Raw genomic sequence first — 113,836 nt, forward strand, 5'->3', positions numbered from 1 at the left:
AGATTTGCAGCAATAATCCCTTTAGAAATAGCGGATACGTTATTTGCATCATAAGGAGAAATAACCAGCTGACGTGTATCTGCAACAGAAATCGTTGCAATATCAGCTAAGCGCATGGTTGTACCATACACATCAATATTCACTGTCTCTACTAAAGCAGGATGTGCTTTCCCAGTTCTAAATGCCTTGACTTCTTTATGGAAAAAATCAGAAGCGGCATCCATTTTTTTTTCTGTATCCTGTAAAATAGACATGTTAAGCATCCTCTCCACTACAAATCAATGTCCCAATATATTCATTGAGAAGAGCTTCTTTTAAAGAATGTTTAGCAAAGTTGAAAATACGAATAGGAATATTTGCTTCCATACATAAGGAAATAGCCGCAGGATCCATCACATTTAGTTGCTGATTAAGGAAATCTTTAAAAGTAATTGTATCATATCGGACAGCGTCTCTATGCACCCGAGGATCTTTATCATAGACTCCATCAACATGCATAGTAGCCTTAAACAAAACATCGGCATTTAATTCACAAGCTCGTAAGGCCGCTCCAGTATCCGTTGTTAAGTAAGGAGAACCTGCTCCTGTTGTACAAATCAGAATTTTTCCCTGGCGTAATGCTTCAGAAGACTTTTGAGGAGTATACAACTCTGCTAATTGAGGACAAGAAAGTGTAGAAGTTAATAAACAAGGGATATCATCAGCTTTTAGTGCATCGGATAATGCCATACCATTAATTAGGGTGGCTAGCATACCCATTTGATCTGCAGACACACGATTAATTTGCAACATTTTTTGTTGAGATAATCCTCGTATGATATTCCCTCCGCCTATAACAACGGCAACCTCGATACCACACATACGAACATCCCTAAGTTCACCTACTAATCTTGACAGCCGAATTTCATCAATGCGACTAGATCCTCCTTGATCCGTAGAAAGAGATTCCCCCGAGACCTTAAATAAGATACGCTTCACTTCTTTGGACATATGACCTCTTTTTATTAGCTAAACACCAACTTTCCATAAAATGAAGTCTTTCACCTGAATAGAACAGCCGCTCTTTTCTTGTGCTTCATCAATCAGATTACGAATCGTGACATCAGGATTCTTAATAAATGCCTGTTCTAATAAGCAAGTGTCTTGGAAAAATGTCTCTAGCTTTCCCTGAACAATTTTATCAAGAATTGACTGAGGTTTTCCTTGTGCTTGTAGGCAAATAATTTCCTTTTCTCTATTTAAAACGTCATCAGGAACATTTTCTTTGCTTATAAAGTGTGGTTGAGTTGCTACAATATGCATAGAGATATCTCTAGCCAAATCTATGTGGTTGGAACTACCAGACAGTATAGTTACAGCTACAGATTTTCCATTGCCATGAGAATAGATACCAATGCTTTCATCAGCTACTTTTGGTAAGTACGAAACTTTCCGAATACGAATGTTCTCTCCAACTGTCTGCATAGTAACTGCTCGTGACTCATCTATTGTAATCGAAGGATCCTTAGATGAAGGCATTTGAAGCAATGCATCTAAGTCATCTATACGATGGTCTAAAACACTTTCTACAAGACTATCAACAAAGGCAATAAATACAGCGTTATTAGCCACAAAGTCTGTTTCTACATTCACTTCAACTATAGCGGTCCCGCGAATATCTGATTTTACTGCGATGACACCTTCTTTAGTTTCTCTGTGTTCTTTTTTTTCTGCAGAAGCAAGACCTAATTTACGTAAGTAAACAATAGCTTCTTCAAGATTTCCTTGGCATTCAGTCAAGGCTTCTTTACATTTGGTTAACCCCACCCCAGTTTGTTGTCTTAAGAGCTTGAGGGTTTCCATAGAAAAGTCACTCATGAATAATCCTCGCTATTATCAACACTTTGTTTCGCTAACATATTATTCTTCTCATCATCATTACTTTCTACATCAAACCCGGCAAGAAGGCTGGCTGAGAATGAAGAGTTAAATTCTTCTTCAGGATATATTGCAGGAGGTGGAAGATCTTGCATGAGATCCTGCTCGATGACTCTAATTGGGGAAACAATCTCAATACCATGTTGTTGCTTGGTTTTGATGATATTGTCCTTAATTACATTAATGATTAAACGAATGCTTTTTAGTGAATCATCATTGCATGGGATAACGTAATCTATAGGAGTGGGGTCACAATTCGTATCTACCAAAGCTAGAACAGGAATTTTAAGTTTTTTTGCTTCCGCAACGGCAATTTTTTCATAACCCGGGTCAACAACGATCATCATTCCTGGATTTTTTTTCAGATGACGGACACCTTCTAAGTTCTTTAATAACTTATCGTGTCGTTTGCCTAGTAAAGCAATTTCTTTTTTAGTGAGATATGAAGTGCGTTGGGCTAAATCTCTCTCAATTTTATTTAAAGTTTTAACAGAATTTCTAATGGTGATCATATTGGTTAACATACCACCCAGCCAGCGTTCAGCTACGAAAAACTCTCCAGCTTCTATAGCGGCTTCTTTAACCACACATTTTGCTTGTTTTTTAGTCCCCACAAAGAGAATGGATTTATTATCTTTAACTACTTTACATATGTGAGGGAGGACTTTACGTAATTGATTGAGTGTTTTTGCTAAATCGATGATGTAAAGACCATTTTTTCCTCAAAGATGTAAATCTTCATTTTAGGATTCCATCTATGAGTTTGGTGCCCAAAATGAGCGCCTGCTTCTATCAAGTCTTTAATTGATAAATTACACGAAAATTCTTCCAAGCTTTGTACCTCTATTTCTTGAATATGTTAACAATGGCATCTTGATGCGGTATCAAGATTTCAGTCTTGGGTTTAATTAGAAAGCGCCCGATCAGAATCGAACTGACACCGGTAGCTTGGAAGGCTACAGCTCTACCATTGAGCTACGGGCGCAACTAAAGAAGGATGTTAATCTAATAAACCTTTTAACGCAAGAGAGTAATCTTCAAGCTTCTAGGGCAAATGAAATTATAAAAAGATTATTCTACCTTTGTGAAGATAGTGCTAAAGATAGGTGGTGTGCTAAATAAGAAAATAAAAAAATCAGAACCGAATCCACTCGGTTCTGATAACGAGACACAAAATTGGAGATAGTAAAACTACAATCCTTAGAATCTGAATTGAGCATTAACGTGAGCTGCTCTTTCATCAATTAAGCGTGCTTCACCTGTAATAGACCACTTGTCAGCATCAACCAAAGTCGCTCCAACAACAATACCACAAGCTTTTCTAGACTTCATTTTATTAATTTGCATGGAAGCAATTTGTATAAAGTCGTTAAGTTTTTCATTTACTTCAGTTGACGCAGCTGTACCCATGAAGGTTGGGTTCCAAGCTGTTAAGTCCAAAATTGCGGAGGCTAATTTTGGTTGGGCAATGCGGATATTGTCTGCATCAAAGGATGCGCGAGACCATTTAACTCCAAAGTAAGGTACTAACATGTTGAGTCGATAAGATAAAGCCACACCTGCTTGCCATTCATGGTATTGAATTGTTGCAGATTTTGTATCTGTAGCTGCATCAGTTCCTGCGTCGGCAGGTAGAGGGAAAGTTGTGTTCTTATATCCTCGAGGTTTGTGGACCGTAAATTGTGCAGGAGTGCAAAAAACGTTTAGTGTTTCGACTTTAGGTTTAGACTGTGCATATTGGAATTCTGCTCCTAAAGTTGCACAACCACATTCCCATAAAGCTCCACGAGCACCGATACTCCATGAGAACGCAGTGTCTGTGTATAACTCAACAACACCTTGAGTTAAGAATACGTTAGGCAAATCTGCAGCAGCAACACTAGCGGCGCTAAGTCCGAAAAGACCTACTACGCTAAACGCATCAGAACCAGCTTTGAAATATCCATTAGCAGCGCCTAAGGTGCAGAAGACGTCAAAACGGTCCCAAATGTTTAATGCCAAATATGCAGAATTCGTAGCCCACTCAGCATCATGGATATGTTTTCCGTAAGCTGCGTTATTTCTTGTTGCAGCTGTGTTTGTAGTGGTAGGAGCGCTATCCTGACCTGTTGCAGTTGGAGCTGCGGCCATATCATCTACAGTTTTTGTTGTATCTATTTTTAATACGCGATCGAAAACATAATCTCCGTAAAATCCTGCGCGAACGCTGATAGCATCGCACCAAGTTGCACAAGGGTCGCAAGGATCACCAGAAGTGCCTTCCCACATTGTCCCATCAATTAATAAACTTGGCTCAGCTGGATTCCCTACAGGCAAAGCTTGTAAGGAGGCAGTAGAACCTACGGCAACCAATAATGCCGATTTCAAGAGTTTTTTCATACTCACCTCTAAAGATTATGCTTAGTATCTTTTTCTTTTTGTGCTCGCTATTTTTGCTCTTTTGGCGGCACCATGTCCAAGTTAAAGCCAGACAAGATATCCTGTAGGCAATTAATGGCTTTGAGGAACGTCTTGAATAAAAACAGCCTTAAGCATGAACATACAGTTCACTACTCGAAAACATAACAAACTTTCCTTATTATAGTAAAGACGATAAGAAAAAGACTATTTTCCGGCATGGGTTTTTAAACAATCATTCCTTATGCTTGCTAATAAGCGAACCGCGGGATTTTTGTACACTTTTTATTTCTTATGCTGTTTAGAATAAGTTGGAATTACCTTCACAATAGGATCACAAAGGGGCTTTCTAAATTTATCCGAAACTACTTGAAACTGTGATTTTTCTTTTTTTCAAGTTGATATGATTTACACTTACCTTGACTTTGTATTTTGATTTCTATCCTTATTTTTTGGTATTGCAAGGAATTAACGAATGCTCTTTGTATTCAAAATACATCTGTAAACTCCTTGCCAGACAATAGTTGAGAACCTAGTATAAGGCATATGAAATACCAGAAAAAACGTCGTTCTCATCTTGCTGTTCTTGAGAAAACGAACAGAATGTTGCTAGGAATCATCATTGTATTCGCTGTTATTGCTGTACGTTTATGGCACTTAGCAGTTGTAGAACATGATCAAAAGCTAGAAGAAGCATACAAACCACAGATACGTGTAATCCCTGAACTTGTAGAGCGTGCAACAATTTGTGATCGTTTTGGTAAAGTATTAGCAGAAAATAGGATGCAGTATGATGTGAGTGTGGCTTACGGGGCTATTCAGGATTTACCTTCGAGAGCATGGCATTTAAATGCACAGGGAGAGCGAGAGCTTGTTTTTGTAAGGAAGAATTACATTAGCCGCTTAGCGGAATTACTTGCTGAGGAGTTGCATCTCGATAAGGAAACTATAGAGGATAATATTCACGCGAGGGCGTCGGTATTGGGCTCTATACCTTATTTGGTGCAGTCAAATGTTCCTGAACGTACCTACTTAAAATTGAAAATGATAGCAAAACATTGGCCGGGTTTACATGTCCAACCCTCAATGCATCGTTACTATCCTTTTGGGAAAATGGCTGCAGATATTTTGGGTTATGTTGGGCCAATTAGTGCTCAAGAATATAAGCGGGTCATGCATGAACTCAGTAGATTACGTGAATGTGTGCGTGCTTATGAAGAAGGGGAAAATCCTAGTTTCCCTGATGGTTTAGCAAGTATTGATCAAGTACGTTCTTTATTACACTCTTTAGAAAGTAATGCATATGATTTGAATGCTTTAGTAGGAAAATTAGGGATAGAATCTTCATGGGATGGACAATTAAGAGGGCAGTTAGGAAAGAAAACAGTTCTTGTGGATCGTCGAGGGAATTTTATTCAAGAATTACAGAATGTTTCTGCAGTTTCTGGGAAGAAGTTGCAGTTGACATTATCAGCAGAATTACAAGCATTTGCAGATTCTTTGCTTGTCGAGCATGAGAGAATGGAATCCTTTCGTTCTGCACAGTCTTTAAAGAAACAAAAGTTCTTACCCCCTTTATTTCCTTGGATTAAAGGTGGGGCTATTATTGCTTTAGATCCTAATAATGGCCAGGTGCTAGCTATGGCTTCCTCGCCACGTTATGATGGAAATGATTTTGTGCATATGCGCATTAATTCTGAGGCTGTTGAAGAGAGGTCTTCGGTATACCGTTGGTTAGAAAATACAGACCATATTTCTGAATTATATGATAGAAAAGTTCCTTTAAAACGAGAAAGAAAACATCCTTTTACAGGAGAATATTATGATGAAGAGCTTCTTTTAACATTTGATTATTTTTTGGATTTTATTTTCCCCGATATTTCCGAGGTTAAAGTTGTTATCAAGCAACTAGGGACATTAGGAAATGCAGTGCGTCTGCAACAATGTATCTCACAACTATTACAATATTTTTCTTATTCTCAAGGATGTTGTTCATGTTCTTCTGTTTTTGATGCCGTATTTCCTTCTGAGGAAGGGCATCACCTTATAGGAAAGGTGATTTCTATGAAGGAACAACAGTGGATAGCGCATTGTTCTCAAAAATATCAGCAGGAAATTGCTGAGATTAAAGAAAAACTTATGGAGTTTTTTTCTGGTCTTTCTGCGAATTATGATAAGATCCTTCTTTTGGATCTATTTCAATTGGTCATTGATCCTGTAAGAGTACATCCTGAATTACTTACATCTTTTGATTCGTTATCGCTATCTACATTTTTTGATTTACAGGGGCATTATATCGCTTTGCGTAGTGCTTTTTCGAAAATTATGGAGAGTACTTTTGTAGAGGTGGATTTTAAAAATTGGAGGAAACAATCTTTTGCTAAATTTCTTGAAATTAAGAGGAAGCAAGAAAAAGAACGTAAGCAACGTTATCCGACGCCTTATGTTGATTATCTTTTAGAAGAGAGGCGTGCGCAGTATCAGGATTTTCGTTGTTGTTATTTGGATAAATTTTTGGTGTATTTGTTTTCTGATGCTGATAAGGAGGACCGCCTAAAGCCTTATTATGAAGTTATATCTATATGGAAGCAGGAGTTAGAAAGTGGTGCTCATAAAGCATTACCTTGGTATGAGCATTATTTATTTTTGAGACAGCATCTTTCGTATTTTTCTAGTCATCTTTTACATTTATTTTTATCGTTTCGGGAGTTTTCTGAATTACAGCGGCCTTTATATGGGGACTATCCGCTGATGATTACGAGAAATATGCCTCAAAAAGAACAAGATCTAGCGGCGGCGTTTTATCCTGCCTATGGTTATGGTTATTTACGATCACATTCTTTTGCACAAGCGGCGACATTAGGATCTATTTTTAAGTTAGTTTCTGCTTATTCAGTGTTGTCTCAGGAAGTATTGCAGGGTCATGAGAATATAGACTATCTTTCTAAGTTATTAGTAATTTTAGATCGGCAATCTTATGGATATTCGAGTTCGAAACCTCATGTTGGATTTTTTAAAAATGGAGCTCCGATTCCTGTGTTTTATCGCGGGGGTGTTTTGCCTAAGAATGATTATGTGGGTCGTGGCCATATTGATTTGCTTTCAGCTTTAGAAATGTCTAGCAATCCTTATTTTTCTTTACTTGTTGGTGATTATCTTTCTGATCCTGAGGATTTATGTCATGCTGCAGCTTTGCTTGGTTTTGGGGAAAAAACAGGCATAGGGCTTCCCGGAGAGTATCCAGGTGTAATTCCTCAAGATGTTTCGTATAACCGTTCTGGATTATATGCTACGGCTATAGGTCAGCACACGCTTGTAGTCACTCCTTTACAGACAGCAGTGATGTTAGCTTCTCTAGTTAATGGAGGAGTTCTTTATGTGCCCAATTTAGTTTTAGGTACATGGGAGGGGGATAGCTTTTCTTCTGTGCTTTCTAAGCAGAAGCGTATTGTGTTTATGCCAGAAGTGATTTCTGAGTTATTTAAGTTAGGTATGCGTAATGTTATTTGGGGAAATTATGGAACAACGCGGAGTATTCGTAGCCAATTTAGTCCTGAATTGCTTTCGCGTATTATCGGTAAAACGAGTACAGCAGAATCCATTGTGCGTGTAGGTTTAGATCGGCAGTACGGCAGTATGAAAATGAAACATGTTTGGTTTGCTGCTGTTGGCTTTGCGGATACTGAATTGACGCAGCCAGATATTGTTGTAATTGTGTATTTGCGTTTAGGAGAGTTTGGTAGAGATGCTGCACCCATGGCTGTTAAGATGATCGATATGTGGGATAAGATAAAAAAAAGAGAATCTTGTTGTAAGAATTCGTGAGGTTGGCACGATTTTCGCTCCTGTAAATAGCAAAGTCAATTTGTGTGCAGGAGAAGCATTCATGGAAGAAGCTGCGAAACATCTAGCGAAAGAATTCCTCTGTTCGGGGATCAATTTCTTTTTAAGTGGGGAATATGAGCAAGCAGAACGAAGATTACAAGAAGCTTTGGAGCTAGATCCTTCAGCAGCGCTAGCTTATTGTTATCTAGGGATTATTGCTTTAGAGACTGGGAGGATTTCTGAGGCTTTAGTTTGGTGTGTCAAAGGTTTAGAGTCTGAACCTGGAGATAGTTATTTGCGTTATTGTTATGGGGTTGCCTTAGATCGGGATAATCGTTATGAGGAGGCAATAGAACAGTATCGTGCATATGTGCTTTTGCATCCTGATGATATTGAATGTTGGTTTAGCCTCGGGGGAGCATACCATCGTTTAGGCAAGCATAGCGAGGCTTTAGAATGTTTTGATAAGATTTTAGAGCTGGATCCTTGGAATCCGCAGAGTTTGTATAATAAGGCTGTGATTTCAACTGATTTGGGTGATGAGCAGGGAGCAATAAATTTATTAGAAGTTACGGTAAATAAGAACCCTCTATATTGGAAGGCGTGGATAAAATTAGGCTATTTGCTTTCAAAGAAAAAACAATGGGATAAAGCTACAGAAGCTTATGAAAGGGTGGTGCAATTGCGCCCTGATTTAGCGGATGGTCATTATAATTTAGGTTTGTGTTATCTTACTTTAGATAAAACACGTTTAGCATTAAAAGCTTTTCAGGAAGCATTATTTTTAAACTCTGAAGATGCAGACGCGCATTTTTATGTAGGGTTAGCCTATATGGATCTCAAACAAAATCAACAGGCTTCTGAAGCATTTCATCGTGCTTTAGGTATTAATTTAGAACATGAGCGTTCGCATTATTTGCTTGGTTATCTGTACCATATGGAGGGAGAGAAGGAAAAAGCAGAAAAAGAATTACGATTTTTAACTGTTAAAGATTCTATGTTTGCTCCTTTACTGCAGAAAACAGTTTCCTCAGGTTCTTCAGGATATTTTGGTGTGAATTAATTACATGCATTCTCTCGGTTGTAGGAGAGGGGATCGTAGAAAAAAATAAAAAAAGCATAAACTTAGAAGACAAAAAATGTATAAATATTAAAATAGTTGCAAGCTTGTAAGATTCTTAATCTTTCAAGCTTAACGTGTGATCTCTAAATAAGAATGTCCTGTGTTAACATTCTTTTCTAATAGGAGGAAAGGTAGAGGCCATGGCTTTTGCCTCCTCCTTCTTTCGTGCTTCGAAAAATATTGTAAATGTGATAATGTGGTTGCGCCCTTGTGTATCCCTACACAAATAGTATTACGGTGCGTTGAGGCTGGGCATAATGAGTCAATCTATAGAAGAATTTTTACAAAATCGTGAAGATTATCCTTATGGCTTTGTTACACCAATAGAGTCTGTGGGCGTGGATAAAGGTCTTAACGAAGAAGTGATTAAAAAAATTTCTTCTTTGCGTCAAGAACCTGCATTTATTCTGGATTTTCGATTAAAAGCTTATCAACATTGGAAAAGCTTACGAGAGCCTAGTTGGGCTCGGTTAAATTATGGTCCTGTGGATTATGAGGATATCGTTTATTTTTCCTCTCCTAAGCAAAAAAAACCTCTGGGTCGTTTAGAGGAAGCGGATCCTGAAATTTTAAATACGTTTAAAAAATTAGGTATTCCTTTAGATGAACAAAAACGTTTGTTAAATGTACAAAATGTAGCTATTGATTTGGTTTTTGATTCTGTTTCCATAGGTACGACGTTTAAAGAATCTCTAGATAAGGCAGGGGTGATTTTTTGTTCGATGAGCGAAGCGATTCGTGAATATCCAGACCTGATAAAAAAATATTTAGGCTCTGTGATTTCTTTCCGGGATAATTATTTTGCTGCTCTGAATGCAGCTGTATTTAGTGACGGATCTTTTGTGTATGTTCCTAAGGGCGTACGTTGTCCTATGGAAATTTCTACTTATTTTAGAATTAACGATAAAGAATCAGGACAGTTTGAGCGCACGTTAATTATTGCTGAAGAAGGTTCATTTGTAAGTTACTTGGAAGGATGTACTGCTCCATCATATTCTTCGAATCAGCTACATGCTGCTGTTGTTGAATTGGTGGCACATGAAAGAGCGACTATTCGTTATTCTACTGTGCAGAATTGGTTTTCTGGGGATAAGAAGACGGGACAGGGTGGTATATACAATTTTGTGACTAAACGAGGTTTATGCGCTGGAGATAAATCAAAAATTTCTTGGTCTCAGGTAGAAGTTGGTGCAGCAATTACATGGAAATATCCTAGTTGTATTCTGAAGGGAAATGAAAGTGTAGGAGAGTTTTACTCAATAGCCCTAACAAATGGGAGAATGCAAGCAGACACAGGGACAAAAATGATACATGTCGGGAAGAAAACCACATCAACAGTGGTTTCCAAAGGTATTTCTGCTGATGAATCTCAAAATACATTTAGGAGTCTTGTATCTATTTCTCAGGGAGCACGTGATAGTCATAATTATACGCAGTGTGATTCTATGTTGATAGGGAAATCATGCGGAGCCTATACAGATCCTAAGATTATTGTAGGGAATCCGGTGTCTTCTGTTGAGCATGAAGCGACGACATCGAAATTGCGGGCTGACCAGCTAATGTATTTGCGTAGTCGTGGCTTGAGTATGGAAGAAGCTATGAGTTTAGTTATTCATGGTTTTTGTCGTGAAATTATAGATCAATTGCCTTTAGAATTTGCTCAAGAGGCATTAAAGTTATTGTTTGTTAAGCTAGAAAATAGCGTGGGTTAGTCAGATGCTACGTATACAAAACTTACACGTGTGTTGTGAGGATGTTAAAATTTTAGATAATTTTAATATTCACATGTGTCCAGGGGAGCTTCATATAATTATGGGGCCAAATGGAGTGGGGAAATCTACTTTAGCTAAAGTCCTCTCAGGAGACGAAAGTGTATCGATTATTTCGGGAAATATTTATCTTTCAGGTCAGGATATCTTGGAAAAGTCTCCTGAAGAGCGTGCCCAATCTGGATTGTTTATTGGTTTTCAGCAACCTCCTGAAATTCCAGGAGTAAATAATCGTCGATTTCTGAAGGATGCATACAATGCATGTAAGCGTTCCCGTAAGGAAGAAGAAATATCTGATGCATCTTTTGATATGTTGTTATCCTCTATTTCTGAAACCTATGAATTTCCTCTATTAGATCAGTTTTTAGAAAGAAATGTTAATGAAGGGTTTTCTGGTGGTGAAAGAAAGAAAAATGAAATTTGGCAAATGCTTGTTTTAGAGCCGGAAATGGTAGTCCTTGATGAACCGGATTCTGGTTTAGATGTTGTTGCTTTACGATCTATGTGTAGAGTAATTGAAAAATATCGCGAGCTTCACCCTAGAAGTACACTGTGTATAGTTACGCATAATCCTAAGCTAGGGAATCTTCTTCATCCTGATTATGTTCATATTCTATTGGAAGGAAATATAGCATGTTCTGGGGGAGTAGCTCTGATGCGGGCATTAGAAAGTCAAAGTTATCATGAAGTGCTTCAAGACTTTTCGGGGGGAATATGTTAGGTTTATTAGAGCACAGTTCTCTTGTTGGAAAAGATTCTTCTGTACATCAAGCTATTCGGGAATGTTGTTGTCGACACGCAGATTCTGAGGGTTTCAAAAATGTGTTTCGTTGGTTCCCTTGGCTAAAGAATATGTCGTCATCACCGGAGAAGTACTATCTAGCTCATGGAGCTTCGGAAGTATCAAAACAACAATGGTTACATCATAAACACTCTTTATCTGCAGAGTGTATATTGATTAATGGAAAGTACGAGGCATCACTCTCTCAGCTGCCTGACGGGGTTTTGGGTATGTCATTGGGGGAAGCTCAAGCAGTGTTTTCTAATTTACTTCGTAAGTATGACGTTGGTGATCAACCTTTGGCTTTTTTTAATGCTGTTTGTTCTCATGATTTTGGTGTTGTGCTTTATGTTCCTGAAGATATGCAGATGAATGAGACACTATGTATTCGCCATGTGTGTTTCCCACTATCTCATGATGATAGAGTGATTTATTCTCCAAAAATTGTTGTAATTGTAGGGAAACGAGCAAGCTGTCAAATTCAGATATCGCATCATACAGAGCGCAGTAGCGGGGTTATGGAGAGTTTTTCTGTTGTAAATGGTGTGACGGAAATCTTTGTATCTGAAGAAGCAGAAGTTATGCTAACTATGAGCCCTAAATATATACATGAGGAGAGGGTAAGCTGGTCTCACTCAGTTACTGTAGAGGAACGGGGAGCCTATTCTGTGCATTATGATCTTCTAGCAGATGTCCATGGTGTAGGTTGGTTTGATAATAATTTTTCTTTAGTCGGGGATCATGCTTATGGAGAGACTTTAGTTTCTATTCTTTCTCCTAAACAGACGTGGATGCGGAATCAGATGTATCATGATGCTGCGTCAACTACGTCTCAGCAGTTGATTAAATCTATTTTATATTCTGGTAATTTTTCTTTTGAGGGAGGGATTCATATATCGTCTCGAGGAATGTTTTCTGATGCACATCAAAAACATGATACTTTATTACTTGGTGACCAAGCTTCTGTAACGACGTTCCCGAGATTAGAAATTCTTACTGATGATGTAAAGGCTTCTCATGGAGCTACAGTAGGGCCTTTAGATTTACAGCAGATATTTTATATGCGATCGCGAGGCATGACTTATGAAGAGGCTCAGAAAAAACTAGTTCAGGGATTTTTAATAATGCATCCTTCTTTAAAATTCTTTCCTAAGCTTGTAGCTCAACAACAACAAGATGAGAATGGGAGAACGAGTATTGACACTATGTAGAAGGAAGATAAAAGAAGATTTCCCTATTTTTGCGAATAAACAACGACAAGGACAACCCTATGTTTATTTAGACTCTGCTGCAACTACTCATAAGCCGCAGCAGGTCATTGATGCTATTATACGTTTTTATAGTGTTGATTATGCGACTGTGCATCGTAATGTATATAGCTCTTCCCGACTAGTTACAGAAGATTATACTGCGGTACGTAGTAAGGTACAGCAGTGGATTCATGCGACTTGTGCTGATGAGATTGTCTTTACTCGAGGGACGACAGCAGCATTAAATTTGTTGGCTTTATCTGCTAACGATATTTTTATTCCTCCAGGTGGTTGTGTTTTAGTATCTGAGGCCGAGCATCATGCTAATGTTTTATCTTGGGAAATTGCCTGTCGTCGTCGAGGATCTCAGGTAAAGAAAATTGCTGTTGATGATTGTGGTTATATTGATTTAGATCATTTAGAATCTTTATTACGGGAAGGTGCCGCCTTTGTTAGTATAGCGCATATCAGTAATGTAACTGGTGCTATCCAGCCTTTGAAAGAAATCTCTCGTCTTGTACATGACTATGGGGCATATATAGCTGTTGATGGAGCTCAAGGAGTAGCACATGCACCAGTTCATGTTGTGCATGATGATATTGATTTCTATGCTTTTTCCTCGCATAAAATGTATGGCCCTACAGGAGTAGGGGTTCTCTATGGAAAAAAAGAGTTATTAGAAAAGCTTCCTCCTGTAGAGGGAGGAGGAGATATGGTTTTCTTGTATGATAGTCATTCTCCGGAGTATTTTCCTGCACCTTTGAAATTCGAAGCTGGTACACCTCCTATAGCTTCCATTCTGGGATTAGGAGCTGCTTTAGATTATTTACAGAATTTACTCCTAGAAGATGCTGCTTTGTTATACCAACATGAGGCTGATTTAATTCGCGATCTTTATGTGCAGTTAATAGAAATCCCCGGGATTCGGATTCTTGGCCCTGGTTTTGAACAGCCGCGAGGAGCATTGCTGAGTTTTAGAATAGCAGGAGCACATCCTCTAGATGTAGGATGTTTATTAGATCTTCGGGGGATAGCTATTCGTTCAGGGCATCAATGTTCGCAGCCTGCTATGAAGCGGTGGGACATAGGACATGTACTGAGAGTTTCTTTGGGAATATATAATGACCAGGAAGATATTGCTATTTTTATGACGGCCTTACAAGACATTTTAAAAAAAGTTCGCACATAGATTTTCACAGACATTTCTGTATACGCATTTGCTGATATCTATCTATAATCCAATTTTTTAAATATTTAGGTTTTAAAAGTAGTTTAGGTAGTGTGTAATTTGAAAATTTTATGTCTATACGATAAATATTGTGCCGCTTATTGTTCTTATTTATCGTATCTCCAAGTATGAAAGAAAAAGGGTAATGTTTTTTAACCATTCTTGTGGAAGGAAAGTCATATTTCCCAAAAGGGTAAAAGAAACCTATGGGAGTTTTCCCTAAGGCAGTTTTGATGGAGAATTTAGATAGGAAGATCTCTGTTGCTAAATAGGGTGGTGAATGTTGCAGATTACGAATAGCAAATCCCGATGAAGCAAGTTGTATGTTTGGGGATTCAGCAATAATTTTTAGTTCTTCTTGGGAACAAAACGGTTGATGGGAGGCAAATATTTCGTCTTGGAAAGCTAGTGCATTACTGGGAGCTAAGCGGTGATCCAAGGGAAGAGAGGATGCAGAATTATTGGCGACATATCTCCAAGCAATGCCCACAATTGCAGGAATATCGTGTTCTTGAAGGAACGGGAAAATATGAGAATAGAAATCTATCGAGGCATGATCAAAAGTTAATATCACAGAGCATCGATGCTTTAAATTTCCAGGAAGAGCCAAGGAATAGGTACGTTTAAGGAATAAAAGGTACCTATAGAATTGCTTTAGAAACTTAGTGTCTTTTGAAAAGCAGACTTGGCGAAAAGCTAAAACAATAAGCATGTGTTATTTATGAGAAGAAGAATAAGTAATCTCAGGGTATATGATCAGGGATCCTGAAATAATTTTAGGAGGTATAGGAGTCTCCGGAGGCGGAGTTAACATTGTCGAAGAAGATTCTGTGGTTGTGTCTGTTGATGTCTGGGAATCAGTAGCAGTAGGCGCAGAAGAACACATATAAATCCTTAATATAAAATTAGTTAGCGTTTTTTGCCAAAACGTTCGGTTAATGTCCATGCCCTATCTTTATAAAATTGTTCAAATTCTTTGAACATAGGGAGAGTTTTAAGCTCTTCAAAATCAGTTTGAGTATCTTGGTTAAGAATCTCTTTGATTTCTATGATTCTTAAAAGAATAAGGAAACGTAATGTGGGATAATCATCAGCAGAAGAAGAAGTTAATTCGAAAAGCTGGGTAGATTTGTCCAGTGCCATAGAGTAGTCTCCCATAGATTGTGCATCTGCAATTTCTTTAAGTAGCACTTGAACGGGTGAGGGCATATGAAATGCTGATCCAATACTGTAAGCCAAGCCTGCATAATAAGCTCCACGCAGAGGCTCATTGTGAATATAAAAACATGAAGAAAGGAACCCAGCGTAAGGTTTTGCAGAAGCGCCTCCTAGGTGATAGGCTTTTTCTAACGTGGGTAACGCTGTTTTTGGAGGAATAAAACCTCGAAAAATGGCGGCCTCTGCTGTTTTTGTTAATAAAAGGATGCTATTGTACTTTTCTCGATAGTTCCTTTGGAGATTATAAACAATCTTCCCTGAGAGTACCACAGCTAGAGTTACTAAAAGAGTTAGAGCAAAAGCATAAGTACAGACTCGCTTCCATATAGATAGGAATAAGTTCTTCATGATTTTTAATAATAAAGCGCTTAATATCTCCAGTGTATCTAGATWTTTTTTTTCGTAAACCTCTTGAACTTCTCTGCGATGTTCATAACAAAAAACTCTTCACTTCTACAAGATCTTTTGATAGAAAGTCTTTTGACATTGTTTTTGTTTAAGTAAGCATTTAAATAATTTTTCATCTCCAATGTAGAGGAATTATGATGTTTTGGAGATATACAAGTAGCTGCAGGTAATTTGTGAGTGAAGTTATCAATAAAGATACCATTATAGAAGTATCTATAGACGATATTCGAGTGAGCCCCTTTCAGCCACGTCGTATATTTTCAGAAGACGAACTTCAGGAATTAGTTCTTTCTTTAAAGGCTGTGGGCTTGATCCATCCTCCTGTAGTACGAGCCATTCGTAATGGGGATAGAGTACTTTATTATGAATTGATTGCTGGTGAACGTCGTTGGAGAGCTTTACAGTTAGCAGGGTATACTACGATTCCAGTCATTCTTAAACAAGTGGTTGCTGATGATATTGCTGCAGAAGCTACTCTTATAGAAAATATCCAACGGGTGAACCTAAATCCTATGGAAATGGCAGAAGCCTTTAAGAAGTTAATTACCGTATTTGGTTTAACTCAGGATAAAGTGGCAAGTCGTGTGGGGAAAAAACGCTCGACAGTAGCAAATTATTTACGTTTATTTTCTTTATCAAAAACGATTCAGCAGAGCTTGCATGCGGGAGACATTACTTTAGGTCATGCTAAGGTGTTATTGACTATTGAGGATCTTCAATTACGTGAGCTTCTTAATATGCGTATTATTAAACAACGTCTTGCTGTGCGCGAGGCTGAGCAAGAAGCTAGAAAATTATTGTCAGGAGAGTCTCACTCTGAATCTAAAGGTATTCGTAAGACGCAAGAAATACCAACACAGTATTGTGAGATACAAAAGCGTTTGCATCGATTTTTGGGTTATAAAGTGACAGTGAAATATTGTGACGGGCAACCCTACATAACATTTCATGTTCCCGACGAAGATCGATTTCAACAACTAGCTGATTTATTATTAAAGAATTCTTAATCAATACGAGATTTTCTTTTACTCAAGGATTTGATTTTTTTTCAGGGGAGTGGATGCAATGATACGAGTGTTGATTGTTCTCTATGTGTTTAGGAATACTTTCTTGAAGGCATGATGCTGTTCTTTTGGGACAACGGTGGTAGAAAATGCATCCCGAGTTTGTAAATGTTTCTTGAAGAGAAGGTTGTATAGATAATTTCTTTTGAATATTACGATGTTCAGGAAGATCGGGAAGTTGGGAATCAAGTAACATTTGTGTATAGGGATGGCGAGGATGTGAAAAGATGCTTTCTGTAGGTCCGGACTCAACAATTTTTCCTTTATACATAATTATCACTTCGGAACAAAATGAGCGTACAACTGCGAGATCATGTGAAATAAATAGGTAACTCATTTTGAGTTCTTTCTGTAAGTCAGTAAGCATGTTTAGGATTTGTGCTTGCATAGACGGATCTAAAGCAGAAACAACTTCATCACATATCATAAGCTTAGGAGTTCCTAATAATGCTCGCGCTATAGAGACGCGTTGTTGTTGACCTCCAGAGAGTTGGTGAGGATAGCGGTAGAAATAATCAGCAGAAAGTCCTACACGATTTAAAGATTTTTCTACCATGCTAATTAAATGTTCTTTAGTGACAATCCGGTGGTGCATAAGGGCATGGCTTAGACTATCAAAAATAGTTTTTTTAGGATTTAATGAAGCTTTAGGGTTTTGAAAAACCATTCGAACACATGAACGTAGTTGTTTTAAATCTTGCTTAGACTGCAACTTAATGGGGATATTATTGAACAACAGATATCCTGAGGTTAGTTGTAAAAGTCCTGCAAGAGCAAGTGCAAGTGTCGTTTTCCCTGATCCTGACTCCCCGATAAGTCCTACAATTTTCCCTGCGGGGATAGAAAACGAAATGTTATCGATAGCTTTTGTAGTTATTATTTTTCTCCCAAATCCGAAGGAACGTTTATAGTAATATTTTTTTATTTGCTCAGCTTGTACTAGAGGATAAGGTTTATTCATATAACCAGCACTTCACTTTATGTTTTGAATCAATGTTATGGAGAGGGGGTTCCACAGTACACCTAGAGTGTGCTTTTGAACAGCGTGGAGCATAACAACATCCAGAAGGCAAGTTATCATAACATGGTGGCTGTCCAGGAATTGATGTAAATGTTTTTGCATTTACAGAGGGACGGGAGGCAAGAAGATCTTGAGTATAGGGATGGCATGGATGATGGAATATCTGGTGAACAGAGGCATATTCTACCATTCTTCCGGCATAAAGTACTAAGACGTCATCAGCAGTTTCTGCAACAACACCCATGTCATGAGTGATGATTAATAAACTCATCCCAAGCTTACTCTGCAATTTCTTTAATAATTGTAAAATTTGATACTGTACGGAAACATCTAGAGCTGTTGTTGGCTCATCAGCAATAACAATTTCAGGAGAGGATAGTAATGCCATAGCAATAGATATTCTCTGTAACATACCTCCAGAGAGCTGGTGAGGATAGAGTTTCAAACAGAGTTCCGGATGATGGAAACCCGTATCTAATAGTGCTTGAATAATTTTATCACGCCCTGCTTGGCGAGAAAGGTGTAGATGCGTGTCAATGAGTTCTTGAAATTGTTGCCCTATGGTAAATACAGGATTTAACGAGGCATGAGGATTTTGGAAAATCATTGCAATTTTTACTCCAAAGATGGATTGCAATACTTTTCGGGAAGCTGATAATAATTCTTTTCCTCTATACAAAACGTTCCCTGATAAAGAAAATAAAGGTGTTGGTAATAATTGCATCAAAGCATGTGCTGTTACTGATTTCCCTGATCCCGATTCTCCAATGATAGCTAGAGTTTTCCCTTGGTAAACATCAAATGATAGAGATTCAACTATTGAGTAACGAGCGCGTTGTTGATTTAAATATATTGTGAGATCTTTAACCTGTAGGATGGGGGATGAAGTCATAAGTCATTTACAAGATCATTAAAGCTAGCTATTATTGTCAAAAAGGTATTCTTATGCAAACTCTTGCTCGTCTATTTGGACAATCTCCTTTTGCTCCTCTGCAAGCACATTTAGAAGTTGTTGCGTTTTGTGTTCAACAAATGTTGCCCATATTTCTTGCTCTGCGAGACCAAGATTATCAGCAAGTACATATTCTTGCTAAAACAATCTCAGATAAAGAATACCAAGCAGATTGCATAAAAAATGATATGCGTAATCATCTTCCTGTAGGTTTGTTTATGCCTATATCCCGTGCAGGAATTTTAGAAATTATTTCTATACAAGATAGTATCGCAGATACCGCCGAGGACGTAGCCATCTTACTTACTGTGCGAGAATTGCAGTTTTATCCTGAGTTTGAAGCAATCTTTTCTCAATTTTTACATAAAAGCATAGAAACTTTTGATTTTATTATGAAAGTCATACAAGAGTTTAATAAATTACTTGAGAGCTCCTTTGGAGGACGTAAAGCAGATAAGGTCCGCTTTTTAGTTAGTCGTGTGGCAAAAGCAGAACATGAATGTGATGTTATTCAACGTCAACTCATGCAGATTTTCTTTTCTGATGAATTTACTATTTCTACAAAAGAGTGTTACTTATGGCTACAAATAATTAAACGTGTAGCAGGGATCTCAGATAACTCAGAGAAGCTTGCCTATCGTATTAATATGACGCTAGAAGAAAAGTAAGAATCATGCTTGCGTTACTATTTTTTGTTCTTTTATGTGGTTTTTATACCTCTTGGAATATAGGAGCAAATGATGTAGCGAATGCTGTGGGACCTAGTGTGGGGTCCGGGGTATTAACCTTACGACAGGCAGTGATTGTCGCTATTATTTTTGAGTTTCTAGGTGCTTTACTACTTGGCAATCGAGTGACAGGGACAATCGAGAGTCATATAGTATCAGTTTCTAATCCTTCGATTGCTTCCAGTGATTATGTTTACGGTATGACCGGAGCTTTACTTGCTACAGGAGCCTGGTTACAGCTAGCATCTTATTTTGGATGGCCCGTCTCAACGACACATTCTATAGTTGGAGCTGTTATTGGCTTTGGACTCGTGTTAGGCAAAGGAGCAGTAATTTATTGGGGATCCATAGGAACAATTGTTATTAGCTGGTTTCTGTCTCCTTTAATGGGTGGAGGAATTGCTTATCTTGTTTTTTCTTTTATACGAAAGAATATTTTGTATCGGGGAGATCCTGTTCAAGCTGTTGTGCGTATAGCCCCCTTTTTGACAGCTTTCGTAATGATCGTATTGGGAGTTATTATTGTTTGTGGTGGGTTAATTACACGTTTTGTTTCTCATACATGGGCATTAGGAGTTGTCTTCTTCTTAGGGGGGATGAGTTACATATTAATGTTTAAATATGTACATACTTCTCGGTGTTCTCATGTTTGCGATACTCCTGATGTGGGAAGCTTATTGTACCGTTTAAAAAAGTGTGGGGGTAATTACGGAAGGAAATACCTAGTTGTTGAAAGGATTTTTGCTTATCTACAAATTATCATTGCCTGTTTTATGGCATTTGCTCACGGTTCTAATGACGTTGCGAATGCTATCGCTCCTGTTGCTGGAGTATTGCGTCAGCTATACCCACAAATGTATTCTTCCTATACGTTAATTGGACTCATGGTATTTGGTGGCTTAGGATTAATCATCGGCTTATCCATTTGGGGGTGGCGCGTTATCGAAACTGTAGGATGTAAAATAACTGAGCTTACGCCGTCTCGGGGATTTTCTGTAGGTTTAGGAGCCGCAATTACTATTGCCCTAGCATCAGCATTTGGATTGCCTATATCTACAACACATGTAGTGGTCGGAGCAGTATTAGGAATAGGTCTTGCTAGAGGAATTCATGCTATTAATCTAAACATTATCAAAGACATAGTGATGTCTTGGTTCATCACCCTTCCTGCAGGAGCTATACTCTCTATTCTATTTTTCTTTGCTTTAAGAGCGCTCTTCCATTAAAAATAGGGAAATCATCTTAGTAATTTCTCAAGGTATAATGGATAGGTTAACAGTCAGGGATCTTTCTCCCGAAGAGCAAAAGGTATTAGTGCGTGTTGATTTTAATGTTCCCGTCAAAGATGGGAAGATTATCGATGACATCCGCATTCGTAGTGCTATGCCTACGATTAATTACCTGCTACAAAAACGTGCTGCTGTAATTTTAATGAGTCATTTAGGTCGCCCTCAGGGTTGTGGCTTTGAAGAAAAGTATTCCCTACAACCTATTGTTGAAGTACTCGAAGGTTATTTAGGACATCACGTTCCTTTGGCTCTTGCTTGTGTGGGAGAAGTCGCTCGCCAGGCTGTAGCGCAGTTATCCCCAGGTAGAGTCTTGTTATTAGAAAATCTAAGATTTCATTATGGTGAAGAACATCCAGAAGCAGATCCTAAATTTGCTGCCGAGCTTTCTTCTTATGGCGATCTTTATGTGAATGATGCTTTTGGCACTTCACATAGGAAACATGCTTCTGTATATACTGTTCCTCAAGCTTTTCCAGGAAAAGCTGCAGCTGGTTTCCTTATGGAGAAGGAGCTAGAGTTCCTAGGGAATCATTTATTAATTTCTCCCAAACGTCCTTTCACTGCAATTTTAGGTGGAGCTAAAGTATCTTCAAAAATTGGTGTTATTGAAGCTCTTTTATCTCAAGTAGATAATCTCCTATTAGCAGGCGGCATGGGATTTACTTTTTTAAAGGCTTTAGGAAAGTCCTTAGGAGGCTCTTTAGTTGAAGAGTCCGGTATTGCCCTTGCACAACGTGTAATGGAACTCGCCAAAAAGAACAATGTGCGTATCTTTTTACCTAGCGATGTAAAAATAGCTAAGACATGCTCTCCTGGGGTTGCTTGGAAAGAAGTTTCCATAGATCGGGGGATTCCCGATGGGTTCCAAGGTTTAGATATCGGTACTAAAACTATTCAAGAATTTTGTAGGGTCATTGATGCCTCAGCATCAGTATTCTGGAATGGCCCTGTTGGGGTATATGAAGTGCCTCCATTTGATCAGGGATCTATGGCTATTGCTAACTGTTTAGCACGTCACCCCTCAGCTATTACTATTGTAGGTGGAGGAGACGCGGCTGCTGTTGTTGCCCTAGCCGGGTGCTCTGCTCAAGTGTCGCATGTGTCGACAGGAGGAGGAGCTTCTCTTGAATTTTTAGAAAAAGGCTTTTTACCAGGAACGGAAGTTCTTTCTCCTGCACCAGGAAATGCAGAAAGCTCTGACTTTGAGTAATATTATCTATTTTCTTTAATTTGGATGGGGGCATTTTAAACAATCTCCTATATAGCTATAGGGGTTGTTTATATGTCATTTTGTGTTTTGTCATTAGGCAAGTCTTTGATTTTCAGTCTATTCGCTTTTATTTTTCATTCAACTTCATATAATTAATCAATATAAACTAATATTTCGTTTTTTTATTAAGTTTTAATAAAAAACTATTATTTTTGTTTTAAAAAGTATTCTCATAATTATTTTTTTCATTTTAAAATTAAAAATATAAATATGGAGAAAAATTATGGGAATTAATCCAAGTAATCGTGGCCAAGGTAGTAATGATTTATGGATTTCCGGGACTCCTGACACAGAAAGAGGAGTAGAAGGATCTCAATCTCCATCAGGAGAATTGGGGACTCATAGGGTTTCTACAGCATCAAATAGTAGTAGATCCTCGGGCATACTAGCGAGGATTAGTGCCAGCGTAAGGTCATTTTTTAGCAGTATTTTTGGAAGAGGCTCTTCTTCTAGTAGTAGTAGTAGGCCATCAACTGCTTCAGAGTCTTCTTTAACATCACGACTTTCCGTAGAATCTACTGGTGATGCGCGTGCAACAGAAGGTGCTGCCTCAGGTCTACAAAAACGAGGTTATATTCCTGGGAAGCCAGTCCCTACGCCTAAAGTAGAAACATCATCTTTAACACGTTCCGGAGCTATAAAAAAGCGTCGTGCTCCCTTACCTCCTACAGGAAATAAAGAAAGTAAAGTACAACGTCGTGATAGTGATGCTAGCGAAACCTCCGCAAATAGCACAGATTCAGCGATTTCTACAAATTCTTCTATTGTTAAAAATTTAAAATCTTATTTAGAAGCAAATGCACGATCCAAACAAGAACAAGTATCAAAACTAGCAGAACAAATAAAAAATCGTTGGACAACATTAGAAAATAGTGACGAATTAAATTATAAAATAACAAGTTTACAGACACTAGTCGATCAAATGGGTAGTTCACGTCGTGATTTAACAAAAGAGTTACAGTTAACACGATCTGGTATACATGATAATGTTGTCGATCAAACGCAATTATTATCACAAACACTATGGAAATTAGCTTCTAAACATCATGATCAAGGTGAACCATCAGGATTATTTAGTTTATTGGTTCACATGTCTTTCGGAGGTCCTACACTAGCCCCTTCTGCTAAGGTACACGATTATATGCGAGATCTCTTAAGTCTTCATGGTGATGATGAACTAGAAGAACAAGAGAGAAAACTACTCGATTCATTTGCAGACAACATAGATCGTCTACGCGATCGATCGCCTAATGATGCTCTTAGAGCATGGGCGAATTTTATTAGTAGAGGAGAAGTTGCTGTAAGAGGAGTTGTTAACCGTGAATTAGCAACCAACGTAGGTGGATACGTTCGTGAGGAGGTAGGCGACAATGTACAGTGGAACTTATCAGCATTGTCTCTACTGCAGCAACTGGATCCTGGTGTATTTGCAACGACTATGGGAGTCTTGGCTACGGAAGCTCTATAGAGGAAAGTGAGGATTAGAGAATTATGGGATCTCCTGTGCAAGGAGGCGATGGAGGCGTAGAACCTTCGTGGCGAGATCTTTTTGACAATCGTGCAGATTCCAGTTCTGAAGGAGAAGATGCCGATCTAAACCAGCGGATTACTGAGCATGTGAGTTCGGTTTTTGGCCCTCATACGGAGTTAGGGATCCCTCAGGCTAGCCCATCTTCAGAGATGTCTAATGATCTTCCAGAACGTTTAGCAGCAGGTCCTCGGGAGGAAGAATTTTTCAGGTCTTTGCTTCAAAGAATACAGCGTGCTGTATTTAGAATATGGTCATCAAGATCAAAAATTCTCAAAGAAGAAAGTACACCAAGTTATCGTGCATTATTTGAAAATACAGAAATAGATGAAAGCATTGTTTCCGAGGTACAAGATGCCCCTCCTCCTGCTCGAGGGTGTTTAGCATCTATAAGACAGTTTTTTTTAAATGCTTTTCGAAGAATGTGTAGTTGCATTTATAAAAAGAAATCCGAATCCACTATAGATTTTTGTGGTTTAGATGCTGAGAGTCCAGAAGGTACCATAGCTCTTGCTTTGTTACTAAGAATGGCAAGTAAGTGGGCATTAGAAACAGGATTTTCTTCTTTAGACAGAAAGTCACAACATCCTAAATCCATTTTCCCTTTGCAAAGCACTGGAGAGTTTCGAAAAATCGTCACTGTATTTCAAGAGTTCATTCAAAGACAACCATCTGGAGATCCTTTAACAATAGCACGTGGAATAGCAAAATTAGTATGTGCATTATCTAGTCAGCGGGGAGAATGCCAAAAAGCTGTAGAATCTCTAAGTAGAAAGGATCCGAGTCGTGATTATTCCGAGATTATCTTAGGAGCTAAACAACTCGATATACTGGCAAGTAAAGGAAATGAGGGATTAATAACAGTAAGGCAAATATTAACTTCGTTGTGTGTTACCTATAATCAGTTATTAGGAGAGTTTTTAAGTTCATGGGGCGATGTTAATGAAGAAAATCCAACAGAAATTCGTTATGATTTTGTTGTCCAAGTGGTTGAAACCAATCTTCCTGTGTTACAAGAAGCTTATACTTCGGATCCCCAGCTGTATGAACGCATGTTAAATGATGCGATCTGTCGTTTTTTCTTCGTTCCTCAAATAAAAGAAGATGAATGGTCTCCAACATGAGAAAACGTTTAATTTTTTTAGGCAGGAACTATTGCGAAATAAAAATAATGCAATAAAGCATTCCAAAGAATAAGCAAAAAAAAGTAGAACTGAGTTATTTCTTCCTATGATGTTGGATTTGCGATTTTCTGTAGATTATTATCTTCGTGTTATAGAGTTAGCAATTCGTGATGAATCTCGGATTCTCATATATGATAAAAAGCAATTACTTCTAGAAGCATGGCCGCGTAATCATGCTTTATTTTCGGATCAGGATTCCTCATTCTCAACCATAGAACAAGCAATTCAAGAAGTTTTTTCTCGAACAGCCATTTCTTATTCTATATCGAGAAGACTTTTATCTATTATTGATGTGTGTTTGCGTCAGGAAAAACCCTACACGCGTATATTCTACAGGTTATTTCGTAGAGAAACTTATGAGAACAAAAAAGCTGTTGTTTCTAAATTGCTAGCTCTTAAGAAAATCCTTTTCTTTGAATATCATCGTCCTGTTAAAAAAATTTCTATTGCTGCAGATAGAGCTCTTTCAAAAGTAAAAACAAACTTTTCTTCTTGGGAGGACTTTTCTCATGACGTTACCTTGCCCAAAACAGCGGTAAAAACACATGTTTCTGTCCAAGAAAACCTGGCCGTAGAATCTTCCTCTCAGGTCTTGATGGATGCATTAATGGCTTTTTTAGAAACACGATCCGGATATCAACCTCTAAGTTTAGAGTTACTTGAACAGTTTATCTCTGAGAAAAGCATTCCTTTACAAATCTTGTCAGAAAAAAATTATTATTTTTTATCTCAGCTAAAAGATTTATTTTTAAACAGTCGTGAAGATTTTCAAGCAATCATTGGGGGAATCCTCACGGATTCTTTAACTGATGTCCTTACGAATTCTTTAGTAGGTTCACAGATATTGACTTCTCAAGGTAAAACCTGGGTACATGCCTGGCAAGAATTTTCACGACATTCTCCTCAGGATAGCGTGAAATCTCGAGGGTTCCTGGCAGAAATTCTGCGCTGTCTGCTTGCTGAGGCCTTAAATACATTCATAGCTTCTACCTATGATATTACTCCTGAACAAATTGGGAACCTATATAGCATTCGTGATGTCAATCCTCTTCTTTGGAATAAAATGATTCGTATACTGCTCATGCGTTGGTTGTTAGATTACGACGACAAGGTATATTCTCTTTTGAGAAAAAATATTAATTATTATACGCCGCATCCAACGTGGCGGCAGTACGTAATACGTTTATTTAAAAAATATTAATAGTTTTTTCTATTGTTTTCGTAAGAAGATCAGTTTTGTTAAGTAAATAACATATCAAAGTGTATACTTATTACACTATGATTCCATTTCGCTTATACCACCTATATTCTTTGTTAAATATGATGCATTCCACCCCTGTTGGTGAAGCAAATCGTTTGGCATCATATTTTAAGTGCCATCGTTCTTTAGGATCTAAAGATCGTCAATGGATTAGCTCCCGCATTTTTGCAATTCTTCGTCATCAACGTTTGTTAGAAACTTTACTTGCACGTGAGGATAGAAAGGTAACACCAGAGAGCTTAGTTTCTAAAGTCGAAGAGGGGGCAATAGAAAATCTTGATAGCTATCAAGATTTGCCATGGCCTATACGTTATTCTTTGTCAGATGACCTCGCATTGCAGTTAATTAAAGATTATGGAGAAACCAAGGCTCAGGAAATCGCTAAGTGGTTTCTCCAAGAGGCTCCCTTGTTCATTCGTGTGAATACACGCAGGATTTCTGTAGAAGATCTCCAACAATGTTTGGGCTATCCTTGTGAGTCAGGAGAAGTTCTCGGATCTCTATGTTTTTTAAAGAGATATCCTTTACAGCATAGTTTGGCATTTCGTCAGGGATTATTTGAGATTCAAGATGAATCATCGCAAAAAATTACTTTAGATATCCCCATGACGAAACAGGACTGTGTCCTAGATTTTTGTGCTGGTGCAGGAGGAAAAAGCCTGATATTAGCTGAAAAAACACAACATGTTATTTTGCACGATAGTCGTAAAAATATATTACAAGAGGCTAAACAGCGCTTATTAAGAGCGGGGTTAAGGAATTTCTCTATTAAGGAGAAGAAATCCTTGAAAAAACAAGGTTTCTCTTTAGTCGTAGTTGATGCTCCTTGTTCAGGAAGTGGGGTATTTCGACGCCATCCAGAAAAAAAACTGTTATTTTCAAATCAATTGTTAATGCAATACTCCCACTTACAGAGGAAAATTCTCAAAGAAGCAAGTAGTTATGTACAACATGGGGGAAGACTTGTTTATATCACTTGTTCTTTACTTTCCTTAGAAAATGAACAACATATAGATTACATGTCCTCTTTAGGATGGGAAGTAGAACACTCCACTCATATCCCCCCTAACCAGGGAGACAGTTTTTTTTCAGTCCATTTTATTCGTAAATAAAATACTACTTGCCATTATCTTATACTTTTAGAGATGTACTACATAGTGAGCAAAGTTATCCTATTTAAAATGATAGTAATCAATAGGTGATGACATAGGTTGTTTTTTCGGGAAATTTTTCAAATTGTAATAAAATATTTAGCAAATGGCTTGAATCATTCCAAATTTCAGGTTGCTTTATAGCAGCAATGACATGATGCAAAAAATGCATATGTTGCTTTTCTTGTACTTCCTTAGGATTTTTAAACCAGTATTTTGTAACACCCGAACAAAAGGACTGAGAAGGAAGATCTATAGCTGTAGCAACCCCACCTCTTATAAATAAAAACACACAGATAAAAAATCTAAGACAAATGCGTCTATGCATAATTCTTCTCCGATCTTTTGAATACTCAAGAGCTTATGCAAAAACTGAGTTTTTGCATAAATTAAAAAAATACGCATTTTAGTAGTAACGAGCAGGTCTTCTTAGATTACGTCGTGTTTTTCTATGATATAGTCCTAGTAAACCTAAAATGACATAGGTCCTATGAGAACAGATAATTCTTCGAGTAAATAGGTGGATACGCTTTAAGAAGGAAAGTTGTATATCATGGGGAGAATATACAGGCTGGGAGATGACATCTTCCCCTTGAGAGCGAAATACCCAATGGCCAAGGAGATCTCCTTGATGGATAGGGAAAGTTTTAACACAAGGAATGAAAGTCGCTGTATAAAGTTCTTCACCTTCCGAAGCATAAAAGTCATAATATACACCCTCGGGAAGAGGAATGAAAATTTTACCCAAAGTTCCCAAAGATATGCGATATTTCTCCGTAGGAGGTATGAGATAGCGTCTTAAAGGAATTTCATTAAACACTGCTTCACATAGGGCATGAATATCATAATATAGTTTCGACATCGAAGAATATCCCGTAACAATGGTAATGATAGAGCGATCGTGTTTACAGGCAGACAAAATAAGATTTTTCCCCGCGATTTCCGTACTTCCTGTTTTCCCCCCTATGGCGGGAGGGTAATAATAAGGGGATGTCGATATGAGCAATTTATTAGTTGTACACAGAGGCCTTTCTGGATTCAGGTTAGTTGCTGCCATGGTATAGTTTGACGTATGAATTACTTGGCGAAATAAAGGATCCTTTAATCCCTCACGCATGATACAAAGTAAATCACGAGCTGTTGTATAATGATCTGGATGATGTAATCCGTGAGGGTTGTTAAGATGAGTATCCCGGCATCCCAACTCACGTAAGAAATCATTCATCTGATGCATAAATTCAGGAATAGAGCCCGAACATGCTATTGCTAAGCTATTTGCAGCGTCATTAGCAGAACTAATTAATAAAGCATGGAATAAATCTCTTCCTGATACCTCTTCTTTATTGCGAAGCTGTATCGTTACACCATCTGTTTCTAGCCAATAGGGAGGGCTACGATATCCTGATTGCTTTTTTGCTTGAGGAGTAATGCAGGCTATAGCTTCTTGTTTTACAGAAATGAAGTTATTTAAAATTTCTGGATAGCAACGCAAAATAAAGAGTGCAGTAGCAATTTTCGTCATGCTCGCCGGATAGATTCTGGCGTCTATGTTTTTAGAATATAGTATCTTACCTGTCTTTTCATGGATAACAGCAACGGAAGAACCTTGAACCTCTGGGAAAGAAATATCAGCATATAAAGAGAATATCCCTAGCCATGTAAGCAAACTTAACAGTCCGTATTGAAAAAATGCCTTAGCCATTGGGGAATCTAGTTTATTTAACTTAGTTTATAGAGTTTCAAGAAAAGCTCTTGACTCCCTTTAAAATAAAGAATTACCATGAAACAAGGGGAAATGCTATGAGTTTAGATTTTTTAGAAGAATTTTATCGTCATTCTATTTGTAACTGCAAAGCTTTTTGTGAGGGATTCGCAAACATTGCTGATATCCTTTCTACTGCTGAAGACTCCTCGATTAGCAGTCGCCCTATTAATAACTTTATTATTGCAGAAACTACAGATAAACTCACTTTATTTAACTCAGACTTTGTCGTATGGCTTGTCCCAGAAGTAATTCAAGGTGAGGCAGTTACTCGAGGGTATATTGCTTTATACCACCCCTCAGGAAGATGTACTCCAGAATTAGCTTTTCAAGCTTTGGGAGAATATAACCAATCTGCATTGATTCTCGAGGCTTTACAATTGTATCTCAAAGATATCCAAGATACAGAAAACATTTTACGTTCTTTTTCTTTATAGGTGCTAACTCTAAGTATTATGGATTTTTAAATGGACAATATTCGCATTTGCATGTCGTTCATACTGAAATTCATCCACAGAACTTTTAGCTAAAAAAATACCTAGTCCACCTAGTTTTCTTTCATCTAAAGGGACATATGTCTGCATATCGATTGTTGCTGCTAAAGGATTAAATGAAGTTCCGTAATCTTTGATAGTTACATGAAATTCTTGTGGATTACCATCGCAGGAAATCGTAATGGTTCCCGGAGAAGGGAACTCTTGATAAGCATAGGAGATAATATTAACAAGTAATTCTTCACAGGCAAGTTCGAGTTTTAATAGTTTCTCTTTGGGAAAAGCTTGGAGTTGCTTAGTATGTTTAACAAAATCTAACATATTGTGAAGTTCACTAAGAAGAGCGGGAAAGATAGCTTCTCCACTAGAAGAGGTCATAATATACCTGTTGAACAATAGTCTCTGCTAAATGAGCATATAGTACACGCTGAGCGCTCTTTATAGCTTCATTATGCATTTCAAATTGTCCTAAAGCAAACTGATGAGCGTTAACAATACCTAAATCAGGTTCGAAGTCAAAAGTAACTGATTTCCGTGCTATATGTTCATTAATTAATACTTGCCCTGAATGTTTATCAATCAGCTGTACTTGTGCTGATAAAGATAAACGCCCTTCATTAGAAACTATAAAATGCCTAGGAGTTTTATTATTAATCTTATTTGGGGCATAAGTAAAACCTGTATTCTCGTCAACCTCATTTAAGAGTTGAACTTTCAAAAGATAGCGGGAATTACTTTCTCCACTATGCGCAGATAGAGAACGTTTCCCTAATTCATAAATAATTGCCGCTGATAATTGTCCCGAAACGTCCTTATCTATTGGAGAAAGATCCACTCCTTCTGATCGAATGGATTTCCCTAAAGCAGATAGTACATTAGAAGAATTCACTAGTGTATAACCAGTACATGAAATCAATACACAACTTACGAAGCAAGATAATAATACGACAATAATCTTATGCATAGAAATGCCTAAAATTAAGAATGTTTTGCTATTCTATCCAATCGCTTGAGACATTTAGCAACGAGTGGTGAATCGGGATGATTTTCTATTGCTGTAGTATAATAAATACTTGCTGCTTCTGGTTTCTTCTTTTTTTCATAAAAGCGTCCAGAGTGGTATAACCCTGAAGCATAAAGATCACTCATAGAACGTACATTTGAAGAAACCTCAGCATTCAGAGGATGGTTAGGATGCTGCTTTTTCATCGCCTCTTCGTTCATTTTGGCTAATTTTAAATATTGTGCATTATGAGCTTCTTTTTTAGCTTGCATGAAGTAGATTTCGGATAGACGTACAAAAGCCTTGGGAGATAAAGGATGTTGAGGAAATTGCAGCGTCAGCTTTTTGAATACTTTTATAGCTTCTGAAAGATTTTTTTTAATAACAAGCAAGTCTCCCTTAAGATATAAAGCTTGTGCTCCTAGGTCTTTATAAGGAAACGCTGCAAGAATTTCATCGTAAATGCGCAGGGCATCTTCGTCAGCATTCACTAATTTTGGGAAGCCTTCTAAGAGGAAAACACGCTTGCGTTTCCCCTGGGCAAAACTTTGAGCTATTGCAAGCTTCATAGCAAATAACTCTTCAGAATATTTAGCATTAGGAAGCTGCATATATAAAGAAAATGTTTTGTCGGCTAAATCTGGTTGATCCTTTTTGAAATAGCATACACCCATAAGATAAAGAGCTTCAGAATATAGAGGATCTTTGGGAAAATGATGAATAATCGTACCAAAGCATAACGATGCTCTGTAGTAATTTTGATATTCTAAATAGCGAATGCCTTCAGAAAGATAGTGTTTAGCAGAATACTTGGGAACAAATCTAAGAGGAGAGAGTTTCCCATAAAAAGGTTCAAAAGAAATCGGCCTAGCATAACAGTTAGCAGACACAAGCAATAACGCAAAAATTAATTGTAAAAAGAGTCTCATAAATTCAGCGCGTAACCTACACTAGTAAAGCGTTATCATAGGAAAGGAAAAGGGAATTTGTCAAATGCGTTGTTAGCGATTTATTTAAAAAACTAATTTTTTTTATTTGATAAAACATCTTTTTATTTTTTAGAATAAATAAAAAGGATTTTTATGAAAAAGTTAGTTTGCTATCTAGGCACTTTTATTTTATCACTTTTTTGTGGTGTGTTTTTATGGGATCATGTGCCCTGTGCTCGTAAGGCTATGCAAGTCAGTGCAAATTGTGGTGCCGAAGTCTTTGAAAAGAGTTGCCGGATGATTCGTAAAGTTTCTGGATTTGAGAGACTTCGTGTATTCGAAAGAAAATTCTCTGCTGAACAAATATTAAATTATTTTCCAGAACACGTGGATGGCAAGGTAGCGATAGAGCTCACTTTTGTGCCCCATACGTTAATGTCAGTAAGATTTTCACAGGAAGATCCTGTGAAAAAAACTATGATAAGTAAGGAAGGGAAAATTCTATGGAATTTATCTAATGGGGAAATGGTCCTAAATACAGGAACATGGTCTTGTTCTAAAGGATTAAGAGAATGTCTACTACTTAAAGCAGGACGCCATGATGTTAGTGTGATGCAGGCCTTAGCGAATTTAGGAGGAGCAGCATCTAAAGAATCTTTATCCCGCGCTTTATCTATGAAAAACATGCGTGCTGATAAAGTTATTAAATCCTGTCAGAAAAAGAAATTAATTTTTTCTACGGGGAGTCAAATAGGCAGCCATTTTCAACAACTACAACCAATTCAAGGATGTACAACTGAAATTCCCTCTCCTCCTGTATGGTTGAAAAAACCACGAGGAGTTACTCTAATCTCCCCACAATTTTCTGAAGATCGTGTGTGTAATCTCGTAGAAATGATTTTTGGAGATAACTTCTTAATTTTAAGTAAAGATATTGTTTATGTGCCAATCTATAAGGTATTGATTACAGCTACAGATAATAGTGAACGCATAGAATATATTAATGCAGTTACAGGAAAACCATTTTATGATTTTTAAATACTAATTAAACGTATTGGGAGTTGTGCATTTTCTAGATCTTTTTTGAGATCAGTAGTATCTTCAGAAATGAAATAGTCTGTATCAGGAGCAATCGAAGCTACTTTTTGATTGTCTTTAATGAAAATTAAAGATAATTCCCGTGGGCCAGGATACTTATGTAATATATGTTTTAAAGTACATATGTGGCTATGGCGAAGCTTCTCAAGATCAAGGGATAGTTTTACAGCAGAAGCTGGTGGACGCGAATCTTTAGTTTTTGACATTGCAATTTTCCCTCGATGTTTGTTTTTTTCGTTGATATAGGACATCTTTTGCATTTGTCCTTTGATTTTGTCAAACATCTCGTCACATTCTTGAAGGACTTTTTCGTTAATTGAAGCGAAATCTTTCATCCATCGACAGGATAATCGCAAGGAATCGCTACGTTTATCGATAGCTAAAATAGCATAAATTAAACAGTCTTCCTCTAATAGTTCTTGCTGCTCAGCATACATTTCTGGCCATATAGGTAATTCATAAGAATCAATACCGTCATTAACACGTAATATAGCAAATTTTCTTTGCCCTTTAGAAGAGAGGCGTGTAGTAACTTTATCTATAATAAATATAGTACGAACTATTGCTCCGTGAGGGAGATGATCAAATTCTCCGAAATGCACGACAGACAGTTTAGGCAAAATATCTTTTACAGCATCCATAGGATGCTCAGTTAGATAAATACCTAATAATTCTTTTTCTTTTTTGAGTTTTTCTTTTTTTGATCTATGTATTACGGGAACATTAGGAGATAGAGTTTCTGTTTTCTCTTGATTCATGGAATCTAGAGAAAAGAATGTCATGACTCCTGTAGCAGCTTCTTTTTTTTCTTTTGCAATTGCTTCATACATGGATTCTAAGGTAGCAAGAGCTCGGTCTCTATCTGCATCAAAAATATCAAAACAGCCAGAATCAATTAAACTTTCTATATGTTTTTTTGTTACCTTCTTTAGGTCAGAGCGTTGGATAAAATCCCGAATACTTAGGTAAGGCCCATTTTTTTCTCTTTCTTCAATAATACTTTCTACAAGTCCTTTACCAATGCCTTTAATAGCACCCATAGCAAAACGAATGCCTTGATCTGTAGCAATAAAGTTTGTCCCCGATTCATTAATATCAGGGGGTAGGACACAAATGTCCATGCTACGTGCTTCATGAATGAGTTTACCAATTTTCTCAACATCATCAGAATCACAAGTTAGAAGAGCTGCTAGCCACTCTTTAGGATAATTTGCTTTAAGATAAGCAGTTGTATAAGTAATTAAACCATAGGCTGCTGCATGAGATTTATTAAATCCATAAGAAGCAAACTTCTCCATTTTATCAAAAATTGTTGTTGCTAATTCCGTGTCGATACCATTTTTGCATGCTCTTTCACAAAATCGGGTACGTTCTTTAAGCATTTGATTAATGTCTTTTTTACCCATAGCGCGGCGTAAAACATCACCCTCTCCTAATGAATAGCTTGCTAAAGAACCTGCAATTTGCATGACTTGTTCTTGATAGACCATGATTCCATATGTTTCTTTGAGAATGGGTTCCATAAGGGGATGGTCATATTCAATAATTTCCTTACCATGCTTGCGATTGATAAAAGAAGGGATCATATCCATAGGCCCAGGACGATATAAAGCACCTATTGCAATAATCTCTTCAAAAGAATCTGGACGGAGATTTTTAGCTAATTCTTGCATACCTTTGGATTCCATTTGAAATATGCCCATAGTTTTACCCTGATGTAGAAGAGCAAATGTTGTTTTATCATCCAAAGGCAGGGAAGCCATATTTAATAGCTTTCCTGTTTTTTTATAAATTGCTTGAATAGCGATATGAATACTTGTTAGCGTCTTTAGTCCTAGAAAGTCAATTTTCAACATTCCCACACTTTCCACAGGTTTCATGGAAAATTGTGTAGTAATCATTGTAGAATCTTTAGAAATGCAAATAGGAATATGATTGGTGAGACAATCACCACAAATAATGACTCCGGCTGCATGTACTCCTGTATTGCGAATAGATCCTTCTAGACGCATAGCCATATCAATAACTTGAGCAGCTTCAGTATCGTGCGTATATAACTCATTTAAATTAGGATCTGTTTCTAGTGCTTTGGAGAGAGTAGTGTTTAGTTCAGGAATGTGCTTAGCAATTTGATTTACTTTTGATAACGGGACATCTAATGTTCTGCCCACATCTTTTACTGCCATTTTGGCTTTCATAGTTCCAAAAGTAATAATTTGAGCTACATTATCTTTGCCATGACGTTCTATGGCATAATTAATAACCCGTTCTCTGCCTGCCATGCAAATATCAATATCGATATCTGGATAGGATAAGCGTTCAGGATTAATGAATCTTTCAAAAAATAGATCAAAACGTATGGGTTCGATTTCTGTAATGCCTAATAAAAATAACATAACAGATCCTGCTCCTGAACCTCTTCCAGGGCCTACAGGAATACCATGATCTTTCGCCCAACGGATAATGTCCCAGACAATAAGAAGATAATCACACATTCCCTTAGGGATAATAATAGAAATCTCCATCTCCAAGCGTTTTTTCACTAATTCAAGAGGGTTTTGATCGGGAAATTTCTTTGCAATATGTGCTAGTGCTTCTTCAGTATATTTTGTAGTTAACTCTTGTTCGCAAAGATTTTTTAAAAATTCGGAAGAGGCAATATAGCGTTCTTCCTCGGTGTATGTACCTTTTTCTTTTAGACTTTCTGGGACATAAATCGGATAGTGTTTGTTCGAGAAATTCAATTCGAGGTTACATTTATTAGCAACTTCTAAAGTATTGGCAATAGTTTCAGGATGATTGCTAAATATCTGAGCCATTTCCTCAGGAGATTTAAAATAATACTCTCTACTAAGGTAAACTTTCCTTTTAGGATTAGGAACGTAAGTATTTTGTTTAGCAATACGAATGGTTTCTCCAAATTGTACATTTAGGAGAATTTCATGAGCGAGCCAATCTTCGGGGTGAATATAATGAATATCATTTGTAGCTACTGTACAAATGCCTAAACGTTTACTTGCTTCTAATACAGCATGGTTTACGCGAGTTTGTGTATCGATAAATTGATAGTATTCATGTTTAAGCCATTCTTCATTAAGAGAAGAGATTTTCTCTTCAGGCATTTTATGGAGTTGAATTTCAGTATAAAAGTCGTCATGAAAAAGCTGTTGATACCAGAGGAGGTCCTTTTCAAGAGCCTCTTCGGATTCTAAGGCTGCTTGAGCAACAGATCCAGATAAACAGGCGGAAAGACAAATTAATCCACGGGAATATTGGGAGAGAAGCTCACGATCTATTCTTGGAAAATAATAAAAGCCTTCTGTGAATGCTAAAGAGGACAGAGTGCAAAGATTACGGTAACCCTCTATATTTTTACATAGAAGAATCAAGTGATTCGCTATGCGACTTTTTTTTTCCTTTTTTTCTCAAAACGTGAAGTTGGTGCTACGTAAACTTCACAACCAACAATGGGTTTAATATCATTTTGTTCGCATTCTTTATAGAATTCAATAGCACCATAAAGATTCCCATGATCTGTTAGTGCTAAAGAAGGAATGCCATACTCTTTTGCTTTTGCCACAAAATTTTTAATTGAACTTGTGGCATCTAGAATTGAGTATTGCGAATGACAATGAAGAGGAATCCAAGTCACAAGAGAGCCTCATCACCTTGATATTATGTTTTCGCTTTGTAGTTTTTTTCAGAAGCATTCCATGTGGGAAGAAATAAGACAAGAGCTATTAAAGCGCAGCCTAATAAGGCAAAGAAAAAGCCTTTCCATCCCCAATCCTGAGCTATTTTCCCTAGAGGATATCCTGCAAAAGCAGCTCCGAAATACGCAAACCATCCAGTAAAACCACTAGCTGTTCCTGCGGCTTTTTTATGGGATAACTCGGCGGCTGCTAAGCCAATCATCATTTGTGGGCCAAATAAAAAGAATCCGATGATAAAAAGCAGGATTCCATCTATCCACCAAAGATTTTGGTCGCGATTGTACCACATGAGTAAAATAGAGAATAGCAAGCCTAAAGAAAAAATAACATTCATTGGCCCACGTTCTCCTTTAGAAATTTTGTCTGATAACCACCCAGCAATTAACATGCCGAAAAGGCCACCCACTTCAAACAAGGAAACACAGAAATTTGCTGTAACAGCAACATAATGCTTTGTTTCTATTAAAAATAATGCACTCCAATCATTGACTGCCATACGAACAACGTAAATGAAGAAAGAGGCTACAGATAATAACCAAATCCATTTATTTGTGAGGACATAAGTGAATAAAATTTCTCTAGTTGATAGCTCTTTTTCAGCCTCTTCTTCCAGGATATCTGCAGTAGTTTTCTGGTGTTTCTGTGATTCATATTCTTTTCTATATCTCTCAATGGCAGGTAGTCCTAAAGATTGTGGCGTATCACGTAGACGGTTTATTAAAACGAAACCCATGCCAATACACAGAATACCTGGAATAAACATGGCACCTCTCCAGCCGCAACAGCCAATAGCGAGCCCAGTAAAAATAGGAATTAATGCGCCCCCAACATTATGAGAAGTACTCCATACACTCCACCAAGTGCCTCGTTCTGATTTAGAATACCAATGTGTCAGTAGACGGGCACATGGAGGCCATCCCCATCCTTGAAACCAACCATTGACTCCCCACCATAGAGCAAGTAGGAGAATGGAAGAAGACATTCCAAAGAAGATATTTGTTAAACCAGTAATGATAAGCCCCAAAGCCATGAAGTAACGAGGATTAGATTGATCAGACATCACCCCACTGACAAATTTACTGATACCATAAGTAATGTATAACGTGCTTCCAATAATACCTAGCTGTGCTTTATCAAAACCTAAGTCTGCCATGAGTGTGGGCATAGCGAATGTAAAGCTCTTGCGTGTGAAGTAGTAGAAAATATACCCCACAAACATGCTATAGAAGATTCTCATTCTCCAATATTTGTACTTTTTCTTGATTAATTCTGGATCATCAAGTTCCTTAATGTGCTTAGGGGGCTGAAAGAATTTGGTCCAAATATTCATTACGAGGTCTCATATTTTAAATATTTAATATAAAAAAAAGAGGAAGAATCCCTGAGATTAACACATGAGCTATGAAAAAACAAGAAAGTAGTGTTTCTAGATGGTTTAGATAATCTGATGATGAGAGGAGAGGGATTGTCGTTCAAGTAGTTGTTTTATATATTATATTTTTTAGTTAATCATATCTTAATAGCAAGCAATATTATGAGAAAAATAATTTTTGTGTTTGCAGGTATGTTCTTGCTTCCTTTGGCAATTGAAGAAAATAAAGAGTCTTTTTCCCTCGATGCAAAGAATGAGAAGAAAATATTGCAAATATATGGCCAGGAAGTTGAGTTTTCCTTTCAAGAAATTATTGATCCTATTCTGGATCTCCGGGATTCCCTAGGGAGGGTTTAATTTTGCTCTTTATCTAGATTTTGGTATTCTGTTTTCGAATTAAGTTAAATAACAGGCACGTAGTGAAAGTAGCTTTGCCCAAAGGGGTTTTTGATATATTTCCTTACATTGCTGATGGTAAGCATATGTGGAGGAACACTTCACTATGGCATAAAGTAGAAGACAGAATTCATGAAGTCTGTGCATTGTACGGATTTTCGGAGATACGTACTCCTGTTTTCGAAAGCACCTCCCTATTTCTACATGCTGGAGAGCAAAGTGATATCGTTAAAAAGGAAATGTACACTTTTGCTGATAAGAAAGGGAGATCATTAACATTGCGCCCTGAAGGCACAGCTCCTATTGTGCGAGCATTTATAGATCACCTTGCCAATCAGCGTAGTGAAAATAAGTTTTACTATATCCTCCCCATGTTTCGTTATGAACGACAACAGTCAGGGAGATACCGACAGCATCATCAGTTTGGTCTTGAAGCTATAGGAATGAAACATCCTTTACGTGATGCAGAAGTTCTAAGTTTGCTTTGGCAGTTTTATACTTCTGTTGGTCTTCAAAATATGCTGTTGCAATTAAATTTCTTAGGAGGAGAGATAACGCGTAAGCGCTACAATGACGTTTTGCGCGAATATTTTTCTGAGCATTTATCTTCTCTGTCTGTTCTTAGTCAAGAGAGGTATCATACAAATTTATTAAGAATTTTAGACTCTAAGGAACCTGAAGACCAAGATATAATTGCTTCAGCACCTATAATTCTTGATTATATTTCCGAAGAAGACAGGAAATATTTTGATAAAATTTTATCTACATTAGCAGACTTACATATTCCCCATACAGTTCATCCGCGGTTAGTTCGTGGTCTCGATTACTATACAGATATGGTTTTCGAAGCAGTGACTACTTGTGGAGGGCATTCCTATGCCTTGGGAGGTGGGGGACGGTATGATAGCTTGATAGGAGCCTCAGGAGGTCCTTCAACTCCTGCTTGTGGATTTGGTGTAGGGTTAGAAAGGGTAATTCAGACTTTGTTGGCTCAAGGTAGCTTAAAGCTTCCTCGCTCTCACAAGATTCGATTAATTTCTTTAGAGCCTCAGGCAGATACATTTTGTTTTTTGTGGGCGCAGCATCTACGTAGTTTAGGGATTCCCACTGAAGTTGATTGGACACATAAAAAATTGAAAATAGCTTTAAAAGTAGCAGATGCAGAACAAGTAACTTTTGCTTGCCCTATAGGGGAAAGGGAGTTGCATTCAGAACGATTGATCATGAAAAATATGTTTTTACGTCAGGAGTTCTCTGGTTCGAAGCAGGAGGTGGAGCAAAGGTTGCTATATGAAATACAGAACACATCGTTGTAATGAACTTTCTTTAAGTAATGTTGGAGAGGTTGTACGCTTATCTGGTTGGGTGCATCGATATCGCAACCATGGAGGAGTTGTTTTCATAGATTTGCGTGATCGTTTTGGTATTACGCAAATCGTCTGTCGTGAAAGCGAAAATCCTGCATTGCATCAATTAGTTGATTCCTTGCGTTCTGAGTGGGTTTTATCTGTGGAAGGACGTGTTTGCCAACGCTTAGAGGGGATGAGGAATCCCCATCTAGTTACTGGAGATATCGAAGTGGAAGTGGAACAAGTCACCGTTCTATCGAAAGCAAGAAATACTCCTTTTTCTATTGCAGATGAACACATTAATGTTAATGAAGAATTGCGATTAGAATACCGTTACTTAGACATGCGTCGCGGAGGTATTTTAGATAGATTAATTTGTCGGCATAAAGTCATGCTAGCATGCCGTCAATATATGGATTCTCAAGGATTTACAGAGGTCGTTACTCCAGTGTTGGGCAAATCCACGCCTGAAGGAGCACGAGATTATTTAGTCCCTTCAAGAATTTATCCGGGAAGTTTCTATGCTTTGCCTCAATCTCCTCAGTTGTTTAAACAAATTCTCATGATAGGGGGTTTGGACCGCTATTTTCAAATAGCCACATGCTTCCGAGATGAAGATCTGCGTGCTGATCGTCAGCCGGAATTTTCTCAAATTGATATTGAAATGAGTTTCGCTTCTCCTGAGGATTTATTCCCCATTGTTGAGCAATTGATTGTAGAGATATTCGCAATACAAGGAATTTCTATTCAATTGCCTCTACCAAGGATGACTTATAAGGATGCCAAGGACCTTTATGGAACAGATAAGCCCGATCTTCGTTTTGGATTGCAGTTGCGCGATTGTTGTGAGCATGCCAAAAAGTTTACATTCTCAATATTTCTAGATCAATTAGCTCAGGGTGGGGTAGTTAAAGGCTTTTGTGTTCCTGGAGGAGCAGATATTTCTCGTAAGCAATTGGATGGATATACAGAATTTGTAAAACGCTATGGAGCTATGGGACTTGTTTGGATTAAAAAGCAAGGCAATAGCATTGCTTCTAATGTGGCAAAGTTTGCCTCAGAGCCTGTGTTTCAAGCAATATTTTCTGATTTTGAGGCACAAGATAATGATATCTTATTGTTGGTAGCTGCCCCAGAGGTAATAGCTAATCAGTCTTTGGATCATCTGCGTAGGTTGATTGCTAAGGAACGTAAGTTATACGATGAATCGCAATATAATTTTGTTTGGATAACAGATTTTCCTTTGTTTGCTGAAGAAGAGGGTAAAATATGTTCTGAACACCATCCATTCACCTCTCCTTTGGAAGAAGACATTCCTTTGCTTGATACAGATCCGCTAGCAGTACGTTCTTCAAGTTATGATCTAGTATTAAATGGGTATGAAATAGCTTCGGGATCCCAACGGATTTATGATGCTGATTTGCAAAATAAAATATTTTCTATTTTAGAGTTAACTCCTAAAAACGTTGAAGAAAAGTTTGGTTTTTTTGTTGATGCATTGAGTTTCGGTACGCCTCCTCATTTAGGAATTGCTTTAGGTTTAGACCGTATTATGATGGTATTGACCCATGCTGAGAGCATTCGTGAAGTGATTGCTTTCCCTAAAACTCAAAAGGCTGCAGATTTAATGATGGATGCACCTGCAGAAATTATGACTTCCCAATTAAAAGAACTAAATATTAAGGTAACTTCTTAAACATTATACTGTTTTGGAGCTAGGGCTCGTTGAGTTCGAAGCAACAACTATAGGAGAGGAAATATGAAAAAATGGTGGCACGTAGTTATAATAACAATGGTGATGTCTTTTTTCATTGCTTCTTGTGATTCGAGTCAAAAAAATAAGACTCAGCCACCACAAGTGAGTGAGAGAAGTACAGATGAAAATCTACAGCTTTCCGAGTATCAACAGATATCACGTACCTTTGGACATTTGCTTGCAAGGCAGTTACGTAAGTCTGAAGACATTATGATGGATATTACAGAGGTAGCTAAAGGTTTGCAAGCAGAGTTGGCATGTAAAAGTGCACCTCTAACAGAATCAGAATATGAGGAAAAAGTAGCAGAAATGCAGCAGAAGATTTTTGAAAAGAAAGCAAAGGAAAATCTATCTCTAGCAGAAAAATTCTTAAGAGAAAATAAGAAAAATGCCGATGTTGTTGAAGTCCAAGCTAATAAATTGCAATATCGTATTATAAAAGAAGGAGATGGTAAGACCTTAATGGGGAAACCTTCAGCTTTGTTACATTATAAGGGCAGTTTTATAGATGGTCAGGTCTTCAGTAGTTCAGATGTAAATAAAGAACCTATCCTTCTTCCTCTTGGACAAACTATCCCAGGATTTGCTTTGGGTATGCAAGGAATGAGAGAAGGAGAAACTCGTATTCTTTATATTCACCCCGAACTAGCTTATGGTACTGCAGGACAGTTACCTCCAAATTCTTTATTAATCTTTGAGATCCAATTAATTGAAACTGTTGATGAGCCCGTAGCAACAACAGATACAGCGGAGACAAAGAATCCTGCATGAAAGTAGTCCTTTATAACCCGGATATTCCACAAAATACAGGAAATATAGGTAGGACTTGTTTAGCTTTAGGGGCCTCATTGATTTTAGTGAGACCTCTAGGCTTTTCTTTGCTTGATAAATTTGTTAAACGCGCAGGTATGGATTATTGGAATCAAGTAGACGTATCTGTAGTGGACTCTTTGGACGAAGCTTTGGCTGGAGTTAGCCCAGATGAGATGTTTTTTTTATCAACTAAAGGTTCACAATATTATGGAGATGCCTCCCTATCCACTACTGGAGTGTATATTTTTGGTTCCGAATCGAAAGGTCTTCCTGAAGAAGTATTAAAAAAATACTACAACCACTGTTATTATTTGCCAATGAAACCTCAAGTTAGGTCATTAAACTTAGCAACAACTGTGGGTGTAGTTTTATTTGAAGCAGTACGGCAAAATAATTATAGTACTTTAATTCGAGAAGGAAGTTAAAAATGCTTAGTAATGAGATTTACTAGGGCATCTTTATCTTTTAATCCAACTACGCGATCGACTTCCTCGCCATTTTTAAATAAAATTAATGTGGGAATAGAGGAAACCCCATACTTTTCTGCCGGAGCAGGAGAAGTATCAATATCGACTTTACCAATAGATACATTAGATAATTCTAAAGCTAAAGCATCCAGTATAGGAGATAGCATCTTACAGGGACCACACCACTCAGCGAAGAAATCTATTAGCACAAGACCGGAGGCTATAAAAGAATTGAAGTTTTCAGCAGTTACAACTTTGACCATAATATTCCTAATTTACTTTGGGAGTTATTTCACTGCAGCTAAGAAGACTTGAACTTCCATGAGCATAAGCTCACTAGAACCTGAATCTAGCGCGTCTACCGGTTCCGCCATAGCTGCATGAATGGCAGATTGTAGACATAGGGTAAAAAAAACACAATTCAGAAACTTTTTCGAAGTAAAAGAACAGATTACTTCAATTCGAATCCGAGATTGCTATTTCAATAGTAGCACTTTTTAATAGAAATACCTTGAATGGGTTCTTCAATAAAAGGAAAAATAATTGTTAAGATTTTTGCGATAGCAGTTTTTTAAAAAAATTACCTAGGAAAATGAGAAACTTATGCAAGTAATAATAATTTAAAAGGCTAGTATTTAAACCCTTAGCTTTTAAACGAGATAGCAAATTCTTTATAGAATTGATTGGAGCTTTATGTTCAATATAATTCTCTGCTTGTGTTAGTATGATTGATTTAATGCGCAATAGTGCGAAAAGATTCTTGAGTTTATTGTTTGTCCATTTCTCACAATAAATTTAAGGAACGGTTCTGTTGCTTCGTTAACTGAAAAAAGGATGAGCATGGATATTTCTGGAAGCATCAAGAAAAAACTTCTTCAGTTTTTGGAAAAACAAAAAGAACCAGAATTGTTAGCCACGTATCTTTTTTATTTAGAACAAGCTTTGGGTTTGCGCCCTGTAGTTTTTGTTCGAGATAAAATAATTTTTAAAACCCCAGAAGATGCTGTACGAATTTTAGAAGAAGATAAAAAAATTTGGAGAGAAACAGAAATACAAATTTGTTCTGGTAAACCAGAGGTAAATGAACATACAAAAAGGATCTATATTTGTCCTTTTACCGGAAAAGTTTTTGCTGATAATGTCTATGCTAATCCTCAGGACGCTATCTATGATTGGTTATCTTCGTGCCCACAAAATGCGGAACGTCAGAGTGGTGTCCGTGTAAAGCGTTTTCTTGTTTCTGATGATCCCAAAATGATTCAAGAATATATTGTACCTCCGAAAGAGCCTATTGTAAAAACTGTCTTTTCTTCTGTGATTACAGGCAAGTTATTCCATAGTTTGCCAGCTCTCATAGAGGAATTTACTTCAAATTATCTACGACCAATGACTTTGGAAGAAGTACAAAATCAAAATAAATTTCAATTAGAAAATTCCTTTTTATCATTGTTACAAGATGCCCTTGTGGAAGACAAAATAGCTGAGTTTGTAGAAAGCTTAGCAGACGATACCGCCTTTCATGTGTATATTAGTCAATGGATAGATACAGACGAGTAACAAGTTCTTATCAGGAAACTTTAAATATAGGTAAGGCACTTGGTAAATGCCTTTCCGCAGGAAGTGTGGTATTATTATTCGGTGATTACGGAGTTGGGAAGACGGAGTTTGTACGGGGTATAGTACAGGGCTACCTAGGAGATACTTCGGCTTATGATGTTGCAAGCCCTTCTTTTGCTCTTCTGCATGTGTACGGTAGCGAACCTCGAAGAATTTGTCACTATGATTTTTATAGGTTGGTAGATAATAAAGGTATTTATCAGGAATTATTCCAAGATACTACGGAAGATGACGTGATATGTGTGGAATGGCCAGATAAAATAACTTTACCACGTTTTCGAGAGACCATACGGGTTTACATAAAAGCATTAACTAATGTTCAAAGAGAGGTGAGTGTATATGCCTCACCCTTCTTGTTAATTTTGTTAAAGGAATAAACATGGCGTTACTTAAAGATACGATTTTTGTGTGTCTAGATTGTGAAATGACGGGATTAGATATAAAAAAAGATCGTATTATTGAATTTGCTGCAGTACGTTTTACTTTTGATAAGGTAATCGATTCAATAGAATGTTTGATTAATCCCGAGCGTGTTGTTTCTGCCGAATCACAGAAAATACATGGGATTTCTAATGCCATGTTAAAAAATCAACCACTAATGTCTACTGTATTCCCCAAGATCAAAGCTTTTTTAAAAGAAGGAGATTACATAGTCGGTCACAGCGTGGGATTTGATATACAAGTTTTGTCTCAAGAAGCAGAAAGAATCGGAGACTCTTTTCTTTCTAAATATCATATCATTGATACATTGCGATTAGCAAAAGAATATGGCGATAGTCCAAATAATTCTTTAGAAGCGTTAGCTATGCATTTTAATGTCCCTTATGATGGGAACCATCGTGCTATGAAAGATGTTGAGATCAACATCAGCATTTTCAAACATTTTTGTAGACGTTTCCGTACAATTGAACAGTTACAGCAGGTTTTATCAAAACCTATTAAAATGAAATATATGCCCTTAGGGAAACATAAGGGACGTTCTTTTTCAGAAATTCCTTTGTCTTATTTACAATGGGCGGCCAAAATGGATTTTGATCCCGATTTACGTTTTTCTATTCGCCATGAAATTAAACATCGCCAAAAAGGGACAGGATTTACACAGGTAAATAACCCATTTATTGGCTTGTAATGTGTGCTTTTTATTTTCAAGTAATCTCTTGATTTTCTTTAATGCGGAGGCTACTATCCAACAAGATGTAGTAGAAAGGCAGCTTCGTCACAAAGAGAAATAGCATATGCTGAAGAAAAAGCCTGTATCTTTTAGTTGTATAGATGGCCATATTTATAAGATTTTTCCTAATGATTTAAATGCAAATAATACAGTGTTTGGCGGTTTATTAATGAGTTTATTAGATCGCTTAGCTCTTGTAGTTGCAGAAAGACATGCAGAACGTATTTGTGTCACAGCGTTTGTTGATGCATTGTGTTTTTATGCTCCCGCTTACATGGGAGAAAATCTAATATGCAAAGCAGCTGTAAATCGTACATGGAAAACTTCTTTAGAAGTAGGTGTTAAAGTTTGGGCAGAAAATATCTATAAACAAGAAAGAAGACATATTACTTCGGCATATTTTACTTTTGTTGCTGTAGATGAACAGAATATACCCACGCCTGTTCATCAGATTGTACCGGAGACTCTTGAAGAAAAGCGACGGTATAATGAGGCTGATCAACGTCGACAGGTGCGACTGAATATGAATAAATAGGAACGTTTTGTTTAGGATTGTTAGTTTTTTTTGTTCCTGGATTCTTATAGCCTTTGCTCAACCCGATAGTAGTACGATATTCTCTTGTTTGGGAAGCGTATGTGGATATGGTCTTCTTTGGTATAGTTTAGAACCCTGCAAACCCCAGACTATCTCTTGGAAAAAGTTATTCCTCATATTATTTTTCTGGAGCGTAACCCTCTATAGTTGGCATTTCTCATGGATGCTATCCGACTTTTATGTAGGGAAGTTTATTTACCTTGTATGGGCGATACTCTGTAGTGTGCTGGCATGCCTATTCACCATATTTTCTCTCTTTCTTATTTATGTAATTCGAAAAAAATGTTTAAAATTCTCTGGTTTTTCCCAGGATTTTGGGTAAGCATAGAGATGTTAAGATTTTACTTTCTCCTCTCCGGAATGTCTCTAGATTATCTAGGGTGGCCAATTACAGCTACAGCCTATGGAAGACAATTCGGAGGGTTTTTCGGTTGGGCAGGAGAAAGTGTCGTGATAGTAATGATGGGAATCAGCTTTTATCTCGTTTTACTAAAAAAACGTCACGCTTTCAAATTATGGCTAGCGTGTATTTTGTTCCCTTATGTTTTAGGCGGATTGCACTATGAATACCTGAAATTAAGATTTTCTAGCCGAGATAGTTTACGTCTTGCTGTGATTCAACCTGCAGGTCCACTTTATACAGGATGTTCGTCAGTAAGTGCCTTCTGCATCTGGCAGAAGTTAATTCATCTTGCATCTATGGTGGAGAAACCCGTAGATCTTGTGATTTTCCCTGAGGTCGCACTCCCCTTTGCTCAAGATAAAAGAGTTTATCCTTATGATGATAGTCGCTTAATACTTGAACCTCTAGTGGATTTAAAACAACAGCAAGAATTTTTAACAAATATTGATTGGATTCAGGCTCTTGTAGATTATTTCGAATGTCCAGTCCTAATGGGATTGGAACGTTTTGAGGAAATAGGATCCCAGATGTATGTCTATAATTCTGCAACGTGTCTATCTCGCGAGGGGAAACTATACGGCTATGATAAGCGCATACTTGTCCCCGGAGGAGAGTATATTCCTTGTGGTAGATTAGGCTGGTTCTTCTGCAAGAAATATTTTCCTGAATACGCACTTACATGTCGACGCTTACCAGGTATCCGCTCAGGAGTAATAAAAATACAAGACTTACCTGCAATGGGGATATCAATTTGTTATGAAGAAACTTTTGGACATTTACTTAGGCATTATAAAAAAAATGGCGCGAAATTTCTTGTAAATTTAACAAATGATGGATGGTATCCCTCTTCTAATCTCCCCCAAGTGCATTTTTCTCATGGTATTCTACGTAATCAAGAGTTAGGTATGCCATGTGTGCGTGCTTGCCATACAGGTGTTACTGTAGCGGCAGATGCTTTAGGAAGAGTTTTACACATGCTCCCCTACGAAACTTGTTCTAGAAAAGCACCCCCAGGAGTATTGCAAATCAATCTTCCTTTGCAAAATTATTTTACTTTATATTCTTGGTGGGGAGATGTACCCATGATTTTTTTAGCTTTACTCTCTACCAGTTGTATGGGATGTTATTTTGCTTATCACTTGCTTGCTAAAAAAGAAAAAGGATAATATACGAACACTCTTTTTCAGGTTTTTGCATGTTAGAACGAGCTCAAAGGACGTTAAAGCGTGAAGTGTGTTATTCCGGAGTGGGGATCCACTTTGGGAAGTCAGCAACTTTAACTTTAGAGCCTGCTAAAGAAAATACAGGAATAGTTTTTTACCGCTCAGATATTGAGGGGAACTATATTCCAGCATTGCTTTCTCATGTGTGTAGTACAGGACGCAGTACCACATTATCTTCAGGGGACTCTGTTGTTGCAACCGTGGAGCACCTTATGGCTGCTTTGCGGTCCAGTAATATCGATAATGTGATTGTCCATTGTAGTGAAGAAGAAATCCCCATAGGAGATGGTAGTTCACAGGTATTTATGCAACTCATTGATGATGCGGGTGTTTGCGTGCAAAATGATAAAGTCTCTATTGCACAACTATCTCGGCCTGTGTACTATCAAGCCCAAGATACTTTTCTCGCAGCATTTCCCTGTGATGAACTAAAAATTTCGTATACTTTACATTATCCTCAAAGTCCTACTATAGGAACCCAGTATCGTTCTTTTGTAATTACAGAGGGGTCTTTCCGTAAAGATATTGCTCCATGTAGAACATTTGCTTTATACAATGAGTTGTGTTTTTTAATGGACAGGGGATTAATAGGTGGTGGCTGCTTGGAAAATGCTGTTGTTTTTAAGGATGATGGTGTCATTAGCAGGGGACCATTGCGTTTCCCAGATGAGCCCGTAAGGCATAAAATTTTAGATTTAATAGGGGATCTATCTTTGGTTGGAAAACCTTTTAAAGCACATATTATAGCTATTGGATCAGGGCATTCTTCGAATATTGCTTTGGGAAGAAAAATTCTAGAAGTATTGCAATTTTAAGAAATGAGTGGTGAATGAAAGAGGCTCCTGTAATTAAATTACGAGAATTATTAAACTTACTTCCGCATCGTTATCCATTTTTACTTGTGGATCGCGTGCTGTCTTATGATTTGGAAAAAAGATCTATTGTTGCGCAGAAAAATGTAACGATAAATGAACCTTTTTTTGTAGGACATTTTCCTGAAGCCCCCATTATGCCTGGGGTGTTGATATTAGAATCTTTGGCGCAAGCAGCTGGAGTATTGTTGGGATTAATATTAGAAAATGATCGGCATAAGAGGCTAGCTTTGTTTTTAGGAATACAAAAGGCAAAGTTTCGTCAGGCAGTACGTCCAGGCGATGTTCTTACTCTTAATGCTGAGTTTTCTCTAATTTCCTCAAAAGGTGGGAAGGCTACAGCACAAGCTTGCGTAGATTCCCGAGCTGTTGCTGAAGGCGAACTCAGTTTTGCTCTAGTAGATAAAGAATCTTTAGATTAACGGAGACCTATGACGAACATTCACCCAACAGCAATTATTGAATCTGGGGCTAAAATCGGTAAGAATGTTGTTATTGAGCCGTATGTAGTGATTAAGTCAACGGTGACCCTTTGTGATAATGTAGTGGTGAAATCTTATGCTTATATTGATGGGCATACCACTATAGGTAAAGGAACAACAATTTGGCCATCGGCAATGATAGGGAATAAACCCCAGGATCTAAAATATCGGGGAGAGAAAACCTACGTTACTATTGGTGAAAATTGTGAGATTCGAGAATTTGTTATTATTACTTCTTCCACGTTTGAAGGTACAACAGTTTCTATAGGGAATAATTGCCTAATTATGCCTTGGGCTCATGTAGCTCATAACTGTACGATTGGGAATCATGTAATTTTAAGTAATCATGCACAGTTAGCTGGTCATGTTTTTGTAGGAGATCACGCTATTATTGGGGGGGATGGTAGGAGTCCATCAATTTGTGCGCATAGGAGCGCATGCCATGGTTGGTGCTTTAAGTGGTGTCCGTCGTGATATTCCTCCTTATACCATAGGCGCAGGGAATCCATATCAATTAGGGGGGATCAATAAAGTAGGCCTACAAAGAAGACAAGTGCCATTTGAAACACGTCTAATTCTAATTAAAGTATTTAAAAAGGTATATCGTAATACAGGAAGTTTTTCTCAAGCTTTATTAGAAGTTAAAGAAGAATATAGCCATGTTCCTGAAGTGCAAAATTTTGTTCATTTCTGTCAGAATCCGAGTAAGCGTGGTATCGAACGAGGTGCGGATAAAGACGCTTTCCAAGACGAACTTTTGGATAAAGAAGAAGTCTTTGTTGAGTCTTAAAATCTATAGATTTTCTTTGGGAATGTAAATAGGGTGCTCTATAAGTGGACACTCAACTTTCATCTTCTATAAGTTCATTAAGATGCGATACCGAAGTATGGATTGATTTTCATCTCATAAGTTAATCAAAGTTTCTGAATCTAGCGGATTTTTAATTTAAGGATCCGTGTCGGGGGATCATTCACATCTTTTGGTTGTTGGCTAGGAATTGATCTAGGCTGCAGTCATATTAAAAAATTTTTTAATCAAGCGTTTTTTAATTCTTTTTATTAATTGTTTCGTAATTTAATGTTATTTATGGTATATTTACGCTCTTATAGAATATTTTAATTTTAATCAATTAGAAAAGTTTGTTAATTTTTAAGTCGAGGAGGTGGATATGGCTTCTGCAGTATCATCACGTGCAGTACCCACCCTTAATCTATCTGGGAAAATCCTTTCTTTAAACACTAGTAAAATACGTCCGTCATCGACAGGAAATTGCTTGTCTCAGTTTTTAACGCATAAAGGTAATCATCTGTCTCGTTTCGTTGGCGGAACTAAAAACGTAGATAAGGTTTTAAAGCTAGCTAAGTCATCGGCAGAGCTAGGTAGCCATATACTAGATATTACCGGACATGCAGAAGGGGTTTCATCTACATTGAAAAATACTGTTGGCGCTTTAAGCACAACACGATCTTTTATATCGCTATTTAATGCATATAACGGAGCTATTCCCGGATGTGTATCGGCTGTTAAGAGTTGCTACAAGCATGTGAAACAATGTGTTTCTCCTGAGGGCAATTCTGGTGAAACTCGAGAAATTCCTTATAATGCATGTTATCTCACCAAGGGAGATCATGCATTGGCAGCTATCGATGCGTTAGGTTCAGCGGTAGGAGCATCGACCTATGTTGCAACATTTGGTGCTGTTCGTCCTGTACTCTTGGCTAATAAACTCGTGCATACGCCTTTCCTCTCTTCAGATGTAAAACAAGCTCTTGGTTTTAGCGTTGATTGCATGATGACTGCTAATCATGCTGCAAAAGTCATTGGTAGTGCCGCAGCTTTGGCTTATGAAGTTCGTGCCTATGATCGGGCAAATCGAGGTTTAGATGAAGCTATGAGCGACGCCGCTCTAGACAATGAAGCTTATATGCAGATGTCGGACGCTTTAAAAGAATCGCATTACCAAGCTTGCAAGAGAATAATTCTTACTCTATTGGAGAAGGCTTTCGAACTTCTTGCAGATATTGTGAAGTTTATTCCTATGCCTCATTATAGCAGCTTGCGTTTGGCTGTAATTTCTGGGTTTACAACAATATCTAGTGCTATTGGATGCTATGCTCTCTGGGCAAGTTCATAAGAGAGAATTCTTGATTTATAGTAATTAGGGTAAGCGCTTCTGGATTTTCTAGGAGCGTTTTTTTGTTTGTTAGTAAAATAAAAGATTTATAAAAATGGTCATATCTTATTTTTATGCAAGAGTTCCATTTTTTCTTATTGTAAAAATCTTCCTCCTCTGATAACCTACCCCTTTATTTTCTTAATGAAAAGGTTCCTTTTCTTTTTAGGAAATCTGCAAGCAAAATGCTAAAATGTTTTTCTGACTGTGTTCACTTCGGTGTTTCCAGTCGTTGTTTGTTAATGGGTACTGTATGCGATCTCAGCTTAGCTTAATGGGGAAAAAAGAAGGCATGGTTCATGTCTTTGATAAAGAAGGAAATCTAGTAGCATGTTCAGTAATTAGCATAAGCCCTAATGTTGTTACTCAGGTAAAGTTAGATGCGATAGATGGCTATAACGCTATTCAGTTGGGGGTGGATGAGCTTAATGTTCAGGAAAAAACTTTATTGCGACGCATAAGTAAAGCTGAAGTGGGTCATTGTAAGAAGTCAGGTTCGCGGGTTTTTCGTGCGTTAAAAGAAGTTCGTGTTTCTTCCGAGGATGTTCAAGAGATTTCTTTAGGAAATGAATTTGGATTGGAAGTCTTCGAAAATATTTCTTCTGTAGATGTCAGTGGTGTCTCTAAGGGTAAAGGGTTCCAGGGAGTAATGAAGAAGTATGGATTTCGTGGAGGTCCAGGAAGTCATGGTTCTGGGTTTCATCGCCATGCTGGTTCGATAGGGATGAGGTCGACTCCAGGAAGATGTTTTCCGGGGAGCAAGCGGCCTAGCCACATGGGCGCTGTGAATGTGACAGTAAAGAATTTAGAAATAGTTAAAATAGACTCAGAGAAGAAGGTGCTTCTGGTAAAAGGGGCAATTCCCGGTTCTAAGGGTTCCATTGTTGTCGTAAGGCGTTCCTCAAAGGCGTAAATAGAAGAGGGTTTTAATGGTTTTGTTATCAAAGTTTGATTTTTTGGGGAATAAGGTAGGAGATGTTGAATTATCTGACGCCCTTTTTGTTCAAGAAGACGCAAAATTGCAGTTGGTAAAGGATTATTTGGTAGCAATTCAAAAAAATAAGCGCCAGTGGTCTGCGTGTACAAAAAATCGTTCTGAAGTTAGTCATTCTACGAAGAAGCCTTTTCGTCAAAAAGGAACTGGAAATGCTCGGCAAGGTTGCTTGGCAGCTCCTCAGTTTCGTGGTGGGGGGGTTGTCTTTGGTCCTAGGCCAAAATTTGATCAACATGTTCGTATTAATCGTAAAGAAAGAAAAGCAGCGATTCGTTTGTTGTTGGCTCAAAAAATCCAATCGCATCGTTTAGTGGTTGCTGATGATAGTGTATTTACCAGTAGCTTGTCTTCGCCAAAAACTAAAGAGGCTTTACGATTTTTGAAGAATTGCAATGTTGAGTGTCGTGGAGTGCTTTTTATTGATGATCTTAGTCATTCGGGAAGTAACATAAATCTGCGAATGAGCGTGCGTAACTTGCCTGCTATTCGTGGGTTCACATACGGCATGAATGTTAATGGTTATGATTTAGTTTCTGCTCATAGTGTAGTGATTTCTGAGAAGGCTTTGAGCAGTCTTACCGAACATCTTGTTTCTGGAATGAAAGATTAAGAGGAAGATTGGGCATGAAAGATCCTTATGATGTAATCAAACGGCATTATGTAACTGAAAAGGCAAAGACTTTAGAAAGTTTAAGTCTTGGTGGTGGTGAAGGCAGGAAAAAGGGAAGTTTCTGTAGGCATCCAAAGTATACGTTTGTTGTTGCAAGCGATGCTACCAAACCTTTGATTGCTCAAGCTTTAGAATCGATCTATGCAGATAAAAAAGTAAAAGTTAAGAGTGTAAACACAGTGTGCGTGAAACCTCAGCCGTCCCGAATGTTCCGTGGTAAGCGAAGAGGAAAAACTGCGGGATTTAAAAAGGCTATTGTAACCTTCTATGAAGGCCATTCTATCGCATAATCTATATTGATTGAGGAAGAAAGACATGTTTAAAAAGTTTAAGCCGATAACTCCAGGGACTAGACAGTTGGTTCTTCCGGCTTTTGATGAGTTGACTACTAAGGGAGACTTGCAGGAAAAAAAGCGGAGGAGATCAGTTGGAAGTGGCGAGAAAGATTCTTCCGAAAAGCGATCTAGACAGAGTCTTCGGCCCAATAAGAGGCTTTCCTTTTTCAAAAAAAGTTCAGGGGGGCGTGATAATTTAGGTCATATTTCTTGCCGTCATCGAGGCGGGGGAGCTCGACGTTTATATAGGGTTATTGATTTCAAACGTAATAAGGATGGAATTGAAGCTAAGGTCGTGTCTATTGAATATGATCCCAATCGATCAGCCTATATTGCGCTTCTTAATTATGTTGATGGGGAAAAGCGTTATATATTAGCTCCAAAGGGTATTAAAAGAGGAGATCGTATTGTTTCTGGCGAGGGCAGTCCTTTTAAAGTGGGTTGCTGTATGTCATTAAAGAATATGCCTCTTGGGTTGTCCGTGCATAATATTGAAATGCGTCCTTTTTCGGGAGGAAAGCTGGTTAGATCAGCAGGCTTGGCAGCTCAAATTATAGCAAAAAGTTCGGGATACGTAACTTTAAAAATGCCTTCAGGCGAATTTCGTATGCTAAACGAGTGTTGTCGAGCAACTATAGGCGAGGTTTCTAACGCAGATCATAATTTGTGTGTAGATGGTAAAGCAGGAAGGAAGCGTTGGAAAGGAATTCGACCTACGGTTCGTGGTACTGCAATGAACCCCGTAGACCATCCTCATGGAGGAGGTGAAGGTCGGCATAACGGTTATATTCCTCGTACTCCTTGGGGTAAGGTCACGAAAGGATTAAAAACTCGTGACAAGCGTAAAAGTAATAAATGGATAGTTAAAGATCGTAGGAAATAGGAGTTTATGAGTAGATCACTAAGAAAAGGTCCTTTTGTTGATCACCATCTGATAAAAAAGGTGCGTGCAATGAATTTAGGAGAGAAAAAATCTCCGATCAAAACATGGTCTCGTCGTTCTATGATTACTCCTGAAATGATTGGTCATACCTTTGAAGTGCATAACGGGAGAAAGTTTTTAACAGTTTTTGTTTCAGAAACAATGGTGGGACACAAGCTAGGGGAGTTTTCTCCAACGAGAATGTTTAAAAGTCATCCAGTGAAAAAAGGGTAAAGGAGACGAGTTATGTTTAAAGCAACCGCTCGTTACATACGGGTTCAGCCTCGTAAAGCGCGATTAGCTGCTGGACTTATGAGAAATTTAAGTGTAGTGGAAGCACAACAACAATTAAGTTTTTCTTCTTTAAAGGCTGGAAGATGTTTGAAAAAAGTTTTAGACAGCGCTGTGGCTAACGCTGAGCTTAATGAGAATGTAAAGCGTGAGCAATTAAGCGTTATTGAGGTTAGAGTCGATGCGGGGCCTGCATATAAACGGGCTAAATCTAAAAGTCGGGGAGGGAGATCTCCAATTTTAAAGCGCACTAGCCATTTAACTGTGATTGTTGGCGAGAAGAAGCGGTAGGAGAAGCTATGGGTCAGAAAGGATGTCCAATTGGTTTTCGTACAGGTGTTACTAAAAAATGGCGTTCATTGTGGTACGGAAACAATCAAGAGTTTAGCAAGTTTCTTATTGAAGATGTAAAAATTCGAGATTTCTTAAGAAAAAAGCCTTCTTGTCAGGGAGCTGCAGGTTTTGTCGTAAGGCGAATGAGCGGAAAGATTGAAGTTACTATCCAGACAGCTCGTCCAGGATTAGTAATTGGTAAAAAAGGCGCCGAAGTTGATCTTCTAAAAGACGAGCTCAGGAAGCTTACCGGTAAAGAAGTTTGGGTTGAAATCGCAGAAATTAAGCGTCCCGAATTGAATGCTAAATTAGTTGCTGACAATATTGCCAAGCAAATTGAACGCCGCGTTTCTTTTCGACGCGCTATGAAAAAGGCTATGCAATCTGTTATGGATGGTGGAGCCGTAGGCGTTAAAATACAAGTTTCTGGGAGATTAGCTGGAGCGGAAATAGCTCGTTCAGAGTGGTATAAAAATGGCCGAGTTCCCTTGCATACACTAAGAGCTGATATTGATTATGCTACTGCTTCTGCAGAAACTACTTATGGAATTATCGGAGTGAAGGTTTGGATTAACCTTGGAGAGAAGTCATCTATGGCTAATAACGGTAATGGCGCCCCAGCTCCAGTTGCGCAATAATGGTATAAATCAAGGATGTATGAATTGCTATGTTGATGCCTAAACGAATGAAATTTCGCAAGCAACAAAAGGGTCAATTCGCTGGTCTAAGTAAGGGCGCTACTTTTGTTGATTTTGGCGACTTTGGAATGCAAGCTTTAGATAGAGGATGGGTGACCAGTCGGCAAATAGAGGCTTGCCGAATTGCGATTAATAGATATTTAAAACGTAAAGGGAAAGTATGGATTCGTGTTTTCCCTGATAAAAGTGTAAGTAAGAAGCCTGCAGAGACTCGTATGGGTAAAGGTAAAGGAGCCCCTGATCATTGGGTGGCAGTAGTACGTCCAGGGCGCATTCTTTTTGAAGTGGCTAATGTATCTAAAGAAGATGCTCAAGATGCTTTAAGAAGAGCTGCGGCAAAATTAGGTATAAGGACGCGTTTTGTTAAGCGAGTCGAAAGGGTATAAATTATGGCAAAAAATAAGAAGTTATTGGCTGAACTTAGAGAAAAAAGCATAAAAGAGTTGGACGTATTTGTTCACGAAAATAAAAAGGCTCTTTTTGAATTGCGAGCAGAGGTTGCTTTGCAAAACAAAGCTGTAAAACCACATTTATTCTCTGAATATAAGAAAAATATTGCGCGATCTCTGACAGTCAAGCGTGAAAAAGAGGGAAGAGCTCATGCCTAGGGAAGAAAGGGGTTATAGAAAAGTTAAGGTTGGTACTGTTGTCTCATCAAAAATGGACAAGACTGTAGTTGTTAGGGTGGAAAGAGTATACTCTCATCCTCAATATGCTAAGGTTGTTAGAGATTCTAAAAAGTACTATGCGCATAATGATTTAGAGCTTTCTGAGGGTGATAAAGTTAAAATTCAAGAAACGCGTCCTTTATCTAAGTTGAAAAGATGGCGTGTTATTGAGTGTATAAGTTAGTTGAGTGGGTTAACGTTATGATTCAACAGGAAAGTCAATTAAAAGTTGCTGATAATACTGGGGCTAAAAAGGTAAAGTGTTTTAAAGTATTGGGCGGATCTCGTAGACGTTATGCTACAGTAGGCGATATTATAGTGTGCTCCGTCAGAGACGTAGAACCCGATAGCTCTATAAAAAAAGGCGATGTGGTGAAGGCTGTTATTGTTAGAACTCGTCGAGACATTCGTAGAAAAGATGGTTCTACTTTAAGATTCGATACCAATAGTTGCGTGATTATCGATGAAAAAGGAAATCCTAAAGGAACGCGAATTTTTGGTCCGATAGCTCGAGAAATTCGTGATCGTGGTTTTATCAAGATTAGCTCTTTAGCTCCTGAAGTGATTTAAGGATAAAATAAAGATATGAAAAGACGTATTTGTGTTGGCGATACTGTATATATAACGGCTGGAAATGACAAGGGGAAACTGGGGAAAGTTTTATCTTGTCTTAAGGGAAAGGATAAAGTAGTCGTTGAAGGAATTAACGTTCGTACAAAAAATATCAAACGCAGTCAAGACAATCCTAAAGGGAAAAGGATTAGTATTGAGGCTCCAATACATATTTCTAATGTTTGTTTAAGTATAAATGGATCGCGAGCAAAACTTTCCGTTAAGAGTGCTGAAAATGGACGTGAGTTATGGAATACAGCTCCTGATGGCACTTCCTCGCTATATCGTTTAGTAAAGGATAAAAAAGGTTAATATGGGCCGATTAAAGAAACTCTATACTGAAGAGATCCGAAAGGTTCTCCAAGAAAAGTTTAATTATAAGAATACTATGCAGATTCCTGTTCTTAAAAAAATAGTAATTAGCATGGGATTGGCCGAGGCTGCTAAGGATAAAAATATTTTTCAGTCTCATTTAGAAGAACTTTCTATGATTTCTGGGCAAAAACCTTTAGTAACTAAGGCGAGGAATTCTATTGCTGGTTTCAAACTTCGTGCAGGACAGGGTATTGGAGCTAAAGTGACATTGCGTGGCGCGCGCATGTACGATTTTATGGATAGATTTTGTAACATAGTCTCTCCTAGGATTCGAGATTTTCGTGGATTTTCACGTACAGGAGATGGACATGGATGTTATTCGTTAGGATTAGAGGATCAGCAAATTTTCCCTGAAATAGATTTAGATCGCGTTAAGAGAACTCAAGGAATGAATATCACTTGGGTGACTACGGCGAAAACAAATGATGAATGCACTACTCTTTTAGAGTTGATGGGTTTACGTTTTAAGAAGACATAATTTAAGGGAGAAGGGAGAGAAAGGATTAGTATGGGCATGACGAGTGATACTATAGCTGATTTGTTAACGCGGATCCGTAATGCTTTAAAAGCAGAGCATATTTATGTGGATTTAGAACATAGTAAAATGCGCGAATCAATTGTCAGGATTTTAAAACATCACGGGTTTGTAGCTCATTATTTAGTAAAGGAAGAAAATCGTAAAAGAACGATGCGTATTTTTTTACAATATGGTGATGATCGTAGGCCTGCGATTCGACAATTAAAGCGGGTTTCTAAACCTTCTAGAAGGGTTTATGTTTCTGCAGATAAAATTCCCTATGTTTTTGGTAATATGGGTATTTCTGTTCTCTCTACTTCTCAGGGGGTTCTAGAGGGGTCAATAGCAAGGTCTAAAAATATTGGTGGCGAATTACTCTGTCTAGTTTGGTGACGGAATAAAATAATATATAGGATGGTAAGGAATGTCTCGTAAAGCTCGAGAACCTATTGTGCTCCCCCAAGGAGTGGAGGTTTCCATTCAAAATAATGAAATTATAGTTAAAGGCCCAAAGGGTTCTTTAACTCAGAAATTGACTTCAGAAGTCGTTATAGATATTAATGGCAACGAGGTTTTTGTTCGTGCAGCTCCTCATGTCGTTGATAGACCTAGTCGTATGCAAGGGCTATTTTGGGCATTGATTTCTAACATGGTTCGTGGAGTCCATACAGGGTTTGAAAAACGTTTAGAAATGATCGGAGTCGGTTTTAAGGCTGCTATACAAGGAAGCGTATTAGATTTGTCTATCGGGGTTTCTCATCCTACAAAAATCCCTATTCCTAAAGGTTTAGAAGTTAGTGTAGAGAAAAATACCTTAATTTCAATTAAGGGTATTGATAAACAATTAGTCGGGGAATTTGCTGCAGGTATTCGAACAAAGCGTCCTCCTGAACCCTACAAAGGTAAGGGAATTCGTTATGAAAATGAATACGTACGTCGTAAAGCTGGGAAAGCCGCAAAAACAGGTAAAAAATAATTAGTAAGGTATTAAGACAGAGTTAAGTCATGGAAAGTTCGTTGTTCAAGAAGTCTGAAAAGAAAAAGCATAGGGCTTTAAGAGTGCGTAAATCTTTAAAGGGCTCTTCTTTAAAGCCTCGTCTATCTGTTGTGAAGACAAATAAGCATATTTATGTGCAATTAATAGATGACTCGATTGGCAAAACTTTGGCCTCTGTTTCTACTATAGCGAAATCAAGTAAAGCTTCTGGATTAACGAAAAAGAATCAAGATGTAGCAAAAATGTTAGGGATAAAGATTGCCGAGTTAGGAAAGAATCTTCAAGTAGATCGGGTAGTTTTTGATCGTGGTCCTTTCAAATATCACGGAGTTGTTGCTATGGTAGCCGATGGTGCTAGAGAGGGTGGATTAGAGTTTTAATGAAGGTTTAGGATGACGGTATCAAAGAATTCTCATAAAGAAAAAGAAGAACAGCTAGAAGAGAAGGTTTTAGTTGTTAATCGCTGTTCAAAAGTAGTCAAGGGCGGTCGAAAATTTAGTTTTTCTGCGCTTATTCTAGTTGGGGATGGGAAAGGACGTTTAGGTTATGGTTTTGCTAAAGCAAACGAATTAACTGATGCCATCCGTAAAGGGGGAGGAATTGCAAGGAAGAATCTAATTACTATTGAATCTCTAGAGAATGGTTCAATCCCTCACGAAATTCTTGTTGATCAAGATGGCGCTCAGCTGCTTTTAAAGCCTGCAAAACCAGGTACGGGGATAGTAGCAGGTTCTCGTATCCGTTTAATCTTAGAAATGGCTGGAGTGAAAAACATTGTTGCCAAAAGTCTAGGATCAAATAATCCTATGAATCAAGTAAAAGCTGCATTTAAAGCTCTTCTTCAGCTTTCTGCGAGAAAAGAAGTTCTAAAAAGGAGATCGGTAGCACATGATTAAATTGGAAGAGTTACAAGATCCTTCACCTCGTAAACGTAGAACTAAGCTATTAGGACGTGGGCCTTCTTCAGGACATGGGAAAACTAGTTGTCGAGGGCATAAAGGAGATGGAAGCCGCTCTGGTTATAAACGCCGCTTTGGATATGAAGGAGGAGGAATTCCTCTTTATAGAAGAATGCCTACTAGAGGTTTTTCCCATCTACGTTTTGATAAGTGCATAGATGAAATCACTACCCAACGTTTGAATTCTTTATTTAGTGATGGAGATGCTATCACATTGGAAGCTTTGAAAAATAAGAAAGCTGTAAGTAAGCATGCTGTTAAAGTTAAAGTGATTTTTAAAGGCGAGTTAGACAAAACCTTTATTTGGAACGATTCTAAAGTAGTCTTGTCTCAGGGTGTAGCGAATCTTATAGGAGTTGCTTAGGGATTACGAATTAGGCTGGCTTATGACTACTTTAAGACAAATATTTTCGATTACTGAATTAAGAAAGAAGTTATTTTTTACATTCGCTTTATTGGCGGTTTGTAGAGTTGGTGTATTTGTCCCTGTTCCTGGGATTGATGGTGAGCGTGCCCTAGCCTATTTCAAACAATTACTTGGCTCTAGTCAGAATTTATTTCAGCTAGCTGATATTTTTTCTGGAGGAGCTTTTGCTCAGATGACAGTAATTGCTCTTGGTGTTGTTCCCTATATTTCAGCGTCTATTATAGTACAGTTACTTCTAGTATTTATGCCCTCTATACAAAGGGAAATGAGAGAAAGCCCTGATCGGGGGAAAAGAAAAATAGGTAGGTTAACCCGTTTATTTACAGTAGGTTTGGCAGTGATTCAATCTTCGCTTTTTGCCAAATTTGCTTTGAAAATGAACCTCTCAATACCAGGAATTGTTCTTCCAGTTTTATTATCGTCAAAATTATTTGGATCCCCCTGGATATTTTATTTAACCACAGTCATCGTTATGACAACAGGGACTTTGTTACTCATGTGGATTGGAGAACAAATCTCAGATAGGGGAATTGGTAATGGCGTAAGCTTAATTATTAGCTTAGGTATTTTGGCGTCATTCCCATCTGTATTGGGATCTATAGTGAATAAGCTGAATTTAGGTTCGCAGGATCCTTCTCAATTGGGTTTGGTTTCTTTATTATTATTATGTTGTATTTTCGTATTTGTTCTGATTACGACTATTTTGATTATTGAGGGAGTTAGAAAGATCCCAGTGCAATATGCTCGAAGAGTAATTGGTAGAAGAGAATCTCCCGGAGGATCTTCTTATTTACCTCTGAAAGTGAACTATGCCGGAGTTATTCCTGTTATTTTTGCTTCCTCTCTGCTAATGTTCCCCGCAACTATAGGGCAATTTATAACTTCTGATACCTCCTGGTTAAAACGCGTAGCTATGATGCTATCTCCAGGAAACTGGGTATATTCCCTATGCTATGTTTTGCTTATAATATTTTTTACCTATTTTTGGACTGCAACGCAGTTTCATCCCGAACAAATTGCTTCGGAAATGAAGAAAAATAATGCTTTTATTCCCGGGATTCGACAAGGGAAGCCTACGCAAACATATCTAGAATATACAATGAATCGGATCACATTGTTAGGAGCGGTTTTTCTAGCTGTAATTGCTATTTTGCCATCTATTTTAGGGCGCGTTCTTAGTGTAGATGCCAATGTAAGTTATTTTTTAGGTGGTACAGCAATCCTAATCATTGTGGGTGTAATTTTAGATACAATGAAACAAATAGATGCCTTTTTACTTATGCGTCGATACGATAGTTTTTTGAAAGCAGATCGTTCTAAAGGAAGGCATTGAAAAATAACAATTTTTGACCTAAGATGCTTATACTACTTTAAGGGAGGCCCTACGTATGCCACGCATCATTGGAATTGATATTCCTGCGAAAAAAAAATTAAAAATAAGTCTTAGATATATTTATGGAATAGGGCCAGCTCTTTCTGATGAGATTATTGCAAGATTGCAATTAGATCCTGAAGCTAGAGCTGCAGAGTTGACTGAAGAAGAAATCGGTCGTCTTAACGCTCTCCTACAAACAGAGTATGTAGTCGAAGGAGACCTAAGGCGTCGTGTCCAGTCAGATATTAAAAGATTGATTACTATACATGCTTATCGTGGGCAAAGACATCGGCTTTCGTTGCCTGTGCGAGGTCAAAGAACGAAAACTAACTCTCGCACGCGTAAAGGTAAGCGTAAAACGGTTGCTGGTAAGAAGAAATAATTTTTTTAGGAGAGTGTGTCTTGGTTAAGCATCAAACGCAAAAGAAAGGCGTGAAAAGAAAACAACTAAAGAATATCCCATCAGGCGTTGTTCACGTTAAAGCCACCTTCAATAACACGATTGTGTCTATAACAGATCCTGCTGGGAATGTGATTTCCTGGGCTTCTGCTGGGAAAGTGGGGTATTCTGGATCTCGTAAGTCATCTGCTTTTGCTGCAACAGTAGCAGCTCAAGATGCTGCGAAAATTGCTATGAATTCTGGTCTTAAAGAAGTTGAAGTAAGTTTAAAGGGTACTGGAGCTGGAAGAGAATCAGCGGTTCGTGCTCTCATAGCTGCTGGTCTAGTGGTTTCTGTCATCCGTGATGAAACTCCTGTTCCTCATAATGGTTGTCGTCCAAGAAAGAGACGAAGAGTGTAGTATTTTAGGGATAAGAGAGGAAAAGGATGTCGGATAATTCAAGAAATTTACTTTATGACAAATTTGAACTTCCTGAGTCGGTTAAGATCGTTGCCGTAGAGGGTTGTGGCGGTGCTATTGATAAGCAAGCACGTTTTGTCGCTGAGCCTTTGGAAAGAGGAATGGGGCATACATTAGGTAATGCTTTAAGACGAGCATTGCTAATTGGTTTGGAAGCTCCTGCGATTATTGCTTTTTCTATGACCGGTGTTCTGCATGAATATATGGCTCTTGAAGGGGTTATAGAGGACGTAACAAATATAGTTTTGAATTTGAAGGGAGCTTTATTAAAGAAGTATCCTTTTCAGGATGGTAGTAATGGACGTAGCGCACAAATAATACGATCTACTATTTCTATTGATGCTTCAGATTTGGCCGCAGCCGGAGGGCAAAAGGTAGTAACTTTAGCCGATTTATTGCAAGAAGGAGGATTTGAAGCAGTTAATCCTAATCATGTGATTTTCACTGTAACAAAGCCAATGCAACTTGAAGTTGCTTTAAGGGTAGCTTTTGGTAGAGGTTATACAGCTTCAGAAAGAATCATTCTTGAAGATAAAGGGATGAACGAGATCGTCTTGGACGCTGCTTTTTCTCCTGTGGTGTTAGTAAATTATTTTGTTGAAGACACTCGTGTTGGTCAAGATACTGATTTTGATCGTTTGATTTTACAAGTGGAAACTGATGGTAGAGTGTCTCCTAAAGAAGCTTTAGCTTTTTCTACTCAAATTCTAGCTAAACATTTTTCTATTTTTGAAAAAATGGATGAAAAGAAGATCGTTTTCGAAGAGGCAATTTCTATAGAAAAAGAGAATAAAGATGATATTCTTCATAAGTTGATTTTAGGAATCAATGAGATAGAACTTTCTGTCAGATCTACGAATTGTTTGTCCAACGCAAATATTGAGACCATTGGTGAATTAGTAATTATGCCAGAGCCTCGTCTTTTGCAGTTCAGAAATTTCGGTAAGAAATCTCTTTGTGAAATTAAGAATAAGCTGAAAGAAATGAAGCTTGAGTTGGGTATGGATCTTAGCCAGTTTGGTGTTGGTCTAGACAATGTTAAAGAGAAAATGAAGTGGTATGCCGAAAAAATTCGGTCGAAAAATGTTAAGGGATAATTAGATATGCAACATGCTAGAAAGAAATTTAGAGTAGGCCGTACTTCTGCACATAATCGTTGTATGTTAGCTAATATGTTGAAGTCTCTAATTCATAAGGAAAGAATAGAAACGACTTTGCCTAAAGCAAAAGAACTGCGTCGTCATGCAGAAAAAATGATTACATTAGCCAAAAAAAGGACTCTAGCAGCAAGGCGCTTAGCTATTTCTAGATTGATGATCCGATATAATAAGCTTACGAGTAAAGAAGCTCGTCAAGTTAAGGCAGGAAATTTATCTTCTTATAATGTAGATCGTACGGTGATTAATAAATTATTTGATGAATTGACTCCTCGTTTTGTTTCTAGGAATGGTGGATACACTCGTATTTTGAAATTGCAAAATAGAGTTGGTGATAATGCTCAAAAGTGTATTATAGAGTTTTTAGCTGATTAAGCTGTTTTTTCAGATACTGACTACACTATTAGGAATTGAGGATGAGAGTTGTAATTAACGGTTTTGGTCGAATTGGAAGATTGGTTCTAAGGCAAATTTTACGTAAAAATTCTTCTCTTGAAGTCGTAGCTGTTAATGATCTTGTTCCCGGCGACGCTCTGACATATTTATTTAAATATGATTCTACCCATGGGCGTGTTAATGCTGATGTTGCTTATCAAGAAGGTTGTTTAGTAGTTGGTAAACGTAAAATCCAATTACTTGCTGAGCGAGATGTTCGAAATCTTCCTTGGAAAGACCTAAATGTAGATATTGTTGTCGAAAGTACAGGATTATTTACTAAACAAGAAGATGCTCAAAAGCATCTTGATTCAGGTGCAAAACGAGTAGTAATTACAGCCCCTGCAAAAGGGGATGTCCCCACATTTGTATTGGGAGTTAATGAAGAAAAATTTAATCCCAAAGAAGATTTAATTGTTTCAAATGCTTCTTGTACTACAAATTGTCTTGCTCCCTTAGCTAAAGTTCTTTTAACTAACTTTGGTATAGAAGAAGGGTTAATGACAACAGTTCATGCTGCTACAGCTACTCAGAGTGTGGTAGATGGACCATCGAAAAAAGATTGGCGTGGTGGAAGAGGGGCATTTCAAAATATTGTTCCTGCCTCTACCGGAGCTGCTAAAGCTGTAGCTCTATGTTTGCCAGAATTGAAAGGCAAATTAACTGGTATGGCTTTTCGAGTCCCTGTGGCCGATGTTTCTGTAGTTGATCTTACTGTAAAATTACAGAAATCAACTACCTATGAAGAAATATGTAAAGTAATTAAACATGCTGCGGAAACTAATTTACGTGGAATTCTAGGTTACACAGATGAAGAGGTTGTTTCTTCTGATTTCATAGGTTCTGAATATTCTTCCATATTTGATGCTCGTGCAGGAATTGCTTTAAATGATCGTTTTTTCAAGCTAATAGCTTGGTACGATAATGAAATAGGATATTCTACTCGTATTGTTGATTTATTAGAGTACATAGCAAAAAACTCTGAATAATAAGGTTATAATTTGTGTATTTTACAAGAGATCCAGTTATTGAGACTGTAATTACCTCTAGAGAGGGATATAAATTATCTGTTCGTAATACAAAGCATCTTTCACAAGATCCTTTTATTGTTGAAGCAGTTGAAGTTATTTCTTTAGGAAATACGTGTTTTTTCCGTAATTGTGATCACAGCAAGCCATTTATTGTCCCTGCAGCAGATTATGAAGTTATGGAAATTCGTGATACTAAGATTAATCTTAAAGCGGTAGGATTAGATCGAGGTATTAAAATTGCTGGAGGGCGTGAAGCTTTAATTAAATTACCTAAGTCTGCTCCAGTAGTGACTGTCGATGAGAACTCTGTAGAGGTAGTTGAAGAAACTACCGTCGAACCATCTTCTTCTCCATCTCATAGCAATCCACATAAGGAAAAGAAAGAGCGTAAAGGAGATAAGTGGAAAGAAAAGAAAAAGCAATGTCGTCGTAAGAGTAGTAAAGAATCTCCTTCTGCTTCCTCTTCCGAAGTTGCTGAAGTTTCTCATGAAGGAGTTTCTCCAGAAGATCCTCAAGAAAATTCAGCAGGAGAACGAAAAGTAGGAGAACAAAAGAAGTTTTCTTTACTGCCTCCTCCTACAAAGTTAATCTCTGAAATTATGTCTCAATCTACTGTAGATCCTGAAGTTGTAACGGCTGATTTAGATGAGTCCTTACAAGCCTTAGTTAGCGAAAGCTCTGAAGTGATTGACTCTTTACTTTCGGATGAAGGATCTCTTGCTCTATCCGAAGAGGATTTGAATAGAGTGTTGGGAGATGTAGAAGAGGCGATATGTGAGCAACCGTCTCCTTCTTCCTTTTCTATTGAAGATGAGTAGATTGCATTAATAGAGTGAAAACTATTGATTTCGAAACAGACTTCTGATAGCATTCTGGTTCATCTTTCGTGGTTTCTTCACTAGTACCAAGTACTTAGGCATCTGTTGGAAATCTAAGGATTTTTCATTGCTCAGATGGTGGAATGGTAGACACTAGGGACTTAAAATCCCTTGGGCATTGGCCCGTGCAAGTTCGAGTCTTGTTCTGAGCATATCTTTGTATTTGCCCTATTCTTTATTCAATTTATATACACACTTTTGTTTGTTTGGGGACTCTTATAAAAATTCTAGATTTTTATTCTAATAGAAAATAGATACTTAGCTTTTCTAGAAGTTTTACTTCATAGCTTCTTCTTATGGAAGTGAGACAAGAACTCTTCCGTATGATATAGAAAAAGTAAGTCGAATTAATGTAGAGGTATCCTTTGCAGCGTTTTTTATCAGTAATTAGGCTGCATCTAACCTCATGGCTTAGCAACTTCTTTTTCCTTCATCAGTATAATATCTATTCGCGATTTACTCTTCTTTTGCTTTGTCGATGGAAAGATGCCGATATTAAGGAATGGCAATCTGCTTGTAATCTTTTATTAGAAGTTTGTAACAAAATGGGGACAGAATTGTCTTCACGTACTTCCAAATTACTAGATGCAGGCCCTGTACTTGGAGAAGAGCAGAAGATTGCTGAATGGAAACAAAAGTGTTTAGTTTTGGAACAGGATTTTTTATCTCGAGAAGAGACACAGACTTTGGAAATTGAAAAACTCAAAAGTGAAAATATCTGGTTACAGAATCGTCTTGCTGAAAAACTGCAACAGACACGTCATCAAAATGACGTTATCGAAGGATTAAAACGTGATTTAATAGAAAGTGTACAACAAACGGAGATTAGTGAAGGAAGACGTTTGTGTTATGAACATAAAATTAAGATGCTTGAAGAACAAATAGATAGACTAGCTATGTCTCAAACTCGAGAGAATATGTTTGAAACTCAAGCAGAGACTTCATTTAAGCAACAGAAAATGGCAGACACACATTTCACATTGAGTTTTTGGAAAAATCAAGTCAATAAAGAAATACTTTGTTCAAAAGATGTCGATAAATTTCACTTAGATCTGCAATGCTATGGACAATCAAGGCAAAAAACACAAAAAATTATACAAGTTCAAGAATAAGTGTTTTTTGATGTATCTAGGTTGTAATTTCGAGTCATAATTATCCATTTCTCATAATGGAATGAAGGCGGATTTGCCCTAGAACAAATTCTTAAGAGTATGTAGATTGATGTATGGAACAACTAATTATGGGAATCGATCCAGGAACACTTGCTTCTGGATACGCAGTTATTGTAAAAGAGAAACGTCATCAAATTCGTGCCCATAGTTATGGGGTTATTCGTTTATCCCAAAAGCAGACACTATCACAAAGGTATGAGAAGCTTTTTAGTACAATATCAGAAATCGTAGATACTGTACGACCCGATGTTGTAGTGCTTGAAACTCAGTACGTACACAAGAACCCCCAAAGTACTATAAAACTTGGCATGGCACGAGGTGTGTTATTACTTGCTGCTGCTTTAAGAAAAATTCCTATATTTGAATATGCCCCTAATGTTGCTAAGAGAGCGGTTATCGGTAAGGGTAATGCTAGCAAGTATCAGATTCAGCTTATGGTTAGTAAAATGCTTCATATCCCAAATATTTTACAGCCTGATTGTGAAGACATAGCCGATGCTTTTGCTTTGGCTATTTGTCATGCACACACGTCTTCTTATTCCTAGGGGGTAGAATAATGTATGATTATCTTCGTGGAATTCTTACTTATATAGGCCCAGGATATATATCTATTGAATGTCGAGGTTTAGGATTTGGTATTTGTGTGGCTGATTGCTGGATTATAGAATTATCTAGTCAATTACACTGTGAGCTTATGGTATATACCTTCACAGTAGTTCGAGAGACAGAGCCTGTATTATATGGGTTTCGTTCTCGAGGAGAACGTGAGTGTTTCCGTATGCTGCTTTCGTTTTCTGGAATAGGACCAAAAACAGGTTTAGCAATTTTAAATACCTTTTCTCTAAGTCAGTTATGCACTATTGCACGTACAGAAGATGTTAAAGCTATAGCTTCTGTACCTGGTATTGGTAAAAAGACAGCTGAAAAATTAATGGTAGATTTAAAACAAAAACTTACTGACTTGCTTCCCCTAGACACACATACCTCTTCTTGGGAACCAACCAAACTTTCTCATATAGATGAGGGAATCCAAGCATTAGCTGCATTAGGATATTCTAAGTCTATAGCCGAAAAAATGATTATAGAGGCTATGCGTGATCTCCCAGAGAATGCTTCGTTAGCAGAAATATTGCCCATTGCATTAAAAAAGAACCTCAAGGACTTAAACAAGATCTAGACTTTCCTAGAAATCATGATATAATTTCCTGCAAATTTACTGTTTAAGGAGCAATTAATAATACATATGGAACGAACGCTATCAATCATCAAGCCTGATTCAGTAGGTAAAGGTCACATTGGAGAAATTATCGCGACTTTTGAGAAATTGGGATTCCGCATAGCTGCAATGAAAATGTTGCATTTATCTGTAAAAGAAGCAGAAGGTTTCTACGCTGTTCATAAGTCTCGTCCATTTTTTCAGGAACTTGTGGATTTTATGATTTCCGGACCTGTTGTTGTTATGGTACTTGAAGGAGAAAATGCTGTAATACGTAACCGTGAGATTATGGGAGCAACAAATCCTCAGGAAGCAGCACAAGGGACTCTTCGTGCACGATTTGGTGAATCTATAGGAATCAATGCAGTACATGGCTCTGATAGTTTAGAAAACGCAACAATAGAGATCCGTTACTTTTTTAGTGAAATTGATATTGTAAACTCTTCTACGATACTATAGAGGAAGGCTTACAGTAGCCTAGTAGACTTCCTGTGAGGTTGTTCTATAAAATATTTAATCTCGTGTTCCGAAAGATCTTCCCAAGAGAATAAACTACTGGCCGACATCTTTAATTTATCAATAAAGTGTTTTTTAGTAGGAAAGTATGGACGAATTGTTGTCAGGAAGTCTTGATGCTTTCGTTGTTTCCTATAGGATGGTTGTTTTTGGGGTATGGGTAGATAGCGAGCTATCTTCTCAATGTCCATATCCCAAAGAAATGAGGAGTGGTGTACCCAACGGAATCGTTGAATATATTGAGCATTTCCTGCAACTTTTTTGTTTCCTAAGGTATAGTCATTTTCATTGATAGCAAATGTTGTTGGGAAGATAGGAGCATAGATTGTATAGGTCCAAGACATGAGTTCTTGAGAACTCATCATGGGTTCTGAGGAGTTGATGATCCAAGTTACTAATAAGCTATTTTTATCAATAAAAACAGTACCTCCACCACTATAGCGCCTAATGATAGGAATATTATCAGATCGTAGTGCGGATAGATACAGATCTTCTTTAACAGATCTTGATATGCCCAGAACAACAGCTTCAGGAGCGTTCATATTAATTAGACATACATTCTCTGTGCAGTTACGTAGAAGTGCTTCTTCTAGTTGTAATTGTGTAAAGATGGGAACTTCGGATAGATGAAGGAAATAACAATTTTTATTGGTGAGCATGTTTTTTTATAGCAATCATCAGTACTTGGATATCGGCATTTGCGATTCCAGATATTCTTGATGCAGAACCTATGGTTCTTGGTGTAAATTTTGATAATTTTTCTCTAGCTTCTAAACTTAGAGCAGAAATACTATGATAGTCAATGTCTTGAGGGATTGACATGTTTTCTGATTTAGATAGGCTTTGAATCAAAGCTTTTTGACGATCTATATATCCTGAATATTTAATATCCATTTCCAAGGAGGCATTTAATATAGGACCTAAATCATGCACATCCTCAGGAAAAGTTTCTTTTAAAATTGCATAAGATATTTCGGGACGACATAACACTTTAGTTAGAGTAACAATAGAATTTCCATATTTTCTAAATGTTTTACTTAGATGGACTTTTTCTTCTTCTAAAATACGCTTATGATTTTCAAATACTTTATAACGTTCTTCACTTAATAATCCTAAATCTCTCCCATAGTGAGAGAGACGTAGATAAGCATTGTCTTGTCTTAAAAGTAGGCGATGTTCTGCTCTACTTGTAAACATACGATAGGGTTCATCTAATACCTGTGTAGTGAGATCATCAAGCAAGACACCAATATAAGATTCTTGACGTGTGGGGATAAACGGAGGGTTGGCAAGTACTTTATTTGCAGCATTGATTCCTGCAATTAAACCTTGAGCCGCAGCCTCTTCATAACCTGTGGTTCCGTTAATTTGTCCACAAAGGAAAAGTCCTTCTATAATTTTAGTTTCTAAAGTGGGGTGGATTACATTCCCGTGCACGTAATCATATTCTATCGCATAAGCAGGACGAGTAATAATAGCATTTTCTAGCCCATGGACAGAACGAATCATACGGTATTGAACATCAAAGGGCATAGATGTAGATAATCCGTTAACGTAGACTTCTTGAGTGTTCAGACCCTCAGGCTCTAAAAAGATGAGATGACGATCCTTGTCAGAAAATTTTACGATTTTATCTTCAATTGATGGACAGTAGCGAGGACCTACACCTTCGATATGACCTCCATATAAAGCAGATCGGTGAATATTTTCCGCGATAATATCTTTTGTTTTTTCCGTAGTATGCGTAATGTGGCATGAAACTTGAGGAAGAGGAGGGACAAATGGTGTTTCTCTATGAACGAACCCAACACCTACATCTCCCTTTTGCTCTTCTGTTACAGAAAAATCAATAGAAGATGCTAATAAGCGAGGAGGAGTACCTGTTTTTAATCTACTTAAAGGGAAGCCCCGTTCTTTTAGAGCTAAGGACAAACCCGTAGACCCGGGATCTCCAAGACGACCTCCAGAAAAATTCTTATCGCCAATATGAATGAGGCCACGCATAAACGTTCCAGAAGACAAGACTACTGTCTTTCCTAGATACGTAATACCTTCCTTAGTTGTTACTCCTTGGATACGACCATCTTGATCTAGTAAAGATTCTACAGTACCTTGCATAATATGCAACCCAGAGAGCCCTTCTAATAAGCGTTTCATATGAATATGATACATTTGCTTATCAACTTGAGCTCTTGGTGCTCGTACAGCCGGACCCTTAGTTTGATTTAAGATACGAAATTGTATCCCAGATAAATCGGCTACCTCGGCCATAACGCCACCAAGGGCATCAATTTCCCGTACGATATGACCTTTCCCAATACCACCAATAGCAGGATTACAACTTAACTTAGCTATCGTATCCAAATTAGAAGTTAACAGCAGCGTTGTAACACCCATTTTTGCAGAACAAAATGCAGCTTCACAACCTGCATGCCCAGCACCAACTACAATAACATCATAGTAAATAGGGTGAGTCCACATAAACTAGCTATTATTTATTTTTATGACGATCTCTTCGACGTCTTTTCTTACGCTTATGTTTAGCGATTTTAAGTCTTCGTTTTTTCTTAACAGATGACATAGTCTTTATTTATTGTTAGCATATGATATTGCATGGTTTGATCTTTTCTTAAAAAGAAAAAAATCTGAAAAAAGATTAGAAATACCTAAGCTTTTTTCTGGATGCTTTAACTAAGCAAATTATGTTACCTATTTTTGTAAAAAATACTCAACAAACCAAGTGAATAGTGCCTTTGACCCAAAGAGCATCTTTTTAGGAAACAATTGGAGCCATGTTACTATAAAGATATTTTGTGGTCTACTAGCGATTTTAACTAAGGGGAAGGGAAGCGACTTAACTTAAGCTTAAAGATTAGAAGTAGATATAAAATTATCCAGGAAATTCAAGGTATGAGTAGTTTCTAAAACGGGCTAATTCTTTTTCAAAAACTAAGGGTACAGAGCCAATAGATCCGTGACGGTTTTTTGCAATGATCAATTCTGCTGTTCCAGGTTTATCATTAGGATCGTAGTATTCTCGACGTAAAAGAAACATAACCAGATCCGAATCTTGCTCAATGCTTCCACTTTCTCTCAAGTCACTCATCATGGGACGATGATTAGCTCTATCTTCCACTTTTCTAGATAGCTGAGATAAACAAAGAATAGGGATATTTAATTCTCTAGCTAAAGTTTTTAGCATTCGGGAAATTTCTGAGATTTCTGTTTGACGGCTCTCTATAGAACGTAAAGTCCCTGAGCCAGAAAGCAACTGCAAATAATCAATAATTAAAAATTGAATGTCGTAACTTTCTTTCATCCTTCGAGCTCTTGCTCTAAGGTCTGTGACTTTCAATCCTGGTTGATCGTCTATTAACAAAGTATGTTGTTGCATTTCATTAACAACAGAGACAATACGTTGGAAATCTTGGCCAGATAGATCTCCTACATTAATTTTCCTAGATTCTACCTCGGAACGTGAACAAATTATCCTGTGGATAAGTTGATCTACAGTCATTTCTAAAGAAAAAATCCCAATTGGAATATGGTTATGGAAACACATATTTTCTGCGATATTTAAAGCAAGAGCAGTCTTCCCCATGGCAGGACGTGCAGCAAGAATCATAAGATTAGAGGGTGAAAAACCGTTAACTAATTTATCTAAATCGATGAAGTGAGTAGATAAACCTGAAATGGGTAGAGCATTGCTATCATGAGCATGTTGTTGAAAAAACTCTTGTTTTTCCTGTAATTGAACAAGGAAGGGTTTGTCTTGTACTGAAGTTAACCCCTGGAGTTTTTCTGCAACAAGGACATAAGGTGTAGGAGAGGTCGTTTGACTAATCTTGAATAAGGCTGCTTGAGCTTCATCTAGAGCAACAGCAACATCTTTAGGTTCTTCTATCGCCTTTTTTTCTATTTCTTTTGCTGTTTGAATCATCTTTCTTAAAATAGATTTGGAAAGAATGATTTGAATATACTCTTCGATATAGGCTGTAGTTCCTGCAAAGTCTGCTAAGGAAATTAAATAACTAGGGCCCCCAATCACATTGAGGTTATTCCTTCGCTTAAGTTCTTCTCCAGCAAGGAGAACATCTACGGGTTTATCTTGTTTAAAAGCATCTTGAAGAACTCGGAAGATGATTTTATGCTCAAGATAATAAAAATCTTCTTCATTCAATTGATTGGCTGCAAGATTTAGGTAATTTACACCAGTAAGCATAGCTCCGAGAACAATCATTTCTGATTCTTTAGAATTTGGAAGACCAGGCAATTTGAGTTGGGGTGCTTTATCTACTTGCATTGTCGTAAGTTCTATATGAAGTCGGGATCTGTAATATGAAGTTTAGGTTAGGATATCGCATATATATGCTCAAGTTATAAAGAGTATAGGTTTCAACTCTTCTATTTGAAAAGTTCACTTGCTTTCATTGAGAGCAGCTATTATTCTACTTATTTTATTGGTTGGATCTACAATCGCTAGAAAGCGAAGCCCACCTATGTTTTAAGGAAAGATGACTGAGTGGTCGAAAGTACGTCCCTGCTAAGGACGCGTACCCCTAAAGGGTACCGTGGGTTCGAATCCCACTCTTTCCGATTTTAAAATATTCGTTTTTATTCATATCTGGGCTTCTTATAAAAGAAAGTATGATTGATAAGTTTCCTTGAAGAGGGGGAACTCTGTTCTTGCTTGTAAAACGAGGCTTACCGTATAATGAGCTGTTTTAGAATGATGTTAAGATTCCTTCGCAAAGATTACATTAGCCAATATCATGAGACGACTCTGTAATTTACTTTCTCTATCGCGTATATGGCTAGCCTTGCTTTTTTGCCAGGAAAGAGGGCATCTTCGTTTATTAGTAATATTAGGGGCTATGGCAAGCGATGTTTTGGATGGTTATCTTGCTCGTCGTTATAAAGCCACAAGTCGTTTTGGTTCAATGCTAGACCCCTTAACAGATAAGTTTTTCGTATTTGTCTGTGTCGCAATTCTATACTGGGAAAGATCGCTATCTCCTTCTCATTTATTATTAATTTTTGCTCGCGACATTTTTTTAGTTTTATTTGCTATCTATCTCTCTGCTGTTCGTGGATGGCGGGGATACGATTATCGTGCCCTATTTTTTGGGAAGATTTTCACAATTGCTCAGTTTATTATTTTGTTAGGAGTTACTGCTGGAGTAAAGATCCCTGTTATAGGCCTAACCCCGTTAATTGTCTTAGGATGTCTTTACTTTATTGAGCGTGTTATTGATTATAAAAAGCAATGTCTTGATTGACTGTATTAAAAATTTTTTTTAATTAAAAATAGTTAAGGATATTAAAGGAACAGCTTGTATTTTAGGCTGCAGTACTTTAGAATGGTCCTTTACGCACACTGTGATCTTTTAAAACATGTTGTTTTGTTTCTTCTATAAGTACTTCAGGGATTGGTTTGGCAGTTCCGTGTTTCTCAAGTACGATGTGTTTGTTCACAAGTCTTTATGCTCTATAATTTGGGGAAGGATATGCAGTCGTTAGAAGTAAAACCTTTTTCAAGACTGCGGGCCTACCTCTGCCCCATATATCGATCAGAATTTCCAAAATTTATTCCTCTTTTTTGTCTCGCCTTTTTTGTAGGGTTTAATTATTGCCTGCTTAAAAGTATGAAGGACGCCTTAGTTGTCGTGGGTTCTGATGCAGGCGCGGAGGTTATACCGTTCTTGAAGGTCTGGGGAATTGTTCCCGGAGCTGTTATAGTGACTATGATTTATGGATGGTTAAGTAGTCGGTGTCCTAGAGACACCGTTTTTTATTGTTTTATCGGGAGTTTCCTAGGCTTCTTCTTTCTATTTGCAGCGGTGATCTATCCTTTAGGCGATAGTTTGCATCTTCACTCCCTAGCTAATAAATTACAGCAATGGCTTCCTCAGGGGTTGCGCGGATTCATTGTGATGATTCGCTATTGGAGCTATAGTCTATATTATGTGATGTCCGAGCTCTGGAGCTCTGTTATTCTTTCTACTTTGTTTTGGGGGCTGGCTAATGAGGTAACCAGCGTGAAAGAAGCTGGAAGGTTTTATGCTCTAATAAACACGGGTTTGAACCTTTCTTCTATATTTGCAGGGGAGATTTCTTATTGGATGGGGAAACATACTCTTTTTGTTTTTCCATTTGTTAAGGATAGATGGCACGAGGTCATGCTAAACTTGACAATTCTGATTATGCTCTCCGGATTAAGTATGATTTGGTTATACCGTCGAGTGCATCTTCTTACGAAAGATCAATATAATTCTATTTCTATAGAAGACATCCACGTTGCAGAAGAAAGTGTGGCAAGCGCCAAAGCAAAGAAAAAAACAAAGACAAAAGCAAAAAGTCTTTTCCTTTACCTCATGCGCTCGCGTTACCTTTTAGGTTTGGCTGTTATCGTACTTTCCTATAATTTAGTCATTCACCTATTCGAAGTCGTATGGAAAGATCAGGTCAGCCAAATTTATAGTTCCCGAGTAGAATTTAATAGCTATATGAGTAGAATAACGACTTTGATCGGTATTATTTCTGTTTTAGCTGCACTTTTCCTTACAGGACAAAGTATCCGTAGGTGGGGATGGAGAGTTGGAGCTTTGACCACCCCAATTGTTATGCTAGTTAGCGGGATCCTATTTTTTGGAGCCATTTTTGCTGTGAAAAGGGATATTATGATTTTTGGAGGGCTATTCAATATGGCTCCTATGGTCATAGTGGCCTGGATCGGGGGGATACAAAATGTTCTCTCTCGTTCAGCCAAGTTCACTTTTTTCGATCAAACAAAAGAAATGGCATTTATTCCTCTTCCTAATGATGAAAAGATTTTTGGTAAGGCTGCCATAGATGGTGTTGTCTCCCGTATTGGTAAATCAGGAGGATCATTAATTTACCAAGGGCTGTTAATGATTTTTACTTCTGTAGCAGCAAGCATTAATGTGATTGCCGTAGTACTCCTTACTATTATGGTTTTGTGGATTACTGTTGTAGCTTTAATAGGGAGGGAATACAACATAAGAGCAGCTAGTTCCCTTACTGAAGATACCGCATCTTCACCGCTTACTAGAGTTGCCAGTGGTGAATCTCTGGAAGGAACACCTCCTGATAAAGAAGAAGTCGCTGTACTGTAGTTTTTAAAGGGCTTTAGCCCTTTTTCATCTATTTGTTGATCTGTTAGCTTTTTCTCGATTATTTTGTTTTATCTATTTTTTAAATTTTTTAATTTTATGGTGAGTATGCAAGCATTTTGGCGTTTCCTGCTTAAAAGATCCCTGTTGATCTGGTTGCCTGAGCAATTTTTTCTTGATTTCTTGCCTTAGATTAATTTTCTCTGTTTAAGAGACGTATAATAAGAATTTAATCAATATTGAGGATTTGAGTAGGGCTTTTTATTACAGTTACGGTAATGAAAGACGTCGTTTTTTAAGTAAAATCTTGCAAAGAGCAGTGTGAGATTGTAATGCTCAAGGTTTGGATATCTGTAATAATCAAGAGAGTAGCAAAAAATCTAAGTGAGGGAGATCCTTATTGCATTATAATCATTTTAAAGTGCTTTCATAACTCTTTTTCATCTATTTGTTGATCTGTTAGCTTTTTCTCGATTATTTTGTTTTATCTATTTTATAAACTTTTTGATTTTATGGTGTGTATGAAAACTTTTTGGCGTTTTTTATCTAGGGGGTTCCTATCGATTCTTGGATTATCTACAGGAGTGGTTCTCGCTTTCTTCCTTATTTTACTTTTAATTGTTTCTACTTGTGGGATGAATGATGTGCAATTTGTGAATATGGCAGATGCCACAGGAACAGTTAAAGATTTGGGTAAAGAAGCTCCCATTATTGCCGTTATAGAAATGAAGGACGTCATTTCTTCAAATAAATGCACTGCAAAGAACATACAGGATGCGATTAACGCACTAAGTTCAGATGCTTATAAAAATCGAGTGAAGGGGATCATCATTGATATGGATTGCCCTGGAGGCGAAGTCTTTGAAATTGCTCGTATTTACTCAACTTTCCAATTTTGGAAGGAGCAGACAAAATGCCCCATTTATGTTTTTGTGAATGGCCTATGTGCTTCGGGGGGATATTTCATTGCTTGTGCTTCTGATAAAATTTATTCCACTTCGTGTTCTCTCATTGGTTCTGTAGGGGTTTTATCCGGGCCATATTTTAATGTAAAGGAAGGATTGAATCGCTATGGTATTGAAAGTGATTTACTCATTGCAGGAAAAGATAAAGCCCCAATGAATCCCTATACTCCTTGGACACCTCAGGATCGTAAGGTACGCCAAGAAGTGATTAATTATCTTTATGGCCAATTTGTGGATGTTGTAGTTGAAAATCGTCCTCTAATAACTAAAGAGAAGTTAATAAATGTTTTAGGCGCTCGTTTATATTCTCCTTCACAAGCTATGGAAGAAGGTTTTATTGATGTTATGAATGTAACAAAACAACAAGTTTTGCAGGATATCGTAACAGCTTGTCAAATTGAGGATAATTATCGTGTTATCGGCTTAGGAAGTAATGGGTGGTGGAAAAAGGTTATGTCATCAGTAGCAAATAGTCCTCTGGTTACTGGGAAAATTCAACATATTTTCCCTGATGTAGATAGTAACACGGCCTATACATTTTATTATTTGGATACGTAATATCTGAGATAATTATAGGAGAGAACGGGGTGACGAAAACAATTTTTGTATTAGATGCATCAGGATTTATTTTTAGGGCGTACTTTGCTCTTCCAGAAATGAAAAATTCTTCTGGCCAGAGTACACAAGCAATTTTTGGATTTATTCGTTCTATAAATAAATTAATTAAAGAGTTTTCTCCTAATTATATGGTGGCTGTATTTGATAGCCCCAATAATAAAGAAAGTCGCAAACAAATTTATGCAGATTATAAAAGTAATCGTGAGCAACATGCTCACGATCTTTATCAACAGATTCCTTTAGTTAAAGAATATTGTACCTTACTCGGTTTATCTCATATAGAGGCTAGGGGAGTAGAGGCCGATGATGTTATTGCTAGTATCACAAAAACTGCTGTGGGAAATGGTTATCAGGTTTGTATATGCACAGTAGATAAAGATTTACTACAACTTGTAGGTCCCGACGTTATTATTATTAATCCTTGGAAAAATCCTCAGGAAATCACTGAGGAGGATGTTAAGAAAATATACGGGGTTCCCCCAAAAAATATTCCTGATTACTTAGCCTTAGTTGGAGATCCTTCTGATAATATTCCTGGAGTAGTTGGTTGTGGACCAAAGACAGCAAAGACACTTTTAGAAAAATACGTATCTGTTGAGGGGATTTTAGAGAATTTTAATCAATTAACAACATCAGCGCAGAAGATATTTTCTAAGCAAAAAGAAGTATTACTATTGAGTAAAGATTTAGTGTTGTTAAATGATACGATAGAGGTTCCCTCGTCTATTGAGACTTTTGTATTTCCTTGTCAGGAGGTATCTCAAGAGAAGATCAATACTTTTTATATGCAGCATGGATTTAAAACTTTAGTTCAAAATTTTGAGAAACAAGCAACTCAAGTTAATGTTAAAATTATTAGCAATAGCCACGATTTAATCGATTTACTTCCTTCGCTATATGGGAAAAGTGTTGCTTTTTCTGTAGGCTACTTGGGAAGTTTTCTTCCATCACTTTCCCTATTAGGGATAGCCTTAGCGTGTGATGGAGAAGTTTATTACATTGATATAGATGGGTCTTCGGATAATCTTATCACTCCATTAAAAAGTTTTTTTGGTAGAAAAGATACAGAGTTTTATGGGTATAACATTAAAAGAGACAACCATGCATTGAAAAATTCGGGTATTGAAGTACACAACATAGCTTTAGATTTAGCTTTAGCAGAACATTTAATTCATGGTGGCGCGAAAAATTCTTTTCAATCTCTGCTTGTGAATCATGGATTAACAGATATAGCATGTAAATTTGGGAAGGAATGGGGGCAGTTGAGTCTTCCCATTGCTAAGTCTCCGTCCAATCCTCCACAATATTTCGGAGAATTTGTTTCTTGTTTACCTTTGATTAAAAAGACTTTATTAGATGAGTTGCAGCAAAAGGGATTGCTAGATCTTTTTTTGAAAATAGAAATGCCTCTAGAAAAAGTTCTGTTTGTCATGGAACGCAATGGTGTGCCTATAGATACCAAAGTACTTCAAAAGCTTGAGGAGATGTTATCTGAAGAGCTTTTGATTCTTACAGATGAGATTTATATTGCCGCAGGGGAGTGTTTTAATATTAAATCTCCTAAGCAATTATCAGATGTATTATATAATAAGCTGGGTTTAAAGCCCTTAGACAAAGCATTATCAACAAAAGCAGAAGTTTTAGAAGGATTGTCTGGTGAACATGAAATTGTTGATAAAATCCTTGCTTTTCGTGCAGTAGAAAAATTGCTTTCTACTTATGTCAAAGCTCTTCCTAGGCAAGTTGATCCTTTTACACAGAGAATCCATCCAACATTTAATCAAATGGGGACGGTAACCGGGAGATTAGCATGTCAGGATCCCAACTTACAGAATATTCCTATACGGTCAGAGAGAGGGAAATTATTAAGACGAGCATTTTGCACGAATAAAGAGGATTCCTATTTTTTATCAGCTGATTATTCTCAGATTGAGCTAAGATTTCTAGCTCATTTAAGTCAGGATGAATCATTAAAATTAGCTTTTGATTCTCAAGAAGATATTCACACATTTACGGCTTCACAAGTATTTCATGTCCCTCTGGAAGAGGTTACAGAACAGCAACGTATGCAAGCAAAAACTGTAAATTTTGGTATTATTTATGGCCAACAAGCTTATGGATTATCTAAGACATTAAAAATTTCTCTTGCCGAATCTCAAAAGTTAATTGATGCGTATTTTGATCGGTATCCTAAAGTCGCACAGTTTATTCACGAAACTGTGAATTCAGCTTCAGAAAATTTGAAGGTAACGACTTTATTAGGTAGAGAAAGAGTTATAAATAATTGGACAGAATTTTCTTCCTCTCGAGCATCTTCAGGTCGTCTTGCGGTAAATACTCGGATACAAGGAAGTGCGGCCGAATTAATTAAATTAGCTATGTTACAACTTGCAGATGCTTTAAAAAAACGCCGGTTGAAAAGCCAAATGCTTTTGCAGGTACATGACGAATTGATTTTTGAAGTTCCTGAAGAAGAAAAAGAAGAGATGCTAACTTTAGTGCGTGATATCATGGAATCTGCAATGATTTTATCCGTCCCATTAGTTGTGAATATCTTAATTGGAAAAAATTGGGCAGAATGTTAAAATTATTAAAGATTTCTATTACAGGGGATCTCTCTTCAGGGAAGACCGAAGCATGTCAGATTTTCCGGGAGTTAGGGGCCTATGTAATTAGTGCCGATAAAGTTTCGCATAGTTTCCTTATTCCTCATTCGCACATAGGTCGTCGCGTTATAGCTCTTCTGGGGCCGGAGATTGTTGTTGCTAATGCTTTTGATAGAAAAGCTATAGCAGAAAAGGTTTTTAGTGATATTGCTCTTTTAAAAGCTTTGGAAGCTATTCTACATCCAGAAGTTTGTCGAATTATTGAGGAGCAATATAATCGCGTATCTCGGGAGGGGAAATATCCCCTATTCATTGCTGAGGTGCCTTTATTATACGAAATACAATATGCGGAATGGTTTGATCGCGTGATTCTCATTATAGCAGATAGAGATATTCGTAGAGAAAGGTTTGCTAAGAAAACTAATTGTTCTGATTTGCATTTTTATCAGAGGTGTTCGCGTTTTTCTTCACAAGAAGAGAAGATGCGTCATGCAGATATTATTATAGAAAATAACGGTACTAAAGAAGAGTTACGTCGTAAAGTTGAAGAATATTTTTACGCTTTAAAGGGAGCATTATGAAAGAAGAGCGTGCTTCAGAGGTCTTGCCAAAGGTGAAGGAGAATAAAAAACATGCAGGTCCTTTGCTACAAGAGAAATCTTTTGCAGGAGAATGTGCGGTAGTCACGAGTTCAGCTGATGAGGCACAGCCTGTTACAATTACTAAAATTGCTAAGTTACAAAGGATGGGGATAGAAGAGCTTAATGTATTAGCTCGACAGTATGGAGTAAAGAATATTGGGTCACTAACTAAATCTCAGGTTGTATTTGAGATTGTAAAATCAAAGTCGGAACGTTCTGATGAATTACTCATTGGAGAGGGAGTTTTAGAAGTTCTTCCCGATGGATTTGGATTTTTAAGGTCGCCCACCTACAATTATCTCCCCTCTGCTGAAGATATTTATGTCTCTCCTGCTCAAATTCGTCGGTTCGATTTGAAGAAGGGAGACACAATCATTGGCACAATACGTTCACCAAAAGAAAAAGAGAAGTACTTTGCTTTATTAAAGGTGGATAAAATTAATGGGTCAACTCCTGACAAAGCAAAAGAACGAGTGTTGTTTGAAAATCTCACTCCATTATACCCAAATGAACGCATTGTTATGGAAATGGGGCGAGAGAATCTTGCAGAGAGAGTTTTAGATCTTACGGCTCCGATTGGGAAAGGGCAAAGAGGACTAATTGTCGCTCCTCCACGTTCTGGGAAAACAGTAATTTTACAAAGTATAGCTCATGCAATTGCTGTTAATAATCCTGATATTGTGTTGATTGTTTTACTTATTGATGAGCGTCCTGAAGAGGTGACTGATATGATCCGCCAAGTGCGTGGTGAAGTTGTTGCCTCAACTTTTGATGAACAACCCGAAAGACATATTCAGGTTGCTGAAATGGTCATTGAAAAGGCACGACGCTTAGTAGAACATGGCAAGGATGTTGTTATTCTTCTTGATTCCATTACTCGTTTAGCACGTGCTTATAACACAGTTCAACCACATTCAGGGAAAATTTTAACAGGTGGAGTTGACGCTAGTGCATTACATAAGCCTAAGCGTTTCTTCGGGGCCGCACGTAATATTGAAGGCGGGGGATCTCTAACTATTTTAGCAACGGCTTTAATTGATACCGGATCACGTATGGATGAAGTGATTTTTGAAGAATTCAAAGGTACAGGAAATATGGAGCTGGTGTTGGATCGTCGTCTTTCAGATAGAAGAACCTATCCTGCTATTGATCTCATTAAGAGTGGTACAAGAAAAGAAGAACTGCTTTACCATCCTTCAGAATTAGAAAAAGTATATTTGTTCCGCCAAGCAATAGCCGATCTCACTGCTATTGATGCCATGCATTTATTATTAGGTAGGCTGAAAAAGACAAATAGTAATGCAGAATTTTTACTTTCTCTAAAAGAATAAGCTAAAAAGTTTCTTTCCGCTATTTTCTATAAGTATTTATAGTTAGCTGTTAGCTTTCCTAATGATAGGGAGTGAAACGTGCAATTATATACTTATATTGTAGCACGCAATCTTCATTGTCGTTGGGTTTTTATACGTGGTTATAACATTACGATAGGATAGCCTGTTAGAAAGAATTTTTTATTGCATAAGAATATGCAGGATTTAGTTGTTTTCAGTTACCCTATGAGAATTTCAGGGAACACGATTAATGTATCTTCTCTATCAACGAAGTAGTATTCACAAAGTACTTTCTCTAATTGTTGTTTAGCAAAGTGGAAGTGTGTAGTAAACTCGTGAGTCAGTAAAGAGGAAACGGCAGGACTGTAGATCCCTATGTACTCTTTGTTTTTAAAAGTTGTTAGAGTTAAAGGAAAAGCAAATGTCTTCGCTAACTCCTTAGTCAAGGGAATACCAAAAAATAAACGGATTAACATATTTTTCTCCTTATAGGGAGAATGTATATTTTGTCAAAAAAACCCAGAGTACAAAAATGATGAGCCTTGAAGAAGAAGAACTTCGTGATCGTGTTATTGAAAATCTATATTATATAGGAGCCATACAATGTGGAAATCTCCCCCTGCACGGAGGAACAACACCTATATATGTAGATATGGGGCTAGTGATTTCTTTCCCTGAAGTGTTACAATCAATAGCGTCATTAATTTGGCGTTTACGTCCAGCATATAATAGCAGTCTACTATGCGGTGTTCCCTATACAGCTCTTACTTTAGCTACTTGTATATCTTTGAAGTATAATATCTCTATGGTCTTAAGGAGAAAGGAATTAAAGAATCCTAGTCAAGAAGATAAGATTAAAGTCGAAGGAGTATATTCTCCAGGACAAACTTGTTTAGTCATTAATGATGTTATTGCTTCAGGGAAATCAATTCTAGAAACAGCACAGGCTTTAGGAGACGAAGGTCTGTATGTTCGTGAGTCTTTGGTGTTTTTGGATCGACAGATGGAGGGAAAAGAGGCTTTAGAAGAAGGAGGGATTCAATTACGATCAGTATTTACTCTGGAGACTTTTGCTAAAGCTTTGCTAGAGAAATGTCGATTAAAAGAATCGGATTCGGTGATTATTTCTAAGTTTTTAGATAATTTATAAATTTATTCTTTTTATTTCATTAGTAATAAAACGTTACTTAAATTAATTTATTTTTTTATTTTTGTTTGTGTAGCCTTTTTATTTGTTTCTATTTTAAAATTGAAAGTATAGAAGGCAGGCAAATGATAGAAAATGATTTTCATGAGTATGCTTCACATTGGGAAAATACTCGCTTTCATACAGATAGAATTGGAGTGATTGTTTTATGTGGTGGGGAAGGTAAACGATTATCTCCTCTAACGTGTTGGCGTTGTAAGCCCACGGTGTCATTTGGAGGCCGATATAAGTTAATAGATGTTCCTATTTCTCACGCGATAGCTTCAGGATTCTCTAAGATTTTTGTTATTGGACAATACCTTACGTATACACTGCAACAACATTTGTTGAAGACGTATTTTTATCACGGAGTGTTACAGGATCAAATACATCTTTTAGCTCCTGAGAGTCGTGATGGCAGTCAGATATGGTATAAAGGTACAGCAGATGCCATACGCCAAAATTTAGTATATTTAGACGATCCGATTATAGAGTATTTCTTAATATTATCAGGAGATCAACTCTATAACATGAATTTTCGTCAGATCGTAGATTATGCTCGTATGACTAAAGCAGATATGGTGATTGCATCACAATTGATTCACGAGAAGGATGCTTACCGCATGGGAGTACTACAAATTGACGCAACTGCCAATCTGCTCGATTTTTATGAAAAACCCCAAGAAGAGAGTATTCTCAATCGTTTTCGATTGTCTCGCAAGAATTGTTGTCTCCATAAATTGAATCCTGAACACGGGAATTTTCTCGGAAATATGGGCATTTATCTTTTCCGTAAGGAGAGCTTATTCCAATTACTTTTAGAAGAAATAGGTGATGATTTCGGGAAAGATCTCATCCAAAAGCAAAAGCAAAGAGGATCTGTAAAGATTTTTCTTTATGATGGATATTGGACAGATATTGGAACAATAGAATCTTATTATGAAGCTAATATAGCTTTAACACAAAGACCTCATCCTGAAGTTCGTGGGTTAAATTGTTATGATGATAAAGGAATGATTTATAGTAAAAATCACCACCTCCCGGGAACTATAATTACAGATTCTATGATTTCCAATTCTTTGCTTTGCGAAGGAGCCGTTATTGATTCTAGTAGCGTATCTCATAGCGTAGTAGGAATTCGTGGTATAATTGGTAAAAATTCTACTCTTGATCATTCTATTGTTATGGGAAATGATAGTTATGGTAGTTTTTCTCCTCAGGTGTTAGGGATTGGACATGGTTGTGAAATTTATAAAACTATTATTGATGAAAACTGTAGAATTGGTAATGGTGTGAAACTCACAAATCATCAAGGATATAAGGATTATGATTCACCAGATGGCAAATTAGTTGTCAGAGACGGTATTATCATTGTTCCTAGAGGGACGAAAATTCCTGATAATTATGTGTTTTAATTAAAAAACTACGTCTTTTATTTTCACTCCACGATTTCTTTTAAGTTAGCAGTGGATATTCTATGCGGATTTATGGAATAGCAGATCTTCATTTGGCTATTGGAGCTCCTGAAAAAACTATGGAAGTTTTCGGAGAACCCTGGATTGCTTATCATGAAAAGATCCGTACTCGTTGGATAGAGACTATTTCTCATCAAGATATTGTTCTGTTGCCTGGAGATATTTCTTGGGCAATGCATCTTGAAGAGGCAAAGAAAGATTTTGCTTTTATAGATGCCTTGCCGGGGACAAAATATATGATTCGGGGGAACCATGATTATTGGAGTTCTGCTTCAGCAAAAAAAATAAATCAAGCTCTTCCTCATAGTCTACACTATCTTTCTCAAGGAATGTGTGTGATTCATCCTAAACTTGCTGTAGTTGGCGTACGACTATGGGATAGTTCTTCTATATGTATAGCACCTCAGTGTTTTCAAGGTGATGGGAATCAACCACATCGTGAGTATAGAGAATCTGATGAGAAAATTTTTTTAAGGGAACAAGGAAGATTACGCAGAGCCTTAGATAGTGTCCCTAGAGACGTGGATCGTATTATTGTTATGACGCACTATCCTCCTATTAGTAGTGATGGGAGCTCGGGACCTATAGCAAGTATGCTAGAAGCAGATAAAAGGATTTCCCACTGTATATTTGGACATATGCATAAAGTTCGAGTGCCTTTAGAGGGGTTTGGTCAAATTCGTGGTATACAATATAGTTTAGTAGCTGCTGATTACATAGATTTTGTTCCCCAAAGGATTTTGTGAAAATTTTATCAGGAAAATACAAAGGAAAATCTCTAAAGTCTATTTCGACGTCTTCCATACGCCCTACTTGTGGATTGGTTAAAGAAGCCGTTTTTAATATTTGCGCTGCTTGTATTGAAAATGCCAAGTTTTTAGATCTTTTTGCAGGAGCAGGGGCCATTGGTTTAGAAGCTTTGAGTCGAGGAGCATCTTCGGTTACTTTTGTCGATGTATCTTCTTATGCTGTACAATTAATCCGTGCAAATTGTCAATTGGTTGATCCTAAACTACCTATAACTATTGTGAAACAAGAGGCGTGTGCAGCAATTCAAAAGCTACTGAAGAAAGGAGAAGTGTTTGATATTATATACATTGATCCTCCATATGATATTTCAAATAAGTATTTAATGAATATTCTTCGTGCTATTCTTGAAGGGCATCTTTTGGCTAAAAAAGGATTAATATTTTTGGAAAATGCTTCTACATCACCGATTCTTATTGATGGTCTTATTTTGAATCGTAGAAGGAAACTAGGTGGAACATTTTTATCAGAATATGTTAAAGATTCTATTGATTCTTGATAGGATTTTCGACATCACGTTTTGATTTTAAGCAAGATACAGACAGAAGAACAAGAAAAGATTACGACTAGGGTTATTGACCTATTTTTGGGAAATGTTTTTATTTGGAGTTTCTTCTAGTTAGCATACTAGATAAAATTTCTTTTGTAGAATATGATGCAGAAATGAGTCTCTAATGTGGAAGTTAGTGTGAAAATCAAGAACGTATTGAGGCTAATGCCTTTGGTCCTTCTCTGTATTCCCTTAGTTTTTCTAGGATGTTCTAGAGAAAAAAAAGTAGTATTAGTCGGCCGAGATACTACTTGGTTCCCTAAGCAATTTGGGATTTATACTGCAAATATCAATGCTTTTCTGAATGATCTTGTTGCCGAAATTAATTATCGTGAAAATTTAAATATCAATATTGTAAATCAAGATTGGATCCATCTTTTTGAAAATCTTGATGATCATAAAACGTCTGGGGTATTCACTTCCATATCCCCTACAGTAGAGATGTTGGATTATTATCAATTTTCGGATCCTATTTTATTGACCGGACCTGTTCTTGTAGTTGCCGAGGGTTCTCCCTATAGATCCATAGAAGATTTAAAAGGGAAATTAATTGGAGTATATAAGTTTGATTCTTCAGTTTTAGTGGGGCAGGATATTCCTGATGCTGTTCTTGTTCCTTATCAACATGTACCTATAGCTTTAGAAGCCTTATCTTCGAGTTGTTATGATGCTTTGCTTGCTCCTGTTATTGAAGTGACGGCATTAATAGAAACGGCTTATAAAGATCGTTTAAGAATTATTTCACAACCTTTAAATCAAGAAGGTTTACGTCTTGTTGTTCCTAGAGATGCAAAAGGTAACTTACTCGAAGGATTTAATATGGGTTTAGTTAGGAGCATGCGCTCGGGAAAATATCAAGCAATTAAACAACAAAATTATCTCCCGTAAACTATGACGATTTTATAAGTTCTGGATATGCTGTATGCGGGGAATTTTGAATAATAGTTGCTAGTGTTTCCCCCCAATGCACAGAGTTGTAAATTGTCGGGATACGTAAAGCAACATATCCCCTCTGCCTAAGGATAGGCAAGTATTCTTTTTCTATTTCATATAAAGTTTCTATATGTTCTGAAGTAAACCCAAAAGGGACAATAAGGACATATTTTTTACTAGTCGCTAGTGTTGCACATATTGTTTGTGTTGCCGGAGATAGCCATTTCCCAAAGCCAAATTTTGATTGGTAGCAAAGATGAGTTTCTATAGGGTGCAGCTGTTGAGAAATAGCAAGAAACGAGTGCTCACATTGTTGGCTATAAGGATCTCCTTTACGGATATATTTTACAGGGAGTCCATGAGCAGAAAATAATAGACAGCAGTTGTCTTCAGGAATATCGTGTGATTGTAAAAATTTACGAATATGGTCGATGATACAAGAAAGAAATGCAGGATGATTCCCAAAGTGAGCTATCCAGGAGATGTTTGCTTCGGGAAGATACTTATGAATGCATCGTACAATACTTCCTGTAACAGCATAAGTGAAGTGAGGAAATAAGGGGACGCCTAAAACACGTAAGTTTTTAAAGGCCTCGAGTTTGCGAATTGTAGCCGTATGTGTGTCCTCCAGGTAACGATGAAATGGAATAACAGGAGCATGTAAATATGAAGATAATATTTTTGCCAGAGATTCCGTATCTTGATATATAGGAGAACGCCCTCCAATAGCCTCGTAAAAAGGAATGACTTTTTTAGTGCGTTTTTTAGCGATAAATGTAAATAAGTACTTGTGAATAGCTGAGGGGAGCATTCCGCCAGTTACATCAGGATCTGTAAGTAGTGAAGTTAGGAAAGCTTGACAATCTTGTGTATTGCGAGGCCCACCAAAATTAGCTAACAAATAGGCAGAAATCATAAAATATATTGTAGTATTGAGAAACGATATATCCAAGCGATTTGATTAAAATAACATAGTCTCTTTTTAAATGCATGAAAGCATACGACGCCTTATCTACTTTAGAAACTCTATGTAAAAATACTCATCACAAATTACGTAACTATCTTATTCGCCATAGCCTGCTTATCTTTAGTTGTTTAGTATTGATGGCTATAGAATTAGGAGTATTTCTGTATTTTTTCCTTTTTTCAGGGAAAACTTTAATCCCCGCATTTTGCTTAGCCTGTTTCTTTTTAACTTTATTTATTTGTTTGGTTATCCGTCTTTATTTGTTGTCAGGGAAACCAGATTTTTTTGAGACATTAGCAAATGAGTATTTAGACAAGGCTCAGGGATTGTTTAAAGGACAACCAAATATTGTTGAAGAACAAACATATCGAGCTTCTTCAGCAACTAAGTTGGCCATAGATTTGCAAAATCAGGAGTACACACTGGTATCTCATGTATTCACTTTTCTTCCTCAACATGATTTTTTAAGAAAATTTAGTTGTTTTTGTTTTTGGAAAGACTATTTTCTTTTCCGTGAATGTTTATTACAGAAGGCCGTGGAAGCTTATATTAAGGTCGTACAGTCTATTCCTATAGATTTAGGAGCTCATGTTTCTTTGGCTGATGCCTATGTAGCTTTATCAGGACTGTATGCTGATCCCCGGAAGTATCCTGAATTTGATTCCAATTATTGGGTGCCTCCTGGAAGATATGGAGACGATGTACAGGAGAAGTTTTTTGCAACAGCAAAACGAGCTATTGAAGAATTTAAAATTTTAAATGAATATGCTCCAGGAAATGCTTGGGTCCACGCACAATTAGCTTATAGTTATCATGATTTACAAATGCCTCTAGAAGAGATTCAAGAATATGAAATGATTTTGAAAGTAAAACCCACAGATGTGGAGATTATGACAAAGCTAGGGATCCTGTATTTTCAACAGGGGATGAATGCTAAGGGTTTAAGGATATACGAAGAATTAAAAAAAAGAGATTATAAAAAATCAAGAAAGTTAATTAAATTTTATGGAATTGATTATAATAGTTATTAATTCCGATGATTTATTACTATACTGTATTCGTTAATTGAATGTTCTTATGGTAAAGACTGATCCAAGCTGTTCAACAATACAAATAAGCCTGTGTGATAGAATGAGTGTTTCATGGCGCACGCGCTTTTCAGTTAGAACACGGTATGAAATTGCTAGTGCTGTAGCGGTGTTTGGCTTAATTTTATCGTTATGTGGATCTGCTGCAGTTTACGCTGTTTTTACATCATGTATCATTTCTGATTTATTTATTCAGGGATGTATTTCTTTGGGTTTAGTGCCGATTCCTGTAGCAATACTTTCTTTAATCCTTGGCATAGTCATTCTTCTTTATGGGATTTACCTTTTACCACAGCAGAGAGAAGATTTTTTCCTCCCCACTTTTGGATAAGTTTATTTCTTATTTTCTAGAGAAATATTCTAGTATTTTCAGTATGAATCAAACTGAGGAAACATCAGGAACTCGTTTTTTGTGAAATGACCGTGTGTTTTTGTTTATTTCAGGGGATTTTTTATTGCTAAATTGTTAGTGGCATTAATTAGTTAGTAGAAAGAAAAACCCATCCAGGGATAGTTCAGTGGATGTTTAAAGGCTACGGGGAATTCTTTGCCTAAATCTAAATTGAATTTCTAAAGAGCAGGTATTTTGTATTCATAGGTTTTTAATTGCAGATTATTCTTCTTTTCTCATAAGATGTCTAGAAACCTGTATGCTGGTGAGATTCTTGATATTTCTATGAACACAAATTAAGTTGTTATATTCGGTTCGCTAGCATATGTAACAAGGAGAATAGAAATGAAAAAATTGATCCTAACACTTCTTTTAGCTTCTTTTTGCGCTCTAGGGGCGAGTCACTCTGTATTTGGAGAAGACGACAGTGCTAGTCCAGAAAAGGAACAATGTGGAGAGGATGAAACCGAATCCCAAACTTCCGAAAATCAAGGTTAATCACTAATCTCTTTTATTAACCTAAAACAGGGGGGCCCCCTGTTTTAGGAAACTATTCTAAACAATATTTCCCTCTTTACTAACGATTTCTTTTTCTCTACGCATTGAATGTTGTGTTTCGTGGTGTTTTTCTTAATTTTTTTAAAAAATTTGTTGATGCTTCTTGAGGTGTGTTTATATTGTTTTTTTAAATTAATATTTTGTAATGATTTCAATGCAAAATCCGTTCTAGGCCTATTCAGAATAGATTTTAGTTGGCTAAAATCATTTCTTTCAATAAAAGAAATTATTTAAAATGGCTCAAAATAAGGCCGTTTATTGTACTTAGATTGGATGAAATCCCATTTCAGTGGCTAGTTCTTGTTTTAAATTTGGCTCTATAGACAGGGAGAAGGCCACATTATGGCATTTGTGCCATTCTAGAGAGATTACACTTGCTATTAGCGTTATTAGGCCTTCTTTAATGGAAGCGGGTTGTAATGTTTTTCATTTAGTATAAACAATTTTATTGTTTAATAAAATTTTTAGCTGCTTTTGTTAGGTTATGTTATAATTGTGCAATTGACGAGATTGTGAAAAGCTCGAAGATTAAAGGACATGTTTTTCTAGAACTGTTGAAGTGATAGTTTCTTTGGCAGAGGATCTGTTTACATGAATAAACGGTATGTGATTGACAAGATTTTAAAATGTATAGTTGTTCTCTCTTTAGTTTTGTTATACTGGTCATCCGACCTGCTGGAAAAAGATGTCAAGTCTATCAAAAGAGATGTACGAGATGTGCGGGAAGATATCCAGGAAGTCCTCGGTATTATCAGACAAAATAAGGCTTCACAATTATCTTTAGCCCCCGCACCCCATGTTTCTTCTCAGACGCAAAATGTTGAAGTAGGAGATCCCCGTTATCCTAATCTTCTTTGTCCTGATCTCTATAAAGAAAAAACTTTAGGAAGTTTGTTAGGGGAGAATTTTATTCCCAAAGGTATATTACGTACGGCCCATGTTGGAAAGCCCAATAATCTTAGTCCCTTCAATGGCTATGATTATGTGCGTAAAATGTATGATTTATGTGTCCCAGGACTAGCAAGTTGTCATGTGGGGAAATACGAGCAATTTGCTCCAGGGCTAGCACTAAAAATTGAAGAACGAGCAGTTCTTGACGGCTCTGGGGATAAGGAATTTCACGTATATTTACGCCCTAATGTATTTTGGGCATCTATAGATCCATCCCGGTTCCCTAAACAAGTACAACTTTCTGAAGATTTTCTTCGTCCTCACCCTGTTACAGCTTATGACTTTAAATTTTATTATGATGCTGTGATGAATCCCTATATGTCGGAAATGCGAGCTGTAGCTTCACGGTCGTATTTTGAGGATATTGTGTCTTTCACAGTAGAGAATGATTTGAAATTTGTTGTGCGCTGGAAGGCACATACAATTCTTAACGAAGAGGGACAGGAAGAAAAGAAAGTTCTATATTCTGCCTTTTTTAATACCCTAGGTATAGAGCCCCTACCATGTTTTGTCTATCAGTATTTCTCTAATGGAGAAAAAATTGTGAAGGATGACTCTGACCCCGATATTTATCGTAAAGATTCCGTATGGGCTCAGAATTTTGCATCACATTGGGCAAGTAATTATATTGTTAGCTGCGGAGCTTTCTATTTTTCTGGAATGGATGACGAGAAAATTATTTTTACTCGTAATCCTAATCACTATGATCCTAGCGAAGCCTTGGTAGAGAAACGTTATGTTTACATTAAAGAAAGTACAGACGCGTTATTTCAAGATTTTAAGTCTGGGAAACTCGATATTACCTACTTGCCTCCAAATCAGGCAGATAATTTGGCAAGTTTTATGAAGACTGCTGCCTATAAAAATCAAGTGACCAAGGGAGAGGCAATTCGAGAAATTGTTTATCCAGATCGTTCTTATGCTTATATTGGTTGGAACTGCTATTCATTGTTTTTTGAAAATCGTCAAGTTCGCCGCGCAATGAACATGCTTATTGATCGTGATAGGATTATAGAAGAGTGTTTGGATGGACGCGCTAATATAATTAGCGGGCCGTTTTCACCCTATTCGCCTGCTTACAATCAAAATATAGAGGGATGGCATTATTCTCCAGAAGAAGCGGCACGCATACTAGATGAAGAGGGATGGATAGATACTGATGGTGATGGGATTCGTGAGAAAATTATTGATGGGGTAGTCATCCCTTTTCGTTTTCGACTATGTTATTATGTAAAAAGTGTCACAGGTCGAACAATTGCAGATTATGTAGCTACTGTGTGCAAAGAGATCGGCATAGAATGCAGTTTGTTGGGATTAGATACAGCTGATCTTTCTCAAGCTTTTGATGAGAAAAATTTTGATGCTATTCTGACTGGGTGGTGCCTGGGCTCCCCACCTGAAGATCCCCGAGCTCTTTGGCATTCTGAGGGAGCTATGGAACGAGGATCAGCAAATGTAGTAGGATTTCATAATGCAGAAGCGGATAAAATTATCGATCAACTTAGTTATGAGTATGATGCACGTAAACGCCTAGATTTGTACCACCGGTTCCATGAAATTATTCATGAAGAATCGCCATATGCCTTCCTGTTCTCTCGTAACTACTCATTGCTTTATAAGGATTATGTAAAAAATATCTTCATTCCTAAGAATAGAACAGATTTGATTCCAGACGCTCAAGACGAAATGGTAAATCTTCAAACGGTCTGGCTCGATAAGCAGGTGGAAGAAGATGCTTAAGTATATTTTAAAACGTTTACTACTGATCCCTTTAACGCTGTTTTCCATTGTTGCTATTAATTTTGTCATATTAAATGCAGCTCCTGGAGATGTTATAGAAGAGTTATCAACAGATTCTCATGGAGAAGCAGGAAAATCAGATAAAATTCGTTCTTATAAAGGCCCTGATCGTTATTTACAGTTTCGTGAGCACTATGGGCTAACTTTACCGATCTTTTTCAATACACGACAGACAATTTCACATGCAAAAGTGAAATCAGGGATTCAAGAGATTATTGAGAGTGCCCAACGCAATGCGAAAGGAAAATCTTTGTCTGCGTTGAAAATTTATTGGGGTGATCGTGCGAAGTTTATTTTGCCGATACTTTTATTTGAAGCTAGTGATTCTACGCAGAGCACTGCTTACCGTCATATAGCTGCAGATTTATTTATTCGAGGAGGAATCCGCCAGGGGATTGTTGGCCCGAATTTATCCTCAGATCAATATGCATACAATGACAAAGTGTCTAAGAGTAATGCGTTTTTAGTAAAGTTGCTTTCTGAAGAAGATATTGATGTAAAAGTAAAAGCACTGAAGAAATGGTTCCAAGAAGAGGGAGGAATGGATGCTTTCCCTTATGCTCAGAGAATCTCATGGAAGACATTTTTTCTAGAAACACGATTTGCTCGTTATATGTCCCGCATTCTTTGTTTAGATTTTGGGACTTTACGTAATGATCCTCATAAAACAGTAATTTCTGAGGTAGTCAAACGTTTGCCTGCTTCTATAGTTCTATCGGTATTGCCATTAATCGTTGTCTTTGTTTTATGCCAAGTATTCGGCATGATTATGGCTTTAAATAGAAATCGTTGGTTGGATCATGTTTTGAATTTTATTTTTCTTATTCTTTTTTCTATTCCTGTATTTGTTGCTGTCCCCTGGATTATCGATCATTTTGTTATTAACAAGACTATACCGTTTACATCGATTCCAATGCCCTATAGTGGTTTGTGTTCTCCGTCTGAGATTTTTGACCAACTCAGTTCTTCAGGGAAACTGTTAGATATTATTACCCATTGTATACTTCCTTTTTGTGCTGTTAGTTATGGAGCATTTGCTGCTCAATCAAGGTTAAGTAGATCTATATTTTTAGAAATCCTTGGAGAAGATTATATTTGTGCAGCGCGTGCACGGGGAGTCTCCCGTTCAAATATTCTTGTGAAGCATGTAGGGAAAAATGCTGCTTCTTCATTAGTAACTTCATTAACTTCTTCGTTAGGGGCTATATTAGGAGGGGCTTTAGTTGTTGAAACTTTGTTTGATATTGATGGGTTCGGAAGGTTTTTTTATCAGGCAATTTTAAATCGTGATCATAATGTTGTATTATTTTCTGTTCTCGTGGGTTCGACATTATCTTTAGTGGGATATCTCATTGGGGATATTTGTTGTGTATTATTAGACCCTAGGGTGCACTTGGGGAGTAGGAGGACTTAAGAGCTTATGCAGACATCTCATTCTTTTTATCTTAGGTTTGTACAAGCTTATCATAAGAATTTTTTAGCTTCTCTTGCGTGGAAATTTGTCGTCATTTTATCCATTATTGGGGTCTATGCCCCTATATTTGCAAGCAGTAAGCCATTACTAGTTAAATGGCATGGGACTTTTTTTTCTCCATTATTTCGGTATTTATGGTTCCCCGGATTTTTCACTAAACCTATAGATTTGTTTTTCAATGTATTGATGGTGACTTTGCCCTTTTTTTTTATAGGGTGTAAGTGCTTTAAAGGTTGCTTGCGTAAGGTTATTCTTTGTGTCTTGTTATGCGTGCAAGTCGTAGGGTTTATTTTTGTTTATGCTGGATATGTTCCTGATCCTGCAGGAGATGAAATCCTAAAGAAACTCCGTGCGGAAAAAATTCTTTCTCAAATGACAAATACGCATCCAGAATCTTTAATGCTTCTCCCTCAGGATAAGCGTACTTGGGAATTGGAAAAGCATTATATGAGTACGTATGAACAATTAGGTATCTTAATTAAGGCAAAATGTCGTCAGTTGCAACATGAAAAATTACAGAAGTATTGTGTGGCATATGAGGGGTACAAAGGATCCCAGATGCCAACCCTGCACTATTTACAAGAGAAAAATGAAAAAATTTGTTTAGAGAGACTCAGACAAAGGTTACAAAAATTACAGGGCCCTTATGAAGTTGCACTGCGGGATTGGCATAAGACGATTGATGATTACCGCCCGTTTCTTATGGCTTTAGTTCGTATTGAGCATGATTTAAATCTAGCTTTATATAATCACAGCCATTACGACCGCTTGCATCTCGCTCGTGCTTCTGTGGAAGCAGAATCAGAGCCTATTCGTTCACAACTTGTCCGTATTAGTCGGGTATTAGAAGAGTATAACAAGGTTCATGGCGCTATTAATTTTATTCAAGACAAACGTGCATGGATTAATGAGGAATCTAAAGAGCTACGTATTATTATTCGTCCTCTATTGAGCTTGTTTCATTGGGAAGATGATGCAGGTGGCTCCAGAGATATGAATAAGTATGTACGGTGGTGGGAACTCACTCGTATTAATCGCAAAGATCTTCTGGCTTCTTTAATTTTTGGTATTCGTATTGCACTAGTTGTAGGAGGAATTTCTGTGGCTATTGCTTTACTGATAGGGACAATTATTGGTTTGATTTCAGGATACTTTGGGGGTACTACGGATATCATTCTTTCTAGATTTACAGAGATTTGGGAAACTATGCCCATGCTGTTTATTTTAATGCTAGTTGTTTCAATTACTCAGATAAAATCTTTAATTTTAGATACAGTATTGCTGGGGTGTTTTGGTTGGACAGGATTTAGCCGCTATATTAGGATCGAGACTTTAAGGCAACGGAATATGCCTTACGTTATGGCTGCTACGAATATGTGTTTTAGCCACTATCATATTATGGTACATCAAATTCTTCCCAATGCTATTGTCCCGACGATTGCTTTATTGCCATTTTCTGTAATGGCCATGATTAGTTGTGAAGCAGGTTTAACTTTTTTAGGTTTGGGAGAAGAAAGTTCAGCGTCTTGGGGAAGTATTATGAGAGAAGGAGTCACTGCTTTTCCTTCAGAAAGCGCGATTCTTTGGCCGCCTGCTATTTTACTTACAACATTACTTATGGCCATAGCTTTAATAGGCGATGGTGTTCGTGATGCCTTAGATCCTAGGCTCCAGAATTAGCGTAAAGATCCTTCAAACCGAAGAAGAATATTTTGGATTTGTTCTCCTGCACAATAATGACGTTCCCCGTTGCTGCTAAGAATTCGATGACAAGGGAAAAATAACAGAAAGGGATTATGCTTACACGCCATGCCTACAGTACGTGGATGAGTGTGTGTTTCTTTGGCAATATCTTGATAGGTGCACGTTTCCCCGAAAGGGACATCAGCTATGCAATTTAAAATGCGTTGTTGTTTTTCAGACAGTATAGAAGTATTGATATAAGAAGAGATAGGAAGGGTTGTTTTTTGAGCATATTTTGTGCATAATAGGAGGATTTCTTGCATAGCTTTGTGTGAACCCGCACTAAGAAATAAACAGGAGAATACAGGAGCCACGGAAAGGCGGGTTTTAACCACTGAGTTATTTTGAAAATGAACGATTACCTGTATAGGTGGGTATTTCCCTACCTGCAATCCTTGAGAACAGGCTTGCGATAGAGAAAGTTTAGACTCTTCGGGGATAAGAAGAAAGTCTTTATGCATACAGGAAACTCAATTTATCCCGCGTTATTGAGTCTTTCGAATTTTGATTTCGAAACTAGGCGACCACGATGGTACCATTCACATTTGTAGACACCTGCAGCATAAATTTTTCGCATTCCATGTAGGCAATTATTTTTCCAGGAAACCTCTTCAGCTATGATTTCATTTTCATTATAGCGGAGCTCGAATCCTTCTTTAATACCTTTAATAAAGGGGATTTCTGCTACTTTACAGCCATTTTTAAATACTGTTGTTGTCCCATCTTGATAGCCATATCGCCATTCTTCGATAGTGTTTGGGATCCCTCCAGGGAGATAGGTAAGGCGAAGTCCATGGGGTTGACCGTTGGTATAATGTGTGATGGTTTCAGGATCTCGTGTTGGATAGAAAGTAGTTTTTTTTACCATAACACCATCGGTAAACGTCTCTTCAGAAAGGAGGACATTATTTACAGAAAATGTAGAGCGAATGCCTTCTCCATTGTGAATAGAAGAAGAATATTTCCCATTGAACGAGGAATAATTTCCTTCAATTACACGACCATTATGTGTTGTTTCTTTGAAATAAGGCTCAGCAATAGTATCGTTATTGTTATTATCAGGCCACCGTGTGATGCTGAGTGCTCCATCTTCTTGGAAAATTTCTTCTTGAGATGGTAGGCCGTTGGAAAAGAAAGTCTTACAAGAAATTAACTGCCCTTGATCATAAGTTTTGATTACAGCAAGAGTTGTGGAGTGTGGAAAGGTTTGTGTTACCTTCCCATGGAGGAGACCATGAGTATAGGTTTCATAGAGTATCGATCCGTCTTTTAGTATTTTGGTAATTGTTCCATCACAACCACGTTTTACCCAATCTTTCCCCGAGACAATGATTCCATAGTTATTCCGGAATGTTTCCTTCATGACGGAGGCATCTTGCTTTAGAATAGATCCATAAATAAAACACGGGAAAGTAAGCGCGTAAATGAAAAAAGCAGCTGTTTCATGACTCGATAGTTCCTATTGTGTCGTTTAATTCCTGCTGAAGCCTAGCAAGTAAACGCTCATGTTCTTCTTCAATCTCCTGATTAGATAATGTGCGTTCTTTGTTTTGAAATACAAGGCGTAAGGAGACGTTCTTGTTTAGTAAAGAGCCCCTATTTTGATATATACTGATAATGGAAACACTTTCAAGCCATTTAGATGGGAAACTTAAAAGTTTCCTGCGTAGGTAATCCGCTGGTAAGGATTCAGGGACAGTGAGCGTTGTATCTCTGAACGATGAAGGATAAATAGGATAGGGCTGATAGACTTTTTGTGATTTCTTTTGTGTTAATAATAGGATATCTACAGAAATCTCAGCAAAAAATACAGGATCCTTAATTCGTGTTTTTWTACATAACTGTGGATGTAACGTTCCAAATCGTCCTAGCATGTGCTTATGTAAGTAGATTTCTGCTTGTTGATATGGATGAAAATTCTCGTGATGGCTTTCTTGAATTGTATAGGAGGATGAAGGAATACGGAGATGATAGAATAATTTTTCCAGCCACCCTTTTATAGAAAAGAAGGACAGTACATGGTTGCGGGGAATCCAGGAGATATTTTCTGCTTGTCCTGCTAGGATAATACCCAAGTTTTGGGTTTCTTTGTATTGTGTTTTTACTTTCGTATATACGGTTCCTAATTCAAAGGCATGAACATAAGGAGCTTGTCTATTAAGATTTATAGCTGTGCTCTTTAGTAATCCAGGTAGTAGGGAGGTACGCAATACTGTTGCGTATTTAGATCCTTGCAGATTAATAGTATGAGAATCTTCCTGTTGTCTATCTAGAGATGCTGTTTCGGTATCTAAAAGGTCGCAAGTAAAAAATTGTTGTAAACCGGAATGTGCAAGGAAGTCGACAATTTTTCTTTTTAGGGAATAGATGGGAGTGTATACGGGGACGGGTTCACTCTTTTTTATGTCCCAAGGTTCTGTTCGGCATATTTCCTCAACTAAATCAATTTCTTGGTGAATATCGTGGCGGTAAGAGGGGACTTCTACGGTAATGGTTGTTTGTTGTGTTGTAGCGGTAAATCCCAATGCGTTAAGTTTGTTTGTTAGATCTTCTTCAGAGTGTTGAGTGCCTAAGGTTCTTTGAACGGTTTCTTTTCGTAATGACAGTATTTCTCTAGGAGATTCTTTCCCAAGGGTGCGAATAGGTGAGACCTGGACATTAGGGAAAAACTTCTTAATATAGTGGATAGCTGCATATAATGCGGGGAGTACATTGTGAGAGTCTGTGCCTCGTGAAAAACGATAAGCTGCTTCGGAATGTATAGGAAGTTGGGTTTGTGACTTACGGATAGCCTTAGGGCAGAAGTAAGCAGACTCTAAAATAATTTCTGTCGTGGTATCTTGAAATGAAGATTCTAGGCTTCCCATGACTCCTGCCAGGGCTAAGTGATTATTTTTATCACAGATAACAGGGATGCCTTCAGGGATGAAGATTTCTTCGTTATTCAATAGCTTAAGAATATGGGGAGAGCTAGCAGCTTGCACTCTAAGAGATTCGCAATCAACAGCCTGTGCGTTATATGCGTGTAGGGGTTGCCCTAAAGAAAGCATGATATAATTAGTGATGTCTACGACGGCATTTATAGGCTTGTATTTACAAGCTTTGAGTGCATCTTGGATTTCTTGAGAAGAGGGTTGCGAAGAAACTCCAGAAATTTTTACATAACAAAAGAAGGGACAGATTGTTAGATCATGTTGAGTGTTTTGTTGTACTTGTACTGGTAGGGGAGCAAAGGAAAAATTTTCAGGAATTGAGAGTGTTGCTGTAGGAGAAACGTGGGCAATTTCTCTAGCGAGTCCTAAAAGTGAGGCGCAATGGCCTAGATTAGGTGTTAGAGAAAATTCGATAGAGGTATCCGATAAAAGGTTATAGACATCTTCTCCTAGGGGAGTAGTTTTAGGAAATACGAATAAACCTTTTTCTTGTGTTTGTAAATGTGGGAAGCCAAGTTCATCAGCTCCGCAGCACATACCTTGGGATTCTTCACCTCGTAATTTCGATTTTTTTATTGTATATAAGTGTCCGTTTTTATCGTATACTTGAGCTCCTGGAAGTGCTAGAGGGACAATAATTCCTGGTTGGCAGTTGGGTGCTCCGCAAATAATTTGATACTGTGTACTCCCGTCAGATAGTGTGGCGATAACTAGGTTATTAGCATTAGGATGGGGAGTAGTTGTGAGTATTTTCGCTGTAACAACAGAGGAATGAGTAGTTGTTTCTACTTCGGCTTCTATTCCTATACGATCGCAAGCTTCTATGATTTGTTTTAAAGGCAAGGGAGAGGAAAAAAACTTTTGCAGTAAAGATAAAGAAACTCGCATGGAATATTAACGTTTTTGTGACACATTTTACGAGGAGAAGTGTATAGTGGCAAGTATTTTGTACTTGGGAGAAATCTTTGCTTTAGGAGTTGTCTTTTAGCATGTCTGTGCAAAAAAATACACGCTGGTTGTGGCAAGCACTCATTTTAAGTGCGGGGTTAAATATTGTTTTTTTGCTTTTGTTTTACACCACAATTTTTCGTAAAGATCTTTATAAGTTACAGTTATTTTCTGGTCCTTTAGTTGCTAGGAGTTGTCGCGTACAGAAAATTCCTGAAGATTTTTTAGATTATTTATCTGAATCTTCCTTAGAGGATTTGTATTGTTTATTGGATGAAAATCGTTTGTTTTATGGGCGTCCCATTAAATTATGGGCTTTAAGTGTTGCTATGCATACGTATAATATAGACGTAGCCAGTGCGCTTTCTCATCCTTTAGTATTTACTGAACTACGTAGCGGAGGAAAAACTTGGTTACTTCCGAATCTGGATGAAAAAGATTATTGTAGTATCCGGCAATACTTGTCTTGTCAACGGTATCCTTTTACTTCCCAAGGATTATTTTTAACTCTTGCTAAGAATATAGACCATGGTTTGGTGGATGAGGAATGCTTGTATCATTTTTGCCTTACGGAAGAATTTCTTTATCTCAGGACATTACTTTGTGGTGCTGAGGAGCAGGTGTCTACGATAGCTGCTTTAGCGCATATGGTTATACGTAATGGGGAAAAAGTATTTTTTTCTTTATGTGATAAACATAATCGATCAACGGCGATATCAGATCAACAGCGAAGGAAGGTCTTGTGTACCTATGTAGATTTAGGTGAGCCTCTAGCTGCTCTACTCTTGTTAGTACATGATGAAGATTGGGTAATTCATGAGTTTACTGATGAGGTTTTGCAGTCGTTTGTTTTTTTGCTTCCTAAGGAATCTCCTTATAGTAAAAAGTTTATTTCCCGATTGTTATCTTCTCCGCGTTGTCATATTTACCAACATCATGAAGCGGTCATTGATAAGGACTCTCCAATCAAATATGAAGAGTATGTAGTGAAAGAAGGAGAGTCTTTGTGGTTAATTGCACGGCGTTTTGGCATTACTGTAGAAGAGATTATGCGTGAGAATCATATGAATCATCATCGGTTGATGCCAGGGACGCGCCTAAAGCTTCCTCTAAAGTCATCGTAGGAACTAGATCGATGCCTCCGGGATGCCAAGGCCCACATTTCCCTACTCTTTTTATGATTAGTAGTAGTCCGCGAATTCCGTGATGTTTTAGTGCTTGTAAAGCGTATTGTGAACATGTGGGGAAAAATCGACAAGGATAACCTAGTAAAGGAGAAATCGTCCATCTATAGAGATGAATACATCCGCAGAAGAGATATATAGGAAGATTTTTACAAAAATTAAATAACATTGAAAACATCTTTAAGTAGGGCTACAGAAACTTCAAGCATGATTAACCAAATGATTGTCCATTCTAGAGCAGAAGAGTGTTGGTGGTTAAGCTGATCATTTAGAATTTCTAAAACATCACCGAGAATAGTTAGTCGGTGGTTAAGAACATTAATCCTCGCGTTGATATCTAGACAATTTAAAACATCGATATAAATAGGTTGTGTTTTGGGATGTTCCCAGAAAAAGTCTGGTTCATCGAGGATATCTGAGTGGAGATTCACGGACGCCTTATCTAAAAATAGCTTACCAATTTTTTTAGCAATTGCTCTGCGTGACATAGAGATTTTGCCTTTAGTTGCTAGATCCTGAGGAAGGCGTTTGGAATCTTCAATTGTTTTATAGATTGTAGCTTCAAATATTGTGAGTTTGACAGATTGTGCAAGCCCGAAGGAGATTGCTAGCTTGGTATTTAAGTGTGAGTCCGCGAGGATGAGTCTATCTCTACGAATTTGGAGTTTATCTCCGTAGTGGAAGGTGTATCTATCAATTTCGGGCAGTGGGAGGATTTCTGGAGAGGCTGTCACGATGGATTGGAGGATTTTGATTTCTTCGGACTCTTGCCATCCCCAAAATACAGTAACACCAAATGGGAAGAAAACAGCAATCTTATCACATTTTTCAGGAGTTTCCGAAGAAATGAGTACGTATTCTCTAGAGAGAATAGTGGGGTAATGGGTTTTCAGTAGATGAGAGAGCACATGTAAATTATATGATGAAGCTGTGCAATGGGCTGTACAACGCATGGTTCCTAAATAATGTGGTGTATAGTTTTAATTTACTGAATTTTTACTCAGTCGGAAACATTTTTTTTCTTGAGCTAAAGGGGAGGCTCTCAGTAAGCTAGTTTTTTTGCGAGAGTGGCGGAATTGGTATACGCGCTATCTTGAGGTGGTAGTGGAGCTTTCCTTAGGGGTTCGAGTCCCCTCTTTCGCAATGTGGGTACCGCACCTCTTCTGCTTGATTTCTTTGTTTTGAATTTTCATATTAAATTTGATTTGAAGTTTGAGGTGTAGGCCTTGAGGTTTTTTTTCTTATTGTATTTTTTTGTTGTTCTTTAGTGCCATTTAATTGTTCTTTATTTTCTGAGCACTACATTTCTGAGGACGAACAATTTCATATAGATCGTTTTAATTTTTCTAGTTCTTTCCCTGATATGGAAACGATGGAGATTTATGCACAACGTAAAAAGCGTGTGCATTTCGATGTTTCTGGGGATTTTCCTAGATTAGTGTCAATTGCGTATCATGGTTCTTTTGGATTTTTACGTGGGAAATTAACAGGGAATTATCCTGAGTTGACTACATTAGAGTTTTCTTGTTCTTCATGTAAAATGGATTTAGATTTTCGTGGCACATGGTATAAAAATACTTTTATTACTATTAATAACGAATCAGAACCTGTGACACTAGTCCTTCCTAGGGATGTAGGAGTCATTGTTCATACTACAGTATCTACGAAAGGGAAGGTAATAGTAGAAGGGGATCTTGTTAAGCGAGGTCGAGGTATTTGGAAAAAAACCTACTGTAATTCTCTTATTGATTTGTCTCCAGTGACCTTAGTTTTTAATGTCCATAGCCGATCTGGAGGTGCGATTATTTTACGTTAGTTATTTGTTTGTTTTTTTGGTAACGTGCTTTCAAACATACGGACGATTTTCTCTGAAAATTCTAAGGGGAAGTTCGATAGATGGAGTAATTCCTGGAAGTGTTTAGCATGTACCAGAGCATGGAGGATTTGTTCTTCTTCATATTCTATAGGTATTGCTAGTGGTGGTTTATGCTGATTGCAGAACTTGAGGCCTTGGTATCGGTAGCAATTTGAGGAATGGATTATTTGTTTACATTGGGAACAGTTCGGAGATAGGTCTAGACATCCTTCATATTGTAAGAGTTTTAATAGAAAAGTCGCAGCAAACATATTGGGATTTTTGCTTTCTGGTAAGCGATGAAGGAAGTTGAATAATAGGGAAAATAGTTTAGGGGAGGGTTTTTCTTGCCATTGGGATACTAAGAGACTTTGAGAAATTTTCCCTGCAGCTTGAAGGTAGGAATAAGTAGTTTTAATCTCGGTAAAAACATTATATAATTCTGCTGAAACTAATCGGTGCATTTTTGGTGGGGCATAATCTAGAGTGTAGGCACCCAAAGATAGGGGAATCAAGGCTTCACGAAAAGGACAATGTAAAGTTTGCCCTTGCTTTACGAAGAATGTAAGCAGACCTAGAGGAGAAAAGATAGTCGTTATACAATGTGTTTTTTCTGAAGGAAGATTTTGCAATACGATTCCGGGTAGGCGAGTATGCATATTATACCGTATGTTTGAGGTGTAAGTAATAAGTAAGGAGCTGTGAATAACTAGGTAATCCTGGATAAAAATCAAACAAATGTGTTTGTGGATTGAGGAATCCTGTTTTTTGCTTATTGTAACACACGATAGAAAGGCAGGGAGCCCCAATAATATAATTGTAGCTTAATAGTTGATTTAGGGTGCGTTGATTGATAGCGTGTGCTTTACATTCTATAAGAAGTAGAGGATGTGGTTTCCCTAGGTTATAGATTTTTCCCTCAGCATTCGTATAGGTTATGGGGGTGGTAACAAGAAGATCCAGACGACGCTTTTTAGAGTAAAAAGTGTGCTTCTTCTGTAGGAGAGGAGAGAGAGTAGCCAGTCCTTTTTCTATGATGAATGAGTTCGGGGGGTAATGAAGATCTTTAATGAGGAAGGCAATGAGTTTTTGTCGTACCTCTTCTTCGGGCGTAGAAACTAAGATTTTATGCCGTAAGGGATCAAAGATTTTCAACGTGGGGGAAGGCTTTTCTCTATGTGATGTGGAATCCTGGGGCGATAATTGGTTCGATGATGACATAATTGTCGTTGTTTTGTTTATGGATGAGTTGAATTTTATGCTCTTTTTCATTTAGGAACACCAGGACTTTATCCTGAGAGGAAGCAAATTTCCGTATTGCCTCTTCTTCAGAGAGAATAGGAAGAGGGACTTTCTTTTTGGATAGGTGTTTTTTCATTGCGTTGGGGATATAACCGTAGCATTTTAATGAATCCCAGGCATCTAGAGCTGCTATGGGCAGGACATCATCGTATTGATGGTCAGCTTCTTCTAATTGAAGGACATGCTCTTCTTTTTTTGATAACCCTAGGTCATGTTTCTTTTTATCAAGGCGTATTTCTTGATACTTATGAGTTAATGTTCGTATTTTTTTAAATGCAGAAATGACCGCACTGTAGGGATTATTGTTATGTGTTTTTACTTGAAAGGATTCTTTTCCTTTGGAAGCAAGAATATGTACTTCTGTTCCTTGTTTTTCTTTATGTGAAGTTAGAACGACATGGATAGCTGTAACAGGAAGCTGACGACTTTTTTCCATGATTAATTGGCGGAGCGGGTAGGAAATATGAAAGGATCTCCCAGTGATTGTTACGTTAACATTGTTATCTTTCTGAGGGGATGATTTCTTCGGTGATTGTTTGCGAGGATGGCGCATACCTTCTCCTTTAGTAATAAAGGCGTGTAACTTAGAGAAAAATTGGGAAAAGAAAAAGAAACTTTTCTTAAGAATCATTATAAAGGGGAACCCTTTATTTAGAAAAATGTTTAACGCACCGAAGAGGATTCGAACCTCCAACCACCTGGTCCGAAGCCAGGTACTCTATCCGGTTGAGCTATCGGTGCTTGAATGCCTTGATTTGAGAAAGGACTGCAGGGGAGTTTATCACAATTTTTTCAGGAATTCAAGAAAAACTCCCGGTTCGGATTCGTGCGTTGTCTTTTAATATAGTGCTAGCATGTCTTCGGTGAGGTGACTAGAACTTTCTAGGATGACCACTCGTTCGATGACATTAGATAATTCACGGATATTCCCTGGCCAAGGATAGTGCATTAGTGCGGATTTTGCCTTTTCTGAAAGGGTTTTCAAAGGTCGGTTATTTAAATGGCAAAATTTTTCTAAAAAGTATTGTGTTAGGGGAAGAATATCTTCTTTACGTTCTCTTAAAGGGGGAAGATGAAGAGGAATGACATTGAGACGATAGAATAGATCTTGTCGGAAGATTTTTTCTTCAACGGCTTCTTTTAGGTTTCTATTTGATGTGGCTAGAATCCGCACATCTACAGATAGGGTTTTTGTACCTCCTAGATGTTCAAATTCTTTTTCTTGGATAGCACGTAGGAGCTTTGCCTGTAGGTGAATGGGGACCTCAGTAATTTCATCTAGTAGAAGAGTCCCTGTATGTGCAAGTTCGAATCTTCCTGCTTTTTTCGCTGAAGCTCCTGTGAATGCTCCTTTTTCGTGACCAAAAAACTCTGATTCTAAGAGAGTTTCTGGGATGGCAGCACAATTGACTTTGATATAGGGGCGTAGGGATCGTAAAGAATGGTTATGAATAAAAAATGCTAGGAGTTCTTTACCGCATCCAGATTCACCATGAATAAAAATGTTTGCAGAACTACTTGCTGCTTTTTTAGCTTTAGAAAGTACTTTTTGCATTGAGGGGCTTTCAGCAATTAAAGGATGAGATTCCGTAGGGATTTGTGATTTGAGAAGTAAATTTTCATGGACAAGATCTTGGAGTTGTTCGGCTTTGTTAATAAAGGCAAATAGAGCCTCAGAAGAAAATGGTTTGGTCAGATAGTTAAATGCTCCGTAGCGCATAGCTTGTACAGCATTTTCTATTGTTCCATAGGCAGTAATGACTAATACAGGAAGATGTGGGGAGTATTTTTTTACTGTTGTAATAATTTCAAGCCCTGTTCCATCGGGCATATTCATATCAGAAATGATTAAGTCAAATTGTTCTGTCTTGATTTTATGGCAGCCATGCTTAACATTATCAGCACAGCTTGGGATGTATCCTCTAGATAGAAGAAGTTCTGAAAGAAAATCTCTTAGTAAGGGTTCATCATCTATTATTAATATATTTTTGATTGTCATTATATTATTTTAACAACATCTTTTCATTTTTAATTAATCTATGTAATTTTTATTTTCTAGGTGTTTCTACTTAGATATCTTTTTTAATTTGATTTTCAACTATTTTCGGCTATAAAATCTTCTGATTCATTGTGGTTTTTTGGGTTGGGTATGACAGCGAATTTGATTGCTGAGCCTTTGGGGACTTCGGGTTTAGAGAATAAATTTTCGTTATCTTTGTTTTCTGATTTAACTCCTGAAGAACGTGGAGAAGTTACTTCATTGTGGAAGTCACGATGTCCATTAGTGTCGTGTATCGTGGGTCTGGTGTTAAGTATTTTTGCTATTTCTGTAGGTTTATTAGTTTTAACATTATTACCTGCAACGACTCTAACATTTATAGGAGTGGCATTTGTAGCTATAGGAACCGTTCTTTTAATTACTAGTATTTCTTTGTATTTGTCTATACGTCTTCCTAAAAGATCTATTCCACCTCGTGTAAGTGTTCGTGATTTGCAGAATCAACTACGTGCTATGTTGACAGCACATTCTCCTTGTGGTGAGGTTAGAAGAGAAGATTTATTAGCGACAATTCAGAAAAAAGAAGAGATGTTAGCAACCTTTGATAGGGAATTACGTAAGCAAGAGAGATTTTTTTATTCCTTATTATCTCAAGAGACTGAAAACAGGCACCAGATATTACTAGATTTATCAGAGTTTCGTGAACTTCAAGAACGTGTAAGTAGTGAGTTAGGAAGTTTGTATAGTTATTATGGTGGTCATAGTGTTGGTAGTACAAATGATTTTCGCTTATTACAGTTGGAAAGTGAAAGAAATTTATTGATACAACAGATTATGGATTTAGAAGCTTCGAAAAGTAGTACGATGAAATTCATTGAGGAGCACAGAGAGAAGTTGAAAACTCTTTCTCAAGAGGTTCATCAGGTAGAACTACAAATAGTAGAGGAAGAATCTTCTGAATTAAGTGAGTCGAAATCTAAGACCTTCTGCGTTTTTCAGAACTTATTACAAGAACGTAATAATTTATTAAACAAATTGGCAGAAGGATATAATGAGTTAATTTCATCTTCTATGCATCAAGAAAGATTAATGCAGCAACGTTTAAATTTGGACATGGCAATTCAAGATATTTTAAATTCTGAAAATCTTGATGTCTTATTGAAACGCGATTATAAAGAAAGATATTTGCAAGCTAAAATTACTATTCAATGCTTGAGAGAACAGTTACGTAATAAGGAATCTAAAGTATTTTCCTTAAGTCATGATGTTGACTTGCTTAATGAAACGATAGAACAGTTGAAAGAATCGTCTCCTTTAAATGCTGCTATTATAGAAGAACTCCATGCTTTGCGGCAAGAGGTTTCCTCTAAAAAGGAGGTTATTTCTGACATGCAAGAACAAATTACGATTAATAAGAGTCTTATTAAAGAGTTTACTGACATTAATACACATCTTTCCGACAGAATACAGCAGCATGAGAAGGACCAACTATTAATAGGTTCTTTAGAACAGCAACAGAACATACTTGAAGCAAAGGTCAACGAACAAAGGGAACAGCTAGATCGTAAAGTTCAACAAATACATTCTTTAAAGGAAGAAAATGAACAGCTAAGAGACACGATGTTTTCTTGGGAGAGTGGGCAAGTACGCGGTCTCATGGAGTCATTAGCTAAAACGCAAAAACAAATGCAGGTCCTCCAAGATGAGAAAAGCGAACTTGCAGATAGCTTACATTTATCCAGGATGAGCATAGAGAATACACAAGAGAAGATCGAAAAGTTGATAAAGGAAGTGACGTCAAAAGACGAGGAGTTATTACGAAGCAAGGGTGAAATAACAAAATTACAAGATCTTCTTGCTACTTCTGAGGAGGAGGCAATTGCTTTAAGGGATGCTGTGTTAAATAAGGAGAACTTATTATCTTCTTATCAATCGTTACAAAGTTTGGTATCTCAGTTAGAAAGTGATCGCATAGTGCTTGAGGAGAAAATGAGGAATGTCGTGGAGCAGAATCTTGCTGCAACAGAATCTGCTCGTGAATCAGGAGAAGAAAAGGTTCGACTTGTACAAGAGATCCAAGCATTACGTCAACGTTATACTCGGGAAGTTGAGGATTTAAATAAGGATAAAGCTAAGTTAGAAGAAGAAATGTTGCAGAGACATTTCTCTTATACTCGAGAAGTCTCGCATTTGCAAAGTGTGAATCGTCAGATGGAAATTCAACTTAAAGAGGCGCGTACATTAGCTGAACATAGTGAAGATGGTGCTTTGCAAATGCTGGCGTCACAATTAATTACTTTGTCTCCTTATGTTAAAGACGGTTGTAAGAAGGAAATTATTAATTCTTCATGTGATAGAGTACTAGCATTTGCCTCTCCTAGATTTTTCGGATATTTGGGTTCAAAGATTTCTTGTGATACATTACGTCCTGGAGTGTACTTAGAAGAAGAAGGCTGGGCAAGTTCAGAAGAGGATAAACAGAGTATCGTAAGAAGACGTTGTTTTCGTGAATGGCTATTTGCTTTATTGGGGCATTGTGTTTTTAGTGACCTGCAATTATTAGTGAAAAGAGCTAGGGAATTCGTTCAAGAATCTCCGGTAGAGGATAAGAGTAGCTTATTTATTGAGTTGGAAAAAGAGTTCCCACTATTGGGTTTAGCTGAAAAGACTCTCAATGACTGGATATTACAATGCTATCCTTATATCTCTGCCCTTCCTATTTTTAATTCTCCTGAACGGTGGAAAGCCTTGTTATTTGAACTGTTACAGGAAATGTATGAGGGACCACAGGGAGCTTTTGGTTCCCTTTTGCCTCAAGAACGTAATTATTTCGAAGTATTATCCCATTTTGCGGGTTCTCTTCCTTTGGTTTTAGGTAGTATTGGTTGTGGAGATGGAACTCTACCGGAGTCTAGTCGTCCTTTACTAAATTTGACTTATACTACTTTTGGAAATGCTAGTTGGGGTCGTGTGGAGAAGGCTGTGCAGCAGCTGCTTCATATTCGTAGCTTTTTAAGTGGGCCATTGGTTTTGGATGTAGGTAGTGTAAGTGAGGCAGTATTGAGAACAACATCGTTAAAAGCATACACAGCGATGCTATCTCAAAGGTTTTCTTCGTCGAAGTGGAGTGCGCCAAAGGATATGTAGTTTTTACAAACAAGGAATTTTCAAAGTAAAGCGGACGTTTTTTTGGCTATTTTTTACGTGGATATCGCCTCCGTGTAATCGCATAATTTTGAGAGCTTCGGCTAATCCTAAACCGTTCCCCCTTGGCTTTGTTGTAAAGAAGGGAGTGAAAAGTTTATCCATAACTGAGGGAGATAGTTGACCAGGATTCGTTACAGAAATATCTCCGGATGCATGTAATGTTAGTGTCATGGGCAACTCTGTCGCTTCTGAAGCATTTTTTACTAAATTCCATACGACACTATTAATTCGATCTGGATCTATCGAACGTATTAAGGGTATGGTTGTTTCTCGTTCATATTGGCAAGTAGGGAAGGTAATAGATAATAAAGGAATTAGAGAGGAGAAAAAATCTTGAAGGTCAATAATTTTTAAATTTAATGGCTGAGACTTTGTGTACTCGAGCATAGAGGAAACAAGGGTACTGAGAGAGCGAGTCCCTTCAATGATAGAAGAGAGCATGCGTTGGTGCCTAGAAGAGGTTAATTCTTCCTTTAATAAAGCTGCGAATCCGGCAATTCCACTCAAGGGATTGCGGATTTCATGAGCTAGGGTAGCTGTCATTTTCCCTAGTTCTGCAATATTTCTATACCGTTCTATAGCGTTTTCTAATTGTTTATATTCTGAACGATCTCGAATTAAAATAAATAAGTAACCATTGGAAGAGTTTCTTCTTACAAAAATTTCTGTATCGTAATCTTGATTATTTTTCGATAGAGTCACCCGTAAGGTTTTCGGTAAAGATAAAGAGTTTAGGGCATCTGAGATAGAAAATCCAAAAAAGGTATCAGGAAAGAAATCTGTGAAAGGTTTTTCAAGAATATGTAAGTTTTCGGGGATCCCTAAAATTTCTCTTGCTTGAGAATTAAAGATAAGGATGTTACCTAATTCTGATAATAAAATAATTCCATCAGGGATTGAGGTTAGAATAGCATCTGCTTGTTTATATGATTGAGTAATGCGGGCTTTGATTTCTATTAGTTCATGAGTTGAAGAACAGGAATTATGTGTATCGTTGTTTTTCATAAATTCCTAACTCCTTTTTTCTCTGTAGATAATTGATTTTGTCTGTGTCGAGAATTTGAGTAATGATTTTTTGAATTTCCATAAGTTCTTGTTGAATATCTCTAGGGATAACAGAGGTGAAGCAGTACCGAAGTTCTTTAATTTTGATGTCCACCTTTTCTATACAAGATAAAAGGATTTTTTTCTGCTTCAATACTTTTTCTAATTCTGTTGCAGGTAACGAGGACTCTGTTTTGGTGAGATCAAGGATGGCTCGGAAAAATCCTTTTTTTTTTAATAGTGGGAGAAGAACTTGTTCTTTCATGAGAAATGGGGGAGTAAGTAACTTTTCTCTAGAAAAACTACTTAGGCATTTATTGGCAATAAGGAAAAACCATGCCGGCGATTGGACTCGAACCAACACCTTATTGCTAAGAGTAGATTTTGAGTCTACCGCGTCTACCATTCCGCCACGCCGGCATAGTGACTAGTTGGGATATAATTTAAGGGTTCATTTCTAATAATCGCAAGGGAATTAATTTAAATTAGGTGGTGGGGTCATGATTTTTTGTGATGTTTCTAGATCATACAGGAGTTCGATAGATAAGCAGGTGCCTAGAGTTTCTGTAGTTATTGTAATAAGAAATTCTTCATTACTTAATGTTGTGTCTGTAGTAGAGAACTCTGTAACGATAGGATAGGTTTGGTTTTTTTTATATAAAGAGCGTAACAACTTATTTAATGTGTTTAAAGAAGGTGTTTCGTACATCCAGATAAGAACCGCGGTTCCCTGAAGGTGTTTAGTAGATAAGGTTTTTCCTAAAGCTTGAAGAAAATGAAAATGCTTTCGACAGCAAAATCCTTCACGAATAACTAAAGTATAGTGTTTATTTAAAATACGTATAATGTCCACAAGTCGTTGGTAGCTAGGGAATTTTTTATGTAAGCTATGAGAAAATCCGTCACAATCATAGAGAACATCAGTTTCTGTTTCTAGGGATAGGGAGGCTCCTCGACAATAGAAGGAATATTGAGTGATAATGGGTTTCCGTGGGGTAGGCCAAAGATAGTTAGGGAGTGGAACATCTTTTTCATGAGGGTAAAGAATTACAGAATATCCTTGCTGTGATGTAATTCTCCCAGAGTGAATATTTCGAGTTGTTGATGAGGATGAACATCCGCATAAGACACACACTAGTAGAAGGAGAAAATGTTTTCCCATAAGAATCATTATCCTCTTGTAAAAAACAATAGCATAATTTTCTCAGGTCTTCCTAAATTATTTTTATGTTTGGAAGGCTTTTTATAGGGGTGGGATTTTTGTGGCTATAAATGTCCAGGATTACCAGGTATTTTTGTTTGATTTGGATGGCCTACTTGTTGATACAGAACCTCTATATTATCGTGCTTTTTTGTCCGTATGTCATCAGAATGACTTAGATATTACGATAGATTTCCCTACATACTATAGATTGGCTATGTTAGGCAGGGAAACCTTTCAGAAGGAGATAGTCTCTCTTTTCCCGGAGATGCATGCCTTATTCCCGCAGTGTTTTTATGAGCGTGAGAAAATTTATCAACAGTTGATTTCTACAGAGATCCCTAGACTTTTGCCGGGAGTTATCGAGTTTTTAGATTTTTTGAATAAAGAGAAAAAAACTTTGGGCATGGTGACAAATTCTTCACGTGCTTCGGTAGAGCGTTTTTCCTATTATTTCCCTGTTTTTACTCATTTTCAGTTTTTAGTGACTCGCGAAGATTATGTTCGTCCTAAGCCTTATAGCGATAGCTATCGCTATGCATACCAGAACTTTGTTCGTGAAGGAGAGAAGGTTATTGGCTTTGAGGATAGTGTGAAAGGGCTGCGAGCCCTTACAGGAATTCCAGCAGCTTTAGTAGCTATTAATGCTTTATGTACATTATCTTCTGAGAGTCATCAGGATTTTTATAATAGAGAGTTTTATTATTTCTCATCTTTCTGTGATTTGATGGCACATGTAGGCGAACAAAACCAATCATAGGGTTGAGGGTAACAAGTATGGTACAGGGATAAGGCATAGCTAGGAGCAGCTGGAGGACCATGCCGACGGTTTTTTTTATTTAAGATTTCTATCAGGAATTCTGGAGGATATTTTTGTTTGCTAATGTCTAAAAGAGATCCAACGATATTTCTTACCATTTTATATAAAAAGCCGTTTCCTTTACAGATGATGGTTACTGTGTCATCTTCATCGAGGATATCTAAGGAAAATAATGTTCTTATTGTAGAGGAATATTCTCTGCCCTGGTTAGCAAAAGAAGCAAAATCATGAGTTCCTATTAGGTAATGAGCTCCCTGAATCATAAGATCAGTTCTTAGAATATGAGGAGGGGAGTAATAAAAATGACGTTGCCAAGGTAGAGGTTTATTTGCACGCGTTAGGAAATAACGATATTCCTTTGCAGAAGCATGGAAGCGTGAGTGGAAGGGTGTATCTGTGATAACAACATCACGAATAACAATATCTTTAGGAAGGATAGCATTTAGTATTTTTTTTATTTTCTGGGGATGAGAAAAATCTGGATGATCTGGTTGAGAAAAATGTGCAACTTGACCGTACGCATGTACACCAGCGTCTGTTCTTCCCGCGGCGGTGATGACTAGAGGCTTCCTGATGACCTGAGATACAGCTGTTTCTAATACTTCTTGAATAGAAAGAGCATTAGGTTGTCTTTGCCATCCAGCATAAGTAGTCCCTTGATAGGCAATAAGTAAAACAACGCGAGTCATAATAAGGCATGGGCTATGGTTAGATCTTCAGGATAAGTAATTTTAATTTGTGGATGTGAAGTAAATACTAAAGAAGTAGGAATGCCTAGGATTTCAGCAGCTTGTGTATCATCGCTAAGTGTTAGATTGTGTTTGTTAGCAAAAGAAAGACCTTCTAAGAGAAGGGAGGTTTTTAGACATTGTGGTGTGTGAATCATTGCTAGATGATCGCGGTTGATTGTCTGCACTGGATCGCGTTGTTTTATAGTATAAGGAATATCGGAAGCTAGAGCTGCAGCGCCTGTTTTTTGTACGGCTTCTAGGAGTTGAAAGATATCATCAGAATATAGGAATGGGCGTACGCCATCATGGATAAGTACCCAAGGGTGAGAAACTTTTTTTAATCCAGAGAGGACGGAATCTTGTCTTTGGATCCCTGCGGGCGCCAATTTTATCGGATAGGAAGAGAAAATTTCATAATAGTCGGGGTGACTGACGACGATGATTTCTGAAATTTCTTTGATGCGTAAGGCTGCGTCCAGAGCATGAAGAACCAGAGGTTTCCCGTGTAGAGGGAGATACTGTTTGGGTAGGAAAGACTTAAAACGTTTCCCTTTTCCTCCGCTAAGTAAAACTAACGAGCAGTTAGTGTTCATAGATACACCTAAGTAAACAAATTTCTGGAGGAGAAAGAAATCTGAGCCTTTTTAATCCTCCTAAGCCGCGATTTACGTATAATTGTTTTTTCCCTTCAGAGAGAAGAAAGAGCCCACGTACTAAATGAGGATTTTCTAATCCCGAAATTTTGCTTAACGTTTTATTGGCAATTTTTGGCCAGGGGAACCAGATTTGCGATCCGTGAGTGTGTCCTGAAAAAATAAAATCTCCTGGATAGTTTTCTAGTGAGTATGCAGTATCTGGGTTATGCGAGAGGATGATACCCGGTAATGTGGGATTGTAATTAGT

Annotated in this window: 115 protein-coding genes, 7 tRNA genes and 4 pseudogenes (2 of these 126 running past the window's edge); 84 read left to right on the forward strand and 42 right to left on the reverse strand. The window is 37.4% G+C overall.

Annotated features, from left to right (window positions below):
• From frr to RT28_RS04085, 6 genes and pseudogenes are all read right to left on the reverse strand, one after another.
• Positions 1-254, reverse strand: the 5' end (the start) of a protein-coding gene (gene frr / locus RT28_RS04060; protein ID WP_038501079.1) for a ribosome recycling factor. The gene continues 289 nt to the left of window position 1, outside the view; 254 of the gene's 543 nt are visible here — the first part of the coding sequence; the start codon lies at positions 252-254; the stop codon falls past the left edge of the window.
• A 1-nt stretch (position 255) separates the two neighbouring features.
• A complete protein-coding gene (pyrH, locus tag RT28_RS04065; protein WP_038501082.1) occupies positions 256-990 on the reverse strand; it encodes a UMP kinase in 735 nt (244 codons plus the stop codon).
• Between the two features lie 18 nt (positions 991-1,008).
• Positions 1,009-1,857 (reverse strand): translation elongation factor Ts, encoded by an 849-nt coding sequence (gene tsf / locus RT28_RS04070; protein ID WP_038501085.1) that lies wholly within the window; start codon positions 1,855-1,857, stop codon positions 1,009-1,011.
• 164 nt (positions 1,858-2,021) lie between these two features.
• Positions 2,022-2,749 (reverse strand): annotated as a pseudogene (gene rpsB, locus RT28_RS04075) (30S ribosomal protein S2); the annotation flags it as partial.
• 82 nt (positions 2,750-2,831) lie between these two features.
• Positions 2,832-2,902, reverse strand: a tRNA-Gly gene (locus tag RT28_RS04080).
• A gap of 215 nt (positions 2,903-3,117) precedes the next feature.
• Positions 3,118-4,296, reverse strand: coding sequence for a porin (locus RT28_RS04085; protein ID WP_038501092.1), 1,179 nt, complete (start codon positions 4,294-4,296; stop codon positions 3,118-3,120).
• A gap of 564 nt (positions 4,297-4,860) precedes the next feature.
• Here RT28_RS04085 and RT28_RS04090 point away from each other — a divergent pair.
• The 6 genes from RT28_RS04090 (at position 4,861) to RT28_RS04115 (ending at position 14,251) form a co-directional block, all read left to right on the forward strand.
• On the forward strand, positions 4,861-8,139 hold the full coding sequence (locus tag RT28_RS04090) for a penicillin-binding transpeptidase domain-containing protein (protein WP_038501095.1): 3,279 nt from the start codon (positions 4,861-4,863) through the stop codon (positions 8,137-8,139).
• A 61-nt stretch (positions 8,140-8,200) separates the two neighbouring features.
• Positions 8,201-9,202, forward strand: a complete 1,002-nt coding sequence (locus tag RT28_RS04095; protein WP_020355753.1) for a tetratricopeptide repeat protein — start codon at positions 8,201-8,203, stop codon at positions 9,200-9,202.
• A gap of 317 nt (positions 9,203-9,519) precedes the next feature.
• A complete protein-coding gene (sufB, locus tag RT28_RS04100; RefSeq protein WP_038501098.1) occupies positions 9,520-10,974 on the forward strand; it encodes a Fe-S cluster assembly protein SufB in 1,455 nt (484 codons plus the stop codon).
• Between the two features lie 4 nt (positions 10,975-10,978).
• The gene (gene sufC, locus RT28_RS04105) at positions 10,979-11,752 is read left to right on the forward strand and encodes a Fe-S cluster assembly ATPase SufC (protein WP_038501101.1); all 774 of its coding nucleotides are present in this window, start codon (positions 10,979-10,981) and stop codon (positions 11,750-11,752) included.
• Complete coding sequence (locus RT28_RS04110; protein ID WP_038501104.1) at positions 11,746-13,023, forward strand: SufD family Fe-S cluster assembly protein; 1,278 nt, start codon at positions 11,746-11,748, stop codon at positions 13,021-13,023. The genes sufC and RT28_RS04110 overlap by 7 nt, the downstream gene beginning before the upstream one ends.
• The gene (locus RT28_RS04115) at positions 12,995-14,251 is read left to right on the forward strand and encodes a SufS family cysteine desulfurase (protein ID WP_020359176.1); all 1,257 of its coding nucleotides are present in this window, start codon (positions 12,995-12,997) and stop codon (positions 14,249-14,251) included. The genes RT28_RS04110 and RT28_RS04115 overlap by 29 nt, the downstream gene beginning before the upstream one ends.
• Positions 14,252-14,255: 4 nt before the next feature.
• Here RT28_RS04115 and RT28_RS04120 read toward each other — a convergent pair whose 3' ends face one another.
• Complete coding sequence (locus RT28_RS04120) at positions 14,256-15,002, reverse strand: polysaccharide deacetylase family protein (RefSeq protein ID WP_038501106.1); 747 nt, start codon at positions 15,000-15,002, stop codon at positions 14,256-14,258.
• Positions 15,003-15,042: 40 nt separating this feature from the next.
• On the opposite strand from RT28_RS04120, the gene RT28_RS04920 reads away from it, so the two are divergent.
• Positions 15,043-15,180, forward strand: coding sequence for a hypothetical protein (locus RT28_RS04920; RefSeq protein WP_020355759.1), 138 nt, complete (start codon positions 15,043-15,045; stop codon positions 15,178-15,180).
• Between the two features lie 19 nt (positions 15,181-15,199).
• Here RT28_RS04920 and RT28_RS04125 read toward each other — a convergent pair whose 3' ends face one another.
• Positions 15,200-15,856 (reverse strand): hypothetical protein, encoded by a 657-nt coding sequence (locus RT28_RS04125; RefSeq protein WP_020355760.1) that lies wholly within the window; start codon positions 15,854-15,856, stop codon positions 15,200-15,202.
• Between the two features lie 233 nt (positions 15,857-16,089).
• Here RT28_RS04125 and RT28_RS04130 point away from each other — a divergent pair, with 233 nt between their 5' ends.
• Positions 16,090-16,923: a ParB/RepB/Spo0J family partition protein gene (locus tag RT28_RS04130; RefSeq protein ID WP_038501109.1), complete on the forward strand. Its 834-nt coding sequence runs from the start codon at positions 16,090-16,092 to the stop codon at positions 16,921-16,923.
• Between the two features lie 22 nt (positions 16,924-16,945).
• Here RT28_RS04130 and RT28_RS04135 read toward each other — a convergent pair whose 3' ends face one another.
• Complete coding sequence (locus RT28_RS04135; protein ID WP_020355762.1) at positions 16,946-17,941, reverse strand: oligopeptide/dipeptide ABC transporter ATP-binding protein; 996 nt, start codon at positions 17,939-17,941, stop codon at positions 16,946-16,948.
• Complete coding sequence (locus RT28_RS04140; protein ID WP_020355763.1) at positions 17,934-18,893, reverse strand: ABC transporter ATP-binding protein; 960 nt, start codon at positions 18,891-18,893, stop codon at positions 17,934-17,936. Before RT28_RS04140 ends, RT28_RS04135 begins: the two co-directional genes overlap by 8 nt.
• Positions 18,894-18,946: 53 nt before the next feature.
• Between RT28_RS04140 and RT28_RS04145 the strand changes: the two genes are divergently transcribed.
• The 7 genes from RT28_RS04145 (at position 18,947) to RT28_RS04175 (ending at position 27,325) form a co-directional block, all read left to right on the forward strand.
• Positions 18,947-19,621: a TIGR00153 family protein gene (locus RT28_RS04145; RefSeq protein WP_038501112.1), complete on the forward strand. Its 675-nt coding sequence runs from the start codon at positions 18,947-18,949 to the stop codon at positions 19,619-19,621.
• Positions 19,622-19,626: 5 nt separating this feature from the next.
• Entirely contained in the window at positions 19,627-20,907 is a 1,281-nt protein-coding gene (locus RT28_RS04150) for an inorganic phosphate transporter (RefSeq protein ID WP_038501115.1), read from the forward strand.
• A 37-nt stretch (positions 20,908-20,944) separates the two neighbouring features.
• On the forward strand, positions 20,945-22,180 hold the full coding sequence (locus tag RT28_RS04155) for a phosphoglycerate kinase (protein WP_020355766.1): 1,236 nt from the start codon (positions 20,945-20,947) through the stop codon (positions 22,178-22,180).
• A 283-nt stretch (positions 22,181-22,463) separates the two neighbouring features.
• On the forward strand, positions 22,464-23,708 hold the full coding sequence (gene semD / locus RT28_RS04160) for a SemD/SinC family type III secretion system effector (protein WP_038501118.1): 1,245 nt from the start codon (positions 22,464-22,466) through the stop codon (positions 23,706-23,708).
• 23 nt (positions 23,709-23,731) lie between these two features.
• Positions 23,732-24,892, forward strand: coding sequence for a TmeB family type III secretion system effector (locus tag RT28_RS04165; protein ID WP_038501121.1), 1,161 nt, complete (start codon positions 23,732-23,734; stop codon positions 24,890-24,892).
• 106 nt (positions 24,893-24,998) lie between these two features.
• On the forward strand, positions 24,999-26,153 hold the full coding sequence (locus RT28_RS04170) for a hypothetical protein (protein WP_038501124.1): 1,155 nt from the start codon (positions 24,999-25,001) through the stop codon (positions 26,151-26,153).
• Between the two features lie 77 nt (positions 26,154-26,230).
• Entirely contained in the window at positions 26,231-27,325 is a 1,095-nt protein-coding gene (locus RT28_RS04175; protein WP_038501127.1) for an RsmB/NOP family class I SAM-dependent RNA methyltransferase, read from the forward strand.
• Between the two features lie 79 nt (positions 27,326-27,404).
• Here RT28_RS04175 and RT28_RS04180 read toward each other — a convergent pair whose 3' ends face one another.
• Both RT28_RS04180 and RT28_RS04185 read right to left on the reverse strand, forming a co-directional pair.
• Positions 27,405-27,692, reverse strand: a complete 288-nt coding sequence (locus RT28_RS04180) for a hypothetical protein (RefSeq protein ID WP_240991510.1) — start codon at positions 27,690-27,692, stop codon at positions 27,405-27,407.
• 78 nt (positions 27,693-27,770) lie between these two features.
• Positions 27,771-29,066 carry a D-alanyl-D-alanine carboxypeptidase family protein gene (locus RT28_RS04185; protein WP_020355772.1) on the reverse strand — a complete coding sequence of 432 codons (1,296 nt, stop codon included), beginning with the start codon at positions 29,064-29,066 and terminating at the stop codon, positions 27,771-27,773.
• A gap of 98 nt (positions 29,067-29,164) precedes the next feature.
• Between RT28_RS04185 and RT28_RS04190 the strand changes: the two genes are divergently transcribed.
• Entirely contained in the window at positions 29,165-29,563 is a 399-nt protein-coding gene (locus RT28_RS04190; protein ID WP_038501131.1) for a hypothetical protein, read from the forward strand.
• 9 nt (positions 29,564-29,572) lie between these two features.
• Here the strand turns inward: RT28_RS04190 and RT28_RS04195 are convergent, their stop codons facing one another.
• The 3 genes from RT28_RS04195 to RT28_RS04205 are packed head-to-tail and all read right to left on the reverse strand — an operon-like array spanning position 29,573 to position 31,552.
• On the reverse strand, positions 29,573-29,998 hold the full coding sequence (locus RT28_RS04195) for an ATP-binding protein (protein WP_020355774.1): 426 nt from the start codon (positions 29,996-29,998) through the stop codon (positions 29,573-29,575).
• Positions 29,985-30,584 carry an LPS assembly lipoprotein LptE gene (locus RT28_RS04200; protein WP_020355775.1) on the reverse strand — a complete coding sequence of 200 codons (600 nt, stop codon included), beginning with the start codon at positions 30,582-30,584 and terminating at the stop codon, positions 29,985-29,987. Before RT28_RS04200 ends, RT28_RS04195 begins: the two co-directional genes overlap by 14 nt.
• A gap of 14 nt (positions 30,585-30,598) precedes the next feature.
• A complete protein-coding gene (locus RT28_RS04205) occupies positions 30,599-31,552 on the reverse strand; it encodes a tetratricopeptide repeat protein (protein ID WP_020355776.1) in 954 nt (317 codons plus the stop codon).
• Between the two features lie 153 nt (positions 31,553-31,705).
• Here RT28_RS04205 and RT28_RS04210 point away from each other — a divergent pair, with 153 nt between their 5' ends.
• On the forward strand, positions 31,706-32,590 hold the full coding sequence (locus RT28_RS04210; RefSeq protein ID WP_020355777.1) for a hypothetical protein: 885 nt from the start codon (positions 31,706-31,708) through the stop codon (positions 32,588-32,590).
• Here RT28_RS04210 and dnaE read toward each other — a convergent pair.
• Together dnaE and pgtP are read right to left on the reverse strand one after the other, a co-directional pair.
• Positions 32,587-36,302 (reverse strand): annotated as a pseudogene (gene dnaE, locus RT28_RS04215) (DNA polymerase III subunit alpha). The gene RT28_RS04210 and the pseudogene dnaE sit on opposite strands and share 4 nt — an antisense overlap.
• A 23-nt stretch (positions 36,303-36,325) precedes the next feature.
• Positions 36,326-37,693: an MFS transporter gene (gene pgtP / locus RT28_RS04220; protein ID WP_035392691.1), complete on the reverse strand. Its 1,368-nt coding sequence runs from the start codon at positions 37,691-37,693 to the stop codon at positions 36,326-36,328.
• A 204-nt stretch (positions 37,694-37,897) separates the two neighbouring features.
• Here pgtP and RT28_RS04225 point away from each other — a divergent pair, with 204 nt between their 5' ends.
• The 5 genes from RT28_RS04225 to RT28_RS04245 all read left to right on the forward strand — a co-directional run bounded on the left by RT28_RS04225 (position 37,898) and on the right by RT28_RS04245 (position 42,474).
• On the forward strand, positions 37,898-38,092 hold the full coding sequence (locus tag RT28_RS04225) for a hypothetical protein (RefSeq protein WP_038501135.1): 195 nt from the start codon (positions 37,898-37,900) through the stop codon (positions 38,090-38,092).
• A 62-nt stretch (positions 38,093-38,154) separates the two neighbouring features.
• Positions 38,155-39,447, forward strand: coding sequence for a histidine--tRNA ligase (gene hisS, locus RT28_RS04230; protein ID WP_020355781.1), 1,293 nt, complete (start codon positions 38,155-38,157; stop codon positions 39,445-39,447).
• Positions 39,422-41,176, forward strand: a complete 1,755-nt coding sequence (aspS, locus tag RT28_RS04235; RefSeq protein ID WP_020355782.1) for an aspartate--tRNA ligase — start codon at positions 39,422-39,424, stop codon at positions 41,174-41,176. Before hisS ends, aspS begins: the two co-directional genes overlap by 26 nt.
• Before the next feature lie 63 nt (positions 41,177-41,239).
• A complete protein-coding gene (locus RT28_RS04240; RefSeq protein WP_020355783.1) occupies positions 41,240-42,007 on the forward strand; it encodes an FKBP-type peptidyl-prolyl cis-trans isomerase in 768 nt (255 codons plus the stop codon).
• On the forward strand, positions 42,004-42,474 hold the full coding sequence (locus RT28_RS04245) for a tRNA (cytidine(34)-2'-O)-methyltransferase (protein ID WP_020355784.1): 471 nt from the start codon (positions 42,004-42,006) through the stop codon (positions 42,472-42,474). Before RT28_RS04240 ends, RT28_RS04245 begins: the two co-directional genes overlap by 4 nt.
• On the opposite strand, the gene trxA is transcribed toward RT28_RS04245, so the two are convergent.
• Both trxA and RT28_RS04255 read right to left on the reverse strand, forming a co-directional pair.
• Positions 42,471-42,779 (reverse strand): thioredoxin, encoded by a 309-nt coding sequence (gene trxA, locus RT28_RS04250; RefSeq protein ID WP_020359184.1) that lies wholly within the window; start codon positions 42,777-42,779, stop codon positions 42,471-42,473. The genes RT28_RS04245 and trxA overlap by 4 nt on opposite strands.
• Positions 42,780-42,812: 33 nt before the next feature.
• Positions 42,813-42,896, reverse strand: a tRNA-Leu gene (locus RT28_RS04255).
• Between the two features lie 460 nt (positions 42,897-43,356).
• Here RT28_RS04255 and RT28_RS04260 point away from each other — a divergent pair.
• The 39 genes and pseudogenes from RT28_RS04260 (at position 43,357) to ndk (ending at position 68,435) form a co-directional block, all read left to right on the forward strand.
• A complete protein-coding gene (locus RT28_RS04260; protein ID WP_020355786.1) occupies positions 43,357-44,073 on the forward strand; it encodes a DUF2709 domain-containing protein in 717 nt (238 codons plus the stop codon).
• Positions 44,052-44,510, forward strand: coding sequence for a tRNA (adenosine(37)-N6)-threonylcarbamoyltransferase complex ATPase subunit type 1 TsaE (tsaE, locus tag RT28_RS04265; RefSeq protein WP_038501139.1), 459 nt, complete (start codon positions 44,052-44,054; stop codon positions 44,508-44,510). The genes RT28_RS04260 and tsaE overlap by 22 nt, the downstream gene beginning before the upstream one ends.
• Before the next feature lie 2 nt (positions 44,511-44,512).
• Positions 44,513-45,262: a putative quorum-sensing-regulated virulence factor gene (locus tag RT28_RS04270; protein ID WP_020355788.1), complete on the forward strand. Its 750-nt coding sequence runs from the start codon at positions 44,513-44,515 to the stop codon at positions 45,260-45,262.
• A gap of 106 nt (positions 45,263-45,368) precedes the next feature.
• Positions 45,369-45,839, forward strand: a complete 471-nt coding sequence (locus RT28_RS04275) for an acyl-CoA thioesterase (RefSeq protein WP_020355790.1) — start codon at positions 45,369-45,371, stop codon at positions 45,837-45,839.
• Positions 45,840-45,846: 7 nt separating this feature from the next.
• A pseudogene (lnt, locus tag RT28_RS04280) lies at positions 45,847-47,468 on the forward strand (apolipoprotein N-acyltransferase).
• A 29-nt stretch (positions 47,469-47,497) separates the two neighbouring features.
• The gene (lpxC, locus tag RT28_RS04285) at positions 47,498-48,340 is read left to right on the forward strand and encodes a UDP-3-O-acyl-N-acetylglucosamine deacetylase (protein WP_020355792.1); all 843 of its coding nucleotides are present in this window, start codon (positions 47,498-47,500) and stop codon (positions 48,338-48,340) included.
• Between the two features lie 14 nt (positions 48,341-48,354).
• Positions 48,355-48,819, forward strand: a complete 465-nt coding sequence (gene fabZ, locus RT28_RS04290) for a 3-hydroxyacyl-ACP dehydratase FabZ (protein WP_020355793.1) — start codon at positions 48,355-48,357, stop codon at positions 48,817-48,819.
• Positions 48,820-48,828: 9 nt separating this feature from the next.
• Positions 48,829-49,669: pseudogene (gene lpxA / locus RT28_RS04295) on the forward strand (acyl-ACP--UDP-N-acetylglucosamine O-acyltransferase).
• A 379-nt stretch (positions 49,670-50,048) separates the two neighbouring features.
• A complete protein-coding gene (locus tag RT28_RS04300; RefSeq protein WP_038501146.1) occupies positions 50,049-51,014 on the forward strand; it encodes a CT529 family inclusion membrane protein in 966 nt (321 codons plus the stop codon).
• A gap of 292 nt (positions 51,015-51,306) precedes the next feature.
• Positions 51,307-51,966: a 50S ribosomal protein L3 gene (gene rplC, locus RT28_RS04305; RefSeq protein WP_038501149.1), complete on the forward strand. Its 660-nt coding sequence runs from the start codon at positions 51,307-51,309 to the stop codon at positions 51,964-51,966.
• 16 nt (positions 51,967-51,982) lie between these two features.
• Positions 51,983-52,657 carry a 50S ribosomal protein L4 gene (gene rplD, locus RT28_RS04310; RefSeq protein WP_038501152.1) on the forward strand — a complete coding sequence of 225 codons (675 nt, stop codon included), beginning with the start codon at positions 51,983-51,985 and terminating at the stop codon, positions 52,655-52,657.
• Between the two features lie 14 nt (positions 52,658-52,671).
• On the forward strand, positions 52,672-53,007 hold the full coding sequence (locus RT28_RS04315) for a 50S ribosomal protein L23 (RefSeq protein WP_020355798.1): 336 nt from the start codon (positions 52,672-52,674) through the stop codon (positions 53,005-53,007).
• A gap of 25 nt (positions 53,008-53,032) precedes the next feature.
• Entirely contained in the window at positions 53,033-53,935 is a 903-nt protein-coding gene (gene rplB, locus RT28_RS04320; RefSeq protein WP_038501156.1) for a 50S ribosomal protein L2, read from the forward strand.
• A gap of 6 nt (positions 53,936-53,941) precedes the next feature.
• Positions 53,942-54,208, forward strand: coding sequence for a 30S ribosomal protein S19 (gene rpsS / locus RT28_RS04325; protein ID WP_021828868.1), 267 nt, complete (start codon positions 53,942-53,944; stop codon positions 54,206-54,208).
• A gap of 12 nt (positions 54,209-54,220) precedes the next feature.
• Positions 54,221-54,556 (forward strand): 50S ribosomal protein L22, encoded by a 336-nt coding sequence (gene rplV / locus RT28_RS04330; protein ID WP_020355801.1) that lies wholly within the window; start codon positions 54,221-54,223, stop codon positions 54,554-54,556.
• Positions 54,557-54,564: 8 nt separating this feature from the next.
• Entirely contained in the window at positions 54,565-55,236 is a 672-nt protein-coding gene (gene rpsC / locus RT28_RS04335) for a 30S ribosomal protein S3 (protein ID WP_038501164.1), read from the forward strand.
• A 29-nt stretch (positions 55,237-55,265) separates the two neighbouring features.
• Complete coding sequence (gene rplP / locus RT28_RS04340; protein WP_020355803.1) at positions 55,266-55,682, forward strand: 50S ribosomal protein L16; 417 nt, start codon at positions 55,266-55,268, stop codon at positions 55,680-55,682.
• A gap of 3 nt (positions 55,683-55,685) precedes the next feature.
• Complete coding sequence (rpmC, locus tag RT28_RS04345; protein ID WP_038501167.1) at positions 55,686-55,904, forward strand: 50S ribosomal protein L29; 219 nt, start codon at positions 55,686-55,688, stop codon at positions 55,902-55,904.
• The gene (gene rpsQ / locus RT28_RS04350) at positions 55,897-56,148 is read left to right on the forward strand and encodes a 30S ribosomal protein S17 (RefSeq protein WP_020355805.1); all 252 of its coding nucleotides are present in this window, start codon (positions 55,897-55,899) and stop codon (positions 56,146-56,148) included. The genes rpmC and rpsQ overlap by 8 nt, the downstream gene beginning before the upstream one ends.
• Before the next feature lie 17 nt (positions 56,149-56,165).
• The gene (gene rplN, locus RT28_RS04355) at positions 56,166-56,534 is read left to right on the forward strand and encodes a 50S ribosomal protein L14 (protein WP_020355806.1); all 369 of its coding nucleotides are present in this window, start codon (positions 56,166-56,168) and stop codon (positions 56,532-56,534) included.
• A gap of 15 nt (positions 56,535-56,549) precedes the next feature.
• Positions 56,550-56,888 (forward strand): 50S ribosomal protein L24, encoded by a 339-nt coding sequence (rplX, locus tag RT28_RS04360; protein WP_020355807.1) that lies wholly within the window; start codon positions 56,550-56,552, stop codon positions 56,886-56,888.
• A 1-nt stretch (position 56,889) separates the two neighbouring features.
• Entirely contained in the window at positions 56,890-57,429 is a 540-nt protein-coding gene (gene rplE / locus RT28_RS04365) for a 50S ribosomal protein L5 (protein WP_020355808.1), read from the forward strand.
• A 30-nt stretch (positions 57,430-57,459) separates the two neighbouring features.
• Positions 57,460-57,861 carry a 30S ribosomal protein S8 gene (gene rpsH / locus RT28_RS04370; protein ID WP_020355809.1) on the forward strand — a complete coding sequence of 134 codons (402 nt, stop codon included), beginning with the start codon at positions 57,460-57,462 and terminating at the stop codon, positions 57,859-57,861.
• Between the two features lie 31 nt (positions 57,862-57,892).
• Complete coding sequence (gene rplF / locus RT28_RS04375) at positions 57,893-58,444, forward strand: 50S ribosomal protein L6 (protein WP_020355810.1); 552 nt, start codon at positions 57,893-57,895, stop codon at positions 58,442-58,444.
• 29 nt (positions 58,445-58,473) lie between these two features.
• Positions 58,474-58,845: a 50S ribosomal protein L18 gene (gene rplR, locus RT28_RS04380; RefSeq protein WP_020355811.1), complete on the forward strand. Its 372-nt coding sequence runs from the start codon at positions 58,474-58,476 to the stop codon at positions 58,843-58,845.
• A 12-nt stretch (positions 58,846-58,857) separates the two neighbouring features.
• Positions 58,858-59,361: a 30S ribosomal protein S5 gene (rpsE, locus tag RT28_RS04385; RefSeq protein ID WP_020355812.1), complete on the forward strand. Its 504-nt coding sequence runs from the start codon at positions 58,858-58,860 to the stop codon at positions 59,359-59,361.
• On the forward strand, positions 59,354-59,788 hold the full coding sequence (gene rplO / locus RT28_RS04390) for a 50S ribosomal protein L15 (RefSeq protein WP_020355813.1): 435 nt from the start codon (positions 59,354-59,356) through the stop codon (positions 59,786-59,788). Before rpsE ends, rplO begins: the two co-directional genes overlap by 8 nt.
• Before the next feature lie 22 nt (positions 59,789-59,810).
• Positions 59,811-61,184 carry a preprotein translocase subunit SecY gene (gene secY, locus RT28_RS04395; protein ID WP_020355814.1) on the forward strand — a complete coding sequence of 458 codons (1,374 nt, stop codon included), beginning with the start codon at positions 59,811-59,813 and terminating at the stop codon, positions 61,182-61,184.
• A gap of 55 nt (positions 61,185-61,239) precedes the next feature.
• Positions 61,240-61,608: a 30S ribosomal protein S13 gene (gene rpsM, locus RT28_RS04400; RefSeq protein ID WP_020355815.1), complete on the forward strand. Its 369-nt coding sequence runs from the start codon at positions 61,240-61,242 to the stop codon at positions 61,606-61,608.
• Positions 61,609-61,628: 20 nt separating this feature from the next.
• Entirely contained in the window at positions 61,629-62,027 is a 399-nt protein-coding gene (gene rpsK, locus RT28_RS04405; RefSeq protein WP_035392692.1) for a 30S ribosomal protein S11, read from the forward strand.
• Positions 62,028-62,053: 26 nt separating this feature from the next.
• Positions 62,054-63,184 carry a DNA-directed RNA polymerase subunit alpha gene (locus tag RT28_RS04410; RefSeq protein ID WP_020355817.1) on the forward strand — a complete coding sequence of 377 codons (1,131 nt, stop codon included), beginning with the start codon at positions 62,054-62,056 and terminating at the stop codon, positions 63,182-63,184.
• Between the two features lie 6 nt (positions 63,185-63,190).
• A complete protein-coding gene (gene rplQ / locus RT28_RS04415; RefSeq protein WP_020359189.1) occupies positions 63,191-63,619 on the forward strand; it encodes a 50S ribosomal protein L17 in 429 nt (142 codons plus the stop codon).
• Positions 63,620-63,660: 41 nt separating this feature from the next.
• Positions 63,661-64,668: a type I glyceraldehyde-3-phosphate dehydrogenase gene (gene gap / locus RT28_RS04420; protein WP_020355821.1), complete on the forward strand. Its 1,008-nt coding sequence runs from the start codon at positions 63,661-63,663 to the stop codon at positions 64,666-64,668.
• Positions 64,669-64,682: 14 nt separating this feature from the next.
• Positions 64,683-65,528: a GrgA family transcription factor gene (gene grgA / locus RT28_RS04425; RefSeq protein WP_038501178.1), complete on the forward strand. Its 846-nt coding sequence runs from the start codon at positions 64,683-64,685 to the stop codon at positions 65,526-65,528.
• Positions 65,529-65,657: 129 nt separating this feature from the next.
• Positions 65,658-65,740: transfer RNA gene (locus RT28_RS04430), tRNA-Leu, on the forward strand.
• A 213-nt stretch (positions 65,741-65,953) separates the two neighbouring features.
• Positions 65,954-66,700: a hypothetical protein gene (locus tag RT28_RS04435; RefSeq protein ID WP_038501181.1), complete on the forward strand. Its 747-nt coding sequence runs from the start codon at positions 65,954-65,956 to the stop codon at positions 66,698-66,700.
• A 113-nt stretch (positions 66,701-66,813) separates the two neighbouring features.
• A complete protein-coding gene (gene ruvC, locus RT28_RS04440; protein ID WP_038501184.1) occupies positions 66,814-67,305 on the forward strand; it encodes a crossover junction endodeoxyribonuclease RuvC in 492 nt (163 codons plus the stop codon).
• Positions 67,306-67,316: 11 nt separating this feature from the next.
• Positions 67,317-67,937 (forward strand): Holliday junction branch migration protein RuvA, encoded by a 621-nt coding sequence (gene ruvA, locus RT28_RS04445; protein WP_038501187.1) that lies wholly within the window; start codon positions 67,317-67,319, stop codon positions 67,935-67,937.
• 66 nt (positions 67,938-68,003) lie between these two features.
• On the forward strand, positions 68,004-68,435 hold the full coding sequence (ndk, locus tag RT28_RS04450; RefSeq protein WP_020355826.1) for a nucleoside-diphosphate kinase: 432 nt from the start codon (positions 68,004-68,006) through the stop codon (positions 68,433-68,435).
• Positions 68,436-68,443: 8 nt separating this feature from the next.
• Here the strand turns inward: ndk and RT28_RS04455 are convergent, their stop codons facing one another.
• The 4 genes from RT28_RS04455 to dnaB all read right to left on the reverse strand — a co-directional run bounded on the left by RT28_RS04455 (position 68,444) and on the right by dnaB (position 72,795).
• On the reverse strand, positions 68,444-69,151 hold the full coding sequence (locus RT28_RS04455) for a lipoate--protein ligase family protein (RefSeq protein WP_038501189.1): 708 nt from the start codon (positions 69,149-69,151) through the stop codon (positions 68,444-68,446).
• Positions 69,138-70,973, reverse strand: a complete 1,836-nt coding sequence (gene mnmG, locus RT28_RS04460) for a tRNA uridine-5-carboxymethylaminomethyl(34) synthesis enzyme MnmG (protein ID WP_020355828.1) — start codon at positions 70,971-70,973, stop codon at positions 69,138-69,140. The genes RT28_RS04455 and mnmG overlap by 14 nt, the downstream gene beginning before the upstream one ends.
• Before the next feature lie 10 nt (positions 70,974-70,983).
• A complete protein-coding gene (locus RT28_RS05040) occupies positions 70,984-71,073 on the reverse strand; it encodes an AURKAIP1/COX24 domain-containing protein (protein ID WP_072054076.1) in 90 nt (29 codons plus the stop codon).
• 309 nt (positions 71,074-71,382) lie between these two features.
• Complete coding sequence (dnaB, locus tag RT28_RS04465; RefSeq protein WP_038501192.1) at positions 71,383-72,795, reverse strand: replicative DNA helicase; 1,413 nt, start codon at positions 72,793-72,795, stop codon at positions 71,383-71,385.
• 205 nt (positions 72,796-73,000) lie between these two features.
• On the opposite strand from dnaB, the gene RT28_RS04470 reads away from it, so the two are divergent.
• The 7 genes from RT28_RS04470 to rho all read left to right on the forward strand — a co-directional run bounded on the left by RT28_RS04470 (position 73,001) and on the right by rho (position 81,786).
• A tRNA-Ser gene (locus RT28_RS04470) sits at positions 73,001-73,088 on the forward strand.
• 176 nt (positions 73,089-73,264) lie between these two features.
• Positions 73,265-73,771, forward strand: coding sequence for a CDP-alcohol phosphatidyltransferase family protein (locus tag RT28_RS04475; protein WP_020355830.1), 507 nt, complete (start codon positions 73,265-73,267; stop codon positions 73,769-73,771).
• A gap of 228 nt (positions 73,772-73,999) precedes the next feature.
• Positions 74,000-75,628: an NTP/H+ exchange transporter Npt2 gene (gene npt2, locus RT28_RS04480; RefSeq protein WP_020359192.1), complete on the forward strand. Its 1,629-nt coding sequence runs from the start codon at positions 74,000-74,002 to the stop codon at positions 75,626-75,628.
• A 518-nt stretch (positions 75,629-76,146) separates the two neighbouring features.
• Positions 76,147-77,148 carry a S49 family peptidase gene (locus RT28_RS04485; RefSeq protein WP_038501195.1) on the forward strand — a complete coding sequence of 334 codons (1,002 nt, stop codon included), beginning with the start codon at positions 76,147-76,149 and terminating at the stop codon, positions 77,146-77,148.
• Positions 77,149-77,177: 29 nt separating this feature from the next.
• Positions 77,178-79,793, forward strand: a complete 2,616-nt coding sequence (polA, locus tag RT28_RS04490; RefSeq protein WP_020355834.1) for a DNA polymerase I — start codon at positions 77,178-77,180, stop codon at positions 79,791-79,793.
• On the forward strand, positions 79,787-80,395 hold the full coding sequence (coaE, locus tag RT28_RS04495) for a dephospho-CoA kinase (protein WP_038501198.1): 609 nt from the start codon (positions 79,787-79,789) through the stop codon (positions 80,393-80,395). The genes polA and coaE overlap by 7 nt, the downstream gene beginning before the upstream one ends.
• Entirely contained in the window at positions 80,392-81,786 is a 1,395-nt protein-coding gene (gene rho / locus RT28_RS04500) for a transcription termination factor Rho (RefSeq protein WP_038501202.1), read from the forward strand. The genes coaE and rho overlap by 4 nt, the downstream gene beginning before the upstream one ends.
• Before the next feature lie 218 nt (positions 81,787-82,004).
• On the opposite strand, the gene RT28_RS04505 is transcribed toward rho, so the two are convergent.
• Positions 82,005-82,262 (reverse strand): hypothetical protein, encoded by a 258-nt coding sequence (locus tag RT28_RS04505; protein ID WP_038501204.1) that lies wholly within the window; start codon positions 82,260-82,262, stop codon positions 82,005-82,007.
• A 56-nt stretch (positions 82,263-82,318) separates the two neighbouring features.
• Here RT28_RS04505 and RT28_RS04510 point away from each other — a divergent pair, with 56 nt between their 5' ends.
• The 5 genes from RT28_RS04510 to RT28_RS04530 all read left to right on the forward strand — a co-directional run bounded on the left by RT28_RS04510 (position 82,319) and on the right by RT28_RS04530 (position 86,692).
• A complete protein-coding gene (locus RT28_RS04510; protein WP_038501208.1) occupies positions 82,319-82,936 on the forward strand; it encodes an orotate phosphoribosyltransferase in 618 nt (205 codons plus the stop codon).
• Positions 82,937-83,058: 122 nt separating this feature from the next.
• Positions 83,059-84,387 carry a glucose-1-phosphate adenylyltransferase gene (gene glgC, locus RT28_RS04515; protein ID WP_020355839.1) on the forward strand — a complete coding sequence of 443 codons (1,329 nt, stop codon included), beginning with the start codon at positions 83,059-83,061 and terminating at the stop codon, positions 84,385-84,387.
• Between the two features lie 62 nt (positions 84,388-84,449).
• Positions 84,450-85,193, forward strand: a complete 744-nt coding sequence (locus tag RT28_RS04520) for a metallophosphoesterase (RefSeq protein ID WP_020355840.1) — start codon at positions 84,450-84,452, stop codon at positions 85,191-85,193.
• Positions 85,190-85,753, forward strand: a complete 564-nt coding sequence (gene rsmD, locus RT28_RS04525; protein ID WP_020355841.1) for a 16S rRNA (guanine(966)-N(2))-methyltransferase RsmD — start codon at positions 85,190-85,192, stop codon at positions 85,751-85,753. Before RT28_RS04520 ends, rsmD begins: the two co-directional genes overlap by 4 nt.
• Before the next feature lie 189 nt (positions 85,754-85,942).
• A complete protein-coding gene (locus RT28_RS04530) occupies positions 85,943-86,692 on the forward strand; it encodes a transporter substrate-binding domain-containing protein (protein ID WP_035392693.1) in 750 nt (249 codons plus the stop codon).
• A 1-nt stretch (position 86,693) separates the two neighbouring features.
• Here RT28_RS04530 and hemH read toward each other — a convergent pair whose 3' ends face one another.
• The gene (gene hemH, locus RT28_RS04535; protein ID WP_020355843.1) at positions 86,694-87,653 is read right to left on the reverse strand and encodes a ferrochelatase; all 960 of its coding nucleotides are present in this window, start codon (positions 87,651-87,653) and stop codon (positions 86,694-86,696) included.
• A 74-nt stretch (positions 87,654-87,727) separates the two neighbouring features.
• On the opposite strand from hemH, the gene RT28_RS04540 reads away from it, so the two are divergent.
• The 6 genes from RT28_RS04540 (at position 87,728) to RT28_RS04560 (ending at position 95,646) form a co-directional block, all read left to right on the forward strand.
• Positions 87,728-88,735, forward strand: a complete 1,008-nt coding sequence (locus RT28_RS04540) for a tetratricopeptide repeat protein (protein WP_020355844.1) — start codon at positions 87,728-87,730, stop codon at positions 88,733-88,735.
• Positions 88,736-88,835: 100 nt separating this feature from the next.
• Positions 88,836-89,123: a hypothetical protein gene (locus RT28_RS04545; protein WP_020359193.1), complete on the forward strand. Its 288-nt coding sequence runs from the start codon at positions 88,836-88,838 to the stop codon at positions 89,121-89,123.
• Positions 89,124-89,528: 405 nt separating this feature from the next.
• Positions 89,529-89,681 (forward strand): hypothetical protein, encoded by a 153-nt coding sequence (locus tag RT28_RS04925; protein WP_166484587.1) that lies wholly within the window; start codon positions 89,529-89,531, stop codon positions 89,679-89,681.
• 666 nt (positions 89,682-90,347) lie between these two features.
• Complete coding sequence (locus RT28_RS04550) at positions 90,348-92,432, forward strand: ABC transporter substrate-binding protein (protein WP_240991543.1); 2,085 nt, start codon at positions 90,348-90,350, stop codon at positions 92,430-92,432.
• Positions 92,425-93,906, forward strand: coding sequence for an ABC transporter permease (locus tag RT28_RS04555; protein WP_038501213.1), 1,482 nt, complete (start codon positions 92,425-92,427; stop codon positions 93,904-93,906). The genes RT28_RS04550 and RT28_RS04555 overlap by 8 nt, the downstream gene beginning before the upstream one ends.
• Positions 93,907-93,912: 6 nt before the next feature.
• Positions 93,913-95,646, forward strand: a complete 1,734-nt coding sequence (locus RT28_RS04560) for an ABC transporter permease (RefSeq protein ID WP_038501215.1) — start codon at positions 93,913-93,915, stop codon at positions 95,644-95,646.
• Here RT28_RS04560 and RT28_RS04565 read toward each other — a convergent pair.
• The 3 genes from RT28_RS04565 to pheT are packed head-to-tail and all read right to left on the reverse strand — an operon-like array spanning position 95,643 to position 99,530.
• The gene (locus RT28_RS04565) at positions 95,643-96,170 is read right to left on the reverse strand and encodes an MGMT family protein (protein WP_020355851.1); all 528 of its coding nucleotides are present in this window, start codon (positions 96,168-96,170) and stop codon (positions 95,643-95,645) included. The two genes, RT28_RS04560 and RT28_RS04565, sit on opposite strands and share 4 nt — an antisense overlap.
• A gap of 14 nt (positions 96,171-96,184) precedes the next feature.
• On the reverse strand, positions 96,185-97,135 hold the full coding sequence (locus RT28_RS04570) for a toxin-antitoxin system YwqK family antitoxin (RefSeq protein ID WP_038501217.1): 951 nt from the start codon (positions 97,133-97,135) through the stop codon (positions 96,185-96,187).
• Between the two features lie 16 nt (positions 97,136-97,151).
• Complete coding sequence (pheT, locus tag RT28_RS04575; RefSeq protein WP_038501219.1) at positions 97,152-99,530, reverse strand: phenylalanine--tRNA ligase subunit beta; 2,379 nt, start codon at positions 99,528-99,530, stop codon at positions 97,152-97,154.
• A 101-nt stretch (positions 99,531-99,631) separates the two neighbouring features.
• On the opposite strand from pheT, the gene RT28_RS04580 reads away from it, so the two are divergent.
• Positions 99,632-100,714, forward strand: coding sequence for a LysM peptidoglycan-binding domain-containing protein (locus tag RT28_RS04580; RefSeq protein WP_020355854.1), 1,083 nt, complete (start codon positions 99,632-99,634; stop codon positions 100,712-100,714).
• Here the strand turns inward: RT28_RS04580 and yidD are convergent.
• Together yidD and RT28_RS04585 are read right to left on the reverse strand one after the other, a co-directional pair.
• On the reverse strand, positions 100,638-100,943 hold the full coding sequence (gene yidD / locus RT28_RS04865) for a membrane protein insertion efficiency factor YidD (protein WP_081750425.1): 306 nt from the start codon (positions 100,941-100,943) through the stop codon (positions 100,638-100,640). The genes RT28_RS04580 and yidD overlap by 77 nt on opposite strands.
• Positions 100,933-101,727: an RMD1 family protein gene (locus RT28_RS04585; protein ID WP_020355855.1), complete on the reverse strand. Its 795-nt coding sequence runs from the start codon at positions 101,725-101,727 to the stop codon at positions 100,933-100,935. The genes yidD and RT28_RS04585 overlap by 11 nt, the downstream gene beginning before the upstream one ends.
• Before the next feature lie 108 nt (positions 101,728-101,835).
• Here RT28_RS04585 and RT28_RS04590 point away from each other — a divergent pair.
• Both RT28_RS04590 and RT28_RS04595 read left to right on the forward strand, forming a co-directional pair.
• Positions 101,836-101,917 (forward strand) — tRNA-Leu (locus tag RT28_RS04590).
• Between the two features lie 124 nt (positions 101,918-102,041).
• Positions 102,042-102,590, forward strand: a complete 549-nt coding sequence (locus RT28_RS04595; RefSeq protein ID WP_240991511.1) for a hypothetical protein — start codon at positions 102,042-102,044, stop codon at positions 102,588-102,590.
• Here RT28_RS04595 and recO read toward each other — a convergent pair.
• The 5 genes from recO to RT28_RS04620 form a co-directional block, all read right to left on the reverse strand.
• The gene (gene recO, locus RT28_RS04600) at positions 102,587-103,288 is read right to left on the reverse strand and encodes a DNA repair protein RecO (protein WP_038501223.1); all 702 of its coding nucleotides are present in this window, start codon (positions 103,286-103,288) and stop codon (positions 102,587-102,589) included. The two genes, RT28_RS04595 and recO, sit on opposite strands and share 4 nt — an antisense overlap.
• A gap of 1 nt (position 103,289) precedes the next feature.
• Positions 103,290-103,850, reverse strand: a complete 561-nt coding sequence (locus tag RT28_RS04605; RefSeq protein WP_020355858.1) for a type I restriction enzyme HsdR N-terminal domain-containing protein — start codon at positions 103,848-103,850, stop codon at positions 103,290-103,292.
• Positions 103,804-104,484, reverse strand: a complete 681-nt coding sequence (locus RT28_RS04610; protein WP_020355859.1) for an HPF/RaiA family ribosome-associated protein — start codon at positions 104,482-104,484, stop codon at positions 103,804-103,806. The genes RT28_RS04605 and RT28_RS04610 overlap by 47 nt, the downstream gene beginning before the upstream one ends.
• Before the next feature lie 114 nt (positions 104,485-104,598).
• Positions 104,599-104,672 (reverse strand) — tRNA-Arg (locus RT28_RS04615).
• Between the two features lie 97 nt (positions 104,673-104,769).
• Entirely contained in the window at positions 104,770-105,930 is a 1,161-nt protein-coding gene (locus RT28_RS04620) for a sigma-54-dependent transcriptional regulator (RefSeq protein WP_038501225.1), read from the reverse strand.
• Positions 105,931-106,080: 150 nt separating this feature from the next.
• On the opposite strand from RT28_RS04620, the gene RT28_RS04625 reads away from it, so the two are divergent.
• Positions 106,081-109,077, forward strand: coding sequence for a coiled-coil domain-containing protein (locus RT28_RS04625; RefSeq protein WP_038501227.1), 2,997 nt, complete (start codon positions 106,081-106,083; stop codon positions 109,075-109,077).
• 3 nt (positions 109,078-109,080) lie between these two features.
• Here the strand turns inward: RT28_RS04625 and RT28_RS04630 are convergent, their stop codons facing one another.
• From RT28_RS04630 to RT28_RS04645, 4 genes are all read right to left on the reverse strand, one after another.
• Complete coding sequence (locus RT28_RS04630; RefSeq protein WP_020355862.1) at positions 109,081-110,142, reverse strand: two-component system sensor histidine kinase NtrB; 1,062 nt, start codon at positions 110,140-110,142, stop codon at positions 109,081-109,083.
• Positions 110,120-110,446, reverse strand: coding sequence for a hypothetical protein (locus tag RT28_RS04635; protein WP_038501333.1), 327 nt, complete (start codon positions 110,444-110,446; stop codon positions 110,120-110,122). The genes RT28_RS04630 and RT28_RS04635 overlap by 23 nt, the downstream gene beginning before the upstream one ends.
• Before the next feature lie 72 nt (positions 110,447-110,518).
• Positions 110,519-110,601 (reverse strand) — tRNA-Leu (locus RT28_RS04640).
• 55 nt (positions 110,602-110,656) lie between these two features.
• Positions 110,657-111,343 (reverse strand): hypothetical protein, encoded by a 687-nt coding sequence (locus RT28_RS04645; protein ID WP_020359199.1) that lies wholly within the window; start codon positions 111,341-111,343, stop codon positions 110,657-110,659.
• Between the two features lie 106 nt (positions 111,344-111,449).
• Between RT28_RS04645 and RT28_RS04650 the strand changes: the two genes are divergently transcribed.
• Positions 111,450-112,142: an HAD family hydrolase gene (locus RT28_RS04650; protein WP_035392730.1), complete on the forward strand. Its 693-nt coding sequence runs from the start codon at positions 111,450-111,452 to the stop codon at positions 112,140-112,142.
• Here RT28_RS04650 and truA read toward each other — a convergent pair.
• The 3 genes in view from truA to lpxG are tightly spaced (each overlapping or abutting the next) and all read right to left on the reverse strand, a layout consistent with a single transcriptional unit that may run on beyond the window.
• A complete protein-coding gene (gene truA, locus RT28_RS04655; RefSeq protein ID WP_020355865.1) occupies positions 112,085-112,891 on the reverse strand; it encodes a tRNA pseudouridine(38-40) synthase TruA in 807 nt (268 codons plus the stop codon). The two genes, RT28_RS04650 and truA, sit on opposite strands and share 58 nt — an antisense overlap.
• On the reverse strand, positions 112,888-113,526 hold the full coding sequence (ispD, locus tag RT28_RS04660) for a 2-C-methyl-D-erythritol 4-phosphate cytidylyltransferase (protein WP_020355866.1): 639 nt from the start codon (positions 113,524-113,526) through the stop codon (positions 112,888-112,890). Before ispD ends, truA begins: the two co-directional genes overlap by 4 nt.
• Positions 113,516-113,836, reverse strand: the end of a protein-coding gene (gene lpxG / locus RT28_RS04665) for a UDP-2,3-diacylglucosamine diphosphatase LpxG (protein ID WP_020359200.1). Its footprint extends 672 nt past the window's final position; 321 of the gene's 993 nt are visible here — the last part of the coding sequence; its start codon lies beyond the right edge, outside the window; the stop codon is at positions 113,516-113,518. Before lpxG ends, ispD begins: the two co-directional genes overlap by 11 nt.

Origin of the sequence: Chlamydia avium 10DC88 (genome assembly GCF_000583875.1) — a bacterium.
Taxonomy (GTDB): Bacteria; Chlamydiota; Chlamydiia; order Chlamydiales; family Chlamydiaceae; genus Chlamydia; species Chlamydia avium.

What these genes read in the sequence shown, in the direction of transcription:
- recO (WP_038501223.1), bottom strand. Translation starts at nt 103,288, where the DNA reads ATGCATACTCGCCTACCCGGAATCGTATTGCAAAATCTTCCTTCAGAA.
- RT28_RS04455 (WP_038501189.1), bottom strand. Translation starts at nt 69,151, where the DNA reads ATGCTCACCAATAAAAATTGTTATTTCCTTCATCTATCCGAAGTTCCC.
- sufC (WP_038501101.1), top strand. Translation starts at nt 10,979, where the DNA reads ATGCTACGTATACAAAACTTACACGTGTGTTGTGAGGATGTTAAAATT.
- rplE (WP_020355808.1), top strand. Translation starts at nt 56,890, where the DNA reads ATGGGCCGATTAAAGAAACTCTATACTGAAGAGATCCGAAAGGTTCTC.
- ruvA (WP_038501187.1), top strand. Translation starts at nt 67,317, where the DNA reads ATGTATGATTATCTTCGTGGAATTCTTACTTATATAGGCCCAGGATAT.
- gap (WP_020355821.1), top strand. Translation starts at nt 63,661, where the DNA reads ATGAGAGTTGTAATTAACGGTTTTGGTCGAATTGGAAGATTGGTTCTA.
- fabZ (WP_020355793.1), top strand. Translation starts at nt 48,355, where the DNA reads ATGAAAGAGGCTCCTGTAATTAAATTACGAGAATTATTAAACTTACTT.
- tsaE (WP_038501139.1), top strand. Translation starts at nt 44,052, where the DNA reads ATGGATAGATACAGACGAGTAACAAGTTCTTATCAGGAAACTTTAAAT.
- RT28_RS04225 (WP_038501135.1), top strand. Translation starts at nt 37,898, where the DNA reads ATGAGAAAAATAATTTTTGTGTTTGCAGGTATGTTCTTGCTTCCTTTG.
- RT28_RS04625 (WP_038501227.1), top strand. Translation starts at nt 106,081, where the DNA reads ATGACAGCGAATTTGATTGCTGAGCCTTTGGGGACTTCGGGTTTAGAG.
- RT28_RS04240 (WP_020355783.1), top strand. Translation starts at nt 41,240, where the DNA reads ATGAAAAAATGGTGGCACGTAGTTATAATAACAATGGTGATGTCTTTT.
- RT28_RS04645 (WP_020359199.1), bottom strand. Translation starts at nt 111,343, where the DNA reads ATGGGAAAACATTTTCTCCTTCTACTAGTGTGTGTCTTATGCGGATGT.
- RT28_RS04555 (WP_038501213.1), top strand. Translation starts at nt 92,425, where the DNA reads ATGCTTAAGTATATTTTAAAACGTTTACTACTGATCCCTTTAACGCTG.
- RT28_RS04635 (WP_038501333.1), bottom strand. Translation starts at nt 110,446, where the DNA reads ATGAAAGAACAAGTTCTTCTCCCACTATTAAAAAAAAAAGGATTTTTC.
- dnaB (WP_038501192.1), bottom strand. Translation starts at nt 72,795, where the DNA reads ATGCAAGTAGATAAAGCACCCCAACTCAAATTGCCTGGTCTTCCAAAT.
- rplD (WP_038501152.1), top strand. Translation starts at nt 51,983, where the DNA reads ATGGTTTTGTTATCAAAGTTTGATTTTTTGGGGAATAAGGTAGGAGAT.
- semD (WP_038501118.1), top strand. Translation starts at nt 22,464, where the DNA reads ATGGGAATTAATCCAAGTAATCGTGGCCAAGGTAGTAATGATTTATGG.
- RT28_RS04170 (WP_038501124.1), top strand. Translation starts at nt 24,999, where the DNA reads ATGATGTTGGATTTGCGATTTTCTGTAGATTATTATCTTCGTGTTATA.
- RT28_RS04585 (WP_020355855.1), bottom strand. Translation starts at nt 101,727, where the DNA reads ATGCGTTGTACAGCCCATTGCACAGCTTCATCATATAATTTACATGTG.
- RT28_RS04195 (WP_020355774.1), bottom strand. Translation starts at nt 29,998, where the DNA reads ATGACCTCTTCTAGTGGAGAAGCTATCTTTCCCGCTCTTCTTAGTGAA.
- RT28_RS04175 (WP_038501127.1), top strand. Translation starts at nt 26,231, where the DNA reads ATGATTCCATTTCGCTTATACCACCTATATTCTTTGTTAAATATGATG.
- secY (WP_020355814.1), top strand. Translation starts at nt 59,811, where the DNA reads ATGACTACTTTAAGACAAATATTTTCGATTACTGAATTAAGAAAGAAG.
- mnmG (WP_020355828.1), bottom strand. Translation starts at nt 70,973, where the DNA reads ATGTGGACTCACCCTATTTACTATGATGTTATTGTAGTTGGTGCTGGG.
- RT28_RS04630 (WP_020355862.1), bottom strand. Translation starts at nt 110,142, where the DNA reads ATGAAAAACAACGATACACATAATTCCTGTTCTTCAACTCATGAACTA.
- RT28_RS04185 (WP_020355772.1), bottom strand. Translation starts at nt 29,066, where the DNA reads ATGGCTAAGGCATTTTTTCAATACGGACTGTTAAGTTTGCTTACATGG.
- rplQ (WP_020359189.1), top strand. Translation starts at nt 63,191, where the DNA reads ATGCAACATGCTAGAAAGAAATTTAGAGTAGGCCGTACTTCTGCACAT.
- RT28_RS04505 (WP_038501204.1), bottom strand. Translation starts at nt 82,262, where the DNA reads ATGTTAATCCGTTTATTTTTTGGTATTCCCTTGACTAAGGAGTTAGCG.
- RT28_RS04925 (WP_166484587.1), top strand. Translation starts at nt 89,529, where the DNA reads ATGAAAAAATTGATCCTAACACTTCTTTTAGCTTCTTTTTGCGCTCTA.
- RT28_RS04565 (WP_020355851.1), bottom strand. Translation starts at nt 96,170, where the DNA reads ATGCATAAAGACTTTCTTCTTATCCCCGAAGAGTCTAAACTTTCTCTA.
- RT28_RS04165 (WP_038501121.1), top strand. Translation starts at nt 23,732, where the DNA reads ATGGGATCTCCTGTGCAAGGAGGCGATGGAGGCGTAGAACCTTCGTGG.
- RT28_RS04475 (WP_020355830.1), top strand. Translation starts at nt 73,265, where the DNA reads ATGAGACGACTCTGTAATTTACTTTCTCTATCGCGTATATGGCTAGCC.
- aspS (WP_020355782.1), top strand. Translation starts at nt 39,422, where the DNA reads ATGAAATACAGAACACATCGTTGTAATGAACTTTCTTTAAGTAATGTT.
- sufB (WP_038501098.1), top strand. Translation starts at nt 9,520, where the DNA reads ATGAGTCAATCTATAGAAGAATTTTTACAAAATCGTGAAGATTATCCT.
- RT28_RS04180 (WP_240991510.1), bottom strand. Translation starts at nt 27,692, where the DNA reads ATGCATAGACGCATTTGTCTTAGATTTTTTATCTGTGTGTTTTTATTT.
- rpsQ (WP_020355805.1), top strand. Translation starts at nt 55,897, where the DNA reads ATGCCTAGGGAAGAAAGGGGTTATAGAAAAGTTAAGGTTGGTACTGTT.
- RT28_RS04190 (WP_038501131.1), top strand. Translation starts at nt 29,165, where the DNA reads ATGAGTTTAGATTTTTTAGAAGAATTTTATCGTCATTCTATTTGTAAC.
- glgC (WP_020355839.1), top strand. Translation starts at nt 83,059, where the DNA reads ATGATAGAAAATGATTTTCATGAGTATGCTTCACATTGGGAAAATACT.
- RT28_RS04110 (WP_038501104.1), top strand. Translation starts at nt 11,746, where the DNA reads ATGTTAGGTTTATTAGAGCACAGTTCTCTTGTTGGAAAAGATTCTTCT.
- pgtP (WP_035392691.1), bottom strand. Translation starts at nt 37,693, where the DNA reads ATGAATATTTGGACCAAATTCTTTCAGCCCCCTAAGCACATTAAGGAA.
- RT28_RS04150 (WP_038501115.1), top strand. Translation starts at nt 19,627, where the DNA reads ATGCTTGCGTTACTATTTTTTGTTCTTTTATGTGGTTTTTATACCTCT.
- rpsS (WP_021828868.1), top strand. Translation starts at nt 53,942, where the DNA reads ATGAGTAGATCACTAAGAAAAGGTCCTTTTGTTGATCACCATCTGATA.
- rho (WP_038501202.1), top strand. Translation starts at nt 80,392, where the DNA reads ATGAAAGAAGAGCGTGCTTCAGAGGTCTTGCCAAAGGTGAAGGAGAAT.
- RT28_RS04275 (WP_020355790.1), top strand. Translation starts at nt 45,369, where the DNA reads ATGCTGAAGAAAAAGCCTGTATCTTTTAGTTGTATAGATGGCCATATT.
- rplP (WP_020355803.1), top strand. Translation starts at nt 55,266, where the DNA reads ATGTTGATGCCTAAACGAATGAAATTTCGCAAGCAACAAAAGGGTCAA.
- RT28_RS04115 (WP_020359176.1), top strand. Translation starts at nt 12,995, where the DNA reads ATGGGAGAACGAGTATTGACACTATGTAGAAGGAAGATAAAAGAAGAT.
- RT28_RS04085 (WP_038501092.1), bottom strand. Translation starts at nt 4,296, where the DNA reads ATGAAAAAACTCTTGAAATCGGCATTATTGGTTGCCGTAGGTTCTACT.
- RT28_RS04155 (WP_020355766.1), top strand. Translation starts at nt 20,945, where the DNA reads ATGGATAGGTTAACAGTCAGGGATCTTTCTCCCGAAGAGCAAAAGGTA.
- rplF (WP_020355810.1), top strand. Translation starts at nt 57,893, where the DNA reads ATGTCTCGTAAAGCTCGAGAACCTATTGTGCTCCCCCAAGGAGTGGAG.
- rplC (WP_038501149.1), top strand. Translation starts at nt 51,307, where the DNA reads ATGCGATCTCAGCTTAGCTTAATGGGGAAAAAAGAAGGCATGGTTCAT.
- rpsE (WP_020355812.1), top strand. Translation starts at nt 58,858, where the DNA reads ATGACGGTATCAAAGAATTCTCATAAAGAAAAAGAAGAACAGCTAGAA.
- rpmC (WP_038501167.1), top strand. Translation starts at nt 55,686, where the DNA reads ATGGCAAAAAATAAGAAGTTATTGGCTGAACTTAGAGAAAAAAGCATA.
- RT28_RS04605 (WP_020355858.1), bottom strand. Translation starts at nt 103,850, where the DNA reads ATGTCATCATCGAACCAATTATCGCCCCAGGATTCCACATCACATAGA.
- RT28_RS04120 (WP_038501106.1), bottom strand. Translation starts at nt 15,002, where the DNA reads ATGCTTATTGTTTTAGCTTTTCGCCAAGTCTGCTTTTCAAAAGACACT.
- RT28_RS04485 (WP_038501195.1), top strand. Translation starts at nt 76,147, where the DNA reads ATGAAAACTTTTTGGCGTTTTTTATCTAGGGGGTTCCTATCGATTCTT.
- RT28_RS04410 (WP_020355817.1), top strand. Translation starts at nt 62,054, where the DNA reads ATGTCGGATAATTCAAGAAATTTACTTTATGACAAATTTGAACTTCCT.
- RT28_RS04205 (WP_020355776.1), bottom strand. Translation starts at nt 31,552, where the DNA reads ATGAGACTCTTTTTACAATTAATTTTTGCGTTATTGCTTGTGTCTGCT.
- ispD (WP_020355866.1), bottom strand. Translation starts at nt 113,526, where the DNA reads ATGAACACTAACTGCTCGTTAGTTTTACTTAGCGGAGGAAAAGGGAAA.
- RT28_RS04620 (WP_038501225.1), bottom strand. Translation starts at nt 105,930, where the DNA reads ATGACAATCAAAAATATATTAATAATAGATGATGAACCCTTACTAAGA.
- rpsC (WP_038501164.1), top strand. Translation starts at nt 54,565, where the DNA reads ATGGGTCAGAAAGGATGTCCAATTGGTTTTCGTACAGGTGTTACTAAA.
- rplB (WP_038501156.1), top strand. Translation starts at nt 53,033, where the DNA reads ATGTTTAAAAAGTTTAAGCCGATAACTCCAGGGACTAGACAGTTGGTT.
- RT28_RS04270 (WP_020355788.1), top strand. Translation starts at nt 44,513, where the DNA reads ATGGCGTTACTTAAAGATACGATTTTTGTGTGTCTAGATTGTGAAATG.
- RT28_RS04580 (WP_020355854.1), top strand. Translation starts at nt 99,632, where the DNA reads ATGTCTGTGCAAAAAAATACACGCTGGTTGTGGCAAGCACTCATTTTA.
- RT28_RS04090 (WP_038501095.1), top strand. Translation starts at nt 4,861, where the DNA reads ATGAAATACCAGAAAAAACGTCGTTCTCATCTTGCTGTTCTTGAGAAA.
- RT28_RS04920 (WP_020355759.1), top strand. Translation starts at nt 15,043, where the DNA reads ATGATCAGGGATCCTGAAATAATTTTAGGAGGTATAGGAGTCTCCGGA.
- RT28_RS04245 (WP_020355784.1), top strand. Translation starts at nt 42,004, where the DNA reads ATGAAAGTAGTCCTTTATAACCCGGATATTCCACAAAATACAGGAAAT.
- coaE (WP_038501198.1), top strand. Translation starts at nt 79,787, where the DNA reads ATGTTAAAATTATTAAAGATTTCTATTACAGGGGATCTCTCTTCAGGG.
- rpsH (WP_020355809.1), top strand. Translation starts at nt 57,460, where the DNA reads ATGGGCATGACGAGTGATACTATAGCTGATTTGTTAACGCGGATCCGT.
- RT28_RS04200 (WP_020355775.1), bottom strand. Translation starts at nt 30,584, where the DNA reads ATGCATAAGATTATTGTCGTATTATTATCTTGCTTCGTAAGTTGTGTA.
- RT28_RS04260 (WP_020355786.1), top strand. Translation starts at nt 43,357, where the DNA reads ATGGATATTTCTGGAAGCATCAAGAAAAAACTTCTTCAGTTTTTGGAA.
- rplR (WP_020355811.1), top strand. Translation starts at nt 58,474, where the DNA reads ATGGAAAGTTCGTTGTTCAAGAAGTCTGAAAAGAAAAAGCATAGGGCT.
- ruvC (WP_038501184.1), top strand. Translation starts at nt 66,814, where the DNA reads ATGGAACAACTAATTATGGGAATCGATCCAGGAACACTTGCTTCTGGA.
- rplX (WP_020355807.1), top strand. Translation starts at nt 56,550, where the DNA reads ATGAAAAGACGTATTTGTGTTGGCGATACTGTATATATAACGGCTGGA.
- RT28_RS04510 (WP_038501208.1), top strand. Translation starts at nt 82,319, where the DNA reads ATGATGAGCCTTGAAGAAGAAGAACTTCGTGATCGTGTTATTGAAAAT.
- rplO (WP_020355813.1), top strand. Translation starts at nt 59,354, where the DNA reads ATGATTAAATTGGAAGAGTTACAAGATCCTTCACCTCGTAAACGTAGA.
- rpsM (WP_020355815.1), top strand. Translation starts at nt 61,240, where the DNA reads ATGCCACGCATCATTGGAATTGATATTCCTGCGAAAAAAAAATTAAAA.
- RT28_RS04610 (WP_020355859.1), bottom strand. Translation starts at nt 104,484, where the DNA reads ATGCGCCATCCTCGCAAACAATCACCGAAGAAATCATCCCCTCAGAAA.
- RT28_RS04140 (WP_020355763.1), bottom strand. Translation starts at nt 18,893, where the DNA reads ATGACTTCATCCCCCATCCTACAGGTTAAAGATCTCACAATATATTTA.
- hemH (WP_020355843.1), bottom strand. Translation starts at nt 87,653, where the DNA reads ATGATTTCTGCCTATTTGTTAGCTAATTTTGGTGGGCCTCGCAATACA.
- RT28_RS04560 (WP_038501215.1), top strand. Translation starts at nt 93,913, where the DNA reads ATGCAGACATCTCATTCTTTTTATCTTAGGTTTGTACAAGCTTATCAT.
- trxA (WP_020359184.1), bottom strand. Translation starts at nt 42,779, where the DNA reads ATGGTCAAAGTTGTAACTGCTGAAAACTTCAATTCTTTTATAGCCTCC.
- RT28_RS04315 (WP_020355798.1), top strand. Translation starts at nt 52,672, where the DNA reads ATGAAAGATCCTTATGATGTAATCAAACGGCATTATGTAACTGAAAAG.
- npt2 (WP_020359192.1), top strand. Translation starts at nt 74,000, where the DNA reads ATGCAGTCGTTAGAAGTAAAACCTTTTTCAAGACTGCGGGCCTACCTC.
- RT28_RS04095 (WP_020355753.1), top strand. Translation starts at nt 8,201, where the DNA reads ATGGAAGAAGCTGCGAAACATCTAGCGAAAGAATTCCTCTGTTCGGGG.
- RT28_RS04520 (WP_020355840.1), top strand. Translation starts at nt 84,450, where the DNA reads ATGCGGATTTATGGAATAGCAGATCTTCATTTGGCTATTGGAGCTCCT.
- RT28_RS04125 (WP_020355760.1), bottom strand. Translation starts at nt 15,856, where the DNA reads ATGAAGAACTTATTCCTATCTATATGGAAGCGAGTCTGTACTTATGCT.
- RT28_RS04135 (WP_020355762.1), bottom strand. Translation starts at nt 17,941, where the DNA reads ATGAATAAACCTTATCCTCTAGTACAAGCTGAGCAAATAAAAAAATAT.
- RT28_RS04210 (WP_020355777.1), top strand. Translation starts at nt 31,706, where the DNA reads ATGAAAAAGTTAGTTTGCTATCTAGGCACTTTTATTTTATCACTTTTT.
- RT28_RS04300 (WP_038501146.1), top strand. Translation starts at nt 50,049, where the DNA reads ATGGCTTCTGCAGTATCATCACGTGCAGTACCCACCCTTAATCTATCT.
- rplV (WP_020355801.1), top strand. Translation starts at nt 54,221, where the DNA reads ATGTTTAAAGCAACCGCTCGTTACATACGGGTTCAGCCTCGTAAAGCG.
- RT28_RS04545 (WP_020359193.1), top strand. Translation starts at nt 88,836, where the DNA reads ATGAGTGTTTCATGGCGCACGCGCTTTTCAGTTAGAACACGGTATGAA.
- RT28_RS05040 (WP_072054076.1), bottom strand. Translation starts at nt 71,073, where the DNA reads ATGTCATCTGTTAAGAAAAAACGAAGACTTAAAATCGCTAAACATAAG.
- RT28_RS04145 (WP_038501112.1), top strand. Translation starts at nt 18,947, where the DNA reads ATGCAAACTCTTGCTCGTCTATTTGGACAATCTCCTTTTGCTCCTCTG.
- rplN (WP_020355806.1), top strand. Translation starts at nt 56,166, where the DNA reads ATGATTCAACAGGAAAGTCAATTAAAAGTTGCTGATAATACTGGGGCT.
- yidD (WP_081750425.1), bottom strand. Translation starts at nt 100,943, where the DNA reads ATGTTATTTAATTTTTGTAAAAATCTTCCTATATATCTCTTCTGCGGA.
- pyrH (WP_038501082.1), bottom strand. Translation starts at nt 990, where the DNA reads ATGTCCAAAGAAGTGAAGCGTATCTTATTTAAGGTCTCGGGGGAATCT.
- RT28_RS04540 (WP_020355844.1), top strand. Translation starts at nt 87,728, where the DNA reads ATGAAAGCATACGACGCCTTATCTACTTTAGAAACTCTATGTAAAAAT.
- lpxC (WP_020355792.1), top strand. Translation starts at nt 47,498, where the DNA reads ATGTTAGAACGAGCTCAAAGGACGTTAAAGCGTGAAGTGTGTTATTCC.
- tsf (WP_038501085.1), bottom strand. Translation starts at nt 1,857, where the DNA reads ATGAGTGACTTTTCTATGGAAACCCTCAAGCTCTTAAGACAACAAACT.
- truA (WP_020355865.1), bottom strand. Translation starts at nt 112,891, where the DNA reads ATGACTCGCGTTGTTTTACTTATTGCCTATCAAGGGACTACTTATGCT.
- ndk (WP_020355826.1), top strand. Translation starts at nt 68,004, where the DNA reads ATGGAACGAACGCTATCAATCATCAAGCCTGATTCAGTAGGTAAAGGT.